The following is a 112,491-nucleotide window of genomic DNA, read 5'->3' as shown; positions in this document are numbered from 1 at the left end:
CAGCCAGCGCCTTCTTGATGTCGGTCTCGCCCTTCTTCGGACGGTCGAACTTGAAGTTCACGCCGCGCAGGTCGATCACGACCTTCTGCGGGCAACCATCCGGACCGACGATCGTTCCGGCCGGCGTGTTCGGGCACTTGTCATCGCAATCGTTGACGCCGTCGCCATCGCTGTCGAGCTTCGAGCAGTCCGGAGCAGCCGGCGGCGGGGTTGCCGCGACCGGAGCCGCAGCCGGCTCGCCGAAGCGCGACACGAGGCTGAAGCCAAGGAACCAGTCGCCGTAACCGTTCTTGGCCGGCTGGGTCTTGTCGTCCCAGTCGTAGCGGTAGCCAGCTTCGATGCGGATGTCGGAGCTGTCCGTGATGGTCTTGGACACGCCACCGCCGATCTCGGCAGCCGGAGCCCAGCCGCGATCAACTGCGTTCTGGTGGTAGCTGCCCATCACGCCCACGAGGGCATACGGACGCCACGCGTTCCAGTCGCCGTAGTAGAAGCGAGCGGCTACGCCGTAGTTATTGTTCGCCCAACGGCCGCCGTCGTCGCGGTCACGCTTGGTGCGATCGATGAACAGGTCGATCGAGGTATTCGGGGCGATGAAACGACCAACGCCCAGGCCGTAATAGACCTGACGGCTGTTGGTGTTGCGATCGGTGTCGTTGTAGTAGCCGCCCACGGTCGGAGCGACGTACCAGCGGCCGTCATAGCTCGGCGTGGTCGCACCGGTGGTGTTGTCTTGCGCGTGAACGGCACCTACGCCGCCCAGGGCCAGGGCAATCAGGAAATACAAGCCCTTACGATTCATCAGGTGTCTCCTTGTTTTATTGGTATTCGCGTCCGTTCCACCCCAGACGGAAAACGCGCGTCGAAACTGACTTCTACTTCCAGAGGCTGTTTCGCCCCTTTGCTTTGCGTACGGATCAAAGTGTCGGGAAACCGCAAGCGCGGCGGAGTGTAGCAAAACCGTTAAGTGCATCGCACACATTGAGAGACGGTGTTGGTGAGCCGTGGTTCAGGCAAGCGAAATTTTCTTCGCATGATGACGAGCAACGATGCGACAACGTGTCGCGCCTGCTTCATGCGCAGCTATGCAAGCGCATGAAAAAGAAAAGCCCGGCTTGCGCCGGGCTTTTCGATACTGCTTTTACAAGTCCGATTACTGCTGAACCTGCAGCTCCGTGCGGCGGTTGCGCGCACGACCGGCATCCGTGTCGTTGGTATCGATCGGGTCGTTCTCGCCGTGGCCCACGGGCCCTTCGAGGCGGCTCGCATCGATGCCGTGGCTGGTGAGGTAGTCGTACACGATCTTCGCGCGACGCTCGGACAGACCCTGGTTGTACTGGTCGGTACCGACGCTGTCGGTGTAACCGGCAACCATGACCTTGACCTGCGGGTAACGCTGCAGGGTGTCGACCGCCTGGTCGAGAACCGCGAGCGAATCCTTGCTCGGCTCGGCCAGCGACTTGCTGATGTCCTTCTCGCCCTTCTTCGGACGATCGAACTTGAAGTTGACACCGCGCAAGTCGATCACGACCTTCTGCGGGCAACCATCCGGACCGACGATCGTGCCGGCCGGCGTGTTCGGGCACTTGTCGTCGCAATCGTTGACGCCATCGCCGTCGCTGTCGAGCTTCGAGCAATCCGGCGGCGGCGGCGGCGGGGCAACCACCGGTGCAGCAGCAGGTTCGCCGAAGCGGGACACGATGCTGAAGCCGAGGAACCAGTCGCCGTAACCATCCTTGCTCGGCTGGGTCTTGTCGTCCCAGTCGTAGCGATAGCCCGCTTCGATGCGGATGTCGGAACTGTCGGTAACGGTCTTGGATACGCCAAGGCCAAGTTCAGCGGCGGGATCCCAGCCATTGTCGTTGCTGTTCTGGTGGTAGCTGCCGATCACGCCACCGAGCAGGTACGGACGCCATGCTGTCCATTCGCCGAAGTAGTAACGGGCTGCCACGCCCCAGTTGTTGTTCGCCCACTTGCCGCCATTGGTGGTGAAACCATTGACGTAGGTATCCCGGTCACGCTTCGTGCGATCGAAGAAGAAATCGAGGGAGAAGTTGGGCGAGAAGAACCGACCGATGCCGAGTCCGTAATAGAACTGGCGGCTGTTGGTGTTGCGGTCGGTGTCGTTGTAGTAGCCGCCGACAGTTGGCGCGATGTACCAACGGCCGTCATAGCTGGGCGTTGTTTCCGGAGCCGAGCTGGAAGTGTTGTCCTGCGCATGAACGGCGCCTGCGCCGCCCAGGGCGAGGGCAATCAGGATGTACAAGCCCTTACGTTTCATCAGGTGTCTCCTCGTTTATTGGTGTACGCGTCCGTTCACCCCAGACGGGAAAAACATCAGCCGAGGATTCCAACTCCTATGCGAACCCGGCGGCTTTACCTCAGATACCTTGATGCTTGAATTACCCGAAACGGGCGCGGAGTAGTTTAGCAAAAGTTAAACAATTGCAAATCGACCCCAAACGCCCGTTCATTCTCTGCTCACGCCGTCTTTACAGCGTGAAGAAACCCAGGAACCCGCTAACTGGCATGGCATCCAGCTTTGCCGGGTCCGCGCTGGCCTCCAGAATGGCCTTGACGCGGTTTGCCGGCAGATGGCCGCGCAATGCGCCCTCAAACTTCTTTAACAACACGGGGATACCTTCGGCACGGCGCCTGCGGTGGCCTATCGGATAGTCGATGGAAACCTTTTCAGTCCGGGTACCGTTGTTAAAGAACACCTGAACCGAGTTGCCGATATAGCGTTTTTCCGGGTCGAAATAATCCTTGGTGAACTGCGTATTCTCGCTGACCACCATCTTTTCGCGGAGCGCGTCGATACGGGGATCGGCGGCCACCTCGTCGCTATAGTCGGCGGCGGTCAGACGGCCGAAGATCAGGGGTACCGCCACCATGTACTGGATGCAGTGGTCACGGTCGGCGTAATTGGCCAGCGGACCGGTCTTGTCGATGATGCGCAGGCCGGCTTCCTGGGTCTCGATCACCACCTTTTCGATCTGGTCGATCCTGCCCGCGACGGCGTCGTGCAGTTGCATGGCGCACTCCACGGCGGTCTGCGCGTGAAACTCGGCCGGAAAGCTGATCTTGAACAGCACGTTCTCTATCACGTAGCTGCCGAACGGGCGCTCGAACTCGAATGCGTTGCCCTTGAAGGCCACGTCGTAATAACCCCAGGTCTTCGCGCTTAGCGCCGATGGGTAACCCACCACCCCGCGGTACACGGCGTTGATGGCGTGAATGACAGCTCGACGGCAGGCATCGCCGGCAGCCCAGCTCTTGCGTGGGCCGGTGTTCGGCGCGTGGCGGTAGGTGCGCAACGCGCCGTTGTCGATCCAGCAGTGCGAGACGGCGGTGGTGATCTGATCCTTGCTGCCGCCGAGCATGGCCGTCGTCACGGCGGTGGAAGCCAGGCGTACCAGGATCACATGGTCCTGGCCGATGCGGTTGAAGCTGTTCTTCAATGCATAGCAGCCCTGGATTTCATGGGCCTTGATGGCATACGTGAGCACGTCGCGTATCGACATCGGCCGGCCGCCTTCGCGCTCGGCCTTGCGACTCAGGTAGTCGGCCACGGCCAGGATGCTGCCGAGGTTGTCCGAGGGATGGCCCCACTCGGCCGCCAGCCAGGTGTCGTTGAAGTCGAGCCAGCGGATCTGCGTGCCGATGGCGAATGCAGCCTGTGCCGGGTCGAGTTCGTAGCTGGTGCCCGGCACCCGAGCGCCGCCCGGCAGGGTCGCGCCCGGCACGATCGGGCCCAGATGCTTGACGCATTCGGGGAACTTCATCGCCACCATCGCGGTGGCGAGGGAGTCCAGCAGCATGTAGCGCGCGGTGTCGTATGCCTCGGTCGAGTCGATCGTGTAGTCGACGACGTAGTTGGCGATGTCGACCATTGGCTGGTCGGGATCGGGACGCCTGGCGGAACGGATGTCGTGCGCACTCATGGATGATCTCTCGGCAACAGGGAGTCCGGACGTCTAGCCTGAAGCCGCGCATTCACCAGGACGCTGGCTTGACTGTGGCTCGTGGCGACCTCGACAATAGCCCGATACTTATCCCAAAAGGGAGTAGTTCCGGATACGACGCATGTCGTGTCCTTGCAGGGGTCGTCATCACGGGCAGCACACTGCCCCGGTCCCCGCAGCGGCCTTGCCGTGAACGAGACTTTTGCGGTGACGACGGGCTGCGCGTGTCCGTTGTTGCTGCATTGGTCTTACGCGCAAGGACAGATGCATGGAACTCTCCGGTACCGATTTCCTCTCCGGCCTGTTGGCCATCGTATTGCTCGACCTCGTGCTCGCGGGCGACAACGCCATCGTGATCGCCCTCGCCGCCCGAAGCCTTCCCCGCCAGATCCAGAAAAAGGCCGTGCTGTGGGGCACCGTAGGCGCCATCGTGGTGCGCCTGTTGATGACTGGCATCGTGGTTTATCTCCTGAAGCTGCCGGGGCTCATGCTCGCCGGTGGTGCGCTCCTGCTCCCGATCGCGTGGAAGCTGTTGCAGTCCGATCCCGAGCCCGCGCATGAGGTCAATGCCGCCTCCAACTTCTGGTCCGCGATGCGCACCATCATCGTGGCCGATGCGCTGATGGGACTGGACAACGTGCTGGCCATCGCCGGCGCGTCCAAGGGCCACATGTTGCTGGTGATCATCGGCCTGGCGATCAGCGTACCGCTAGTGGTGTGGGGCTCGACGCTGATCCTGCGCTTGATCGAGCGCTTCCCGATCATCGTGTACATCGGCGCTGCGGCCATCGCGTGGACGTCCGCCCGCATGATCGCGCACGACCATTGGCTGGCACCGTGGTTCCAATCGCATGCCTGGGCTGGCTACGCGCTTGATGCCGTGCTGGTGATCGGCACCTGCCTCGGCGGCTGGCTTGTGCAACGCCGGCGCCTGCGTCGAAGGGCCAAGAGCCTTGAGGCAGCTGCGCCTCGTAGGTGAAACTGCGCATCTTTGTCGATCCAGGAACCGTTGCATGAAGCTCTACTACCTCCCGGGCGCCTGCTCGCTCGCCGACCATATCGTGCTCGAGTGGATCGGCCAGCCTTACGAGACTTATCGCGTGGCGCGCGAGGAGCTTGGCTCGCCCGAGTATCTCCGTATCAATCCTTCAGGTGCGGTGCCCGCGTTGCAGGAAGACGACGGCTGGGTGCTGACGGAGAACGCCGCCATCCTCAACTACCTGGCCGACAAGTTTCCGGAAGCGAAGCTCGGCGGCGATGGCAGCCTGCGTGGACGCGCCGAAGCCAATCGCTGGCTGGCCTACATCAATTCCGATCTCCATCCGCTGTACAAGCCGGTCTTTCGCCCCGACCGCTTCATCGAGGACGAAGCGGCACAGGAGACGCTGCGTCGCAACGCCGTGCTCCGCCTGCGCGGTTACTACGAGCGCCTCGATGCGCAGCTCGTCGGCAAGGATTGGCTGGCGGGCTCGCGTTCGTTCGTTGATCCGTACCTGTTCGTGGTGAACCGCTGGGCCATCGCCAAGGGGGTGGATCTCGACGGCTTGGACCAGCTCACACGCTTCCAGCAGCGCATGCTGGAAGATGTCGGCGTAAAGGCCGCCATGCAGCAGGAAAGCCTCTGAGCAACGAAGCCATCGTAGGGGTGCTCCCGTGCAGGACGCACTAGTACATCATCGGTACACGCACGGTCACCGTGGCGTCTGGCGTGTCGCGAGTCACGCCGACGCCCAGCGTGAAGTTGAGCGTGCGCTTGTCGTTGAAGCGCCATGAACCGCCGAGCAGCAGCGTGCCCAGCACGGTCTTGGTCGAGCCTGCCACGCGCTGGTTGTTCTGCTTGGTGGTGCCAACGAAGCTTTGGTCGTAGCCGATGCTTATCGAGGCCTTCTCGTTGAGCGACAAGCCCATGCCTATGCTCAGGTCCACGATGTCGCCCGGCTTGATCTTGCCCAGCGGCTCGACGCCACCAAGCAGGACATGTCGCTCCACGTTGTCGCGCGGCACGTTGTAGAGGTAACTGAAGTTGCCGAAGAAGACCACCGGATCGGTCGGATAGAGCCAGGTGAGGCCGGGTTGGATCGACCAGAAGCCCGTGCCCGACGGTTGCTGCAGAGGCAGGCCCGTGCCGGTGACCGACAGCGGGACTTCGGAAAGCACGTTCTCCACGCAACGCTGCACGCAATCAGTGGTGACTTCGAACGGATCCTTGCCGGTATTGGACTTCACCCGCAGCCAGCCGACGTAGAACGCCTTGTCCGGACCGCCGATATTGAGCTGGTAGCGCATGGTCGCCTCGATGTCACCAAGGCCATGCCCGCTGGAGCCGAACGCATTGTCGGTAGCCTGGCCGGTGAAGATCTCACGGCTGACCGTGTCTTCGTGCGTCCAGACATAGGGCACGCGCAGTTCCACTTCCAGGCGATTGGTGATGCCGTAGCGGGTGGTCAACCAGCCGATCTGCGTGGTGGTCTTGACCTGCCGGGCATCGATCAGGCCGATCAGGATCGCCGGGATGACCGTGTATCCGACCAGCGCCACGCGGTCGAGCGACGAATACCCGAACTGGTAGGCCGGCTCGAGGATGAACTTGCCCTTGGGCGTAAGCACGCCCGGCTGCTGGAAGATAGGCGCCACTTCCGGCGGACGCGTATCGCTCTTGGGGGCCTGGCCCACCGGTTGCTGCTGGGCGGCAGCTACCGGCGCCCCGGACGCCACTGAATCGGCGGCGGGCATGGGCAAGGCCGAGGCGCCTGCGCCTCCTGCGGCGATGTTGCCGGCGCGTTGCTTGTCCAGTTCATCCATGCCCACAGCGTGACGCAGCGCCTTGTAATCGGCTTCCTGCTCAGCCAGCGCCCGGCGCATCGCGTCGAGTTGCGCCATCTGCGCGGTGATCTGGCTGCGCATGGCGTCAATGCGATCACCTTGCTCCGAGACCTTTTTGCGAAGGTTTTCCGCGTCCGCCGCGACAGGGGCGGACGAAGCCTCGGATGAAATGGTATTTGTCGACCCGGCAGGCTGGGCTGGCGCACCCTGCCCGGCCGGCGTCTGTTGTGCCGCGACAGGCAGGCCCAGCGTCACCAAGCCTGCGCATCCTGCCGACCAGACATATCGCCACGCTGCGTGTCGCATCATGCTTCCTCTTGTCCCTGGGCTTTGAACCGCATAGACGAACGCGCCGCGGATATCGGCCGCGGCGCATTCGCGCTGGTAGCGAAGCTTGGCGAAGCGCGTTCCATCTCAGTGCCCCAGTGACTGTAGCTGCGCCTGCTGCAGCGCGTTCTGGAAGTTCTGGTCACGGAACGCGTTGAGCGAATTGACCGACGTATTGATGGTCGTGATGCTCTGGATATGCTGGTTGTTGAGCGTGTTCTGGATCACGGTCGCGCCGGCATTGGGCCCGAGTGCCGACGGATCGAAGCTGTTGTTCGGTCCCACCTGGGTAAGGGACACGCTGTTGAGCGCCGACTGCATCGCCTGCGCCTGCACCACAGTCATGTGCGCGATGTCCGGCACGTTGAAACTGGTCGACGTAACCAGGTTGCCGTTGACGTACACCGCCCGGTCGATGCCGAAGGAGGCGACCAGTCCGTTACCGAGGTCGAAGCCGCCGCGTGCTTCATCGAGCGTGGCCGAGTCAACGGGAGTCCAGCCGTCCACGCCGCTGGCGGCAGGTATGCCGGAGGTGACCCGGGCCAGCGTATCGGCGTTGGCAACTGCTGCCGTCGGGACCAAGGCCGACGCGGCGGGAGCACCGCCCTCTTGCGGCTGCGCACCGACGATCCAACTACTCGCCAGGAGGAGCGCGCCGATGCATGCAGTGCGGATGACCGGTTTCATGCCATGTCCTCTAGAGATCGTCCGGCCCTTTCTTGGGCATCACCATGTTGTAAAGACCGTTGCGATCGATGGCATTGCCGGCTGGCGCCTGCGGCGCGACCTTCCAGTCGCTGGCGCTGTTGAACACGGCAAGGTTGCGACGGTTGTGGATGACGAACACGAGCCCGTTCTTCCACATCGCCATGAATTTCGATTGCGCGATCACGCGTGTACCGCGTGCGGGATCGCCGATGAGCACGCGATCGTTGCGCATGCCCTTGATGACCACGAAGTGGTGATATCCCTTTTCGTCGATCAGCGCGATGGCGGGCAGGTTTTCCTGCGCGAGCTTTTCGAGGGGGACCTTGAAACCGTCGGCGTCAAACCCGTTGGCGTCGAGGAAGCGCTTGATGTCCAGCAGGGAGAAACCTTCCTTGTTGATCTTTTCCTTGTCGCCGTGCGTATACATCTGCTCGAAGGCGACCTGCTCGTCGACCGGATAGCCGTACTGATAGGTGAGCAGCGTGGCCACGGCTGCCGAGCCGCAGCTGAAATCGTATTTCTGGTGGACGGTGGCCTTGTAGCGAGCCTCCTTGAGGCTCGTCAGGTGCACCGTGTAATAGCCCGATCCATTGTTGACCACGGCCACCGGCGTGCTCGCACGGCTTCCCTGCGGCAGCGCCGCGATCAGGATCAGCAGCGCCGCGTATTTGTTCATTGCTTGAACTCGACGTTGAGCACCGTCGCGTTCTGGATAAGCACGTTGTTGCCCGAGTTCTGGATGACGGTCGGGAAACCCGTGGCGCCTGCGATGGAACCGCCCGTGATCGTATTGTCGCCCGTGACGAGATGGTCAGCCGTGTTGTCGGCCACCGTGCCGTTGAGCGTGGTGTTCTGCACCACCAGCGTGCCGCCACTGAGCTTGTCCAGCGTCGCGCTATCGACGCTTTCGCCCAGCCCAGCCGCTACCTCCTGGTGATCCACTTCGGCTGCCGCGGCGTAGACCGCCAAGGGAGAATCCGCGCCCTGCACCATGTACGCGGGAGGAATACTTGCGTTCCCTGCGAAGACCACCGCAGGGAGGATGAACACACTGAGCGCGATCAAACCCCGAAGCCACTTGCACGATTGCACGGCACTGTCTCCCTCACGCGTGAGCCAACGGACGACCGACGCCGATCCAAAGCGAGGTCATTCCTTTTGAAACCGACACGAGGGAACGCAAGCGTTCCCTCGTGTCAGCCGCCCTATCGCTCAGTGCGCAAAGTTCAGGTTGGCCTGAACGTTGACGCTCTGCTGTACCAGCGCTGCCGCGCCGCTGTTCTGCGCAAGGATGGACACACCGGCCGCTGCCGCTGCCGAGCCGTTCATCTGGTTCGACATATCGAACGCACCAGTCGTGGACGATGCCGTACCGCCAGCACCGCCAGCACCGCCGGCAGCACCTGCGCCGCCCGTGCCTGCGCCGCCGGTATTGCCGGCACCTGCGCCACCCGCACCGCCCGTACCGGCGGTTGCATCAGCTGCACCACTGGTGCCGCCCGAGGCAGACGACGAACCGCTGGTTCCGGTCGGGGATGCGGCACCCGCCGTTCCGCCTGCGCCTGCACCGCCTGCGCCGCCCGTACCACCGGTGTTCGCGCCACCGCCAGCCATGCCGCCACCACCGCCTGCGCGATTGTGGTTACGAATGCCACCGGCGTTGCCGCCGTCTCCACCATCACCGCCGCCGGCCAACGAAGCACCCCAGCCACCGGCATCGCCGGACGAGCTGCCCGAGCCGCCAGCCCTGCCGCTGTCGGCACTGGCGCGACCGCCGTTACCGCCGTCGCCGCCGTTGCCGCCGGAAGCCCGGCCGCCGGTGCCACGGCCGCCATCACCGCCGCTACCGCCACGACCGCCATTGGCGTTGCCGTCGTTGTAGGACGAATTACCAATACCCCACACGGCTACTTTGGTGACTTCGCCGTTGAGGGTGCTATTGGCTACTGCCTTGCTGGTGTTGAAGGAACTGGCCGTGCCACCGCTGCTGGCAGCTGAACCATTCTCACCGGCCGCCGAAGTGGTGTAGGTGCTGGTGTCGGTCCGAGTACGAGTGCTCGAATCGGTATTGGTCAAGGTGCTTGAACCGCGTGAGTGATTGTTGTCGTCCGCGAATGACGGCAGAGCCATGCCTAGGCCCAGCACGATCGCAGTTGCTATTAGAGTCTTACGCATAGTCATTACTCCTGGAACGATGCGGTGACCCCCTGTGTTGCTGGCGTTGTTTGTCCAGCAAACTGTCGTCGCAATATGCGTGCCAGTACGCCTGTTTTCCCGGAAGCCCCGCCGGAACCAGCTAAATCAGGCGCTTGAGCGGATAGTGCGGCGAATCTTCGGCGACGCCTCATGGCCGCGAAACACTCAAGTGACTCATCCCTGTTACACCCGTCGCGTTGGCGCACTCAGCCGTGCGGACATAACCGCTCGGGCATGAGCAACCCAATCAGTGAATTGGCGTCCATTGCTCATCGAAATCGTCGCTGTGGAACAGGTGTATCAAGGGTGTTACATGCGTGCACACAAAACGATAGCAATGTCGTACAGGCTGCTGAACCGTAACGAAAGTTAAGGAAAAAAGAAGGGAGCCCGCGGCTCCCTTCTTTTTGGTGACAGGCTGATGTCGCTCAGCGTTTTTCGATCGGTACGTAGGCCTGGTCTTCCGGACCGGTGTAGTTGGCGCTGGGGCGGATGATCTTGCCGTCCTCGCGCTGCTCGATCACATGTGCGCTCCAGCCGGAGGTGCGCGCGATCACGAACAGCGGGGTGAACATGGCCGTCGGCACGCCCATCATGTGATACGCGCTCGCCGAGAACCAATCGAGGTTGGGGAACATCTTCTTCTGTTCCCACATCAGCTTCTCGATCTTCTCCGACACGTCGAACAAGGTCGGGTTGCCGCCCTCGGTGCAGAGCTTGCGCGAGACTTCCTTGATGATCTCGTTGCGCGGATCGGACACCGTATAAACCGGGTGGCCGAAGCCGATGATGATTTCCTTGCGCTCGACGCGGGCACGGATATCCGCCTCCGCTTCGGCGGCATTGCGGTAGCGCGCGATGATCTCCATCGCCACTTCGTTCGCACCGCCATGCTTGGGGCCACGCAACGCGCCGATGGCGCCAGTGATGGCCGAATAGATGTCCGAACCCGTGCCGGCAATGACGCGCGCGGTGAAGGTGGACGCGTTGAATTCGTGCTCGGCGTAGAGGACCAGCGACTTGTCCAGCGAATGGGCGTGCAGCTCGCTCGGCTTCCTGCCGTGCAGCAGGTGCAGGAAGTGCCCGGCGATGGAGTCGTCGTCCGTCTCCGTCTCGATGCGCTTGCCGTTGTGGCTGAAATGGAACCAGTACAGCAGGATCGAGCCGAAGCTGGCCATCAGGCGATCGGCGATGTCGCGCGCGCCGGTGAGGTTGTGGTCGTCCTTCTCCGGCAGCACGGTGCCCAGCACCGAGCAACCGGTGCGCATCACGTCCATCGGATGCGTGGCGGCGGGCAGCAGTTCCAGCGCGCTCTTCACCGGAGCCGGCAGGCCACGCAGGCGCTTTAGCTTGGCGCGATAGGCATTGAGCTCCGCCCAGTTCGGCAGCACGCCGTGCACCAGCAGATAGGCCACTTCCTCGAAGCAGCCCTTGGCCGCGAGGTCATGGATGTCGTACCCGCGGTAATGCAGATCGTTGCCGCTGCGGCCCACGGTACACAGCGCGGTGTTGCCCGCCGCCACGCCGGACAGCGCGACGGACTTCTTGGGCTTGGGAAGGATTTGCTCGGTCATTCGGTACTTCTCCTGAAGACGTGCAGCGTCAAAAGCGATTCACGGAACGGGCGGATCAGCTCTTCTTGGCGAAGAGGTCGTCCAGGCGGCGTTCGTAGTCGTGATAACCGATGCGGTCGTACAGTTCCTCGCGCGTCTGCATCGTGTGGATGACGTTGCGCTGGTGGCCGTCGCGCCGGATGGCGTTGTAGACGTTCTCGGCAGCCTTGTTCATGGCGCGGAACGCGGAGAGCGGATAGAGCACGATGCCCACGCCAGCGGTGGCGAGTTCTTCCACGCTGAACAGCGGGGTCTGGCCGAACTCGGTGATGTTGGCCAGCACCGGCACCTTCACGGCATCCACGAAGCGGCGATAGGTCGGCAGGTCATAGGCAGCCTCGGCGAAGATACCGTCGGCGCCCGCTTCCACGCAGGCGATGGCGCGCTCGATGGCTGCGTCCACGCCGTCGACGGCGATGGCGTCGGTGCGTGCGATGAGGAAGAAATCCGCATCGGTCTTGGCATCCGCCGCCGCCTTGACGCGGTCGGCCATCTCGCCGGTCGACACGATTTCCTTGCCCGGGCGGTGACCGCAGCGCTTGGCGCCGACCTGGTCTTCGATATGGCATGCCGCCGCACCGAACTTGATGAGGCTCTTCACCGTGCGCGCAATGTTGAACGCGCTGGGACCGAAGCCCGTGTCGATATCCACCATCAGCGGCAGGTCGCATACGTCGGTGATGCGGCGTACGTCGGTGAGCACGTCATCCAGCGTATTGATGCCGAGGTCGGGCAAGCCCAGAGAACCGGCAGCAACGCCGCCACCGGAAAGGTAGATGGCACGATAACCTGCGCGCTTGGCGAGCAGCGCATGGTTCGCGTTGATGGCGCCGATCACCTGCAAGGGGTGTTCGGCCGCGAGGGCGGCGCGGAACTTCGCGCCGGGGGATGCGATCTGGGCCATGGAACCTCCGCGTAAAGCGGCAATTTTAGCGCAGCACGTGTTCAAGGCCTGTTGCGCGGCAGCATGAAGGATTTCGCATGCTGCGTGAGATGTTGGTTGGGGGCTATGCGCCCTGCCCCTGTAGGAGCGCACCCAGTGCGCGATCGGCGTGCGGAATGCGGCGTTTGCCGATCGCGCACTGGGTGCGCTCCTACAACAACGAGGTACTCAGCCCTGCTCCGGCCCGCGCTCCAGTGCGCGCTTCACTTCTTCCAGTGCGCCGGGATCATCCAGCGTGGAAAGGTCTCCCGGATCGGTGTGTTGCACCAGCGCCTGCAGCGAGCGGCGCAGCAGCTTGCCGGACCGCGTCTTGGGCAAGGCACCCACTACATACACCCGCGCTGGCCTGGCAACGCCGCCCAGTTGCTCGACCACGCGTTGCTGCATCGCCTTCGCCACGTCGGCCGGCAACTCGGACACGCCCTGCTTGAGCGTGGCGAATACCACGGGCACCTGTCCTTTCAGTTCGTCCTGTACACCCACCACTGCCGCTTCGGCACAGGCCGGATGGGTGGAGACGGACTCCTCGATTTCGCGCGTACCCAGCCGATGGCCGGCCACGTTGATGACGTCGTCGGTGCGGCCGAGGATGGTGGTATAGCCATTCTCGTCGCGGATGGCCCAGTCCAGCGAGCTGTAGAGCAGCTCGTTGAAATGGCTGAAGTAGCTGTTGACGTAGCGGTCGTCGTCGCCCCACACGGTGGTGAGGCACCCCGGCGGCAGCGGTGGCACGAACACCAGCACGCCCTTCTGGTGCGGCGGCAGTTCCTCGCCTGTGCCTTCGTCGATCACCTTCATGCGGTAGCCCGGGCTAGGCAAGCCGGGCGAGCCGAATTTCACCGGCTTGAGATCCAGTCCCGGCATCAGCGTGATGGCAGGCCAGCCGGTTTCGGTTTGCCAGTAGTTGTCGATCACCGGCACACCGAGGCCTTCGGTAATCCAGTGCGCGGTGGGCTCGTCCAGCGGCTCGCCCGCCAAAAACAGCCACTTCAGCTTCGACAGGTCGTACTTCTTGAGCCAGCTCGCCTCCTGCTTCTTCAGTACGCGGATGCCGGTGGGCGAGGAAAACATGGTGCGCACGCCATAGCGTTCGCACAGCTGCCACCAGATGCCAGGATCAGGATGAGTGGGAAGACCTTCGTACAGCAGCGAGGTGGCGCCGCCGATCAGCGGGCCATACACGTTGTACGAATGACCGACCGCCCAACCCACGTCGGAGGTGGAAAACATCACCTGGCCCGGTGCAATGTCGAACACGGTAGTGATCGACAGCGCCATCGCCACGGCATAGCCGCCCACGTCGCGCTGGATGCCCTTGGGCTTGCCGGTGGTGCCGGAGGTGTAGAGCAGATAGCTGGGCTCGTTGGATTCCAGCCATTCCACCGGAATCTCGGCGCCTTCGTAGGAAGCGCGCAGGCTGGCATAGTCCAGGTCTCGGTCGGCGATGCGCGTCATCTGCGGGTCGAGCCCACGATCGATGATGAGTACGTGCGGCGGTTTGTGCGTGGCCTCTTCCAGCGCCGCATCGACCAGCGGCTTGTAGGGAATGATCTTGCCGCCGCGCACGCCGGCGTCGGCGGCGATCAACAACTTCGGTTGCGCATCATCGATGCGAAGCGCGAGATTGCGCGCGGCAAAACCACCGAACACCACGGAGTGGATCGCACCCATGCGCGCGCATGCCAGCATGGCGAACACCGCTTCGGCGATGTTGGGCAGGTAGATCACCACGCGATCGCCTTTGCCTACGCCCAGCGAGCCCAGCACGGCGGCAAACGTGTTCACCTCGCGATACAGGTCGCGATAGGTGAGTTCGCGCGTGATGCCGGTTTCGCTGGAAATCGCCACGAGCGCAAGCTGCCCGCCGCGCTCCTCGAGGTGACGGTCGATCGCGTTGTAGCAAAGGTTGGTGGTGCCGCCGACGAACCAGCGACGGAACGGCAGGTTCGACGTGTCGAGGATTTGCTGCGGCGGGGTGTGCCAGTGGATGCGCTGCGCCTGTTCGGCCCAGAACGATTCCGGCTGCTCGACCGAACGCTGGTAGAACTCCTCGTAGCGCATCGCACTTACCTCGATCAAACGGCTGATCGGGCTAGCCTAGATCAGCGGTGTGAAACGGGCCTTGCGACCTTGGTCGAGTCATCTTGCGCCCACCTGCCGACCAGGCGGGCGCCAAGGCGTCAGAGACAGGAGACAGCGGCGTCGCGATAGGCCGAGTTGTAATCCTTCTTGAAGTCCTGCGATTCGTACATCATCACCTGCGCGCCCGTGCCGTCGGCGGTCACGGTGACCAGTTCGTGCGCGCCGGCCTTGTCGTTGGCCGACACCGATCCGTCTTCCTTCTTGTTCGACACGCTCGCTTCGCCGGACTCGGCCCACTTTGCGCGCACGCATTCCAGATAGGTCGGGATGTCCTTGTTGGTGCGGCTGCTCATCTTGGGCGTGGTGTCGCGCAGGCCATGGGTGCCGCCGCAAGCGGTCAGCAGGGCGCAGCAGGTGGCGATCGCAAGGAGTTGCTTCATAGCGGTATTCCAATCGAGGATCGGCTGATTTAACCATGAAGCGCCGCTCGAGGGAGAGCCTGCCCCTCACATCGCGTGAGGCGGCCGCGTGTCCGTCGCGGCCCGTCCGGCCGGGCGGACGCCCGTGTTAAGTTGAAGCGTTTCCATTGACAGGGGCACGACATGCAACACGGCAAGGTTTCAAGGCTCGCAGTGTGGATGCTGATGGTGGTGATGCTTGCGGGCGTTGCGCCGCTGGCGTGCGCCGCCACTGACGATGCAGCGGCGATCCGCCAGGTGATGGCCGATCAGCAGGACGCGTGGAATCGCGGCGATATCGACAGCTTCATGCAGCCCTACAAGGATGCACCGGACACGACCTTCATCGGCTCGAAGATCCGCAAGGGCTATCGCCCCATCCTCGAAAACTACAAGAAGAACTACGCATCGAAGGAGCAGATGGGCACGCTCTCCTACTCGGACATCGACGTGCGCCTGCTGCCCTGTGCCGACGGACGCGCGACCTACGCCATGGTGACAGGCCGTTTCCATCTTGATCGCACCGTCCATGGCAGTGCAGCCAAGGATGATGGCGTGTATTCGCTGTTATGGGAGCGCACGCCCGGTGGCTGGAAGATCGTGCTCGATCACAGCAGCTGATGCGGCGTCCGCCGCGCATGCAAGAAAAAGGGCGGCCGAGGCCGCCCTTTTGCTGTCGCTGATTCAACGACGCCTTACTTCTTGGCGAACAGGTGCTCGACGCCGGCACGCTCTTCGCGCAGTTCCTTGTTGGTGGCGTCCATGCGGGCGCGCGAGAAATCGTTGATTTCCAGGCCCTGCACGATGGCGTACTTGCCATCCTTCACGGTCACCGGATAGCCATAGATCACGCCCGGCTCGATACCGTACGAACCATCCGACGGAATACCCATCGAGGCCCAGTCACCTTCCGCGGTGCCCTGCGCCCAGGTGCGCATGTGGTCGACGGCAGCCGAGGCGGCCGACGCGGCCGAGGAAGCACCACGAGCCTTGATGATGGCCGCGCCGCGCTGCTGCACGGTCGGGATGAAGTCGCTCTCGTACCAGACCTGGTCGACCAGCGACAGCGCCGGCTTGCCGCCCACGGTGGCGTGGTGCAGGTCCGGATACTGAGTGGAGCTGTGGTTGCCCCAGATGGTCATCTTCTTGATGTCGGTGTTGTGCTTGCCGGTCTTCTCGGCCAGCTGCGACAGCGCGCGGTTGTGGTCCAGGCGCACCATCGCGGTGAAGCACTTCGGGTCCAGGTCCGGGGCATTCTGCTGGGCGATCAACGCATTGGTGTTGGCCGGATTGCCGACCACCAGCACGCGCACGTCACGCTTGGCGTGATCGTTCAGGGCCTTGCCCTGCGGGCCGAAGATGGCGCCGTTGGCTTCGAGCAGATCCTTGCGCTCCATGCCCGGGCCGCGCGGACGTGCACCGACCAGCAGCGCGTAGTCGACGTCCTTGAAGGCGACGTTGAGGTCGTCGGTGGCGACCACGCCAGCCAGCGTCGGGAACGCGCAGTCGTTGAGTTCCATCACCACGCCCTGCAGCGCGGGCAGCGCAGGGGTGATTTCCAGCAGGTGCAAGATCACCGGCTGGTCCGGACCCAGCATGTCGCCCGCGGCAATGCGGAACAGCAGGGCGTAACCGATCTGGCCGGCAGCGCCGGTAACGGCAACACGAACGGGGGCTTTCATCGGGGATGACTCCTTCAACTTGGGCTAACTTTCAAAAAGACAAAGGCCCACGCCGTGTGGCGCGGGCCCCAAGACCATCAGGTCAGTTCTGCGAAGAACGCCTGGATACGTTCCAGCCCGGGCTGCAATTGTGCGGTCGGGCAGGTATAGGAAATGCGCATGGCACGTGGCTCGCCGAACGCGGAGCCCGGCACGCAAGCCACGCCCTTGGCTTCCAGCAGCGCGGCGCAGAAGTCCACATCGCTGTCGATACGCAGGCCGTTATGGCTCTTGCCGAACGCCACGGAGATATCGGGGAAGGCGTAGAACGCTCCCTGCGGCGTCGGGCATACCACGCCCGGAATCGCGCGCAGCGCGTTGACTACGAGGTCGCGCTTGCCGGCGAATTCCCTGCACTTGGCTTCGGGTACGTCCTGCGGACCGCTGAACGCCGCCACGGCCGCGGCGGTGATCACTTCCGGCAGGCTGGTGATGTGGTTGGAGTTGAGCGTGGTGACGGCCTTGGCCACGTTCTCGGGCGCGGCAATAAGGCCCACGCGCCAGCCCGGCATGCCGTAGGTCTTGGACACCGAGTCGACGAAGATCAAACGCTCGCGCAGCTCCGGCCGCGCGAACACGAAGTTGTGGTAGCCGATACCGTCGAACACCATCGAGTTATAGATGTCGTCGGTGATGATCCAGGTGTCCGGATACTTCACCAGCACCTCGGCCAGCGCAGCGATTTCATCGCGCGTGTAGACCATGCCCGTCGGATTGGACGGATTGTTGAACAGGAACGCCTTGGGCTGGCGCGCCAGTGCGGCATCGAGCTGTGCCGGCGTGAGCTTGTAGTTCTGTTCCGGGCCGCAATGGAGAACGTTGGACTTGGCACCGAGGATGTCGGCGATGTCGCGATACGTCGTCCAGAACGGCGCGCAGTAGGCGACTTCGTCGCCTTCGTTGAGCAGCGCTTCGCCCAGGTTGTACAGCACCTGCTTGGCGCCGATGCCGATGGAAAGATTGGCGCGGCCATAACCCTTGAAGCCGAGCTTTTCGATGTGCACCAGGAAGGCATCGAGCAGCGCGTCGGCGCCGCGATTGCTGCCGTACTGGCCCGAATCATGCGAAAGCGCCTCGCGCGCGGCGGCATACACATGTTCGCCGGGCAGGAAATTCGGTACACCGATGGAGAAACTGATGATGTCGCGACCGGCGGCCTTGAGTTGCTTGGCCTTCTCGGCGATGAGCATGATCGCGCTGGGCTTGGCGCGGCCGACACGCTGGGCAAGCTGGGGCATGACTTCCTCTGGGTGGGCTAGAAGACAGCAAACTCGGAAATTTTAGCATGTGACGACGCAGCGTCCCTTCATTCGATGGTCGAGGACCACTTCCCGGTGGAAAACCCGCGCCTCCCGTCATTTCCGGGGAGGCGGGCGAGCAGCACCGCAGAAGTCCGGGGCGAAGGCGCTGGATTCCTGCTTCCGCAGGAATGACGGGGCAGTGCGGGTTTCTCGCCAGGGCTCGCCTCGACCCTTCGCCCCCTCATCCAGCGCCCCTGAAGCTCAGGAGCAAAGGCACGGGAGACTCGCTTTCGCTCGGACCGCCCAGCGGATGTCCTTCATGCCATGCGCCTGTCCACCATCCCTCGCCGAGATGACAGGCCATGCCCGGTATTCGGGGCTGCCTGGTCACGTGCCAACAACTATCGGCGAGCGCATGATGCCGGCGCCGACTGCCACTTGGCCGGCATGGCAGATACAAAGGGGGCAATAGACGGGCTGGAGGCTGTCCCGCAGGACCGCTCAGGAACTCTCACGAACACTCACCAAGGACACACGAATATGCACTGGCTATGGGTAATCATTGTCGGTCTGGTCGTAGGTATCATTGCCAAGGCGCTCACCCCAGGCAAAGAGGCGATGGGTTTCATCATCACCGCCATCCTCGGCATCGTCGGTTCGTTCATCTCCACCTACATCGGTGAGAAGCTGGGTTGGTGGGGCGAGACCGGCTTCGTGCATTTCCTCGGATCCATCGGCGGCGCGGTGGTGCTGCTGGTGATCTACCACGCGTTGTTCCGGCGAAACACCACTTCGTGACACGCCCGTCCCGGCGGTGCCTTGCGCACCGTCGGGACCATGAAGCCTTTCGCGTCAGGCGGCGTTGTTGCCAAACAGCTTGCCCGCCAGCGAGGCCAGCGAGCCCAGGTCGAAGCCGCCACCCGTCACCGCCTGTTCCGGCACCTGGCCGTCAGGCGTGAGGTGATCGACCGCGTGCGGCAGCACCTGCGAAAGCTGGCCGAGCAACTGGCTCTGGTCGACACCGAGTTTGCCGGCGGCGTCCTGCAGCAGGGAACCGAGACCGCCGTTATTCAGGGCCTGCCCGAGCTGGTCGCCGGAGACCGACTGGTTGGCGCCGGTGCCGACCCAGGACTGCACCGCATCGCCAAGGCCATGTTGCTGCAGCATGCCTACCAGGCCCTGCAAGCCACCGGCCTTCTCGATCAATTGGCCCGCAATGGAAACCAGCGAGGAACCGCCGGCCTGGCTGCCTTGTGCACCGCCAAGCAGATCATTGAGGAATGACATGACCACATCTCCTAGGGATGGGAGGACGCTTGTCGCTGTTCGCGTGGAGCCTTGTGATTCTAGGCCGCGGCCGCGGCGGCAAACGTGAAAAAGCCGCCGTTCGGGCGAACGGCGGCTTTTTCACGTCAACGAAACGAACGGGGCTTAGCCGCGCTGGTCGAGCACCGCATTCCATTCCTTCACGCGATCGGCCTGGGCTGCCAGCAGCGCGTCAACGTCACCTTCGACGGTCACCTTTTCGACGATGTCACCCTGGCGGATGGCATCGACCACGGCCTGGTCCGCCGCACTGACGACTTCGCCGAACACGCTGTGCTTGCCGTCCAGCCACGGCGTGGCGCCGTGGGTAATGAAGAACTGGCTGCCGTTGGTGCGCGGACCGGCGTTGGCCATCGACAGCACGCCCGGCTTGTCATGACGCAGCGAGGCATCGAACTCGTCTTCGAAGCGATAGCCCGGGCCACCACGACCGCTGCCTTCCGGGCAACCGCCCTGGACCATGAAATCGGCAATCACGCGATGGAACGACAGGCCATCGTAGTAACCGCGGCGAGCCAGGTTGACGAAGCTGGCCACCGTCACCGGGGTCTTTTCATCGTGCAGGCGCAGGTGGATCGGGCCGCGGTTGGTGGTCATGGTGACGTTGATGGTCATCGTAAGTCCTTGGTTTCAAAGGCAACGCGCAACCACAGGCGCGCTGCGGGCCCGCAAGCATACTCCAGCTCGGGTCATAAGCAGGTAGCTCGCACCCCGGAAGTTGCCGCCTATTTGGGGCCTACCGTCCAGGCGGCGGGCAGGTCGAGCTTGGCTGCCGTGATGGCGCCGCTGCCACGCGGCTGGGACTCGGGCGTGGGCACCACCGCCGGCCATGGCGCGCCCTCATACAGATGTGACCACAGGCGATCGAGCGCGGCGTATCCGTAGGGCAACAGCGGGACGTGCTTGTCGCCAAATTCGGGCACGGCGAGGAACGCATCGAAATGCTGTGCGTACGGCACCTTCCAGTAAAGCGGATGCGCGCCCTTCGATCGCACCCAGTCCACGTACGGCTCGGAGGTGAAGGCGGTAGGCAGCAATCCGTCCGATGCGCCATGCACAACCCACAGCGGCAGGCTGGGGCGTGGTGCCTTCACGGCGGTAGCTTCCACGCTGTCGCGAAGCGGTTGCGTGCTTGGGTCGGTGTCTTCCCACAATGCGCGCAGGCAGCGAGCGCCGACCAGGTTGGGGTCCAGCGAGTGGTCCGCCCCCCCATAAAGCCCGACACCGTTGCCTGGCGGAATGCCTGACGCATCGGACCACCAGCGCGCGCGCACCGCGGCATCGGCGATACCCGGCGCGCCCTTGGCCCCCATCGCCGCGTAGCGAAAGCCGCAAGGCATGTCGTCCGCACCACGTCGCATATAGGCAGACGCATAGGCCGCGGCGACGGCCCGCCACAGGTCGAACGCGGTCGTCGAAGCGGCAGTGGCCATGGCTTCATCGGTCCAGCCGCCGGCATGCAGGTGCTGATAGGCCTCCGCAGCCTGCACGCTGACGCGCGTGCCGCCAACGAGGCCGTGCTCATGCAACTGATGGCAACGCTGCGCCCAGGCGGGCGGCACTTCGCCTTGCGCGGTGCGCGCCATGGGCGCTGCCTCAAAGCGCGTGTCCGCCAAGGCGCACGGCAGCCAGATGGACGCCTCGGTGACGTAGTCGTAGAGCGCACGCCCCTGCCCCGGCACGTGAACGTTCGGCTCCAGCGCCACGACACCGGCAAGCAGGTGGTCATCATCCAGACCGGCGGCCTGGAGCACGGCACCGCCGCCATTGGAAAGACCCGTGGCGATGATGCGCGTGTTGTCAGTCGTGAAGGGCGCCTGCTCAGGAAATGCGCGATCGAGCATGGCAAGGCCGAAGCGTGCCGCCTGCAGCACGTGGCGCCCCCAGTCGGCCTCTGGGTTGTCACCCGAATGCGCATGTTTCACCGCGATGTTGCCGTGATGCACATTGCCCGCGGGCTCGAACTCCAGCGGGGCACTGCCGCGCTTCGCGCGTCCGCCATCCAGCGTCACGCCAGTGTCGTCGGCAGCATCGAAATACCCGGCGCCCGTGCCCTTGTCGGTATAGGCCACGGCGCAACCGTGCGGCAAACCCCACGCTCCCGCCAGGGCGATGGCGCCGTACACGCCACGCGAACCCGACGAAGCGGTCACCACCAGGCAGCGGCGTGCACGGTCGAAGTCGTCGGGTATCTGCAACAGCACGCGGTGCGGTGACTGCGCGCCGGGAATCCACGCGAATGCCTGGTATTCACGGCCCGGCACGTTGGGCACCGCGCCGTACACCTTGCCGTAGCCGCCGAGGGGGCCGAGATCGGCGATGCCTTTCCAACTCGTCTGGATCGCACGACGCCGCAGCTCTGCAGCGGTCGGTTTCTGTGGCTGCGCAAACGATGCCGGAGTTCCGGCGAGTCCGGAAAGGCCAAGGCCTGCACTCAGCAGGTCGTCATCGCCCCGGTGCTCGGTGACGCGCACCTCGCCGCGGACGAAATCGGGGGCATGCATGCCGGGCTCCTTGGTGGTGGTCGTCGCCGTACACGACGCGAGCAATGGCGCCACCAGCAGCATCCATCGGGAAAGGCGGTTGGTCATGCCCTCCACCATAACAAGCAGGCACGCACCTGCCATCGTACGAAAGTCCAGCATATCGGCGGTCACCGTTGGGTGATGACGTGACTTTCTGATCTCGACGCAGGCGCACGGGCCGGCTAACGTCAGCGATATGACACGCCTGCTGATCGCCGACGACCACCCGCTGTTTCGCGCTGCACTGCGGCAAGCCGCCAACGAAAGCGTGGTCGATTGCAGCGTGCTCGAAGCTGCCGATCTGGCCGGCGTCCTGCAGGCGCTGGCCGACGACCCGGATATCGATCTGGTTCTGCTGGACCTGCATATGCCGGGCAGCCAGGGCCTGTCGGGGCTGACCACTCTACGTGGGCAGTACCCCAGCGTCGCGGTGCTGGTGGTATCAGCGCATGACGAGGCGCGCACAGTGCGCCGGGCACTGGATCACGGCGCGTCCGGCTTCATCCCCAAGAGCGCGAGCCCGACGGAGATCGCCGACGCCATCCGCAGCGTGCTCGACTGCGGCAGCTGGCTGCCGCAGGGACTGGCGCAGGCCATTGCCGCCCTGCCCATCGACCCGCTCGACATCGACCTCGCCACGCGACTCGCGCGCCTGACCGAGCAGCAATACCGCGTACTGGCGCTGCTCGGCGAAGGCCTGCTCAACAAGCAGATCGCGGATCGACTGACGATCCAGGAGCGCACGGTAAAAGCGCATGTGACCGCGATTTTCGAAAAGCTGGGTGTACGCAACCGAACCCAGGCAGGCGTGTTGCTGCGGTCGCTGGATCTGGCGGATTCGGCGCGGCTGTAGTGATGTTTTCGCCGCACCCGCCGGATGCGCAGCGCGCGTGCAACAGACCAAGTCTCTCAGGACCGCGTGCGAATCTTTGACGATGCCGACCGACTGCCGCGACGGATCGGGCCATCTCCCTGCAGGAGCGCACCCAGTGCGCGAAAAACCAACGGAGCGGTGATGACGGTACGTTGCAATCGCCCTCAAGGCACCCCAAAAAAAGCGCCGCGACGATTCCTGTATCCAACAAACCAAACCGCTACCGCCTTCCCACCGCCACACGCTGCAACACCTGACGCAAGGCCAGGGGCTTGAGCGGCTTGTACAGCACACCGATGCCGCGATCGAGCAGACGTTGGCGCAGTTCGCCATCGCGGTCAGCGGTGAGGATGACGGTGGGCACGTCGTGCGCACCCAGTTCCCGCAACACGTCGAGCCCGGTGCACCCCGCGTCGAGGTGATAGTCGAAGATGTGGAGATCCGCCAACCACGGCGCCGCGCGTGCCTGTTCCAGGGTGCGCGCGGCGTGCACCTGCCAACCCCAAGTGGTCAGCAGGACACTCAGCGCGGACAACGCGGCAGGTTCGTTGTCGAGCACCAGTGCGCGACCTGCCGGAAGCGGTTGTGGCTCAACGGCAGGACCACGCCGTGGCGATACCGCTTGCGCGCGCGGCACAGACAACTCGAACACGCTGCCCCTTCCACTCCACGAACGAAGGCCGATGGGATGACCCAACAGGTCCGCCATGCGTTGTGCGATCGACAAGCCAAGCCCCAGGCCCTGCCCGCCCGCCGTACTGCCGCGCCGGAACTCATCGAAGATCCAGCGCTGCTCTCCCGGATCGATGCCGGGACCGTTGTCCCACACCTGCAGTTTCAGCCGCTCGCCGTGGCGGCGCACACCCAGCACGACGCGGCCACCTTCCGCATAGCGCAGCGCGTTGGACAGGAAGTTCTGCAGCACGCGGCGCAGCAGTTGCGGATCGGAATGGACCCAGTGGCGGCTGCCGACCACGTCGAAGCGAATGCCGCGATCCATGGCCATCGCGCGAAATTCCGCGGCGAGCGGATCAAACACGTCGGCCAGCGCGAAGTCTCGCGGCTGTGCCTGCAGGCGTCCTGCTTCCAGGCGCGCCATGTCGAGCAGCCCCGCCAGCAGGCCTTCGGTGGCCGAGAGCGCACCATGCAGATGCCGCGCCGTCTCGCCATCACTGCCTCGCTCGGCAAGCGTGTGCGCGAAGAGTTGCGCGGCATGCAGTGGCTGCATCAGGTCGTGGCTTACGGCCGCCAGGAATCGGCTTTTCGCCTGGTTGGCACGCTGTGCCTCAGCCGTGGCATCGGCCAGCGCGCGGGTGCGCTCGTCCACGCGCAATTCCAGCGTTTCGTTGGAAGCCTTCAGCGCGTCCTCCGCCTGCCGGAACGCGGTGACGTCGGTGAAGGTCGCCACGAATCCGCCGCCCGGCATCGGGTTTCCGCGGATCTCCACGATGGTGCCGTCGGCGAAACGGCGCTCGGAAAGATGCCGCGTGCCTGCCCGCATGTGGGTCAATCGCCGCTGCACGCCATCATCAACGGATATCTCGCCAACCATCCCCCGCTCGATGTTGTAACGCGTGAGATCGGCCACCGGTCGTCCCACCTGCAGCAGCCCGGCAGGGTAACCAAACAAGCTCGCATAACGTCCGTTCCAGGCAACCAGACGCAACTCCGCATCGACCACGCAGATGCCCTGGCTCATGTTCTCCAGCGCCGCTTCGAGCACGCGCTGGTTGAAGCGAAGATCCTGCGCGGCCTCGCCGACGATGGCGGCGACGGTGTCCAGCTCCTCGCGGCGCTGCTGGCGCATCACTTCCAGCAGTAGTCGCGCCGACGCCGCACCGATCACCGCGGCGAGTTCATGCTCTACCGCGGCCACGCGCGCATGGCCTGCCACGCCATGCGTGGGCCCATCATCGAACAGATAGGCGATACGGTCGCCCGGAAGAAAGCGCGTCGCCAACGCGCGCAACTCGGCCAGGCCGATGTCTCCCGTGCTTGCGACGCGCTGAGCCTGGCCGAAGCGCGAGCTCGCCACCACCATCATCACGGCCACGTTGGCGATCAGGCCAGCAACCACGGCGCGCGACAGGCGACTCCAATCAGCAAGGCCAAGCAGGCCATCGGGTGCCAGCCACGCGACGCCGAACGGACCACCATGCCACCACGCCGGTCCGTGCGGTTCCATCGTGGGAAGCAACACATACAGCCAGACCAGCGTGCCGACAGCCAGCCCGCAGGCCACGGCGCGTGGACCCAGCTGCGGCCGGTACACCGCGGCGAGCAACGCCGGTGCGAGGCCCGCCAACGCGGAGAAGGAAATCGCACCGATGTCCGCCAGTGCATCGTTGCGTGCCAGCACGCGGCTATAGCACCAGGCCAGCAGGATCACCGCGAGAATCGCGATGCGCCGCTGCGTGAGCACTTCGCCACGCAGGTCGCCACGTTCGTCGCGGCCCCAGCCCGCCCGCACGCGCAGCGGTGCGATGAAGTGGTTGACGATCATCAGGCTCAGCGCCAGCGTGGCCACCACCACCATGCTGGTCGCGGCGCTAAGGCCACCCAGGAAAGCGAGCAACGCCAGTACGTGCTGACCACGCGCCAGCGGCAGGGCCAGCACGTACAGATCCGACGGTACGCCGCCCGGCCCCAACCACGCATCGCCAAGGCGTGCGAGCGGCAGGATCGGCAACGAGATCAGCAGCATGTACAGCGGAAACAGCCAGCGCGCCGTGCGCAGGTGCGAGCTGTCACGACACTCCACCACGCCGGCGTGAAACTGATGCGGCAGCGTGAACATCGCCAGCGCGCCAAGCAGGATCAACGCGGGGAAGCCGGTGCTGTCGTGTTGCGTTGGCGCGCTTTCCAGCAGCGCCTGGCTCGCCGGCGAGAGCAGCAGCGTGCCCAGCGCCAGCATCGCGCCCATCTTGAACAACGACTCGAAGGCCATCGCCAGCACCAGACCGCGGTTGTGCGCCATCGCGGAGGCACGACGCGTGCCGAACAGCATGGCGAACAACGCCATCAGCAGCGCCACGTACAGCGCGCTGTCCTGCCAGGGATCGGCCTCGGTGAGCTGTCCGCGGCTGAGCATGCCGTAGCTCATCGCCACCGCCTTCAGCTGCAGCGCGATGTAAGGCACGATACCGATGAGCACGACTACCGTGACTAGCGCAGCGAGCCCCGCGTGGCGCCCAAGGCGCACGGCAATGAGGTCGGCCAGCGAGCCCGCGTTGTAGTCGCGCGCCAATTGAACCAGACGCCGCAGCACGCCGATGGCGAGCACATACATGAGGATCGCGCCCACGAACGTGGGCGGCAACCACCAGCCGGAACGACTGGCTTGCGTCACGGTGCCGTAGAACGTCCACGACGTGCAGTGGATTGCCAGCGAAAGCGCATAGACGACGGACCAGCGACGCTCGAACAGATGCGGGCGCCGCTCGCCGATCAGCGCCACGCCGAACAGCAGGCCAAGCCAGATGAGGGCGGCGAAGGTGATGGTGCTGGCGGTCAGCATGCGAGTGCTGGCTTGCTGAGCGAAGTCGCCGGTTGCAAGTGAACGCGCCTCCGCCTGACGTCATCCCAGCGGAAGCTGGGATCCGGTGTCTTTCCGTGCGTATCGGCAAAAGGCGCTGGATCCCGGTTTTCGCCGGGATGACGGTGAGAGCGCATGCGGGCAACCGGCGGCGGCGGGGCACCGGAGCTCAAGACGCTGGGTGCGTCAGTCGCACTCAGTGCGACAAACCCATTGCGTTGACAGCGCCCACCAGCCAGCGCAACTGCACGCCCTGGCGGCTGTCGTAGTTGTCTCCGGAATATCCCCACCAGTCCCAGCATGCTTGCGGATTCATGGGCGCGGTGCTCGCGCGGGTCTGAGGATACAGGACGGCAACGTCGTAAGCGTCCGCCCAGCGGTTGAAGCCCGCGTCTTTCACGAAGGCCTCGCCAACGGCATCCGCGTTTTGCTTGCAACCATGAAAAGCCACCAGAAGACCGCAGCGCTTGCCGCCGAGGCAAGCCGGCGGCAGGTACACGTAACCAGTCGACGCAAGGAACGCATCGGCACCATCGGGTCGATACGCATCCTGGTTGAAGCGGCGCAGCTCGCCCTTGGCTTCGCCCGCATTGCGCGGCGCCTTGCCGAACAGCTGGTGGAAGATCTCGCCCGCCGCATCAAAACCACAATGGCCGAGATAGGGCGATACCGACTTGTCGCAATCATCGCCGGTCGCGGCAATGGGCAGGTTGTGCGCAAACGCGCGCGCGCCATCGTCATTGACCACGAGCGCCTTGAGCGCAGGGTCGCCGTCGCGCAGTGCCTCGTAGAAACGCGCGCCCGCTTCCGCCACCGCCGGCGACACCAGCGCATCGTCCTTGCCGTGCAGAAGATAGACACGACCGTGCGCCAGATCCTTCAACGCACCAATCTCACCTTTCGCCGAACGTTCCTTCGCCTTGGCCGCCAGCGCCGCCACATCCGGCGCCGGCACGCCCTTCATGCAGGTGCTCAAGGCGAGATCGAGCCGCCCACCGGCGCATCCGAACGGACCGCCGGCCACGATCGCCGCCGACGGAAACCATTCCGGATACGTCATCTGCACTTGCGTGGCCATGTAGCCACCCGACGACAAGCCCGCTACGGCCACACGCGCCGGATCGAGCTTCAGTGCCGGCAAGCGCGGCGCATCACCGGCATACGCAACGCCTCCCAGCATCAGCAGAGCAGCCATCAGACCCGTGAAACGTCGCATGCGCATCTCCCTTCGCAAGATCAGAACGTGTAACGGGCCGTGAGCGTCACCATGCGCGGCGCGCCGTAGAAACCCGTGACGATGCCCAGCGCCGCGATGTTGTAGCCCGTGGTGCGATACGACTTGTTGGCGAGGTTGGTGCCCTGCAGGCTCAACGTCCACGGCTGGTCGATCTGCCATACGATACCGGCGTTCCATAGACCGTAACCCGGCTGCATGATCAGTGGCGACAGCGTCGTCTCCGGATACACGCTGGTCTGGTAGGTGTAGTTGATGCGGCCACTGAGGTTGCCACCGTTATCCAGCGGAATGCTGTGCTCCAGGTTCAGACCGCCCGACCACTTCGGTGCATTGGTGAAGCGCTGCGAATCGGCGATGTTGACGCCACGGCTTTCATAGTCGGTGTACTTGGTATGCAGGTAAGCCCAGTTGCCGCTGAAGGTCCAGTTCTCTACCGGAGTCCAGGCGAACTCTTCTTCCCAGCCGTCGATGTGGCCCTTGCCGGCGTTGGTGAAGTCGCCGAAGAAGCCCTCCGTGCCGTTGGGCAGCGTGTAGGACGTGAACACCGACAGTTGGATGTCCGAATAGATGTTGTGGAACAGCGCCGTGTTCATCATCAGCGTGTCGTCGAAGAACGACATCTTGCTGCCGATTTCGTACGAGGTGACCTTCTCGTCGGCGATCGGACGGCATGACTCCGGAATCGCCACGCAGTTGGCGCGGATGTTGTAACCGCCGGAGTGGAAGCCCTGGCTGTAGCTGGCGTAGAGCTTGATCTGGTCGGTCGCCGAGTAATCCAGCGAAACCTTGGGCGACAGGTTGTGCGAGGTATGCGATCCGCTGAAGTCCGCCAGCGTGCCCACCGGCGTGGTGAAGGTGTCGTTGGAGTAGGCGTAGTTCTGGATGACTGCCGACTTCTTCTCGCTGGTGTAACGCAGGCCAACATCCAGGCTCCACTGCTGGCTGATGTCCCAGGTGAAGTCGCCGTAGCCGGCGTAGCTCTTGGTGCCGATGTCGCCGCCGGTGCCGCCGTATTGCGACAGCAGCGGGTAGTACGGTGGCGAGCCAAGGAAGATGTTGTGGATGTAGCCCTTGGCAGTGCCGTCGAAGTAGAACAGGCCGAACACGCCGTGCACCGATCCGCCGTTGTCGTAGTTCGCCTGGAATTCCTGGGTGAACTGGTGATCCTTGTAGACCGCGTTCACGTCAGCGATCTTTTCGGGCAGCGTGTCGAAGTCGATGTTGGTGTCGGTGGATGAGCCGCGATAGGCAGAGATGGATTTGAGCGTCCAGTCCTGGTTGACGATCCAGTTGAGCGTCAGCGCGGTGCCCCACAGCGTGGTGTAGTTGAGCGCCGGCATGCCGCTGCGCGTGTCGTAGTCGCTGGACAGCGGCTGGTAGGCAGGGTCCAGCTTGTTGACCGCGAGCATCTTGGCGCCGCGCGGATTGGAGTTGTCGCGCAGGCCATCCACCGACAGCTGCGCATTGAAGTTCGACGACGGGAAGAAGCCCAGCGATGCACGGGCCGCGTTGCTGTTCTTGTTGCCGTTGCGGCTGTCGGTGAGCACGTCGGTGCCGTAGCCGTCGTTGTGGCTGCTGGCATAGGCGATGCGGCCACGCCACACGCCGTCGTCGGTGGCGCCGCCGACACTCGCTTTCACGTCCTTCTCGCCATGCGTGCCCACCGTGCCTTCCACCGCACCCGTGGTCTGCGTGGGCAGCGGATTGGACACGTACTTGATGGCGCCGCCGATGGTGTTCTTGCCGTACAGCGTACCCTGCGGGCCGCGCAGCACTTCGATGCGGTTGGTGTCGAACACATCGAGCACGGTGCCCTGCGGCCGCGCCATGTAAACGTCATCGAGATAGATGCCCACGCCCGGATCGAAGCCCCAGGTGGGGTCCGCCTGGCCCACGCCGCGGATGTACGCAGTGAGCGTGGTGTTGGAGCCGCGCGCCGCATAGATCTGCAACGACGGAACCTTGCCCTGCAGGTCGGCCAGGTTCTGCACGTTCTGCTTGAACAGCGTCTGCGCGGTGAACGCGCTGACGGCAATCGGCACGTCCTGCAGCGACTCCTCGCGCTTGCGTGCGGTCACCTTCACGCCTTCCAGTTGCTTGGCGTCAGACGCCTTCGCCGTCGTGGCGGGCGCTGCAGTGCTCTGCGGTGCCTCGTCGGCGTTCGCCACCCACGGACTGCACAGCCCAACCGCAAGACCGATCGCCATACTCAGATGCGTGCGTTTCATAGCTCCCCTCGCTTTGACGCATCCCGCTACCCGGAATGCCGAATGCCACGGAGCTTAGGCACGCGCCCTCACGCCCACACTTGTACCTTCGTACAGTGCCGCGCGCGGCACGGCGTCCGGATACTCGCCGCACGACGATGCCCATGAGGGGTGTCCGGGGATGGGTCGATGGCATTTCTGATCGTGCTGGCCGCGCTTTGTTTTCTCATGCTAACGGCCTATCGCGGCTACAGCGTGATCCTGTTCGCGCCCGTGGCGGCGCTGGGTGCGGTGCTGCTGACCGATCCGTCGTTGGTCGCGCCGATGTTCACCGGCCTCTTCATGGACAAGATGGTCGGCTTCCTCAAGCTGTATTTCCCGGTATTCATGCTGGGCGCGTTGTTCGGCAAGGTCATCGAACTCTCCGGCTTCTCGCGCTCCATCGTCGCCGCCACCATCGGGCTGCTCGGCCGCAGTCGCGCCATGCTGTCCATCGTGATCGTGTGTGCGCTGCTCACCTATGGCGGCGTGTCGTTGTTCGTAGTGGTGTTCGCGGTGTATCCGTTCGCGGCGGAACTGTTCCGCCAGTCGGACATTCCCAAGCGGCTCATTCCCGGCACCATTGCGCTGGGCGCTTTTACCTTCACCATGGATTCGCTTCCAGGCACGCCGCAGATCCAGAACATCATTCCCACCTCCTTCTTCGGCACCAATGCGTGGGCGGCACCGTGGCTGGGCACGCTGGGCGCGGTGTTCATCCTGGTGGTGGGCATGCTTTACCTGGAATCGCAGCGTCGCAAGGCGGCTGCCGCGGGCGAAGGCTACGGCACGGAGCTGGTCAATGAACCGGTGGCGTTCGAAGGCGACAAGCTGGCGCATCCGGCCATCGCCCTGTTGCCGCTGGTGCTGGTGGGCGTGCTCAACAAGCTGCTGGGCGATGCCATTCCGCGCATCTACGGCGCCAGTCATGCGTTCGTGCCTGCCGTCATCGGCGACGCCAGGCCGGTGGTGCAGGAAATTTCCAGGGTCGCCGCGATCTGGGCCGTGGAAGGCGCGCTGCTGGTGGGCATCGTGTGCGTGCTGGCGTTCGCCTGGCGACCGGTGACCGGGCGCTTCGTGGAAGGCAGCAAGGCGGCGGTCGGCGGCGCGCTGCTGGCATCGATGAACACCGCATCGGAATACGGCTTCGGCGCCGTCATCGCGGCCCTGCCCGGCTTCCGGCTGATTGCCGACGCCCTGCATGCCATTCCCCATCCGCTGGTGAACGAAGCCGTGACCGTCACGGCCCTGGCCGGCATCACCGGCTCGGCTTCGGGCGGCATGAGCATCGCCCTGGCCGCCATGGCCGACACCTTCATCCACAACGCCCAGGCGGTCGGCATCCCCATGGAAGTGCTGCATCGGGTGGCCGCGATGGCCTCGGGCGGCATGGACACCCTGCCCCACAACGGCGCGGTGATCACCCTGCTGGCGGTCACCGGGCTCACCCACCGCCAGTCCTACCGGGACATTTTCGCCATCACGGTCATCAAGACCCTGGCGGTGTTCGTGGTGATCCTGGCCTACACCCTTACCGGCCTGGTCTGAGCCGACGGGCGTCTCAACCCCTTCCGCGCCTCTCCCCTTCGGCCCGCCAGGCTCCCCTCGGCGGGCCGCTTTCTATGCCTGAACGGATTTGTTAAGGGGGTACAAGCAAGCTGTCACATAACCCCGTATAATTCCGGAGTTATCCCTACTGAAACTTCACGCGACGGCCCACGGCCGCCCGAGCCCATCTCATGTCCATCGAAAATCTGCGCAATATCGCCATCGTCGCCCACGTCGACCACGGCAAGACCACGCTCGTCGATCAGCTGCTGAAACAGTCCGGCACGCTCAATGAGCGCACCGTGCTGGCCGAGCGCGTGATGGACAGCAATGACCAGGAAAAGGAGCGTGGCATCACGATCCTGGCCAAGAACACGGCCATCACCTGGGAAGACAAGAAGACCGGCACCAAGAACCGCATCAACATCGTCGACACCCCAGGCCATGCCGACTTCGGCGGCGAGGTGGAGCGCGTGCTGTCGATGGTCGACACCGTGCTGATCCTGGTGGACGCCATGGACGGCCCGATGCCGCAGACGCGCTTCGTGACGCAGAAGGCGTTCGCGATGGGCTTCAAGCCGGTCGTGGTCGTCAACAAGGTTGACCGTCCGGGCGCCCGTCCGGAGTGGGTGGTCGAGCAGGTGTGGGATCTGTTCGAGCGCCTCGGCGCCACCGATGAGCAGATGGACTTCCCGATCGTCTACGCCTCGGCCCTCAACGGCTACGCCTCGCTCGACGAGAACGTGCGCGAAGGCGACATGACCCCGCTGTACGAAGCGATCATGCAGCACGCGCCCAAGCCGGACGTCGATCCGGAAGGCGCCTTCCAGATGCGCATCAGCCAGCTGGACTACAACAACTTCGTCGGCATCATCGGCATCGGCCGCATCCAGCGCGGCACGCTGAAGAAGAACATGCCGGTGGCCGTGATCGACCGCAACGGCAAGAAGCGCCAGGGCAAGGTCGCCCAGGTGCTCGGCTTCCTCGGCCTGGAGCGCATCGAGCAGGAAACCGCCGAAGCCGGCGACATCATTGCCATCTCGGGCATCCCCGAGCTGACCATTTCGGACACCGTCACCGCGCTGGACACGCCCGAAGCGCTGCCGCCGCTGACCGTTGACGAGCCGATGATCAGCATGACCTTCCAGGTCAACAACTCGCCGTTCGTCGGCAACAAGGACCTCTCCGGCGGCAAGTTCCTCACCAGCCGCCAGTTGCGCGAGCGCCTTGAGCGCGAGACCGTGCACAACGTGGCACTGCGCGTGGAAGACGGTTCCGACGCCGACAAATTCCTGGTGTCGGGTCGTGGCGAGCTGCACCTGTCGGTGCTGATCGAAAACATGCGTCGCGAAGGCTACGAGCTGGCCGTGTCGCGTCCGGAAGTGATCATCAAGGAAATCGACGGCCAGAAGATGGAGCCGATCGAGCAGCTGGTGGTCGACCTGGAAGAAATCCACCAGGGTCCGGTGATGGAGCGCCTGGGCATCCGCAAGGGCCAGCTCAAGAACATGGAGCCGGACGGCAAGGGTCGCGTGCGCCTGGAATACATGATCCCGGCGCGTGGCCTGATCGGCTTCCAGAACCAGTTCAAGACCCTCACCCAGGGTTCGGGCCTGCTGTTCCACGTGTTCGACCATTACGGCCCGATGGAAGTCGGCGCGATCGCCAAGCGCCTCAACGGCGTGATGATCGCCAACGCCGGCGGCACCACCCCGGCCTACTCGCTCGGACCGCTGCAGGATCGTGGCAAGCTGTTCGCCGCCGAGGGCGACTCGGTGTACGAAGGCCAGCTGATCGGCATCCACGCCAAGGACAACGACCTCACCGTCAACGCCATCAAGCCCAAGCCGCTGACCAACATGCGCGCCTCCGGCAAGGACGATGCGATCCAGCTCACCCCGGCGACCAAATTCTCGCTGGAGCAGGCGCTGGACTTCATCGACGACGACGAGCTGGTCGAAGTCACGCCGAAGGAAATCCGCATGCGCAAGAAGCACCTCACCGAGAACGATCGCAAGAAGGCGTCGCGCTCGGCGAATTGATCGGCTTCGCCATCGTTGCACGGAGAAAGGCCACCGCAAGGTGGCCTTTTTCTTGGGCCAACGGCTGAAAAAGCGTTGACACACCGCCGGTGCATAGTCACCATGCGCGCGCCTCGATCCCGGGGCCTTACAGAAATCACACTTCCCATGGACAGCGACCCTGCCAGTCGTGCCCGCATGGCCTGCGTATGCAGCCGGGGGCACCACAACCTGATGATCACGGCGCGGCCGTGAGCGGCATCCTGGCTTGATGTCCGCTCACTCCGTGCCCCTGCACGGACTGAGCAATGAAGAACTTGCATTTCCTCCTGGCCGCCTGCGTGGCCGCCATCCCGTTGATGTCGCGCGCCGATGAAGACAAGCTCTTCATTCCGCAGTGGCTCGGCGCGCAATACACCTTCATCGACCAACACCAGTATTCGCTGCACTCGCCTTACGCGAGCGAACTGAGCCTGAGGGCACAGGGCGACACCGAGCGTTCGCATACCTTCGGCGCCTACTTCGGCGTGAACCTGCCGCTGCACCTTCAGTTCTACTTCGACGTGGAAATGTTCAAGGGCGAAGGCGTCTCCGGCGCCACCGGCCTGGGCGGACTCACCAACGGTGACGTGATCCGTTCGGGTAGCGCGGGACTACCGAAGAAGCCCTATGTCGCGCGGCGCTACCTGCGCTGGTCGTTGCCGCTGGGTGAGGAGACCGACGACGTGGAGCGCGCGCAGGATCAGCTGCGCGGCAAGGAAGCCACGCAGCGCATCGACGTGAAGATCGGCAAGATGGCCGTGAGCGACGACTTCGACAAGAACCGTTACGCCGGTGGCACGCGCACGCAATTCATGGACTGGTCGCTGTTCAACAGCACGGCCTGGGACTTCGCCGCCGACACGCGTGGCTATACCGACGGCGTGATGATCGCGTGGGTCAATCCGACATGGACGCTGCGCTACGGCATGTATCGCATGCCGTATGAAGCCAATGGCCAGAAGCTGGTTTCGTCGCTGGGCGATTCCAACGGACAGCAGCTTGAGCTGACCCTGCAGCCACAAGCCGATGGATGGGCGTTGCGGCTGCTCACCTTCCGCAACGACGCGCACATGGGCATCTATCGCGACGCGATCGCCGAGGCCATCGCCACCGCCAACCCGCCCGACATCGTCGCGGACGATGCGCGCGGCCGCCACAAATACGGCTTTGCGGCGAACGGCGAACTTCCACTGGCCGACCAGGGTGATACGGGCCTCTTCATGCGCGCCGGATGGAACGACGGCCGCACCGAGTCCTTCGTGTTCACCGAAGTGGATCGCTCGCTCAGCGGGGGATTCCAGCTCTCTGGCGCACACTGGGCGCGGCCGCAAGACCATCTGTCCATCGCGGTCGCCATCGATGGCCTCTCGCCCGCTCATCGCGACTATCTCGCACTGGGCGGCGAAGGCTTCGTGCTCGGCGACGGCCGGCTGAATTACGGGCATGAGCAGATCGTGGAGGCCTACTACAGCTACTCGCCGTTCAAGCACCTTACGCTAAGCCCCGACCTGCAGTACGTCCGCAACCCTGGCTACAACCGCGACCGCGGCCCCGCACGATTCGTGGCGTTGCGGGCGCACCTCGAGATCTGAGCGGTCGGCTCCTTGCAGGAGCGCACCCAGTGCGCGATCGCAGTCCACCTTCTTGCCGCTTCACCTGGTCCCGCTGCGGGATGCACCTATCGCGAACTGGGTGCGCTCCTACAACGGCAAAGACCGTACCTGCCTGGATATTGTGGGAGCGCATCCTGTGCGCGACCGCGGCGCCTCGTATTCACGGCTCCGCAGGTTTGTCGCGCACAGGGTTGGCCCCACAACAGCGGGAACGACCAGCCGGAAATCTCAGGGCTACTGCAGGAGCTCACGCAGTGCGCGATTGCAGCCCGCCCTCATGCAGACAGCTGCGCCCGCTCCAGCGCAGCGATGCGGCGCTCCAACCTCGGCCCCAGGTAGCAATGCGAACCGCACGGCATCAGCCCGGCCTGCGCGAAAGCGCGCAGATACCACGACGGCGTGCGCGAATGAAAACCTTCCATGTCGCCGTCCACGCCGTCGCGACTGGTGAAAACTTCAAGGAAGGCCACGCCTTCGAGCATATCGCTGATGCCGGCGAGCCCCGCGCGCATTTCCGCGGGCTTCAGGTAATGCAGCACATCCGTGCAGACGATCAGGTCGAAGCGATGATCGAACCGCAGGTATTCCAGCTGGCCGAAACGCGCGAGGCCGATGTTGCGGCTGCGGCCGAAACGGGCGACCGCATATTCGCTGGCATCCAGGCCCTGGTAATGCACGCCCGGCCGCAGTGCCCGCAGCGGCGCACGCCACACGCCTTCGCCGCAGCCGACGTCCAGCACGTTGCGAATGGGGCGCCCCAGGTAGTACTCCGCCTGCGCCACCACCATCGCCACCTTGCGCCGCAGCTCGCCGGGCGAGGCGACCGAATGGTCGGGATGGCGATACCACTTGTCGAAATAGGCGCGGTCGTAAATCTTCGGCACGGCAATCTCCTCGATCGATGCGCGAATGTTAGCCCAGCATTCGCCGATCACTTGCCCTGAACATCTGCTGCGCCAGCATAACCTCGTGTCTACAGGGATCCGCCAACCGTGCCCACCATCCGCATCCGCATGACCGGCAGCCGCGACGACGCGGATGCCCTGCTCAGCACACTCCATGGCATCGACGGCATCGAGCGCGTGGAGGAGCTGGAGGAGCCGGCGTCTTACCTGCGCGATGATTCCAGTTCGAGCGAACTGGTGGACGACAACGGCAGCGATCTGTTCCTGATCGAAGTGCTGGCTTCCGACAACCTCCACGCGGACGCCGTACGCGCCGTGACCGAAGTGGAAGCCTCTCTGCTGGGCGCCGTCGTCGAAATCGTCGACGAGTTTTAGCCGCCCTGGCGACCGACCCGCCGGTGCAGCTGGCCACCCGCATGAATCCCCGTCAAATATCCCCCGGCCTCCGGTAAGCCGGGTACGAGCTGCCGCGTTAACAGTGCCCAGCACGGCCATCGTTCGCCCGCCACCGGAAGCCCAGACGCATGCGTGTAGCCACGAAGCCCACCCACGGCTCCCTTCGGCCCCTGCTGGCCGCCGCCACCCTGGTACTCGCCATCGGACCCGGCGCCGCGATCGCCCGCTCTCCTCAGGCGCTATCGCAGGACGACGTCGACTGGCTCCGGCGCGACGGGTTCGATCTGGACAGCGCCACGGTGGCGCGCTATCGCGACCTGGGCCGCTCGCGCTATCTCGACCAGCAGCTGGACGACAAGGGGAGCGATGCCCTGCCTCCGCAGATCCAGGCGTTGATCAATGGCTTCGAGGTAGCCAGCACGCCGACCGGACAATTACTGGCCGGCCTGCGCGACGAGCAGGAGAAGCTCAAGGCGATGCCCGATGGCGACGACAAGACCGCCGCGAAGAAGGCACAGCAGGAGCATGCCAACCTGCTGCTTCAGCAGGCGCAACAGATTGAACTGCTGCACGCCATCTATGGACCGAACCAGCTGAAAGAGCAGATGGTGTGGTTCTGGCTCAACCACTTCAGTATCTATGGCGCCAAGGGGCGAGTGCGCTGGGTGGCCGCCGACTATGCGCAGGAATCCATCCGCCCGCACGCGCTCGGCAAGTTCCGCGACCTGGTGATGGCGACGCTGCAAAGCCCGGCCATGATGGAGTTTCTCGACAATGCGCAGAACGCCAAGGGCCATGTCAACGAGAACTACGCGCGCGAACTGATGGAGTTGCACACGCTAGGCGTGGGCTCCGGTTACACGCAACAGGACGTGCAGCAGCTCGCGCTGATCCTCACTGGCTCGGGCGTAGCCCCGTTGCGCGACCGGCCCGTGCTGGACCGGCATCCGCGCTTCGCCGCCCAGTTCGTGCGCAACGGCCTGTTCGAATTCAACCCGATGCGCCATGACTACAGCGACAAGGTGTTGCTGGGCCAGAAGATCCGGGGCTCGGGTTTCAACGAGGTGGAACAGGCCGTGGAACTGATCACCCGCCAACCCGCCTGCGCGCAGTTCATCTCACGGAAGCTGGCCGCCTATTTCGTGGCGGACGATCCGCCGCCCGCGCTGGTGGCAAAGATGGCGCATACCTTCCAGCGCACCGACGGTGATATCGCCGAAGTGATGCGCACCATGCTCGAATCCAAGGAGCTTTCCACCAGCTACGGGAAGAAGTTCAAGGACCCGATGCAGTTTGTGGTGTCCTCGGTACGCGTGGCCTACGACGGCAAGCCGTTGGCCAACGCCAAGCCCCTGATCAACTGGCTCAACCAGCTCGGCGAGCCGGTGTTTGGACGACTGACGCCAGACGGCTGGCCGCTGGATGCAAGCGGATGGTCCAGTTCCGGACAGATGGCCAAACGCTTCGAGATCGCCGGCGCGATCGGCACCGGCAACAACCGCCTGCTGACGCCCGAAGGCCTGCCGCGCAACGGCGGTGATTTTCCGATGCTCACCACCCGCCTCTACTACGACACGTTCGATCCCTACCTGAGTGCGCCCACGCGCGACGCGCTGGCCAAGGCCACCTCGCAGCAGGAGTGGAATACGTTCCTGCTCTCCTCGCCCGACTTCAACTATCGCTGAGGTCCATCCATGAAGCGACGCGATTTCCTCCGTGCCGCCGCAGCCAGCGCCCTGGCCGCTCCGGCGCTTTCGTTCTCCGGACGGCTGTTTGCGGGGCCTGCCAGTGCGCCGCGCTTCCTGCTGGTATTCCTGCGTGGCGGCTACGACTGCAACAACCTGCTGGTGCCCTGCGGCAGCGACTTCTACTACGAATCGCGCCCCACGCTGGCTATTGCCAGGCCGGATGCGAGCAACGCCAACAGCGCCATCGCGCTCGACGGCCAGTGGGGACTCAACCCCGTACTGCGCGATTCCATCTATCCGCTGTGGCAGAAACGGCAGGTAGCCTTCGTGCCTTTTGCCGGCACCGACGACCTCTCGCGCAGCCATTTCGAAACACAGGACAACATCGAATCCGGCCAAGCCGGCAACCAGCGCAGCGATTACCGCTCGGGTTTCATGGCGCGCCTTTCCGGTCAGATGCGCAGCGTGCCTTCCATCGCCTTCACCGATGCGTTGCCGCTGACATTCCAGGGCGCCTCGCACGACATTCCCAACCTGTCGCTGCGCGGCAACACCAAGCCCGTATTCGATACGCGCCAGGCCGGCATTCTCGCAGGGATGTACAAGGATACTTCGCTTGCTTCGGCTGCTTCGGACGGACTGGAACTTCGCCAGACCGTCTCCAGGGAATTGCAGGACGAGATGATGAAGGCGAACCGCGGCGCGCCGAATGCGAAGAACTTCGCCGCGGAGACCCAACGCATCGCCACGATGATGCGCGATCAGTACCGGCTGGGCTTCGTCGATGTGGGCGGCTGGGATACGCACGTCAACCAGGGCAACACTACAGGGCCGCTCGCCAACAATCTCGCCAACCTCGGCATGGGGCTCGCCGCCTATGCCGATGCGCTGGGCGATGAGTGGAACAACACCGTGGTGGTCGTCGTCTCCGAATTCGGCCGCACCTTCCGCGAAAACGGCAACAAGGGAACGGACCACGGGCACGGCACGGTTTACTGGGTGCTGGGCGGCAAGATCAACGGCGGACGCATCGCCGGCGAGCAGATAGCCATCAGCGCGCAGACCCTGCTGCAGAACCGTGACTATCCGGTGCTCACCAACTACCGCGACATGCTCGGTGGCCTGTTGGCGCGTACGTGGGGGTTGTCCGGCAGTCAATTGCAGGCCGTATTCCCCGACGCGCGGCCTCGGGACTTGCAGCTCGTTTAGCTGACCACGCCGCTCCTTGCAGGGCGCACCCAATGCGCGTTCGCAGACTGCGGCTTCAATGCTCCGCAGGCTTTTCGCGCACTGGGTGCGCTCCTATAGAAGCACTTGCCGGCCCCGCAGTTGTGGGAGCGCACCTAGTGCGCGACCGCAGAGCCATGACCTTGCCGCCGTGGAGCTGTCGCGCACAGGGTGCGCTCCCACAGAAGCATTTCGTCTACCCGGCAACGCGCCGATACCGCCCATCCATCACGCGCTCCCAGCTCACGCCGCCATCGAACGAGCTTTCGAGGCGTAGCGTCAGCACATCCTCGCCTTCGAACGCGTAGATGTGCCGTGTCTGTCCACGCGGCGAGCTGCGCACGAAGGTGAGACGCTGTCCATCCCACAGTCCGGGCGCGGGAGCACCGGGGACGAAACCGTAGCTGTCGAACCAGTACAGGCTGTATTGATCGTGCTCGGGACCCGCGACGAAAACGGCGTGTGCCTGCAGGGACAGCTTGCCGTCGCGCTCTTCCCGGTAATCCTGGACCAGGGCCCGGCCACCAAGGTCGATCCTGGCCTTGATGAAACCCGTAGCCGGCCCACCCTGCCCCCAGCGCGTAGTGGCGATCTCTTCGTCGCCGGACCATTCGCCGGCGAGTGCTTCGAGCATGGTCATGCCTTGGCCTCCCGGGGCCGGTCGATGGCGCTCAGTTCGCTTCCCGCGGCACCAGCATGTGCTTGGCGATATGGCCGTGCATGATGCCCAGCGCGCGTGCCAGATGCAGCGTGGCGAACAGCAACACGATGCCTATCACGCAGAGGATGCCTACATCGAACCAGCCCACCTCGTGGAAACCGGTGCCCCAGTTGATCAGCGGCTGGCCATCGACAAACCAATCGCCAAACACGCCGTGATCGAAAGCCAGCGCGACAGGCGAGGCAATGAAGGCGACGGACACCGCCAGCAAGGTGACCGCCAGCGTGAAGTACACGATGCCCAGCGGCAGCATCAGCCACATGTAGCAGATGGTCGTCCACGTATGCAGGTCGGTGAACATTCGGCCGATGCGCTTCATCAGTCCCACTTGCGGCGCGGCATATACCGGGCGGCGCGGCATGCGCATGCCCAGCATGGTTTCAACGATGCGTCCTTCCATCAGGGACAACACGCGCACGCTGCCGAAGAACAGCACGATGAAAGGCAGGCCGATGATCAACACGGAGAGACCTGCCGACAGCGAAATGCCGGTGACCGCCCAGGTGAAGTAGAAAATGCCAGTGGCCAGCGAAAGCAACATGTAGAACAAGGCGCCATAGGTGCGTGCATCCGCAGCCACGCCAAAGAAGCGGCCCAGTGCGGAACGGCGTTTGGGCGGCGGCGGCGGACGCAGCGCGCGCTGGATCTTGATCTCCTGGTCGCGATAGATGTCCGCCACTTCTTCGGGTGCGCCATAGGTGCCGACCACATGGGCCAACATCTCCGCTTCGCTACGCTGCGGGTTTTCCGCCAGCTCGGCGCGCAGGTGTTCCTCCGCGTCGTACAGCGCATCCTGGACCAACGCCGGATCCGCGCCGCGCAAGGCGGCCCGCAACTGATTGAGATACTCGGCGATCGTGCGTGGTGCGTTCATTACACCCCTCCTTGCAAGACGGCATCGACGGAATCGCGCGTGGCGTTCCAGGCATCCACCCAGTCGCGCAGTACTTCGCGCCCCGGCTTCGTAATGCGGTAATAGCGTCGCGGCGGCCCACTGACCGACGGCTCGACCTCGCTGGCGAGCAGTCCGGCCGCTTCCAGATTGCGCAACACGGGATACAGCGCGCTTTGCTTCCCCGCCAGCACGCCCTCGCCCACATCCTCCAACCGCTTCGCGATCTGGTAACCGTACATGGGCTGCCGCGCCTGCCCGAGCACCGCCAGCAGCACCAGCGACACGGTGCCCGAGGACAGCTCCTTCTGGAATTTCTTCAGATAGCTGGTGTTGTCGTCCACGGCTCACCCGCACTGCCGGTTACCTTGGAGTGAACCATAGTGCGAAGTTAACAGTAGTACATGGGCCTGAAGTCATGGGCGGTGGTCATGCCCACATATGCGCATGACACCAATGTATGTACGGCTGGTCGAAGATCGGTTCAGTGTCGACTCCGCGCATGTTCATTCGTCGCATACATGAAGGCGGTCGTGTTGGCCGCCCCTCCACCTGGGGAAACTGCCATGTCCTACATCGATGGTTTCGTGATCGCCATACCCAATGCCAACCGCGAGAAATTCATCGAGTACGCCGGTACCTTCGACACCATTTTCGTGGAGTTTGGCGCCATCCGAGTGGTGGAGTGCTGGGGTGACGACGTGCCCGACGGCAAGCTCACCGATTTCCGCCGCGCGGTGCAGGCGAAGCAGGACGAATCCGTGGTGTTCTCATGGATCGAATGGCCCGACAAGGCCACCCGCGATGCTGGCATGGAAAAAGTTATGAAAGATCCGCGCATGGACGCCGCCAGCGAGCTGCCCTTCGATGGCAAGCGCATGATCTTCGGCGGCTTCGTACCGGTGGTCAGCCTGCCGGACTAGGGAGGCGCTGATTTTGTCCGCCAAGGCAAAACGCCCGCTGGCCAAACCCAGCTTTCGGAATCCCATGGTCTGGCCACACCGCCAAACTTTGGAAAACTGGCCTCGTACAAGTTCGCTCCAGGGCGTAAAGAAGAAACTCGGTGCGCAGACGTTGTCTTAGCCATCGCACCGCGACAACTCACCGGAATGGAGATACTCCATGGCGACGCTTGTCTTCGAATTGAACGTGTCCCTGGATGGCTATATCGATCACCAGCGCATGGGGCCTCCTGATCCTTTGCTGTTTCGTCATTTCACGGAGCGCGTGCGCGACCTGGCGGGCATGGTGTATGGCCGGGGCATGTACGAGGTCATGCGTTACTGGGACGAGGACACCCATGAGTGGGATGCGGACGAACGCGAGTACGCCGCGGCATGGCGGGACAAACCGAAGTGGGTGGTGTCGCGTTCTCTGAAGTCGGTCGGCCCGAACGCCACCCTTGTCGCCGATGACATCGAGGCGGCGATGCGCGCATTGAAGGCCGAACATGCCGGTGAGATCGAAGTTGCCGGACCGGAGCTCGCTCAAAGCCTGACCGACCTTGGCCTCATCGACGAGTATCGGCTCTACCTCCACCCTGTCGTGCTGGGTTACGGCAAGCCCTTTTTCGCGGGTGCTCGACCACCGCTCCGCCTCACGGCAAGCGACGTGATCGTCGCGAATGTGATCAGGCTGACCTACGTTCCCGCTTGAACGGCGCGCTTAGATACCGCCTTTAGGCGCCCTGGGATCGCGCTTCTTCAGCGCATCGGGAGGCTTTGCACCGGCGGCGACATCCACGGCGTAGTGCTCGTAGGAGTAAGCGTTATCTTCCGGATGGAGACTGGGATAACCGTTGTCCTTGAGGTCGGTATCACCGCAGCCGCCGAGGTTGTGGATGACCTCGTGCAGCAGGATGGCGCCGGTGTCCTTGCAGGTTTCCGAACCAAACTGCGGGTAGAGGGTGATCTTGCTGCCCGGGCATTCGGCTTCGGCGCAGGGATCGAGGATCTTGCCGCCATCCCTCTTTTTTACGTCCCTCTTGGCGCAGGTGTAGCTTGCGCCAGCCGCCTGGGCCTTGGCGCGCTTGAAGCGATCCTTGACGATATCCAGCGCGTCTGTCGGCAAGCGACCGAAATGCCTATTCATGGCCGCGCCTTCCCAGCTCATGGGATAGTCGCGATTCAATGCAGCCAGTGCGCGGTCGGCCAGTTCACCTGCACGCTGTATCGCCGACCCGATCAGCTTGCTGCGGTCCGCATCGCAACCATGAGTGTTAGCCGCCGCATCCTTGTCGCCATCTTTCTTGTCCGGCGCGGCGGGCTTGTCGTCCTTGCGCTGCACGATGGCGCCCTGCGACTGCTGCACGACATGCGTCAACTCGTGGGCCAGCAGGTGTCGACCTTCCTGCGTGTGCGGCGCATAGCGACCGGCGGCGAATACCACGTCATGGCCGACGGTGTAAGCCTGCGCATCGATGTCGCGCGCCGAGTCGCGCGCAGTGGCATCGGTGTGCACGCGGACCGCTGAGAAATCGTGGCCGAAATGCTGTTCCATCGGCTGACGCACATCGCCGGGAAGCGGGTGGCCTGCGCTGGCGATGGCTTGCTCCACACTGCCTGGAACTTCCGCTCCTTCGGCGGCGACGTTCGTTGCCTGGCGTTGGATGGCCAATGCCGAGACACCGGAAGGCAAGGCGGCGCCGGACATCACGCGATCGGCAACACGATCGGCTTCCTGTTCCAACGCATCGTTCGCGTGGCCCATCGCGAGCTGGCGCTGCACGCCGTGGTGCTTGCCGGCGCACTGGCTGCATTCGCCCTCGCCGTGGTGGTGCGCGCCACAGCTGCACTTGCGTTGCAGAACGACGGCACGCGGCCGGGCGCTAAAGGCGGATCGTTGCGCGACGTTGGCGGCGGCGAGATCGCTCATGGCGGCACCCCTCGACGGACGGCGGCAGGATACCCGGCCCCCTGATTTGCGCGACGTGAAAGAGCCCGCCACGCCGGGCGGGACGGCACCAGCGTTTCTCTCCATCGGCAAACGGCCATTTCCCGGGAAATAATCAACGTATCACTTGACAATCAATCATATTGTTGATATTAAACCACCATGGTGAATATCAAGCAGACACTGCAAGTGGTGGACGAAGCCGGCCTGAACCCGGATCTGGCGCAGGCACGCCTTGATGAGGTGTTCTTCGCCCTCTCCGATCCGGTGAGGCGCAAGGTGCTGGAGCAACTCGATGGCCAGGCCCTGCTCGTTTCCGAACTCGCCGCGTCGTTCGATATCTCGCTGCAAGCGGTATCCCGCCACATCCAGGTGCTGGTACGCGCGGGCCTCATCCAGCAGGAGCGCACGGGACGCATCAGCCGATGCAGCCTCGATGCCGGTCCGCTGCTCGACGCGGCGGTGTGGATGAATCGTTACAGCAAGTACTGGCAGCAGCAGTTCGACCTGCTCGCCGCCACCCTGGCGGATATCGACGAACGCAAGGCGCGTCCGACGTCCTCCGCCAAAAAACCGGACAAGCAGGCGCCACGGCGTCCGACGCGCAGGACATAGCGCGCCGCGCCAACGGGTGCCACGTCCATACCTGCATCACAACACGCTTTGGAGGGTGTCATGGCCAATCATTCTGTTGTCGATCACGAAAGCTGGCTTGCCGCACGCAAGCAATTCCTCGCGAAAGAAAAGGCATTCACGCAGCAGCGCGACGAACTGAGCCGCGAGCGCCGTGAACTGCCGTGGGAGCGCGTCGACAAGCCGTACGTCTTCTTCGGCGAGCACGGCAAGGAAACGCTGGCCGATCTGTTCGGCGAGAAGAGCCAACTCATCGTCTACCACTTCATGTTTGCCCCGGATTGGGAGCTCGGATGCCGAGGCTGCTCGTTCTGGGCGGACAACTTCAACGGCATCATCCCGCACCTCGCGGCACGCGATGTCTCCTTCGTTGCCGTGTCGCGCGCCCCGCTGCACAAGCTGCAGGAGCAGGCGCGCAAGTTCGGCTGGACATTCAAATGGGTGTCTTCGGCGGGCAGCGATTTCAACTACGACTACGGCGTGTCGTTTTCTCCGGAATCGATCGAGCAAGGCGAAGCGTCGTACAACTACCGGCCGATGAAGAGCCAAAGCCAGGACTTGCCAGGCATCAGCGCCTTCAGCAAGGAAAACGACGCGATCTTCCACACCTATTCCACCTACAGCCGCGGCGTGGACATGCTCAACACCGCCTACCACTACCTCGACATCGCGCCCAAGGGCCGCGACGAGGATGGCCTGGACTTCCCCATGGCCTGGCTGAAGCACCGCATCGACTACGCCAGCTGAGCCACCGCCGGAGCACATCGCCATGAACTACACAGACGTCAACGGCAAGCTTGCCGACTATCGCCGGCAGATCTCGGACATCCGGGAAAAGATGCGCGAGACCATCGCGACAGTCGAACCGGAGAAAGTGCAGGACTACGCCTTCGCCACCATCGACGGCAAGGTGAGTCTGTCCGAACTCTTCGGCGACCGCGAGGATCTCATCGTGATCCACAACATGGGCGTTACCTGTTCGTACTGCACGCTATGGGCCGACGGATACAACGGCCTGCACCAGCATGTGGTACGGCGCGCCGGTTTCGCCGTCACCAGCCCGGACCGTCCGGCCGTGCAGCAGAAATTCGCCGAGAGCCGCGGCTGGAAATTCCCGATGGTGAGCCATGAGGGGACCAGCTTCGCCAAGGATATGGGCTATCGGTCCGACAGTGGCGGATGGTTGCCGGGCGTCTCGGTGTTCCGGCGTGATGGCGAGGCGATCACCCGCGTGTCGGACACGGGGTTCAGCCCCGGCGATGATTTCTGCTCGCTCTGGCACTTCTTCGACATGCTGCCCGGCGGCGTCGGCGACTGGCCCGAAGTCGCAAGAAAGCCGTCCTGCTGCTCCAACCACTGACCGGAGGACCTGCCATGTGTCCTGCCTGTATCGGAACCCTGCTCCTCGTGCTGGGTGGTGCCGGCTCCGCCGGTGGCATCACCGCCGTGTCGTTGCGCACGCTGGGCCGCAGAAAGAAACGCAGCACGTCCAGCGAGACCCCGACCTCGCGTGCGGGCAACGGCACGCGTGGCATGGCGGCCGTCCGCATGGATGGCCGCTCCAGCGGAAACTGAGCGCTACGTCGATGGCGAAGATGCTCACGCGCCTTGGCCGGCGATTGCCCGGCCGGGGCGCGGAAGCGGCAACCGCTTGCCCCGGGATGCGATCCGACTCCCGCGAACATCCGCTATGGACGCAGGATCACCTGGGCAAGCAGCAGGCGTTGCAGTTCGCCGCCGGATAGACGGCTGGACGAACCGTGCAACTCGGTGTCGAGACCGCGACGCGAGGTTGCCAGACGCTGGTCGAGTCCTACGTCCTTCAGCACGGCGTGCAATATCTCCTCGCCCGCCGTGGGGTCGGCCCAATGAAGGCATTCGCGCACGGTCCGTTGCCACGGGCGCACGCTCTGGCTTACGTAGGCGCCGTTTCTCACGCGACAAAGCCCTCGATGGCATCGTGCTGGAACGCCTGCTGCACGCCTGCCTGCAATCGCACGATGGGCTCGCGGACCGCGCGCGGCTGTGCGTACGCTTCGAACATCTCGTGCGACGCACCGCCATGCGCAGCGACAACGCCGGTTGGCGGGCATACCCGGTGTGCATCGAGGCCGTGCTCGATGCGCAGGGCCTCACGCTCGAACTCGCCACGGGTGTCACCTATTCATCCACCTGCCCCGCGTCGGCGGCTCTCGCGCGCCAACTCATCCAGCAGCACGCCGCCGCACGTTTCGAAGCGGGGAAACCCATCGATCGCGACGCGATGCTTGAATGGCTTGGCGGCGAACAGGGTGTGCCCGCCACGCCGCATGCGCAGCGCAGCACGGCTCGTCTGCGCGTCCGGTTTGCGCAGGGCGCGCTGCTCAACCTCATCGCCCTGGTCGATCGGGTCGAGCTGGCGCTGGGCACGCCGGCACAGACGGCGGTGAAGCGCGAAGACGAACAGGCTTTCGCACTGGCCAACGGCAGCAACCTGATGTTCTGCGAGGACGCCGCGCGACGCATCCAGCGTGCACTCGAGGACGAGCCCGGCATCGCCGGCTTCGACGTAGGCATCGCACATCATGAAAGCCTGCATGCGCACGACGCCGTGGCATACGCCAGCGGCGGCGCTGGCTGAGCACCGCTTTCCACCTCGCTCCTCTGCTAACGTGACCCCTTTCCAATACCGGGGGATTCCATGTTGCTGCGCCACTGCCTTGCCGCTGCCATCACGCTCGCCGCCGCGCTGCCTGCCGCCATACAGGCTGCCGACGACACGCCCGCGCACACGCCCTCGCCGAAGGAACTGCTGGCCAAGTCCGCAGCGCAGGAGTGGCGCACGCCCGATCCGCAGAACCTGCTGGTGATGAAGCTGCCGCAAGGCCAGGTGCTGATCGAGCTGGCGCCCGACTTCACGCCGCTGCACGTCGCCAACATCCGCACGCTGGTGCGCGAGCACTATTTCGACGGCCTGGCCATCGTGCGCGTGCAGGACAACTTCGTGACGCAATGGGCCGATCCGGAAGACGACGACAACGGCGACAAGAGCAAGCTCCGGCCGCTGGGTTCGGCCAAGGCCAAGCTCCCACCGGAATACACCCGCGCCATCGACGCCAGGCTGCCCTTTACGCGCCTGCCCGATGGCGACGTCTATGCGCCGGAAGTGGGTTTCTCCGAAGGCTTCCCCGTTGCCCGCGACAAGGCGAGCGGGCAGGAATGGCTCACCCATTGCTACGGCATGGTGGGCGTGGCGCGCGACGTGGATCCGCAAACCGGCAGCGGCAGCTCGCTCTACGCGGTGATCGGCCAGGCGCCACGCGGCCTCGACCGCAACCTCGCGATTGCCGGCCGCGTGCTCCAGGGCATGGAATACCTTTCCGCGCTGCCACGCGGCACCGGTGCGCTGGGCTTCTATGAAAAGCCCGAGCAGCGCGTGACGATCAACGCCGTGCAGCTCGCCTCCGCGCTGCCCGCCGACCAGCGCCCGAAGATTGAAGTGCTGCGCACCGAAAGCGCCACGTTCGCCGCGCTGATCGAGGCCAAGCGCAACCGCCGCGACGACTTCTATCGCAACCCGGCCGGCAAGATCGACCTGTGCAGCATCAACATTCCCGTGCGCGAGGCGAAGGCGCAGCCCTGAGCTGCCCGCTCGCTCAGACGATGGGCCTGGCGCCACGCCGCGTGATGCGGCGCCAGGCCCATCGCCACAGCAGTGCCAGCGGAAAAGCGAACAAGAGGAACGGCAGGCCATGGGCGAGCATGGAGATGGTATCGCTTGCTTCATCGCACAGATGAGCTGCGCACCGCCATAGGGCCGCCCCCATTCCTCTTGCAACGAATCTGGGATAGCCGCGCATGTCACTCGCGGTTGCGTCACGGCTTATTTCGATATATCGTTTTATTTAGATATATCGAAATGATGCCAAATCATGCGCGATCGCCACTTGCAACCCCAAGACCCCTTCGCCGACGCCCCCGAACGTCGCGGCAATCGCCTGCTGGGACACGGTGACCTGAAGCTGTTGCTGCTGGTGCTGCTGAACGAAGCCCCGGGCCATGGCTATGAGCTGATCCGGCGCATCGCCGACATGTTCCATGGCCACTACACACCCAGTCCCGGTGCGATCTATCCCACCCTGACCATGCTCGAAGAACTGCGCCTGCTGCAGGCCGAGCAGACCAGCGGCAGCCGCAGGCGCTACGCGATCACGCCCGCCGGCCGACGCTATCTGGTCGAACAGCAGGAGGCGGTGAACGCCATGGCATTGCGGACGCGCCATGCCGCACGCACCGCCGCCAAGATGGCGATGCCTCCCGCGGTCCGGCAGGCCATGCATGCGCTGAAGCATGCGCTGATGTCGCGCGGCACCTCCTGGAACGCCATCGAATCGAAGCGCGTTGCCGCCTTGCTCGAACAGGCGGCAAGCGACATCGCAACGCCGCACGACTGAACTCCCCTCGCCCCCCATCGAGAGATACCGATGACCCGACACGCCCACCAGATGCAACGGCACGATGTCGTGCTACGCGAACTCGTCGTACAACGCGTGGAACGCCTCACGCCACAGATGCAACGCATCGTGCTTGGCGGCGAAGCGCTGCGCGGCTTTCTCAGCGCCTCGCCCGACGATCACGTGAAACTGTTCTTTCCCAATCGCCAGGGGCAACTCGTCTTGCCCACACCCAGTCAGGGACGCCTGGAATTTCCCGAGGGCGTGGAGCCCTCGCCCATGCGCGATTACACGCCACGCCTCCACGATGCTGCCCGCAACGAACTGACCGTCGACTTCGTGCTGCATGGCGACGGCCCCGCCGCCACGTGGGCGGAACAGGCAGCGCCAGGACAACGCATCGGCGCCGGCGGCCCGCGCGGCTCGTTCGTCGTTGCCAGTGACTTCGACCATTACGTGATGATCGGTGATGAAACCGCCCTGCCCGCGATAGGCCGCTGGCTCGAAGAATTGCCGCCCTCGGCGCACGCCATCGTGCGCATCGAAATTCCCGCCGTGGAAGATCGGCAGCCACTCGCCTCCCGCGCCAACGTCGACCTCGCCTGGTTCGAACGAAACGGCACGGATGCGGCATCCAGCACGTTGCTGGAAGAGGCGCTGCGCCAGCTTCCGACGCCCGAGGGCGACTCGTTCTGGTGGATTGCCGCGGAATCCGGTCGTGCCCGCCGCCTGCGCCAGCATCTCGCCGACGAACGCGGTATTCCCAAGGAATGGCTGCGCTCCACCGGCTACTGGAAAGCCGACGACACCGAGGAATAGGTGCCGTTGGCATGAACTTCCGCTGAGCGCGTAGTCGGTTTCACCACAAAATCTTGCCGTCGCTGCGGGTAACAGTGACCTACCGACCGGCCCAGGCCGGTCTTGCGGGAGGCCGTGATGTCCGTGCGTCGCAACAGGTTGCTGTGGTTCGTTTACGTACCGCTGGCCGTCTTGCTGGTCCTGTTCGTGGTTTTGCTCATCATCATCGCCACGCTCGACTGGAACCGTTTCAAGCCGACCATCAACGAGCGCGTCAGCCAGACGATCGGACGTCCCTTCGTCATCAGGGGCGATATTCACGTTGCCTGGACGCGCGAGCACCGCGAAAGCGGCCTGGCATCACTGGTGCCGTGGCCCACGCTGGAAGCGCAGGACATCGTCATCGGCAATCCCGACTGGGCGAAGCAGCCCCAGTTCGCGCAGCTCGATGCACTGCGCTTCCGTCTCGCGCCCTTGCCCTTGCTGGTTCATCGCGTGGAGATACCTACGCTCTATCTGGTCGCTCCACGCATCGATCTGGAGCGCGACGCGCAAGGCCGCGCGACCTGGGACTTCACGCTTGCCAACAGCGGCGGGCCGTCGACATGGAAACTCGATCTTCGCTCCATCGGTTTTGATCGCGGCAGGATCGCGCTGGACGACGCGTCCACCAAGGTCAACCTGCAGGTGACGGTGGAACCGCTGCAGCGCGCGATTGCCTATGACGAGATCGTCGCGCAGCAATCGAAGGATGCGCGCGAGGAAGCCAGCAAGCGCGTTGGCGCCGCGGCGCGTGCCACGCTGGAAAAAGGTGCGGGCACCGAACGCAAGCCGGGCGGTACGCGCGTGCCCTATCAGTTTGCATGGCAGGCCGAAGGCCAGTACCAGGGCGCTCCGGCCAAGGGCAGCGGCAAGACCGGCGCCGTGCTCGCGCTGGAACAGGCCGATCAGCCGTTTCCGCTGCAGGCGGACGTCCATATCGGCGACAACCACATCGCACTGGTGGGCACGCTCACCGATCCGCTGCACCTCGCGGCGCTCGACATCCGCCTGTGGTTCTCCGGCAGCAGCATGGCCAAGCTGTATCCATTGACCGGCGTCACGCTTCCTGACACGCCGCCGTATGCGACCGAAGGACATCTCAAGGGCAAGCTCAAGCGCGGCGGTAGTCATTTCACCTACGAGAACTTCCGCGGCCGCGTGGGCGGCAGCGATCTTTCCGGCAATCTCGCCTTCGATACGGGCGGCGAGCGATCCAAGCTCAGTGGTGAGGTGAAGTCGCAACTGCTGAAGTTCTCCGACCTTGCCCCGCTGATCGGCGCCGATTCCAACGCGAAGAAGCAACAACGTGGCGATGCGACGCCAACGCCTTCGGACAAGGTATTGCCGGTGGAACCCTTCCGCACCGATCGCTGGCGCGCCATGGACGCCGACGTGAACTTCAGCGCCGCCCGCATCGAACGCGATACCGCGTTGCCGATCAATGCGCTGTCCACCCACGTGGTGATGGACAACGGCGTGCTCACATTGGACCCGCTTGATTTCGACATGGCTGGTGGCAGCGTCAAGAGCCATCTGCGCCTGGACGGCAGCCGCACGCCGATGGCCGGCACGATCAAGCTCGGTGCGCGTCACCTGAAGCTCAAGGAGCTGTTTCCCACTTTCGAGCCGATGCGGACCAGCTTCGGCGAGATCAACGGCGATGCGGCTCTGGAAGCACGCGGCAATTCGGTGAGCGAACTGCTGGGCACCTCGTCGGGCGAAATGAAGCTGCTGATGAACGATGGCGCGATCAGCAAGGCGCTGCTGGAAACTGCCGGCCTCAACGTGGGCAACATCATCATCAGCAAGCTGTTCGGCGACCGCACGGTGAAGATCAACTGCGCGGCTTCCGATCTCTCGGCCACCAATGGTCTGTTCCAGACCAAGCTGTTCGTGTTCGATACGGAGGACGCCACCATCTTCGTCGATGGCACGGTGAACTTCGCCAACGAGAAGCTCGACCTCGATGTGCGCCCGAATTCCAAGGGCCTGCGCATCCTCTCGCTGCGTTCGCCGCTGTACGTGAAGGGCACCCTGAAGAATCCCGACGTGGGCGTCCAGCCCGGCCCGCTGATCCTGCGCGGCGGCGGGGCGGTGGCGCTGGGCGTGCTCGCCACGCCGATCGCGGCCCTGCTCCCGCTGGTGGTGGCCACCAAGGGTGAGTCGGACAACACCTGCGCCACGGTACTGGAGCAGATGCGCGGTCCGTCCAAGGCGAAACCGGCGGCAAAACCTGCGTCCGCGCACTGACGAATCCCACGGGTGGGCGGCGCGACGCTAGAATGCGCCGCCCCTTCCCGTTCATAGACGTCCATGCAATCCGTCACCAAGGCCCGCTGGCAGATCCATTTCTGCGTGCTGCTGTGGGGCTTCACGGCCATCCTCGGCAAGCTCATCACCCTGTCCGCGCTGCCCCTGGTGTGGTGGCGCATGCTGCTGGTGACCGGCGCGCTGCTGCTGATGCCCAAGGTATGGCGTGGACTCAAGGCCATGCCCGCCCGACTGCGCTGGGCATACGCGGGCATTGGCGTGCTGGTGTCGCTGCACTGGCTCACCTTCTACGCCGCCATCAAGCTGGCGAATGCCTCGGTGGGCGCGACGTGCATCGCGCTGGGCCCGGTGTTCCTTGCACTGGTGGAACCCTGGATTGCGCGGCGCCGTTTCGATCCTCGCGAGCTGCTGATCGGCGTGGCCGTCGTGCCCGGCGTGGCGATGGTCGTGGGGGGCGTGCCGATCGACATGCGTGCGGGCATCGTGATGGGTGCGGTGTCGGCGCTGCTGGTGGCGCTGTTCAGCGCCTTCAACAAGCGTATGGTGGAACATGGCGACCCGCTCACCGTCACCTGCATCGAACTGGGCACCGGCACCGTGTTCCTCACCCTGCTCGCGCCGTTGTTGCCCCACGTCGGCCCCGCCTTCGTGTGGCCCAGCGTGCACGATGCGGCCTTGCTGCTGCTCCTGTCCTTTGGCTGCACCTTGCTGCCGTTTGCACTCGCGCTGATTGCGCTGCGCCACATGAGCGCCTTCGGCATGCAGATGGTGACCAACCTCGAACCGGTCTACGCGATCCTGCTGGCCATCGTCCTGCTCGGCGAACAGCGCGAACTGGACGCCTGGTTCTATGCGGGCGTCGCCGTGATCCTGGCCGCCGTGTTCATGCATCCCCTGCTTGCCCGTCGCCGGGGGCAGCCATCGCAGCCCGAACTGCTCGGCACCGCGGAAAGCCACAACGTGGTGGAGTGACCCTCAACCGCGAGCAGCCAGCCACGCGCGCAGGTGGTCGATGAACACGCGCACTTTCGCTGGCGCCTGGCGCCCCGGATACACCGCATGGATGCCGCCCTCCGGCAGGCGATATTGCGCAAGCAGCGGCACCAGGCGGCCCTCGCGGATGTCTTCCGTCACCAGATAGTCCGGAAGTACGCTCACGCCCGCACCGTGGCGCACCAGTGCGTGTGCCGCCGTGACATTGTTGGCCTGCGCTGCCTGCCGCATGCGTACGGTGCGGCGTGAGCCATCGGGCGCCGTGAAGGTCCAGCGCAGCGGCGAAGAGAGCAACGACAGTGCCACCCAATCGTGGGAAGCGAGATCGGCCAGCCTGCGCGGCGCGGCATGCCGCGCCAGATAGACCGGTGAAGCAACCAGCAACTGGCGAAAGCCGCCCAGGCGCGTGGAACGCAGGTTCGAATCACGCAGCCAGCCCATGCGGATCGCCAGGTCAAAGCGCTCCGCAATCAGGTCGCTGACCTGGTCAGCGAGCACCAGGTCGACCTGCAGCTGTGGATGCACCTGCATGAAGTCAGCCAGCGCCGGCGCCACCACCGTGACACCGTAGTCGCCGGTAGCGGTCACCCGCAGCGTGCCGCCGGGCTTGTCCTGGGCGCTGCCCACCTGTTCGATCGCGGCCTGTGCATCGGCAAGGATGCGCGCGCAATCGGCGTGGAATGCCGCGCCTGCTTCGGTCAGCGTCATGCGCCGCGTGCTGCGCAAAACCAGGGTGACGCCCAGCTCCTGCTCCAGCCGCGCGAGATGCTGACTCACCATGGCGTTCGTCATGCCCAGCGCTTCGGCAGCGGCGGTGAACGACCCTGCATGCACCAGCGCAACGAATACCGTCAGCCGATTGAGATTCACCTGCCCGGACATGTGCACTCCACTGTCAATTAGAACTTTACAGTGAATTACATGATGGCGCGTTTATCCGCACCAGTCTCCGGCGCATGATGCGCTTCATCCCGCGACGCCGCGCCACCTTCACGCAAGGTGCGACATCGTCCCTCGATGCATTCTCCCCGGAGAATCGTTCCATGAAGATTGCCCTGTTCGGCGCCACCGGCCACATCGGCCATGCCATCCTCGATGAAGCACTCGCGCGCGGTTACGAGGTCATGGCCATCGTGCGCGATGCGTCGCGGCTGTCCTCCCGCCATGACCATCTCAGCATGGTCACCGGCGATGTCTCCAGGCCTGAGAGCTGGCTGGAAGCGGTACGCGGCGTCGATGCCGTGGTCGCCAGCCTGTCCGCGCGTCGCGATGGGACGCACGACAGCATTCCGCGCAACACCGCCACGCTGCTCGACAACCTGCCCCGTGCAGGCGTGACGCGTCTCGTGTGGGTGGGCGGTGCGGGCTCACTGGAAACGTCGCCCGGCGTGCGCGTCATGGACGATCCGCATTTTCCCGAGGCGTGGAAGGCCGAAGCATCGGGCCAGGGCAAGGCGCTGGACGTTTTCCGCGCCAGCAAGTCGCCACTCGATTGGACGTATATCAGTCCGGCGGCACTTATCGAGGATGGTCCGCGCACGGGCAAGTATCGCGTCGGTGGCGACCAGTTGCTGGTGGACGCCACCGGCAAGAGCCACATCAGCGTGCCCGACTACGCGGCCGCCCTGCTCGATCGCATCGAAAAGCACGATGCGAGCCGCAAGCGCATCACCGTGGCGTACTGAAAACGCAACGGGCGGCCATGGCCGCCCGTTTTCCCACGTGACTCAGAGCCACCACCGCACGCCCGCCACCCAGGTCGTCTCGCGGGCATGCAGTGCTGGCGTGGCATCGTTGCTGCCAAACCGCCGCGTCCAGTTCACGCCCACATAGGGCGCAAACTTGCGGCTGACCTCGTAGCGCAGACGCAGGCCGGCTTCCGCATCGGACAGGCCCGATGACACGCCTCGTTGGGGATCATCCTTGCCGTAGATGTTCATTTCGATCTTGGGCTCAAGGATCAGGCGCTGGGTGAACAGCAGCTCGTAACGGGTCTCCAGACGCAACGCCGTGCGCCCCTGCTCGCCAACGTAAAAGGTCGCCTGCGACTCGAACCAGTACGGGGCCAATCCCTGCACGCCCGCGGCCAGCCACTGTCGTTTCGGTCCCAGCCCGATGTCCTGCCGCACGCCCAGCTGGCCATCCCAGAAACTGGTCCACGCGTGGCTCCACAAAAGATCGATGCGGCCGTCGCTGCCCGTCGCGTCGCGCTCGCCTTCGGTCTTCAGCCACAGCCGGTCGATGGCGTGGCCGAACCAGGCTTCCGCCTCCCAGCTCGTCGCGCCCTCACCGGACGTGCTGCGTGAACGCTCCAGGCGATCGACCAGCAACATCGCGGTCGGCGCGGCATCGTCCATCTGCATCAGCGAAGTCATCTGCGCCGGCGTCACCACACTCATCACATGCTGCGGCGGCGCCGGCGGCACGTGATCGTTGGGCGGCAGCGCCTTCGTATCCGTAGCCGGCATGTCGTGGCCCGCGTGTTCCTGCGCGTTGCTTGCCTGTGCGGAGGAGGCATGGTGACCCGCATGGGGATCGGTTGTCGTGGCGCGATCCGTCTGCGGCATCGCCATGCCCGGCATGTCGTGCATGTCCGCGCTTTGCGACCAGGCGAGTGCCGGCGCGAGCAGGCCAACCATGCCGGCAAGCTGGAGGGTGAGTCGCACGCTCATGCCACCACCACCTCGCGGAACATGCCCGCCTCCATGTGGTAGAGCAGATGGCAGTGGTAGGCCCAGCGGCCCGGCGCGTCCGCGCTCACGCGATAGCTGATGCGCTGCGCAGGCTGCACCACCACGGTGTGTTTGCGCGCCTGGAACGTGCCGTCTGGTGCCTCGAGTTCGCTCCACATGCCGTGCAGGTGGATGGGATGGGTCATCATCGTGTCGTTGACCAGCACGACGCGCACATGCTCACCATGGCGCAACTGCAGGGGACCTGCATCGGAAAAGCGCTTCGCATCGAACGACCACAGATAACGCTCCATGTTGCCGGTCACCCTGAGCGTGATTTCCCGATCCACCTGCGGGGAAATCGGCGCGTCCACGGCGTGCAGATCCGCATAGGTCAGCACGCGGCGACCGTTGCCGCGCAAGCCCACGCCCGGATCGTCGAGGTTGGTGCGCGGCGTGGCCACGCGCATGTCCGCCTGCGGACTGGTGGCGGGCACGGGGCTGGGGGACGCCGCCATGTTCATGCCCGGCATGCCTATCATCATGTCCATGTCGTGCATGTCATGACCCGTGCCGTGATCCATCGACCCCATCATGTCGCCCATGCTCAACAGCGGGCGTGGATCGAGTACCGGCACATCGGCTTCCATGCCCATGCGTGGTGCCAGCGTGGCGCGTGCAAACCCCGTGCGATCCATGCTCTGGGCGAAGATCGTCCACGCGCGATCAGCCGAGGGCTGCACGATCACGTCATAGGTTTCGGCCGCGCCGATGCGGAACTCATCCACGCTCACCGGTTCGATGGCCTGGCCATCCGCGGCAACCACCGTCATCTTCAGGCCCGGGATGCGCACGTCGAAAAACGTCATGGATGCGCCATTGATGAAACGCAGGCGGATCTTCTCGCCCGCACTGAACAGTCCGGTCCAGTTGCCCGCCGGCGTGCAGCCATTGACCAGATAGGTGTGTGCGAGCGCGGACACGTCCGCCAGGTCGGTCGGGTCCATGCGCATCTGGTTCCACATGCGCCGTTCGGCGAGCGCCTTGGCCATGCCGTCGCGCCCTGCTTCGCGGAAGAAGTCGCCGACCGTGCGCTTGCCGATATTGTAGTAATCGCCCTGCTTGCGGAGGTTCGCGTAGATCGTTTCCGGGTCGGTATCCGTCCAGTCGGTCAGCAGCACCACATAGTCGCGCCCGGCGGCGCGAGGCTCGCCATCGCGCGGCTCGATCACGATCGGTCCGTACAGGCCGGTCTGCTCCTGGAAGCGCGAGTGGCTGTGGTACCAGTAGGTACCCGACTGGTTCACGGCGAAGCGATAGACATATTCGCCGCCCGGTGGAATGCCGTCGAAGCTGAGGCCGGGCACACCATCCATGTCCGCAGGCAGCACGATGCCGTGCCAGTGGATCGAACTGGTCACCGGCAAGCGATTGCGCACGCGCAGCGTCACCGTGTCGCCCTGGCGCCAGCGCAGCAACGGGGCGGGTAACTGGCCATTCACTACCGTGGCGATGCGCTTGCGGCCAGTGAAATCGACAAGCAGTTCGCCGATCTCCAGGTCGAAATGCGGCCCGCGCAATTCACTGCGCGGTTGCGGCGCCTGCGCCCACGCGTTCCCGCGCCAAAGACCCAGGCCGGCGGCCACGCCGCCCAACGCCAACCCTTGCACGAAACGCCGCCGCGGCAGCTGTATGCCGCGCGGATCCTGCTTGCTCATGTGCTTGCTCCGTCAGTCGCACCTGCTGCACAGATGCGTCGAATCGGCCGGCATGCCGGCCCGTTGCGCAAAACGGAGAATCAGGCGACCGGCGGTCGCAGCGGCGGTTCGTAGACCGGCTGTGGCGCCGGTTCACGCTGGGCCTGCCAACGCTCGTTGCCAGGCAACACTTGCGGCACATGCCCCGCAGGCGAGGCCGGGACGTTTGCCGTGGCGTGCGCGCAGCATCCATCGGCCGCCATGCCCGCCCCATGGGTATCACCGTGGTCATGCGGCGCCGGCGAGTGAGGCATCGACATATCCATCCCGCCGTGCGTGGGCACGCAGCAATCCATCGGCTGCGCCCATGCCACGCTGGCCAGCGCCAGCCACGCGCACAGCGCCAGCGCGAACAAGGCGCGGCAACGACGCAAATGGCGGAATACATGGCGGGTCATGCCCCAAGGATAGCCACGGGGCCGCCGCAGGCTCAACTCTGGAGAAGGCTCCAACGACGCCTCAACCTCCTGTAGGAGCGCACCCAGTGCGCGATCGGCGGCAGAGCGGAAGCGATAGGGCGCTCTCGTCGCGCACAGCTGCGCTCCCACAGAACACGGCGGCCAGGCCGTATAATCGCCCACCGTCCGGCGTATTCATGCCCATGAACTACCGTCACGCCTATCACGCCGGCAACTTTGCCGATGTCCTCAAGCACGCGGTGCTGTTCGCGCTGATCGAGGCCCTGAAGGCCAAGCCCACGCCATTCGCTTTCATCGACACGCACGCCGGCAGCGGTTGCTATGCGCTCGACGGCGTCGAGGCGGGCAAGACCGGCGAGCACAAGGACGGCATCACGCGCCTGCTGTTTCCCGATCTGCATTCGTCCGGCGCACCTGCCGGGCCGTTGCCACCGCTGCTGCGCCACTGGCTGGACTCGATCCTTCGCCTGCCCGGCAACGAACACGGCCTGAAGCTTTACCCGGGCTCGCCCCTGCAGGTCGCCAACGCCTTGCGCGACACCGACAGCGCCCAGTTGTGTGAGCTGCATCCGGAAGAGGCAACGCGATTGCGCGAGCTGTTCCACCGCGACCGCCGGGTCCACGTTCACGAGCGCAACGGCTACGAAGCGTTGAAGGCGCTGTTGCCGCCCAGAGACAAGCGCGGCCTGGTGCTGATCGATCCACCGTACGAAGCGCAGGAAGCGGAATACCGCGTGATCGAAAAAGCGCTGAAGGCGGCGCTGCAACGATGGCCCACCGGCGTATACGCCGTGTGGTACCCGATCAAGTTGCGCAGCCAGGTACAGCCGTTCCATCGCTGGCTGCAGCATTGCGGCGTGCGCCGGGTGCTGCGTGCGGAGCTGCTGGTGCACCCGGATGATTCGCCGCTTCGGCTCAACGGCTCGGGCATGGTGATCCTGAATGCGCCGTGGAAGCTCGACGACGCGTTGCGGGAGCCGCTACGCGCCCTGGCGCCGCTGCTGTCGCAGGAACGACCCGCGCAATGGCGGCTGGACTGGCTGGTGGAAGACACCGCCGCCTGAACGCCTCTCGGCGCCTCCACGCTCCGCCTACCACCGGCATCGTGGCCCCGCTAAGCTCAAGGCATCGAAGCCTGATCGCCGGAGACCGCCATGTTCCATCGCAGCGCCTCGTACCTTATCCGTGGACTTCTGCCTGCCGGCCTGCTGACGCTGGCGGCATGTGCTCCGGCTCCCATCTACAAGCCCTCGGCCAGCACCGTGTCGGCCACGCCGACCATGGTGGCCCAGTCGCCCGACCGTTACGCCAGCGCCGACGTGATCTGGGGTGGCCGCATCGTGGATGTGCACAACTTCGCCGACCACAGCGAGATCGAGATCCTGGGCTACCCGCTGGACAGCTCGCAGCGACCCAAGGCGGACAATGGCGGCGGCTGGGGTCGCTTCATCGCCGTCATGCCAGGCTATGTCGAATCGTTCGATTACCCGTCCGGCGGGCTGGTGACCCTTGCGGGCCGCGTCACCGGCAATCGTCCGGGTAGTGTCGGCGAAGCGGGCTACGTCTTCCCTACCGTGAGCGTGGCGCAATCGCACGTCTGGACGGCCGCCGAAATGCAGAGCGGCAAGTCCAACGTGAGTTTCGGCATCGGCGTGGGCGTCGTTCACTGACGCCAGGCGTTTACACTGCGGGCTTCGTCCAAAGGAAGGCACGATGTCCGGCCAAGCCAATTCGCTACGCGCGATCCTGCTCGCTCTCGGCGCCAATTTCGCCATCTTCGTGAGCAAGCTCGTCGCCGCCTTCATCACGGGCTCCGGCGCCATGCTTGCCGAGGCCGTGCACTCCCTCGCCGATTGCGGCAACCAGGGCCTTCTGCTCATCGGCATGCGCCAGGCAGACCGGCCGCCATCGGACGAATACCCGCTGGGCTGGGGTCGCGCGCCCTATTTCTGGTCATTCCTGGTGGCCATGCTGTTGTTCAGCGTGGGCGGCATGTTTTCCATCTACGAGGGTATCCACAAGCTCGGCCACCCAGAACCGCTGAAATGGCCGTGGCTGGCCATCGGCGTGCTCGGCTTCGGTGTCGTAGCGGAATCCATTTCGATGCATGGCTGCCTCACCGAGGTGAACAAGGCTCGGCAGGGACGCAGCCTCTGGCGTTGGTTCCACGAAACACGCTCCAGCGAACTACTGGTGATCTTCGGCGAAGACCTGGCGGCCTTGCTTGGCCTGTCCATCGCGCTGGTGGCGGTGACGGCCACCATGCTCACTGGCAACCTGCTGTACGACGCCGTTGGCACCATCGCCATCGGCGCGCTGCTGGTGATCGTGGCGATTGCCGTGGCCTACGAAGTAAAGGCTTTGCTGATCGGCCAGGGCGTTGAGCCGCAGCGGCGCGAAGAGATCATGGCCTTCATCAACGCGCGTCCCGAAGTGGACGTCGTGCTCAACCTCATCACGCTGCAGATGGGGCCGGACGTGATGGTGGCCGTCAAGGCACGCATGTCCCCGGCACCCGACCAATCCGCGTTCATCGCCAACATCAACAGCGTGGAACGCGCCATGAAGACGCAGTTCCCGGATATCCGCTGGAGCTTCTTCGAGCCCGATGTGGCCGATTGAACATGGCGCCATGTGCGTAGGAGCGCATCCAGTGCGCGATGAGCCTGCGACACGCAGGCACCATGGCGCCCCGGTCGCGCACTGGGTGCGCTCCTACAAAGACGCCAACTGCAACAAATCCCACTTGTTGCCATAGAGATCCTTGAACACCACGACGGTGCCATAGCTCTCCGTACGCGGCTCCTCGCAGAATTCGGCGCCAGCAGAACGCATGCGCTCGTAGTCGCGCCAGAAATCGTCCGTGTACAGCAACAGGAATACCCGCCCGCCCGTCTGGTCGCCCACGCGGGACAACTGCTCCGGCGTCGTCGCCTTGGCCAGCAGCAGGCGCGTCTCGGTGGCGCCCGGCGGCGAAACCACCACCCAGCGCTTGCCACCGCCCATGTCGGTGTCTTCCACCAGCCGGAACCCGAGCACCGTCGTGTACCAGGCAATGGCCTCGTCGTAGTCGGCCACCACCAGCGCGATGCTTCCGATGTGCTGCTTCACTTCATCTTCTCCGTCGGCGGCCACGGCCCCAGTTCTGCCTGCATTTTCTTGGTGAGCCTGGCGCGTACCAGCCCATAGGACGCAAGCACGAAATCCGCCAGTTCGGACGAGGCGAAGCGCCTGGGCTCCACCACCGATATCCAGTGGGCGCGGGCCATGTAAGGGGCGGCGATGATACCCGGCTGGTCGGTCAGCTCCAGAAAGCGCTCGTCCTGCACCTTGAAGGACAGCCGCCCGCCCTCGCTGCCATCACTCGGGGTCACCACGAACATCTTGCCGGCCACGCTGAAGACCAGATCCGCACCCCACTTGATGTCACGCGTTACGCCGGGCAGGCGCTTGCATAGTGCTTCCAATTGGGCCGCGGTCATGCCTTTGGCTGCTGCCATGGATTTCACCCTCCTTCGACGCGCGGTAACCCGCAAAGACGCATTCTGACCGAGCCGTAGAAGCAGGTAGACCCAACCCGCTCGCCTGCCGCAATGCGCTGCGACATAGAGCCTCTTGGAACAGCTTCGAAAAGGGAGTCTCATTCATGCTGCAGTGCACACAATACGGTAAAGTATGGCCATGAGCCCCGCCATCGACCTCTCCAACAACCGCGTGCTTCCCCCGCGCAGCCGGGAGCGTTTTGCCCGTCCGCGCCTGCTTGAGCTGCCGCGTCCGAAGGGTGAGCTGGTTCATACCCACGACGGCCGCGAGCTGCGCCTGCGCAGCATCGAGCCGGGCGACGTTGCCGCCCTCAAGCGCCAGTTCTCGCGCCTGTCGCCGGAAGACATCCGTCGTCGCTTCCTGCACTCCATGGGCGAACTGCCCGAGCCGATGGCGCAGCGCCTGTGCCGCATCGATCCTGCCCTCGAAACGGCGTACGTGCTGATGGACGAAACCGTGCATCCGGCAGAGCTGCGAGGCGTGGGCCGCATCTTTGTCGACGAAACCGCCAACAGTGCCGAGTTTTCCGTACTGGTGGAACACGACTGGGCCCGTCAGGGTCTGGGCGCCCTGCTGATGCAGCGCCTCGTCGAGGATTGCCGCCGCCGGGGCCTGCATGAAATCTGGGGCTACGTGCTGCTGGAGAATCGCCCCATGCTGCACCTGTGCAAGGAACTGGGCTTCGTCCGCCGGCTGACGCCCGACGAGCCGGGCACCACGCAGATATCCCTGCAACTCTGACCCCGCTGCCGACGGCAGCGCACCGGCCAAGGGTTGTCGCGCACGCCGCGCGCCCCAACAACGATGACACGCACAGCGCCCCGGTCCGTCCGGGGCGCTCGCGTTACACTCCTCCGCTTTCCCGGCGCGGCCCGACGGCGGCGCCCTCGATCCGGCGTACGCATGGCCCCCACTATTCCGCATCCGTCCCTGCCCACCTCTCCCAAGCAGCGCCGCTTCTGGACGTCGCCGCACGGTTCCTCACGCGCCCTGCTGGTGGCCGAGACGGCACGTTCGCACTCGGGCCTGCTGGTGGCGGTAACCAGGGACACGCAACGCGCCCATGCCCTGGAGGACGAGCTGCGGATCTTTGCCGGCAGCCTCCCGGTGCTCCATTTTCCCGATTGGGAAACCCTGCCCTACGACGTCTTCAGCCCGCATCCGGACATCGTCTCCCAGCGCATCGCCACCCTGTTCCAGTTGCCCGGCACGCAACGCGGCGTGCTGGTGGTACCCATCGCCACGCTGATGCAGCGCATCGCTCCGCGCAGCCACATTACCGGCAGCGGGTTGATGGTGAAGAAAGGGCAGAAGCTGGATCTCGCCCACGAACAGCGTCGACTGGAAGGGGCGGGCTATCGCAACGTGCCGCAGGTGGCCGAACCCGGTGATTTCGCCGTACGCGGCGCGCTGATCGACATCTTTCCGATGGGCGCGATCGAGCCCTACCGCATCGAGCTGTTCGATGACGAGATCGAATCCATCCGCAGCTTCGATCCGGAGACGCAGCGCTCGCAGCAGCAGGTGGAGCGCATCGAATTGTTGCCTGCGCGCGAGTTCCCGCTCACCGAAAACGCCGCCAAGGATTTCCGCACGCACCTGCGCGAGCGCTTTCCCATCGACGTGCGCCGCTGTCCGCTCTACCAGGACATGAAGGAAGGCGTCACGCCGGGCGGCATCGAGTACTACTTGCCGATGTTCTTCGAACAGACTGCCACGCTGTTCGACTATCTCGCCGACAACGCCGTGTTCCTGCTCGGCGAAGGTGCGCTGGAGTCGGCCGAACAGTTCTGGACGCAGACGGGCGAACGCTACGACCAGCGCGCGCACGACATCGAACGCCCGGTCCTGCCACCGGCGGAGCTCTACCTGCAGCCCGAGCAGCTGCGTGAGCAGCTCAACAAGCGCCTGCGCATCGAGCTGGTGGAAAGCGGCCACGAACACGCGCAGCCGAGCGGCACGCAGCCCGCACCCGAACTGCCGCTCAACCGCAAGGGCGAGGAACCCGGCACATCGCTGCGCCATTTCCTCTCCAGCTATCCAGGTCGCGTGCTGATTGCCGCCGACTCGGCGGGACGGCGCGAAGCACTCATCGAGCAACTGGCAGGCGCGGGCCTCAAGCCGGATGCAGTGGATGGCTGGGCGACCTTCGTCGCTGCTGGCGACAAGCCGCGCTTCGCCATCACCATCGCCTCGCTGGAACAGGGCTTCGCGCTCACCGAGCCTGCGTTCACGGTGCTCACCGAGCGCGAACTGTTCGGCGAGCGCGTGCGCACCGAACGCAAGCGTCGTCGAGGCGCCGCGCGCGACCCCGAAAGCATCATCCGCGACCTCACCGAGCTGACCATCGGCGCGCCCATCGTCCACGTCGACCACGGCGTGGGTCGCTACCAGGGCTTGGTCTCGATGGAACTGGGCGGCATGGATGGCGAATTCCTCATCATCGAATACGCCAAGGGCGACAAGCTCTACGTACCGGTGGCGCAGCTCGGCCTGGTCAGTCGCTACACGGGCACCTCGCCTGACCTCGCACCGCTGCATTCGCTGGGTGGCGACGCCTGGGAACGCGCCCGCCGCAAGGCGGCCGAGAAGGTGCGTGACGTCGCCGCGGAACTGCTGGCGATCTATGCGCAACGCGAGGCCCGCGGCGGCGAATCGCTGCCGATCGATCGCCAGCTGGTGGAGGAATTTGGCGCCAGTTTCCCGTTCGAGGAAACGCCCGATCAGGAGCACGCCATCAACTCGGTGCTGACCGATCTTGCCGCGCCGCGGGCGATGGATCGCGTCATTTGCGGCGACGTAGGCTTCGGCAAGACCGAGGTGGCGTTGCGCGCGGCTTTTGCTGCCGCCACAGCGGGCAAGCAGGTGGCCGTGCTGGTTCCCACCACCCTGCTCGCCCAGCAGCACTATCGCAACTTCGCCGACCGCTTTGCCGACTGGCCGGTGCGTGTCGACGTGCTCTCCCGCTTCAAGTCGAGCAAGGAAGTGAACGAGGCCCTCAAGCGCCTTGCCGACGGACAGATCGACGTGATCGTGGGCACGCACAAGCTGCTTGCCCCGGAAATCCGTTTCAAGAACCTGGGCCTCGTCGTGGTGGATGAGGAGCAGCGTTTCGGCGTGCGCCAGAAGGAACAGCTGAAGAAGCTGCGCGCCGAAGTCGACCTGCTCACCATGACGGCGACGCCGATTCCGCGCACGCTCAACATGGCGATGAGCGGCCTGCGCGACCTGTCGCTGATCGCCACGCCGCCGGCGCACCGCATGGCCGTGCGCACCTTCATTTCCGCCTGGGAACCGGCGCTGATCCGCGAGGCGTTCCAGCGCGAGCTTCAGCGCGGCGGCCAGGTGTATTTCCTGCACAACGAAGTGGATACCATCGAGCGCGCCGCGCGCGAACTGGAGGAACTCATTCCGGACGCGCGCATTGGCATCGCCCACGGCCAGATGCCCGAGCGCGAACTGGAACGCGTGATGGCCGACTTCCACCGCCAGCGCTTCAACGTACTGGTGTGCACCACCATCATCGAAACGGGCATCGACATCCCGACGGCCAACACCATCATCATCAACCGCGCAGACCGCTTCGGCCTTGCGCAGTTGCACCAGCTGCGCGGCCGCGTGGGACGTTCGCACCATCGCGCCTATGCTTATCTCGTAGTGCCCGACCGCAAGGCCATGACCGCCGATGCGGAAAAGCGCCTCGAAGCGATCGCTTCGCTGGAGGAACTGGGTGCGGGCTTCACGCTGGCCACGCACGATCTGGAAATCCGCGGCGCCGGTGAACTGCTGGGCGACGAACAGTCCGGCCAGATCCAGGAGATCGGCTTTGGCCTCTACACGGAACTGCTGGAACGCGCCGTGCGTGCACTTAAGTCAGGCAAGGTGCCCGACTTCGACCTGAGCAGCGAACACGAAACCGAAGTGGAACTGCACCTGCCGGCGCTGATCCCCGACGACTACCTGCCCGACGTGCACACGCGCCTGACGCTGTACAAGCGCATCGCCAGCGCGCGCAACGACGACCACCTGCGCGACCTGCAGGTGGAAATGATCGACCGCTTCGGCCTGCTGCCCGATCCGACCAAGCAACTCTTTGCCGTGGCGCAGCTAAAGCTGATGGCTACGCCGCTGGGCATCCGCAAGCTGGACTTCGGCGCCAATGGCGGGCGCATTACCTTCCGCGACAAGCCGGAGGTCGAACCGATGGCCATCATCCGCCTGATCCAGAGCCAGCCGCGCGTCTACAAGCTGGACGGCCAGGACAAGCTGAAGGTGAACCTGGAACTGCCCGGCGCCAGCGAGCGCATCCGCTCGGCACACGAGGTACTGGTGCAGTTGGGTGCGCGCAGGCCGCAATGATCGGGCTGTATGGCTGAAGGTCTGCACTTCGAAGCTGCCCTCTCTCTGTAGGAGCGCACCCAGTGCGCGATCGCCGAGGTGATCGTGCGGTCCTTATGGCGCAATGGGTGCGCCCCTACAGGGAGGGGTGTATTGCCCGTCCACGGCGCGGGACCGTTCTTGCCGTACTATCGCCTCGACTCGTTCGAAGGGGCCGAACATGTTGTCCGAGGACGAACTGGCTTTGCTGGAAGCCATCCGCGAGAGTGGCAGCCTCTCACGCGCTGCCGTGCGCCTGGGCAAGGCGCCTTCCACCATATCGCACGCGGCGCGCCAGCTTGAAGCGCGGTTCGATGCACTGCTGTTCGACCGGCGCCGCTACCGCCTGCAACTCACGCCGGCCGGCCAGCTGCTGGCGATCGAAGCCGCGCGCCTGATGCAGGATGTGTCGCGGCTTACGCGGCGCGTGAAGCAGATCGCCAGCGGCTGGGAAGACAGGCTATGGATTGTCACCGATGAAATCCTTGAGTTCGAGATCCTCGCACCGGTGATCCGCAGTTTCGACGGCCTGCAGTCCGGCGTCGCACTGCGCCTGACCACCGAAGTGCTGGGTGGCACCTGGGAAGCGCTGCGTGACGGCCGCGCCGACATCATCGTGGGCGCAACCAACGAACCTCCCGCGATACCCAAGTTGCGCTGGTTCGAGCTGGGCGTCATGGAATGGGTGTTTGCCGTGTCGCCCCGCCACCCGCTGGCGAAGGCCACCGAACCACTGGAACGCGAAGCGGTGGCCCGGCATCGCAGCGTCGTGGTGGCCGACTCCTCGCGTAGTTCGGCAGGACGCGCCTACGGCCTGGTCGGCGGCCAGGCAACGCTGGCGGTGCCCAGCATGCGCGCCAAGATCATCGCGCAGCGTCAGAACCTGGGCGTGGGCTGGCTGCCCCGCCAACGCGTAACGGGCCTGCTCAAGCGCGGCGAACTCGTGGAAAAGCAGATGGCCGACCCACGCGAACCCAACACCTTATATGTCGCCTGGCGCGGCGACCACGAAGGCCGCGCGTTGTCGTGGTGGCTGGACGAATTGCGCCAGCCACGCCTGGCCAAGCGGCTGATCAAGGGTCTGGAAATCACCGACTGACAACATCGCCTGCCGCAACCTGCGCGCACCAAACCGGGAGGGGTCGCATCGCCATGATCCGCAACCGTTCCATGCCACCGGGCGTCTTCATACCCACGCTGGCGTATCGCAGTGTCCCGGAAGCGGCCGACTGGCTATGCCGCGTCTTCGGTTTCCAGGAGCGATTGCGTATCGGTGACCATCGGGTGCAACTCGTCTACGGCGGCGCGTCGATGGTCGTGACCGAGAGCGCCACCGATGCGGTGGCTGTCGACATGATGCACGCCGTCATGGTCCATGTGCCGGACGTGGATGCTCATCATGCACGGGCGCTTCAATGCGGCGCGAAGATTCTCGGCACACCCATGGACCATCCCTATGGCGAGCGCCAGTACGCCGTGGAAGACATCGGCGGGCATCGCTGGGTATTCACGCAATCCATTGCGGATGTCGACCCGGCAGCGTGGGGCGGCTTGCTGTTTGACGATGCCTGAACCGGCATCGCGTCTTCTGTATGCTGCCTGTGTGTTCGTGGAATGCGCGCCAGCGACACGACCGATCAGAAAGGAATGCCACGCATGACCAGCCTTGCATCGAAAGCGGCCGACGGGCTGCCCATGTTCAATCCCAGGATGCTTGTCCGCCCGGCCATCGCCTGGATCACGGTCAGCCTGTTTCTGATTTTCGGTTCGGACTGGATGGCGCACCTGAGCCGCCACGAGATCGGCCTCGCGTTGTTTGCGTGGTTGTTCTTCGTGATCGTGTGGGTGGCGTTCGGCGTGGTGCACGAGGCGGAGGAACTGGCCGGCCTCCTCGGTGAACCGGTTGGCACGCTGGTGCTGACGCTGTCGATCGTGATCATCGAAGTGGTGCTGATATCCGCGGTGATGCTGGGTGCAGGCGACACCGCCACGCTCGCGCGCGACACCATGTTCGCCGTACTGATGATCGTATTGAACGGCGTGGTGGGCCTGGGCCTGCTGATCGGTGGCATCCGTCATCACGAGCAGGCCTTCAACCTGCATGGCGCGTCGGCCTATCTCGCGGTGATCATCCCGCTAGCGACCATTGCGCTGGTGCTGCCCAACTTCACGGCATCCACCTCGGACGGCACGCTCACCTCGGTGCAGGCCATTGCGTTCTCCATCCTCACCATCGCGCTTTACGGCCTTTTCCTGTGGCTGCAGACCGGTCGCTACAAGGGCTACTTCGTGGCGCCGCGCTCCGATTCGGACGCCAATGAACCGGAAGAACCGCCGGCGCCACCGCGCACGCCGCGCAAGGGCGAAATGCCGTTCCACGTCGTCCTGCTGCTGGTCAACATCCTGCCGATCGTGATCCTGTCCAAGAGCCTCGCCAAGGTGCTCGACTACGGCATTGCCGCCACCGGCGCGCCGCACTCGCTGGGCGGCATCATCATCGCCATGCTGGTGTTCACCCCGGAAGGCATTTCCGCGCTGGTGGCGATCCGCCGCGACCAGCTCACCCGCGCCATCAACCTTTGCCTGGGCGGTGCGGCATCCACCGTGGGGCTCACCGTGCCCGCCGTGCTCGCCATTGGTCTGTTCACCGGCAAGCCCGTCGTGCTGGGATTGCCGCCGGCAAGCATCGTGTTGCTGGCGTCGACTCTCGTGCTGAGCAGCCTGACCTTCTCCGGATGGCGCACGACCATGCTGGAAGGCGCCGTGCACCTGTCGATGTTCGCGGTGTTCCTGGTGCTGGTATTCAGCCCCTGATCGATGATGCAGGGCACGCCGCCATGGGCGCGCCTTGCGTGAGCCGCGTCAGGCTTTCGTCGTTCCAGCGCGCACGAGGAAGTACACGGCAAACATCTGCTGGGCGTCGGTCCACGCATGCGCGATCTCGAGGCCAGCCTTGGCAGCCAGCGCGGCGAAATCCTCCGGCGAATACTTGCAGCTGTATTCGACCTGCATGGCTTCGTCCAGGCCGAACGACACCTGTTGCTTGCCTACGCGCACCTTCTGGTCCCGCGTACTGACGAGGAAGGTTTCGATGCGGCCAGCCATCGCGTTGTAGTGCGCACGGTGGCGGAAGGCGGCCAGATCGAAATCGCTGCCGATTTCCCGATTGAGCCGCACCAGCATGTTGAGGGTGAACTCGGCCGTGACGCCGGCGCGATCGTTGTACGCCGCCTCGATGGTGGCGACATCCTTCTTCAGGTCCGCGCCGATCAGGATGCCACCGCCGTCGCCCATTTCAGCGCGCATCTTGCGCAGCAGTTCGGCGGCTTCGCGGGCCTCGAAATTGCCGATGGTGGAACCAGGAAAATAGAGCACGGTGCGACGCGCGGCCCGCGGCGGAATAGGCAGCCGCAAGGGGCGCGTAAAGTCACCCAGATGCGCCTGCACCGGCAACGCGGGAAACCCCTCGGCCAGCTCCTGCACGCAAGTACGCAGCGGCTCCGGCGAGATCTCTACGGGCACGTACGACACCGGCCGGTGCAGGTGTTCAAGCAGCATGCGCGTCTTCACCGCATTGCCACTGCCATACTCCACGAGCCTGACATCGTCGCCGAGCACGTCGGCCATTTCGCCAGCGTGCGCGTCCATCAGCGCGATCTCGCAACGGGTGAGGTAGTACTCCGGTTGCTCGCAGATCGCCTCGAACAGTTGCGATCCGCGCTCGTCGTAGAACAGCCACGACGGCAGCCGCTTGGGTTTGGAGCGCAAGCCGCGCTGCACGATGCCAACCAGATCGTCCACGGGCGGACGACGGTCATCGTCACGCAGTTCAAAGGCTTGCACACTCATCGGTCCTGCCCCAGGCGTATCCCCATGAACTGCCAGCGCGCATGGGGTGGAAAGAAGTTTCGATAACTGGCGCGAATGTGCTCGCTTGGCGTCACGCAGGACCCACCGCGCAACACCCACTGCCCGCACATGAATTTGCCGTTGTATTCACCCAGCGCACCGGCCAGCGGCCGGAAACCCGGGTAACTAACGTAGGGCGAGGCGGTCCACTCCCATACGTCGCCAAACATCTGCAACGGGCCGAATCGCGCATCGGCCGGGCGCGGGTGGAAGCATTGCGCATCGAGCAGGTTGCCCTGCACCGGCACCACACTGGCAGCGCTCTCCCACTCGGCCTCGGTGGGCAAACGAGCGCCCGCCCAGCGGGCAAATGCATCGGCCTCGAAATAGCTGACATGGCTGACCGGCGCGCGGGGATCGATCGGTTGCACGCCCGCCAGGGTGAACTCGCGGGCCAGGTCTTCCTGCCAATAGAACGGTCGCTGCCACTGCTCGCGGCATACCGTGTCCCAGCCCTCGGACAACCACAGCGAGGGTTCGCGATAACCACCGTCGTGAACGAAAGCAGCGTATTCCGCGTTGGTCACCAGCCGGTTCGCCAGCGCATGCGGCGCAAGCAATGCACGATGCCGGGGCGATTCGTTGTCGAAAGCAAACTCCACGCCGTCATGGCCGATCTCGACAATGCCTTCGCGTCCCGTCATGAAGTCGAGCGGCACCGAGGCGGACACCCGGTCCGACACCAGCGGCGCGGTGTAGGCCGGCAACAAGGGATTGGACGCGAACGCGTGCTTGATGTCGGTGAGCAGCAGCTCCTGATGCTGCTGCTCGTGCTGCAGGCCCAGTTCGAGAATGGGCAGCAGCGAGGGATCGGCATCGGCCAGCAGACGCTCGCTCACGGCATCATCGATGCGTTTGCGGTAGTCGAGAACCTGTGCCACGCCGGGACGCGAAATCAGCCCACGGCGCGGCCGCGCATGCATCGGCCCAACCGCTTGGTAGTAAGAGTTGAACAGGTACGACCACTCCGAATGCACCGGGCGATAAGCGGGATCGCGCTCCAGCAGGAACTGCTCGAAGAACCATGTCGTATGGGCAAGGTGCCACTTCGCCGGGCTGGTGTCCGGCATGGACTGCACCATCATGTCCTCGGCGTTTAGCGGCGCGCACAACGCCACGCTACGGGAGCGGATCCTACGGAATCGCTGCACCCACGCTTCGGCTTGTGCGGCCGACTGCGCGAGGGTCATCGACGCCCCCGGAATGGAAGGCCAGGGTTGCCCAGTGGGCCGTGCTCGTCCGGGGCTTGTGGAGTAGTGGCTTCACGTCGCAGCATGGGGCGAACCATGCCGCAGCAAACGTTCAAAACATGTGATGCGGTGATGGCGAATGCTTGACAGTGTTGTATGCGGCAACGCGACATGCGCGTTAGCCATGGACGTCTTCCCCAATGCCGAGGTGACGTATGAAGACACCAGCACTCGTACTGCTTGCGGCCATGACCTGTATCGCCCTGCCCGGCGTCGCAGCCAGCCAGGACAAGGCGCCGGCATACACGCCGCTCCGCCCCGTCAGCGAATGCTTGCGCCCGGATAGAATCAACGAATGGTATGTGGTCGATTCCAGCACGGTGATCGCACGCACGGGCCCTGATCGCTATCTCGTCAAGCTCCAGGCGAAATGTCCCCAGCTGGGCATCGGGCAAAGCCTGCGATTCCGTGCCAATCGTTCCAATGAAGCCGCCGGCATGGGCGCCATGTGCGGCGAGGCCGGCGAGACCGTGGCCTCGCGTGATCAGCCGCCGTGCGCCGTGCAGTCGATCGCCAAGATCGACAAGGCACAGTTCGACAAACTCAGCAGTCATTCGAAGCAGCACGGCACGCTTACGCCGTAACCGTCGTCCCTCCCGCAACGAAGAAGCCCGGCAGATGCCGGGCTTCTTGTTCCTGCATGGCTACCGAAGGAATCAGTGGCCGTAGTAGCGATAACCGCCGCGGTGGTAGTAACCGCCATGGTGGTAGTAGCCCGGACGCCCAACCACAACGGCGGCGCCCACGGCCGGACCGTAGTACACGGGTGCCGGCGGGCCGTAGACCACCGGAGCCGGTGCGTACACCACAGGCGCCGGCGCATACACCACCGGGGCCGGTGCGTAGTAGGCAGGGCCCACCACTGGCAGACCGATGCCCACGTTCAAGCTCACGTGGCTGCCTGCGAATGCGGGCGCCACGGCGGCGCTGCCGATCAATACGACGGAGGCCAGGGCAATGCGCTTGATGGTGGAATATTTAGTGTTGTTCATGAAGTCGTCTCCCAAGGGAGGCTTGATTCCGACAGAGGGACTCAATGTTGCCCTCTATCGCTCTTTGCCGGTGTCCATGCTCGGACTTTCGCGCTGAATCCGCACTGAGTAAACACGTCCTTTACGTTCAGCGTTTCCCCTGATTTCTGACGTGGTTCACACTGCCTCCCCAAGGCGATTCCGGGGCATGCTGACGAAGCACCCAGCAGCCGTGGATATCGGCTCGGCGCGAGAAGTCGAACGGGATGCTGGGCGCGCTCCAGTCCTCGATGCTGAACCGTTCAGCGAGTGCTTCATGATCCAGCTTGAAGCGCCGGAAATTGTTGGAGAACACGATGATGCCGTCCGGTGCCAGGCGATCCGCGCAGGCCAGCAGCAGGCGCACATGGTCGCGCTGGACGTCGAAGTCATCCGCTCGCTTGGAGTTGGAGAACGTCGGCGGGTCGACGTAGATCAACCCGTAGCGTTCGCGGTCGCGTTGCAGGAAGAGAAGCGCGTCCGCCTGCATCAGGCGGTGCCCGCTGCCGGTGAAGCCGTTCAACGCCAGGTTGCGCGATGCCCAGTCCAGATAGGTGGCTGAAAGATCCACGCTGGTGGTGTCGCGCGCGCCGCCCGCCGCCGCATAGACGCTGGCAGTCGCGGTGTACGCGAACAGGTTGAGGAAGCGCCGCCCCTGCGCCAGCTCGCGCACCTTGGCGCGAACGAGGCGATGGTCGATGAAGAGGCCGGTGTCCAGGTAGTCCGTCAGGTTGACCAGGAATCGCAGGCCACCTTCGGCCACTTCGACGAAATCACCGCGCTGGTCGAACTGGCCGTACTTGGACCCGCCCTTGCCGCGCTCGCGGGTCTTGAGCGCGATACGGTCACGCGGCACCTCGAGCACTTCGCCGGCCACGCGAACGATCTCGCGCAACCGCTGGCGTGCCGTTTCCACGGGAATCTCGGCCGGCGCGCGGTATTCCTGGATGTGCAGCCAGGACTTGCCTTCCTCGTTGCCGTAGACGTCGACCGCCGCCGCGTATTCGGGAAGGTCCTGGTCGTACGCGCGCCAGCACTGGATGCCTTCGCGTTCCAGCCGCTTGCGCAGGTGGCGCAGGTTCTTCTCGATCCGGTTGCGCAGCATCTGCGCGCCCTCGGACAAGGGCTTCGCATCACGCGGCGCTTCGCTGCGGGCGTGCAGCTCGAAGACGAGCAGCACGGTTTCCAGCGCGCCGTTGTAGAGCGCGTACTTCTTCTCGGCGCGCAACGGCATGGCCTGACCCAGCTCCGCATCGCCCGCCAGCACCGCGGCGCGCCAGCCGGCAAAGCGCTCACGCAACGTTTCGCCCAGCGCGCGATAGAGACGCGGCATCTCCGCGCGGTCGCCAAGGCGTTCGCCATAGGGCGGATTGGTGATCACGAGGCCGCGATCGAAGCCCGGCGGCGGCGCCACGTGCAGCGCGTCGTGCTTGTCCAGCGTGAAAAAGCCGGATACGCCAGCTTCCTGCGCGTTGCGTTTGGCCGTCTGAACCATGCGCGGATCGGCGTCGCTGCCGAAGAAGCAGCTGCGCAGGGCACGCAGGCCGGTGTCGGCGCGTTGGCGTGCTTCATCCAGCAGACCACGCCACAGTGCGATGTCGTGCTGTTGCCAGCCAAGGAAACCGTAGTACTCGCGGTGCAGTCCCGGCGCAACGTCCGCGGCCATCCACGCACCTTCGATCAACAGCGTGCCGGAGCCGCACATGGGATCGAGCAGCGCACCGCCTTCGGCATAGATGTCGGGCCAGCGCGCGCGCAACAGCATGGCTGCGGCGAGATTTTCCTTCAGGGGCGCCTCGCCCTGCACTTCGCGCCAGCCGCGACGATGCAGCGGCGCACCCGCCAGGTCGAGCGACAACGTGGCGCGATCGCGACGCAGGCGCAGATTGATGCGCACGTCGGGTTCTTCGGTGTCCACATCCGGCCGCGAGCCATCGCGCTGGCGGAACTGGTCGACGATGGCGTCCTTCACGCGCTGCGCGATGAACTGGCTATGGGTGAGCTTGCTCTGCGCGGAGTTCGCATCCACCGCCAGCGTGGCATGCGATGCAAGGTGGCGCGACCAGTCGATCGCCTGCACGCCTGCATAGAGCGCATCGTCGGTGGCCGCGTCGAATTCGGCCAGCGGCAATAGCACGCGGCTGGCCAGGCGCGACCACAGGCAGGCACGGTAGGCCGTTTCCAGCGAGCCGGCGAAGTGCACGCCCGCGAGGGCTTCGCGCACGTCTTCGGCGCCCAGCGCAACCAGTTCGTCGCGCAGCAGGTATTCGAGGCCCTTGGGGCAGGTGGCGAAGAAGGCGCTCATGCGGCGGCCAGTTGTTGGAGGAAAAGACGGAACTGGCCCACGATGTGGTCCACGCTTGCACCCAGGCGATGATCGTCGTCCACCACCGTCAATGGCAGGCGCTTGCGTTGGGCAAAGGACAGCACGCCCTCGGGAGGACACACCTCGTCCTGCCAGCCGTGGTACAGCAAGGTGGGAACGCCGGCGCGCAGGTCGAATGCCTGGGCGTAGCCCGGTATTTCGCTGGGTGTCGCCAGCAGGAACAGGCCCGCCACGGGGCGCTGCAGCGAGGCGAGCCCGGAAACGAATGAGCCCATGCTGGAACCCACCAGCACCGGCGGCCCATCCTGGGTGTCGATGGCTGCCACCAGGCGCGCCACGCGCGGGTCGACCGAGGCGGTGTGGCCTTGCAGGTCGTCCTGGCGATAGTCGGGCCGCTGGGTGCGCCAACCGAGCGATTCGGCGAAAGCGGCCATCACGCTGACCTTGGTGGCATCCGGACCCGAGTCCGAGCCATGCGAAAGAATGATCTGGCCGCCCATAGCGGTCTCCAACACTGCATCAAGCCATACATCGTAACAGGCACGCTCTGGCGGGATGCCGCCCCGCGCCTATGCGAGACTGCGCCCCATGTCCCTGACCGTCATCGACCAGCCCCTGCCCTACGTCCACCTGCTGCCGGAGCGTCCCGCCGACGCGGTGGAGCTGGTGGTCATCCATTGCACCGAGCTACCCGACCTGGCCACGGCCCGGGAGTACGGCGAGCGGGTGCTCTACGAGGATCGCGGCACCGGTGCCAGCGGCCACTATTACATCGACCGGGACGGTCGGATCTACCGCTATGTCCCCGGCACCCGGGTGGCCAACCACGTGCGCGGCCGCAACCCCAACTCCATCGGCATCGAACTGGTGAACCTGGGCCGTTATCCGGACTGGTGGCATGCGGCGCGCCAGACCATGACCGAACCCTATACGCCGGCCCAGCTCGACGCCCTGCGCGCCCTGCTTGCCCAGCTGCGCCGGGAACATCCGAACCTGCGCCAGATCGCCGGTCATGAAGACCTGGATACCGCCCGCCTGCCAGCCACCGACGACCCTTCGGTCGACGTGCCCCGCAAGCTGGATCCGGGCCCCTTGTTCCCCTGGGCCGAAGTGCTGGACGGCAGCGGCCTGGAGCGAATCGCGGCCGGCCAGTGACGCGCCGGCTATAATCGCCCGCCATCTTTTGCCGCCGAGCGCCTTATGACGGAAACCAACGTCCGAGAACTGGTCGACCTGCTCGAACTGGAGCGGCTTGAGGACAACCTGTTCCGCGGCCAGAGCCGTGACATCGGCACGCATTTCGTCTTCGGCGGGCAGGTACTGGGCCAGGCCCTGTCGGCGGCCCAGCGCACCGTAGACCTGGAGCGCGAGGCGCATTCGCTGCACGCTTATTTCCTGCGCGCCGGCGACATCAATGCACCCATCGTCTACAGCGTGGAGCGCACCCGCGATGGCGGCACGTTCTCGTCGCGCCGCGTGGTGGCGATCCAGCACGGGCAGCCGATCCTGAATGGATCGATCTCCTTCCAGGTGCCGGAAACCGGGTTTGAACACCAGTCCTCGATGCCGGAAGTCCCCATGCCCGAGGACATCGAGCCGATGCAGCCGCTACCGCCGGAGCGCCTGGCCAAGCTGCCCGAAAAGTTGCAGCGCTGGCTGGGCGTGGACGCGCCGTTCGAGTTCCGCCACGTTTGGCCGCAGGACAAGCTGCATCCGGTAAAGCGTCCGCCGTTCCAGCACATCTGGTTCCGCCTTACCGCCCCGGTGGACGATTCGCCCGCGCTGCACCGCTCGCTGTTGGCCTATGCCTCGGACTTCAACCTGATCGGCACGGCCACCCTGCCGCACGGCATCTCCTACTACACGCACAACGTGCAGATGGCGAGCCTGGACCACGCCCTGTGGTTCCACCGCCCGTTCCGTGCCGACGAATGGCTGCTCTACTCCTTCGACAGCCCGACGGCACAAGACGCGCGGGGTCTCGCGCGAGGCCAGATCTTCAGCCGTGATGGCCGGTTGATCGCCTCCACGGCCCAGGAAGGCCTGATCCGCCTGCGCGCCTGACCACCAGGACCTCCGTAGTAAAATCCCCGAAGCGGACGTACTGCGCCCGCTGAACCGGCCGGCCCGCTTCCGGCGAACCCAAGGTTTTCTCCATGCGTCAGCTCTATACCTCGCCCCGCCAGGAAAACATCGACCGCGTCGCCGCGTTGCTGACCGAGCAGGGCATCGAGTGCACCATCGAGAACCGCTCGAACTACAACCGTCCGACCTACCAGCGCTTCAGCTACTCCCAGCGCAGCGAAAACCGCGACAACTGGGCCCAGGTGTGGGTGACCCGCGCCGACGACTACACCCGCGCCCGTGCCGTCCTCAAGGAAATGGGCATCGAACCAGTGGTACGCCACGGCGAGGAGCTGGCACTGGCGCGCAACGCCACCCCGGAACTGCGCCGCCGCAGCGTGGCAACACGTATCCGGCGCATCGTCTTGCTGGCGGTGGCCGGCGCCTTTGTCGTCCTGATGTTGCGTTACATGGGTGTCATCTGAGGGACTGCGGGGCAGACCCGACAGTCCGCGCACTCTGATCCGACGCTATTTATAGGTTTTTTCCTACTCACACGACGACCCAAACCGGACATAGAATCGGACCATGCGCTCCGATCGTGTCCGCCTCTTCCAAACCCTGCCGCACACCTGCGGCTACTTTGGCGAGCGCACGGCACAGAACCTGGTGATCGATCCGGCCGCTCCCCAGCTGGACCAGCTTTATGGGCCCGCCTTGGAGCGAGGATTTCGGCGTGCCGGCGGCCATCTCTATTACCCGTATTGCAGCAACTGCCGCGCCTGCACGCCCTGCCGCATCGATGTGGCCCAGTTTCGTCCGGATCGCTCCCAGCGGCGGTGCCTGCGCGACAACGCCGACATCCAGGTCGTCGAATCGATGGCTGGCTACAACGCCGAGAGGCATGCCCTGTATGAGCGCTACCTCCGACAACGGCATCCGGGCGGCGGCATGGATGAAGCAGATGCCAGTGATTTCCGACGCTTCCTGACTGCTCCGTGGAGCCCGACGCTGTTTCTGGAATTCCGAGCCAACTCCCACCTGTTGGGCGTGGCAGTGACGGATGTCTGTCAGCAGGGGCTGTCGGCGGTCTACACCTTCTATGACCCGGACGAAACCGCACGGGGCCTGGGCACGTTCGCCATCCTGCAGCAGGTCGCGCTGGCCAAGCGGCGCGCCCTGCCCTGGGTGTACCTCGGATTCTGGATCGCGGGCCACCCCAAGATGGATTACAAGCGCCGGTTCCGACCGCTGCAGATCCGCACCAGCGAGGGCTGGGTGGAGATGCCGGAAGGCTGAGGCTTTCCCTCTCTTGTGGGAGGCACCCTGTACGCGATTGGCGCCTCGCGATGACCCTGGTCCGGCGCAGGTTTTACGGGACGGTCGCGCACAGGGTGCGCTCCCACGGGAGAAACAGTGCTACTGGGCACGCTCAAGCGGTGCCGATGTCCAGCACCACGCGGCCCTGGATATGGCCTTCGCGCAGCCCTTGCAGCACGTCGTTAACGTCTTCCAGCTTGCGCCGCTCGATGGTTGCCGTGACCTTGCCATCGGCCGCGAACGCCACCGCTTCGGCGAGATCCTTGCGCGTCCCCACGATGGAACCGCGAATGGTCAGGCGCTTGAGCACGACGTCGAAAATGGGCGTGGCGAAATCGCCTGGCGGCAGGCCCACGAGACTCATGGTGCCGCGACGACGCGTGAAGTTGAGCGCCTGCGAGAACGCCGGTGGCGACACGGCCGTGACCAATACGCCATGCGCACCGCCTCCCGTTGCGTCCAGCACCTTTTCCACGGCGTGCGGGTCGCGCGCATCGACAGTGGCCGACGCACCCAGTTTGCGCGCCAGCTCCAGCTTTTCATCGGCCACGTCCACAGCAACCACCTGCAGGCCCATGGCCGTGGCGTATTGGACGGCTAGATGGCCAAGGCCGCCGATGCCGGAAATCGCGATCCACTCTCCGGGTCGCGCCTCCGTTTCACGGATGCCCTTGTAGGTGGTGACGCCCGCACAGAGGATCGGCGCCATCGCCGCAAAGTCGACGTCCTTGGGCAACCTCGCCACATACGCTGCATGGCCAATCGCGTATTCGGCAAAGCTGCCGTTTACGCTATAGCCACTGTCGTGCTGCGTCTCGCACAGCGTCTCCCAGCCCGTAATGCAGTACTCGCAATGACCGCACGCGTCGTGCAACCACGCAATGCCGACCGGATCGCCCACCTTGAGGTTATCGACGCCCTCACCCAGTGCGGCCACCACGCCCACACCCTCGTGCCCCGGGATAAAGGGTGGCTGTGGCTTTACCGGCCAATCGCCGTCCACCGCATGGACGTCCGTATGGCAAACCCCTGTGCAGACGATCTTCACCAGCACCTCGCCACGCGAGGGCGTCGGTACCGGCACCTGCTCGATCTGCAACGGCTCGCCGAAGCGGTGGGCGACAGCGGCTTTCATCGTCTTGGGGACCATGGGTGCTCTCCTTGGAATGGTGAGACGCGACATCCGTCCGTGTCATGCGACGGATTGGCTCGCGAAACAACGCAACCGCACCAAGATGCCGCCCATCGCGTGATGGGTCGGTGACCAGGATCAAGCCATCAGGACAACGTTTGCGCCTTGGGCACAACGGGATAGGGATAGAGCTTCACCAACGGCACCGAGATGCCGTCATCGCCCACCACGCGGCAATGCGAGCGATTGAGTTGCCGTGGTTCTTCGACCCCGCAGCTGTGCGCGATGATGCCCACTTCATGCATCAGGTTGGTGGCGTAGTTGGCCACGCGCTCGCTCTTGTCCGCCACTACCAGTCCGCGCTGCAGTTTGGGATTCTGCGTGGTGATGCCCGTGGGACACGTATTGCGATTGCATTGCAGCGACTGGATGCAGCCCAGCGCGAGCATGAAGCCGCGCGCCGAGTTGACGAAATCCGCGCCCATGGACAACGCCCAGGCCACGTCATAAGCAGTGATGCATTTGCCCGAGCAGATCACCTTGATCCGTTGGCGCACGCCTTTCACCACCAGCAGGTCGACCAGGGCGGGCAAGGCTTCGTGCAATGGCAGTCCGACGCCTTCCATCAGCGTCTGCGGCGCCGCGCCGGTACCGCCTTCGGAGCCATCGACGATGATGAAATCCGGTGCGCTCTCAATGCCGCGCCGATGTATCTCGTCGCACAGCTCGGCAATCCAGTCCACGCCGCCGAACACCGCCTTGAAACCGACTGGCTTGCCGGTGAGTTCGCGGATGTGCTGGATCGCGTCCATCAGCTCCTGCACGTTGCCAATGTCGAGGTGGCGATTGGGGCTTTGCGAATCCTCGCCCACCGGTATGCCGCGGATCGCTGCTATTTCCGGCGTCACCTTCGCCGCTGGCAACAGGCCGCCCATGCCGGGCTTGGCGCCCTGCCCGAGCTTGATGCTCACCATCTTCACCTGTGGATGCGCGCAGATGTCCAGCAGCTTCTTGTCATCGAGCTTGCCGTCCGCCGTCCGCACGCCGTATTTGGCGGTGCCGATCTCGAAGATGATGTCGCAGCCACCTTCGAGGTGATAAGGGGCAAGACCGCCCTCGCCCGTATCCATCCAGATGCCCGCCTTGGCGGCCCCACGCGACAGCGCCCGCACCGCCTGCGCGGACAACGCGCCAAAACTCATCGCGGAGATATTGAAAAACGGCGCGTGCGAATAGGGTTGGCGCGAAAACGGGCCAATCGTGACGGGCAAAGGCTCGACGTGTTTCTCGCCCAGTGCGGGAAATGGCGCGTTGACGAAAAAAGGCACGCCTTCGCCACGCAAGTCGCGCGTCGAACCGAAGGCGTTGGTGTTGTCGACGTTCTTGGCGGCGCGGTAGACCCAGGTGCGCTGTGCGCGGTTGAACGGCAATTCTTCGCGGTCGCTGGAATACAGGTACTGGCGGAAGAATTCGCCCAAGTGCAGGAACCAGTAGCGGAAGTGCCCGATAACGGGGAAGTTGCGCAGCACGGAATTGGACGTCTGGTTACGGTCCACGAACCACACCACCAGCACGACCGCAACCAGCAAGGCCAGCAACAACAGGAACAAGGCAGCGAAAGTCTCAATAACCACCACCAGCCAATGCGCAAATCCTGACGCTTCCATCGCTACCTCCGGTTGTCTCTCTATGTTTGCAGCCTCTCACAAGGAGAGGAAACAGACGCTCAGAGTTCTACGTGCAATGCCTTCGCCGCAGCAATGGCCTTGGCCTTGGCCGCTTCGATGCTTTCGTCACGCGCGAGCGTCACGGCCATGCGTCGGCGTCCCTTTACCGTGGGCTTGCCGAAAATGCGCAACTGCGTATCGGGCAGGGTGAGCGCTTCGGCGACGCCGTGGTAACGAGGCGCCTCGCCCTCGCCTTCCACCAGTACGGCGCACGAGGCGGAAGGGCCCTGCTGGCGGATCACGGGAATGGGCAACCCAAGGATGGCGCGCGCGTGCAGGGCGAATTCCGACAGGTCCTGCGAGATGAGCGTCACCAGGCCAGTGTCGTGCGGACGCGGGCTCACCTCGGAAAAGATCACCTGGTCGCCCTTCACGAAGAACTCCACGCCGAACACGCCCCAGCCACCCAGCGCACCGGTGATGGCCTCGGCCTGGCGTTGCGCTTCCTGGAGCGCGGCATCGCTCATCGGCTGCGGCTGCCACGATTCGCGGTAGTCACCATCCTCCTGGCGGTGGCCGATGGGCGCGCAGAAACTGGTTCCATCTCTGTGCCGCACGGTCAGCAAGGTGATCTCGTAATCGAAATCCACGAAGCCTTCGACGATCACCCGGCCCTTGCCGGCGCGACCACCCGATTGCGCATAGTCCCACGCCGCCTGCAGCTCGCCTTCGGTGCGCACGAGGCTTTGCCCCTTGCCCGACGAACTCATCACCGGCTTGATCACGAAGGGCAGGCCGATCGCGGCGACGGCCTCGCGATACTCCGCCTCGGTTTCGCAGAAGCGATAGCGCGAGGTGGGCAGCTTGAGTTCCTCGGCCGCGAGGCGGCGAATGCCTTCGCGATCCATGGTGAGCCAGGCGGCGCGCGCCGTGGGAATGACGTGGAGTCCGTCTTTCTCCATCTCGATCAGGGTCGGGGTATGGATCGCCTCGATTTCCGGCACGACCAGGTCGGGCTTCTCTTGTTCGATGAGTCCCCGCAAGGCGGCGCCGTCGAGCATGTCGATCACATGGCTGCGATGGGCCACCTGCATGGCGGGCGCGTTGGCATAGCGGTCCACCGCAATCACCTCAACGGCGTAGCGCTGCAGCTCGATGGCCACTTCCTTGCCCAGTTCGCCGGAGCCCAGCAGCAGCACGCGCAGGGCGCGGTCGGAATAAGGCGTGCCAAAGGGCTTCATCGGTATCTCCAGGCGGCGGCAAAACCGCATTGTAAGCGGCCGGGAAGTGGACGGAGAGGCTTGCGTTCCCACCTGTCTAAAGTACCGTTGACGGCGGACACAAATCGGCATTCACTGTCACTTGCAACCGTCCCCACGGAGCGAACATGCGCAACCGGACTGCCCTGCTGTTGCTGGTGTTGTCGTTGTGCCCCGCTCCCGGACTTCTCGCCCGGGCCCAGACAGCCTCGTCCGATACCACCTGGATGACCGTGCTGCTCGGTGGCCGAAAAATCGGCCACCTGCAGATCCAGCACGATCGCGCGGGCAACGTCGTCACCACCACGCAGGACCTGGTGATTGAGCTCAACCGCAGCGGCAAGAGCGTCCCCCTGGGGGTGCTGACCCGCAGCGTGGAAAACGCCAGCGGCGAACCACTGGGCTTCTATTCGCGCAGCACGCTGTCCGCCGCGGACAGCACGGTGGAAGGAAAGCTTCGCGCCGACGGCAGCTTTGATGTCAGCAGCACCGTGGACGGCGCCACCAGGCAAACCCTGCTCGTCTGGCCGACAGGCGCCGTGCTCAGCGAGGGCCAGCGCCTGGCCCTGGTGAAAACCGCCGGGCAACCGGGCAAGAACTACACCATGGACATGTTCGACCCGGCCAGCCAGGCCGTTGCGCACGTGGACATGCAGGTGATCGGCGACGAGAAGATCCTGCTGCCGGATGGTCCGGTGGTGCTCAACCACCAGCGGCAGGTGCTGCGGACGAATCGCGGCGTCCAGACCATGGATCTGTGGCTCGACCATCAGGGTCGTGCACGCAAAGGCCTGCTCAACATGTTCGGGCAGGAACTGGAGATGCTGACCTGCAGCCAGCGATGCGCTATGGCGCCGGTGCAGAAGCTCGACATGTTCCGGGCCGCCATGGTGGATTCGCCGCGGCTGCTGCCGGCCTACCTGCGCACGTCGTTCCTGCGCTACCGGATTCGAGCCACCGGGAATATTCCGCAGCCGGTGATCACCACCGACGAGCAGCACGTCACCCGGTTGGGTGGCGACGACTGGCTGGTCGACATTGGCAACCCGCAGCCTGGAGGCGAGGCGCCGCCGACAGCGGAGGACGTCCAGCCCAACGCCTGGGTGCAGTCGGATGCACCGGAGATCCGCAAGATGGCGGCGGATGTGGTGGGCGATGCACGGGACGACCTGCAGAAAATGCGGCGCCTGCGCAGCTTCGTCAGCGATTACATCACCCAGCATGGCCTGGACGTGGGTTACGCCTCGGCGCTCGAAGTCGCCCGCACCCGCGAAGGCGACTGCACGGAATATGCGGTACTGCTGGCCGCCCTCGCCCGCGCCGAGCAGATTCCCACCCGCGTCGTCACCGGCATGGTCTACGCCGACCGGTTCTCCGGCGCCTCGCGCGTATTCGTGCCGCATGCGTGGGTGCAATCGTGGGTCAACGGCCGTTGGCAGAGCTTCGATTCGGCACTCCGTCGCTTCGACAGCAGCCACATCGCACTGGACACGGGCGACGGCGACCCTTGGCATTTCTTCAACATCGCCAACCTGTTCGGCCAGCTGCACATCGAAGAGATCACCCCTACCTCGGAGCTGGCCGGAAACCTTCCGCCGCCAGCGCCGTCCGAACCCGCAGCTGGCGGGGGCGGTCGGGGCGGCGGGGAATAAGGCCCGTTTGCAAGAGATATCATTTTGATATCTAATTCCTCCCATCTAGGGAGGAGTCACCATGAACGAACGTCAGGGTTTTTCGGTCGCCGGTATACCCACGATTTTCCTGTGCATCCTGTTGGGGATGGTCAGCGTCGCGCTCTGGATCGAAACGGCCCGCAGTGGCGTCGGCTACCTCGGGCTGGCAGGCGCGTTGCTTGTCGCCCTCAATTTGCTGGCGCTGAAGGGCTTCTTCCAGGTGGCTCCCAATGAAGGGCAGGTGCTGCAGCTGTTCGGCAAGTACGCCGGCACCGTGCGCATCGAAGGCCTGCGCTGGACCAACCCGTTCTGCACGCGCCGCCGCGTTTCGCTGCGCGTGCGCAACTTCGAGAGCGGCAAGCTCAAGGTCAACGACAGCGACGGCAATCCGATCGAAATCGCCTCGGTGGTGGTGTGGCAGGTCATCGACACCGCGGAAGCCGTGTTCTGCGTGGACGACTATGAAAACTTCGTCACCATCCAGAGCGAATCGGCGTTGCGCCAGATGGCGCAGAACTACCCTTATGACTCGCACGACGACGGCAATCCCGCGCTGCGCAGCCATGGCGAAGTGATCAACAACCATCTGCGCGACGAGATCCAGGCACGCCTGGACAAGGCCGGCGTGCGGGTGGTCGAGGCCCGCATCAGCCACCTCGCCTACGCACAGGAAATCGCCCAGGCCATGCTGCAGCGACAGCAGGCCAGCGCGATCGTGGCGGCGCGCGAACGCATCGTCGACGGCGCCGTCGGCATGGTGGCCATGGCGCTGGACAAGCTGCGCAAGGAAGGCGTGGTCGAACTGGACGAGGAACGCAAGGCCGCCATGGTCAGCAACCTGCTGGTGGTGCTGTGCGGCGACCGTGCCACCCAGCCGGTCGTGAACGCCGGCACGCTGTATGGCGGCTGAGAAAAAAGCCTTTCCGCTACGCATCAGCGCTGCCGTGCTCGAAGCCATGCAGCGCTGGGCCGATGACGACCTGCGCAGCGTCAATGCGCAGGTCGAATACGTGCTGCGCGAAGCCTTGCGAAAGCAGGGGCGACTTCGCAAGGAATCGAGCGAACCCGTGGCTGACGACGAGAACGACTAGGCTCTCGTTGGCGTCGCGCGTTGATGCGTCTTCGACACGACCTGCACGACAGCGGCGCTAGCGTCCTTTCTCCCCCTCACGCGATTTCCTATCGCACACGGAGAACGCCATGTCCAAGGATTATCGTCCCCTGCCCGACAGCCCGGTCCTGTGCCAGGCCTGCTCCAACGCAGGAGAAAACATCGAGATGGAGCGTCAACCCGATCTTCCTGCGGATGCGCGCCGGTGGTCTGAAGAACAGAACGTGGAATTGCAGACCTATCGCTGCCCCGATTGCGAGGCGGTGGAGGTGTTTCGCGTCGACTGACGCGTCGCAAGATCCGGATGGTTCCCGGCACCGGCCGGTGAGAGCCTGCGGGCTCCCACGATGGAGTCCACGCCATGTCCTTTCGCATCACTGGTCTTCCGGCCGCAGCGTTTGCCGATCTGTTCACCCTGTCCGACGAAGAGCTGGCCCAACGCCGTGCCGTGCGCGTGGTGGCGGACCAGCCGCATGGTTATCCTTGCCGCATCAGCCTCACGGACGCCGAGCCGGGCCAGTCGCTGATCCTGCTCAACTATGAGCACCAGCCTGCCGATTCGCCGTTCCGTTCGACCCACGCCATCTATATCCGCGAAGGTCAACAGCAATACGACCGCATGGACGAGGTGCCGGACCAGCTGCGGCGCCGACTGCTATCGGTGCGTGGCTTCGACGCCAGCGGCATGCTGCGCGATGCGGATGTTGCTCAGGGCACGGCGCTGGAGCCGCTCATCGAGCGTCTGTTCGAGGACGAGCAGGTCGCCTATCTGCACATCCACATGGCAAGGCCGGGCTGCTACGCGGCACGCGTGGATCGCGCATGATTCCATCGCGCCTGATTCAGACGATCAGCCGCTGCGTCGCATCGCGGGTACAAGGGCGATACCCAAGGCGATCCAGCCCGCGATGAAGGCCACGCCGCCCAGCGGCGTAATCGCGCCCAGCCAGCGGGGCGCACCCAGTGCCAGCGCGTAGAGGCTTCCACAGAAAATCACGATGCCCAGTGGAAACAACCACAATGCGATGGAGCGCGCACGCCCTGGTGCGCCGGACAAGGCAAGCACCAGGGCGATGGCGTGCCAGAAGTGGTAACTCACCGCGGTGTGCCACAACTCGCTGCCACGCGTGTCGAGTACACCGCGCAGAGCATGGGCGCCGAACGCACCGAGCATCACGGCGCTGGCCCCGACCAACCCGATCAGCACGCCGGTGACGGAAACGGGTTGTCGCATGGGAGCTTCCTCGAATTGCGGGCGGCCGGTGTCGTATGCTGCCGGGATGATTCCAGACGATACTCGCATGCCTCTTCGTCGCACCAGCCGGCTGGCGTGGTTGTTCGCCCTGGTGCTGGGCGCCATCATGCTCGGCGGCTGCCAGCGCAGCGACGCGATTCAGTGGCAACTGACCGACATCAGCGGCCATATGCCCGACCTCGACTTCACGCTGGTCGATGACCAGGGCAAGGCGGTAACCGGCAAGGACTACCACGGCAAGGTGGTGCTGCTGTACTTCGGTTACACGCACTGCCCGGACGTGTGCCCGCTGACGCTTGCGCAGCTGCATGTCGTCATGCAGCGCCTTGGGCCGCTTGCCGACGGCGCGCGCATCCTGTTCGTCAGCGTCGATCCGGCGCGCGACACGCCCGAGATCATGCACGCCTACGTGAATGCCTTCGACCCCCGCGCTGTCGGCCTGTCCGGCGCGCCGCGCGAAATCGAAGCCCTGAGCAAGCGCTATCGCTCAGCGTTCACCCGTGAACCCGACAAGGGCGACGGCCAGTACGAGGTAAGCCACAGTTCGGCGATCTACATCTTCGACCGCGACGGCAAGGCGAAGCTGCTCTCCACGCCCGACCGCTCGCAGGATGACCTCGTCCACGACCTGCATCTGCTGCTCAGCCAGGGGAATCCCGCATGATGATTCGCAACGCCCGCGCCCTACCCTTTCTGCTTGCCGGCTCGATATTCGCCACGGGCATCCATGCCACCGAAGCGGAACACATTCATGCGAGCCAGGCCTGGATCCGCGTGCTGCCCGGCGATCTGCCGGCCGGCGCCTATGTCACGCTGGAAAACACCAGCGACCAGCCGGCGATGCTGCGCAGTGCCACGACACCACGCTACGCCAGCGTGATGTTGCACAAGAGCAGCTCGGAAGGCGGCGTCAGCCGGATGGCCATGGTGGAAAGCCTTGCCATTCCCGCGCATGGCAAGGCTGAGCTTTCGCCGGGTGGCTATCACCTGATGCTGAGCAAGGCGGGCACGCCGCTGAGCGTGGGCGAGAACATCAAGATCACGCTTCACTTCGCCGACGGCAGCACGCTGGATACGGATTTCGTGGCACGGCCAGCGAACGCGACTGACGCTGGCGACGCGCACCACTGATTCCCGTGCGAATAACCTGATCGCGGCGGGATCACACCGCAGCAATCGCGCACTGGGTGCGCTCCTACAAGGGATCTGCCGCGGTTGTCTGGCGGCGCGGCCACGGCTTGCGCCGGATGCGTCCGCTGCGTGACAACCGCAGCCACTGGCGCATCGCCAGCAGGCCACCGATGGACTCGATGATCGCGGCCGGCACCCACATGATCACCCCGCCGACCAGCTGCGCAGTGAGTACGTTGAAGGTAAAGGCACGCCCGCAGATTTCGAAGATCGGATAAAGGTCGGTCTTGGAGAACGTGACGATGGCGCCCGCGAGGATCTGCGGCGTCATGGTGATGCCGGGCGACAGCACGCGCATACCGGCCGTCATGCGACCCGGCGGGTGCGGCCGGTGGTCCAGCACGAGCCACCAGTAACTGAAGCCGCTGACCAGCATCGACCAGTTCATGAAACGGTAGATGCGCCAGTCCAGCATGGCCAGCGTCTGCATCGACGGCACCAGCCAGACCAGGATGAAGGCCACGAACAGGATCGTCGCCACCGCCGGATTCAGGAATATCGCGCTGAACAGGCGCCACGGCCACGAGCGCATTATTGGCCGCAGCAGGCGGACACGCCACACCAGCGGCAGGCCCTTGCGCAATACCGTGCCCGGATACGAGGCGATGATCAGCAGCGGCGCCAGGTGGTGCAGCAGCACCTGCTGGATGCGATGCATGAAGAACTCATGCTCGAAGAAGAAATCCAGATACGTATGCAGCGACACGTAGATCATCGCCATGCCGATCCAGAACGCCAGCTTTCGTCCGACACTGACCGGCAGGCGCCGGCTGCCGCGCACATAAAGCACGCAGCACGCCATGAAGGTGAGAAGGAAGACCCAGGAAAATTCCCAGGGCACGATCCACTTGAGCACGCTTGCCATCATCGATCGAATCCGTGCCGGATCAACGGCGATCCCACATCATAGCCCGATGGCCGCGGCGCACTCGCATGGAAAGATCTCACGCCAGGCGGGGACGGCGGCTGCGTCGCGAACGGCGCCATCCGTACAGCAGGCCCAGCAAGGTCACCAGCAGCGGCACCAGCACGATGTTGATGAACTTCAGGCGCAGGCCCAGTGCATCGATCTCGGCGTTGAACTGGTGCTGCACATTGCGCAGCTCCTTGTTGATCGCCAGCTGGCGCTGCAGGAACTGCTCGATCTCCGCACGCTGCTCCGCACTTACGGTGTCGCCGCGGGCGGCCTTCGCCGGCTGCAATTCGTTGAGACGCGTACGCGTGACCGCCAGCTCGCGTTCGAGCTCCTGCTTCTTGGCCAGGTATTTCTGGTCCGCCGCACTCTGCAGCGCCAGCACACGCGTGAACGGCCGCTGCGAACTCACGCGGCCATGGATCGAGAGCAGCGCGGACGAGCCACTGAGGTTGTCGGCGATGTTGGTGATGAAATCGCCATTGTTGGCCAGCGCGCTGAGCTGCGGCTGGCCGAGCAGGCTTTGCGTATAGGACACCCACAGCCGGTCGCTGAGAAGGTCTGTATCCGCCACCAGGATCACTTCCGCGTTCTGTCCCGATGCGGCCAGGTGACCGGCTGACTTCCCACGCTCCGGAAAGGCGCTGGCGAATTGCCCGCGCAGGCGTGCCGCAATGACGTAGTGCGTATTGTCTGGCCGGTAATTGTCGAGCAGGCCGCCCGGATTGTTGATCGATTCGCGCACCCGCTCGCTCGACACCAGCTCGGCGTCGGTGGTGCTCTGCATCAGCGGCTGCAGGCGCGACTGCGTTCCCGGGGCGAGATCGAAATAGCCCGCGCTGGAAACATTGATGCGCTGCAGGCTCGCCGTGATCACATCGTCGTGGCTCAGTTCCTGCTGGCCGAGGCCAAGCATCGCGGGGTGGCTCATCGAACTGCTGTCGGCAAGTTCGATGCGCAGCGCGCGCGAGCGATCAAGCACGACCTTCTGCGGGTCGTATTGCACGCCCCACGCTTCGAACAATGGCGCCAGGTTCGAGTTGTGGTCGTCGGTGTGGCCGCTGCTATCCACGAACGGCGTGTTGTCCATCTCGGCCACCGGATCGACGAACACCACGAGATGACCGCCGCCCAGCACGTACTGGTCGATGGCGTAGAGCGCATCGGTCGGCAACTGCTTCGGATGGATCAGCAACAGCGCCTTGAGGTCGGGATCGATGCGCGTGAGCTTGGTCGGTTCCAGTGTCCTGACATCGAACTGCTGGCCCAGCTGCTTCATCACGGTCCACGGTTCCTCGCCGATCACCGGGTTGCCTTCCACCTGCAGGCTGCTGATCAGGCCGACGTGCGGCTTGGACGGCTGGTCCAGCTCGTAGAGAAGCTTGGCGATGTCGTATTCGAGGAAGGTCTCGCGTGATGGATCAAACAGCGGGATCGTCAGTACCTTGCCCGGCAGGTGCTCCTCGCCGTCCGTCTCGCTATCGGCATTGGCCGGCAGCTTGCCGCCTGCCACGCCGAAGAACACGCGCTCGCCATTGCTGCCGCCGTTGATAGGCGTCAGGCCATAGCTCTCCGCGCTCGCTTCATCGTCGGAATAAGGCACTGGATCCACGATCTGCAGGCGCAGGCGTCCATGTGCACGGGCGACCATTTCCTGCAGCATTTCACGCACGCGCTGCGCGTAGCTGCGCAGCTGCGGCAGGTCGCGGGTGGCATGCTCGGAGAAGTACAACGTGAGCCTGAGCGGGGCGTGCAGGTTGTCGACGATCTGCGTGGTGCCCGGCGTCAGCGTGTAGATCTTGTCCTCGGTAAGGTCGACGCGGCCGAAGCGTTGCCAGCGGCTGCTGACGAGCGTGACGATCACGAAAACGATGGCAAGCAGTGCCAGGCAGGACAACAACACGGCGCGCCGGCTGACATGGATGCGCCCTTTCATCATGGCGTACGCTTCAGGTCGAGCACCAGCACGCCGGCCACCAGCCACGCCGCCATGCTAAGTACGAAATACAGCAGGTCCCGCAGGTCGAGCACGCCGCGCGAGATGGCTTCGAAGTGCCGCAGCATGCTCAGGTGCGCAAGGCCGTTGACGAGCTTGCGCGGAAGCGCGCCCTGGAAAAATTCCATCACCTGCGGCTGGCCGACCAGGATGAACAAGAAACACACCACCAGGGTCAGCACGAACGCCACCACCTGGCTTTGTGTCACCGCCGAGAGACAGGCACCGATGGCCAGGAACGCGCCGGCCATCAGCCAGCTGCCCAGGTAGCCGGCGAAGATCACGCCGTTGTCGGGAGAGCCCAGGTAGTTCACCGTCAGCCAGATGGGGAACGTGAGCAGCAAGGCCAGGCCGATAAAGGCCCACGCCGCGAGGAATTTGCCGAGCATGGCCTGCCCGAGTGTCAGTGGCAGGCTCAGCAACAGTTCCAGCGTGCCGCCCTTCGCTTCCTCGGCCCACATGCGCATGGATACCGCGGGCACCAGCACCAGGTAGAGCCACGGATGCATCACGAAGAACGGCTGCAGGTCGGCCTGTTGGCGCTCATAGAAGTCGCCCGCATAAAACGTGAGGATGCCCGACATCACCAGGAAGATGACCAGGAACACGTACGCCACGGGCGTCACGAAATAGCTGCGCAACTCGCGCCGCATCACCGCCGCGACAGGACTCACGCCTTGCCTCCCGCGCCGGCAGTGATATGCCGGAATACCTCGTCGAGTCGTCCCCGCTCCAACTGGATTTCGGATACCTCCAGGCCCTGCTGCCGAAGCAGGGTTTCCACCGGTTCGAGAATGCGCTCGCCAGCGCGCGGAAACACCGTGATGCGACCGTCGAGCGGATCCACTTCAATCGACGCCACCTGAGGCAGGCGTCCAAGCATCTCCTGGGAAACACCGCTGCCGGGCGCGCTGAACGATACGGCGCCGTGATAGCGGGACCTTGCCTCCAGTTCTGCCGGAGTGGCATCCGCCAGCAGGCGACCGTTGGCGATGATCACCACGCGATTGCACAGGGCATGCACTTCTTCCAGCAGATGCGTGGAAATGAGGATGGTGCGATCGCGCGCCATGGCATCGATCAGCTGGCGCACAGTGTGCTTCTGGTTGGGATCGAGGCCGTCGGTCGGCTCATCGAGCATCAGCACCTGCGGGTTGTGCACGATCGCCTGCGCCAGACCCACGCGGCGGCGCAGGCCCTTCGACAGCGTGTCGATGCACTGGTCCAGCACGCCTTCCAGCTGCAACCCGCCCACCACGCGCTCGAAGCGCCGATAGCCTTCGTCACGCTGCAGGCCGCGCATGCGGATGATGAAGGTGAGGAATTCGCGGACCGTCAGTTCGCCATAACTGGGCGCGCCTTCCGGCAGATAGCCCAGCGCACGCTTGGCCTTCAGCGGCTCCTTGCGCACGTCATGGCCACATACGCGGGCCGTGCCCGAGGAGGGGGCGAGGAAGCCGGCGATCATGCGCATCACCGTGGTCTTGCCAGCGCCGTTGGGGCCAAGCAATCCAAGCACCTGTCCCGGTTCGGCGCGGAAGCTGAGCGCATCCACGGCAGTCAGGGCGCCATAGCGTCGGGTGAGCTGTTCGGTTTCGATCATGTCCGGTCGGGGCAGGCAACGGGCAGCAGCAAAACCGCGCACCCTCGTGAATCAGGGAATCGACCTGCACTGTACCCGAAAAGTTCGTCCAGGCCGGACGATGCAGGCAGCCAAAATGAAAAGGCCCTTCGCGGGGAAGGGCCTTCTCGAGACATTGCCGTGGAGGTCTTACTTGCCGGCGGTGCCAGCTTCGGCCGGAGCAGCGGCGGTGCCGGACGATGCCGGGGCCTGCTCGGTGCTGTCGTCCAGCGACGGCGGCTTGAGGCCGGCTTCCTGTTCCGGGGTCTGCTCCGGAGCCCAGCTCAGCGGCAGGTACACGTCATACTCGGCGTACTGCGTGACTTCCTCGCCCTGCTTCACTTCCGGCTTGGCTTCGATGTCGTAGAAGCGGTTGACCACTTCGTCGAACTTGTAGCCGTGGGTCTGCGCATAGGCCTTCAGCAGGTCGCGGGTCTGCGGCACGCCAGCGGCGGTACCGTTCCACACGGCCTTGAGGGCCGGGCCACCGAAGGCCAGGAAGGCACGCACGTCGTTGTCGACGATCAGGCGGCCGAAGCGGTCATGACCACCCGGAGTATTGTCGGCAGGAGTGGCGGCAGCAGCATCACCAGAGGTGCTGGCGCCAGCGGCGGCAGCCAGGTCGGGCGACTTGGCGGCGGCGAGCTCCACGGTCTGGCCACCGACGTTCAGGCTGGTCGCGCTGATCGGCATGGCCACGTCGAACGTGTAGTTCTGGTCGCCATAGTTGGTGGTGTAGATGATGCGCGGACCGGTGGTGGTCACGCCCAGCTTCTTGGCAGCAGCCTGGATCTGGCCCACGGCCTTGTCGGTCGCGTCGTTGAGGGCCTCGAGGCCACCCTTGCGCTCGATCGACGTGGACACCATCAGCACAGCCGTCGGCTGGGTCTGCTCGATGTACGGGATCAGCTTGGTGTAGTCGACGTTCTGGACCGAGGCCAGCACGTTCTGCAGGTTGTTCAGGGTGAACTGGATGAAGGCATCAGGATCACCATGAATGTACAGGTTCGAATAACGGTTGATCAGGTTGAAGCCGTAGGCGACGTCATACGACCAGGTCACCTTGGTCAGCTGGCCGCGGCTGCCCTGGCGATCAAGATCAAGCGTGAAGTGCTTGTCGTTGCCGCGCCAGTCGTTGTCCAGGTTCCAGATGATGGAAGCCTTGCGCACCTGCGAGTCGACCTTGTCGAAGGTCGGATCGGCCGAAGCGATCGTCAACTTGCCGTTGCCGACCTTGTCGTCGTTGCTGGACCAGCTCACCTCGGCGCCCGGGCCATAGGCCTTGCCGCCGAAATCGAACTTGATGTTGCGGTCGTACTCGCGCTGCACCGTGTATTCCGGGAAGCGGCGGAAGTTGCTCAGGACGTCGTAGACCTGACGCATGTCCTTACCGACGACCAACGACCTTTCCACGTGGCCGCTGCCAGGCATGACCACGCCCACCACTACCGCCACCACGGCGACAATGATCAGGGCAACAATAAATTCAAGAACACGCATCATTCCGGGATTCTCCGCACGTCTCTCTGTATACGGCACAAGGGCAGTCGCCGGAGACCGGCCCGCCACGGGAGACTCCCGAAGAATCGCGTCGTGACAGGGGTCGGCCAGCGCCGAAGCCACCGATACTACTTGCTCGCGCGCTGGAACGCCATCCGGCCGTGAAATAGCCTTCCAGACGCCTGCGAATGGCTGTGGCACGAGGCCTGGCGGCGCAGCGTCAGACCCTTCGGATGCGCCTGTCGAGGCGTCTTCGCACCCGTTGTTTGAGCAGGCGCCGGGTACCGGCGCTTTCAAGGGCTTGCCCAGCAAAACACCTGGCCCTCGCGGGGACCAGGTCCGCAAGGAGCGCGGTCAGACGATGCCCAACTCCAGCGCCTTGAGCACGGCGCGGGTGCGGTCGCGGACGCCGAGCTTGGAGAGGATGTTGGAAACGTGGTTCTTCACGGTTCCTTCGGCCACCTTCAGGGAGTTGGCGATTTCCTTGTTGCTGTATCCGCCGGAAAGCAGGCGCAGGATCTCGGTCTCGCGCTCGGTCAACGGGTCGGGCTGTTCCAGGCTGGTGAACTGGTTCTGCATCCGCCCCACGCCAGCCAGCAGGCGCTGGGTAACCATGGGCGCCACCAGTGAACCGCCGGCCGCCACGGTGCGGACGGCCTCGACCAGTTGCTCCAGCGACACGTCCTTGAGCAGGTAGCCGCGAGCGCCGGCCTTCAGGCCTTGCAGCACGAGCTGGTCGTCGTCGAAGGTGGTGAGGATGATGGTCGGCGGCAATTCGTTGCGGGCGGACAGTGCCTGCAGCACTTCCAGCCCGCTCATGTTGGGCATGCGCAGGTCCAGCAGCACCACGTCGGGCTTGATCCGCGGGATGTCCTGCACGGCCTGGGCGCCATCGGCGCACTCGGCCACTACGCGGATGTCCTCCGCCAGATCAAGCAGTGAGCGGACACCCTGGCGAACCAGGTTCTGGTCGTCGACAAGACAGACGGAAATCATCGCGGATCCTCGAAGCGGTTGTGGCCTGCGTGCGATGCCCGCGGCCAGCGGAGACGATGCGGCTATCCAAGCCACCTGATTTTGGCACGCCCATCAAGCCGGCGTGAATGCTGAAGACAACTCTGTCTCAAACCATGCCCAACGCGGGCGGCTCGAACCGTGACGGCGTATGCGCCAACTCGGGTGCCTCACCCAGCGGCAGGCGCACGGTGAGCGCAAAACCCTGGGCCAGCGACGGGTCCACCGTCACGCTGCCTGCGAATTCGTTCAGTCGCTCGCGCATGCCCGCAAGCCCGTTGCCCGGCTTGAAGTTCGCCGCACCGCGACCGTCATCGCGGGCCGACAGTTCCAGCAGGTTGGCGTTGACGTAATCAAAGCGCAGCCAAAGATTGCGTGCTGCGGCGTGCTTGGCGGCATTGGTGATGATTTCCTGCGCACAGCGCAGCAACACCTGGGCCCGGCGCGGATCTTCCACGCTGAAGCGCGGCGGTGTTTCCACGTGCACCCGCAAACCGGGCACGCCTTCGATAAGACTGCGCAGCGCCTGGGTCAGGTCGATGGCATCGTCCTGACGCAGCTCGCTCACGACTTCGCGCACGTCGGACAACAGGTGCTTGGCGGTGACCTGCGCCTTCTGCACGTGCTCGGCGGCCTGCGGATTCACCAGGTGGCTGGCCACTTCGAGATTGAGGCTGAGTGCCGTCAGATGATGACCAACCAGGTCGTGCAGGTCGCGCGCGATGCGCATGCGCTCGGCGATGCGGGTGGATTCGGCCAACAGGGCACGGGTGGCGCGTAGTTCGGAGTTGAGGCGACGCTGGATTTCGCGTTCCTCCGCCTGCAGGCTGGCGATCATCGAGGTGAAGAACACCAGCGCGGAGATGCCCAGGTACATGCACACCTGCAGGAACGCCGTCACGATGGTCCAGCCCATGTAACTGGCGATGATCGGGATCAGCATCAGGTTCTGCAGCAACATCCACAGCAACCCGGCGCCGACTGGCAGCTGCCACGGCAGCACCACGGCGATCACCAGCATCAGCATGGCGGACAGGCCGCTCTGGCTGAACCAGCCCATCGCCACGGCCGAGCCGGTCAGCACTACCAGTCCCAGCAGCTGGGCGATCGACGGATAGCCGGTCTGCCGGGTCATGCCCGAGCGATGCGTCAGCAGCAGATAGGTCACGCCGAAGATCAGGTAGGAAAGAATCCAGCCCGTGATGTTTGGATTGCTCCACCAGGCATTGACCTGCGCCAGCCCGCCCGGCCCGGACAGCAGCGGCAGCGCTACGCACAGGTAAGTGAACAGACCGGCGTACCGCAGCAGCCGGATATGATTGATGTTGGACCATGCCATGGACGCATCATCAGCCGCCGGCAGTCGTGGTGCAATGCGTGAGAAGTCATTCCCTCGCCCCTGCCGGAAGGCACGGGCGCCGGGCCCGGGGTCGAGGCTTTACGAAGGCTTTACATGGTGCGCCGTGATATGTGCGGCCGCCGTACGCATGCCATAATGCCGCCCGTCACGCGGGGCCGCTTCAACGGTCTTGTCCTCGAACCACACACAGCGGAGCAACGAATGGCCCTTGCCATCCGCGACGTGCGAGAGCACGACCTGGATGCCGTACTGGCGCTCAACAACGCCGCCGGCCGCACCATCCTCGCCCTGGACGCCACCCAACTGCGCTACTTCTACGATCACGCGGATTATTTCCGCGTGGCCGAGATCGACGGCCACCTGGCAGGCTTCCTCATTGCGCTGCGCGAAGGCAGCAACTACGACAGCCCAAACTACCGCTGGTTTTCCGAGCACTACCCGCAGTTCGCCTATATCGACCGCATCGTCATCGCCAACGCCTACCGTCGCCACGGCCTGGGCCGCATCTTCTACTGCGACGTGACCAGCTACGCCGAGGTGCGCGTGCCGCTGCTGACCTGCGAGGTGTTCCTGGAGCCTCGCGACGACGTGGTGGTGCTGTTCCATGGCACCTATGGGTTCCAGGAAGTGGGCCAGCAGCGCATGGGCGAGGAGGGTCGGCAGGTCAGCCTGCTGGCGAAGGACCTGCCCAGCTACGCGTTCGTGCGTGAGACCTATCTCGAACACGGCGGCCTGCCCGACGTGCCCTGGCTGGCCGAGCGCCCTCGCCCTCTTCACCCCGACACCCACACGCGCCGCCTCGCTGGTGAGCGGCGCCCATGAATGCACGAATGGATACTCAAGACGCCTGCGACTTGCGCTTCGGCCAGGTCGGCATCGCCAATGTGCGCGTTCGACGCGCCGATGCCGCCGCCCTCTGTGACGAACTGGAACGCCGCGTGCGCTCCGCCCCTCAACTGTTTTCCCGGGCGGCCGTGGTGCTGGATCTCAGCCATCTGCCCGAACTGCCCGACGACGGCATCGTCGACGCGTTGATCGAAGCCATCCGCACGGCGGGCATGCTGCCCGTGGGCCTGGCTTACGGCACCAGCGAGGTCGAGGCGCTGTCGCGCCGGATGGGCTTGCCGCTGATCGCGAAGTTCCGCGCCGCCTATGAACCCGCCGATGGAGGCAGCATCGCACCGCCGGCGCCGTCGGCTCCTGCTCCAGTCGCGGAACCGACACGTCGCAGCGAGCCCGCCCGCAGCGAGCCCGAAGTGCTGCCCGGTCTCGGCGCGCAGCACGTCGACGGCACGGTTCGTTCGGGCCAACAGGTATACGCGCGCGATCGCGACCTGGTCGTCACCGGCACGGTGGCCAACGGCGCCGAAGTGATCGCCGACGGCAGCATCCACATCTATGGCGGCCTGCGTGGTCGCGCGATGGCTGGCGCACAGGGTGATGAGAAGGCGCGCATCTATATTTCCGACTTCCGCGCGGAACTGGTGGCCATCGCCGGCCACTACCGCGTGTTTGAACAAATTCCGAAGGACCTGGAAGGCCAGTCTGTGCGATGCTGGCTCGAAGGGGAAAAACTAATGATCGCCAAGCTTTGACGATCGCCATTACTACAACAAAAGCATTTCGCGGAGATGAGCCTTGACTGCTGAGATTATCGTTGTCACTTCGGGCAAGGGTGGCGTGGGCAAGACCACCACCAGCGCCTCGCTTGCGACGGGCCTGGCCATGGCCGGCAAGAAAGTCGCGGTGATCGATTTCGACGTCGGCCTGCGCAACCTCGACCTCATCATGGGCTGCGAGCGGCGCGTGGTTTACGACTTCGTCAACGTCGTGCACGGCGAAGCCACGCTCAAGCAGGCGCTGATCAAGGACAAGCGCTACGAGAGCCTCTATGTGCTTGCCGCCAGCCAGACGCGCGACAAGGACGCGCTCACCCAGGAAGGCGTTGAGAAAGTGCTCGACGGGCTCGACAAGGAAGGCTTCGACTTCATCGTCTGCGACTCGCCCGCCGGCATCGAGAAGGGTGCGCACCTGGCGATGTATTTCGCCGACCACGCCGTGGTGGTGGTCAACCCGGAAGTGTCTTCGGTGCGCGATTCGGACCGCATCCTCGGCCTGCTGGCCAGCAAGACGCGTCGCGCCGAGCGTGGCGACGGGGCCATCAAGCAGCACCTGCTGCTGACGCGCTACAACCCGGCGCGTGTCGCCGTGGGCGAAATGCTCAGCGTGAAGGACGTCGAGGAAATCCTCGGCATCAACGTGGTCGGCGTCATTCCGGAATCAGAAAACGTGCTGGCGGCGTCCAATGCCGGCGTGCCGGTGATCCTGGACGACAACTCGTTCGCGGGCCAGGCCTACAGCGATACCGTTGCCCGCATCCTTGGTGAAGAACGTGCCCTGCGCTTCCTCGATGTGCCGAAGAAGGGCTTCTTCCAGCGCGTATTCGGAGGCTGATCGGCATGGGTATTCTTGATTTCCTGAAGCGCAAGCCGGAGCCCACCGCTGGACTCGCCAAGGAGCGTCTTCGCATCATCGTGGCTCAGGAGCGCTCGACCCGGGGCGCTCCCGACTACCTGCCGTTGCTGCGCAACGAGCTGCTCGAAGTGATCAAGAAATACGTCCACGTCGACCTCGAAGCCATCAACATCAATGTCGAGCGCGACAGCGGACACGAGATCCTCGAACTCTCCGTGGCGCTGCCCGAAAACACGCCAGCCAAGTCCGTCTGAGGTCGTGGCGCGGTATCCCCGCGCCACGCATCTGGACACCGTTGCCGCCGTGCTCCCCGGCGCTCTTCAACCGATGTCAGCTCCCTCCTCTCCTCCTTCCGAAGAAGCAAGCGTGACGCGCCTGGCCGAGATTGGCTTCGAGGCGCCCGCCACCCTGCTCGCCCGTTACGGACTATCGCTGGAACATGTGGCGCCCGGCACCGCCATTCCCGGCAGTTTCTGGGGTGACGAAGAAGCCGGCATCATCGGCAACACGGTGTATGCGCGCGACGACACACCCGTGCATTCGCTGCTCCACGAGGCAGGCCACCTGATCGTGTTGCCGCCCGAACGACGCGCATTCGTGCATACCGACGCGACGGATTCGATCGACGAGGAAGACGCCACCTGCTACCTGCAGATCGTGCTCGCCGACGAACTGCCCGGCGTGGGCCGCCAGCAGCTGATGGCCGACATGGATGCCTGGGGTTACACCTACCGCCTCGGTTCGACCCGTGCCTGGTTCGAGCAGGACGCGGAAAATGCGCGGCATTGGCTGGTGGAACACGGCCTGCTCGACACACAAGGCCGACCCGTTTTCAGCTGATGTCGCTGCGCGCCCTGGCTTGGGGCCGGCGACTCATCCAGCGACTTTCGCACCACCTCACACCGGCAAAACATCCTCGGGCGCACTCTGAACCTGCGATCCGTTGAGGAGGCGCCGCGTGACGCGATGGCTCTGGATATCGGCCAGCCTGTTGCTGGCGCTGGCCATCATGGTGGCAGTCGGACAGGCTGCCGATGCACCCGTGCGCACCGGTGCATTTGCGGCACGTATCGAGCTCACTGGTCCGGTGGGTCCCGCGGCCGCCGAATACATCGACAGCAGCCTGCAGCGTGCGAACCGGGACGGCGCATCGGTGATCGTCCTGCAGATCGACACGCCGGGCGGCCTGTCCGAATCGATGCGGCGGATCATCGCCAGCATTCTTGCCAATCGCCTGCCCGTGCTTGGCTACGTGGCGCCCAGCGGCGCGCGTGCCGCTTCCGCGGGCACCTATATCCTGTATGCCTGCCATGTGGCGGCGATGGCGCCGGCAACACACCTTGGCGCGGCGACGCCGGTCCCACTGGGCGGGGAAAGCCCGCTTCCGTTTGGACGTCCGCCCGCCGCGGCAGGCTCGGCGCCCACCGTGCCCACAGATGCCGAATCCAACAAGGTGCTCAACGACGCCGTCGCCTCGATCCGCTCGCTGGCGCAACTTCGCGGGCGCAACGCCGAATGGGCCGAGCAGGCGGTACGCGGCGCAGCCACGCTGACCGCCGACGAGGCGCTGCGCAATCACGTGATCGACCTGGTGGCGCCTGACGTGGCCAGCCTGTTGGCACGCGCCGAAGGCATGCATGTGCGGGTCGCGGGCGCGGACCAGGTGTTGCACGTCACCGGGCTCTCGATCCGCGACTACGCGCCGGACTGGCGTACGCAGTTCCTGGACGTGGTGACCCATCCCACCATCGCCTACCTGCTCCTGCTGGTTGGCATGTGGGGCCTTGTCATCGAGGCTTTTCACCCCGGCGCGCTGGTGCCGGGCGCGGTGGGCGCGATCTGCCTGCTCATTGGCCTGTATGCCCTGCAACTGCTGCCGGTGAACTATGCGGGCCTGGCGCTGATGGCGCTGGGCGTTGGCCTGATCGCTGCCGAAGCCATGTCGCCGTCGGTCGGTGCCATCGGCATCGGTGGCGTCATCGCTTTCGTGATCGGTTCGATCATGTTGTTCAATCGCGATGTGCCGGGTTACGCGGTGAACCTTGGCGTGATCGGCGGCATTGCCTTCACCGCCGTGGTCTTGCTGGTATGGCTGTTGCGGCTGGTGAAGCGGTCACGCCAGACGCGTCGCTTTCACGGCGACGACCAGATGCTGCTTGCCCATGGCGAACTCATCGATGCCGTCGCGGCCGACGGTGAAGGCTGGGCCCGTATCGGCGGCGAGCAATGGCGCGTGCACAGCGACGTCGCGCTGCCCGCGGGCGCGCACATACGCGTGGTCGGACGCGATGGCCTGTTGTTGCGCGTGATGCGCACCTGACGGAGGACATTCCATGCTTGGTTTCTTTGGCGTCATCGTGGTGTGGCTTGCTGCATTGTTGTTCCTGTCGGTCAAGGTGCTGCCGGAATACCAGCGCGGCGTGGTGCTGACGCTGGGCCGCTATACGGGCACCAAGGGACCGGGACTGGTGATCCTGGTGCCCATCGTGCAACGCATGATGCGCGTGGACCTGCGCGTGAGGGTGATGGACGTGCCGCCGCAGGACGTGATCTCCCGCGACAACGTCTCGGTGCGCGTCAATGCGGTGGTGTATTTCCGCGTGGTCGAGCCGGACAAGGCGATCCTGCAGGTCGCCGATTTCTTCCAGGCCACCAGCCAGCTGGCGCAGACGCGGCTTCGTTCGGTGCTGGGCCAGCACGAGCTGGACGACATCCTTTCGCAGCGCGACTCGATCAACCATAGCCTGCAGCAGATCCTCGACGAAGCCACCGACCCCTGGGGCATCAAGGTGAGCAACGTCGAGATCAAGGACGTGGACCTCAACGAAACCATGGTGCGCGCCATCGCCCGCCAGGCCGAGGCCGAACGCGAGCGGCGCGCCAAGGTGATCCACGCCGACGGCGAACTGCAGGCGGCCGAGAAGCTGCGCGACGCGGCGGCCCTGCTCGCCCAGCAGCCGCAGGCGTTGCAGCTGCGATACATGCAGACGATGTCCGACATGTCCAACAGCGGCAAGGCATCGACCATCGTCTTCCCGCTGCCGATGGATCTGGTCAAGCCCCTGCTGGATCTGCTGCCCCGCAGCTGAGCGCCGGGCGATCGGCCGTGCCGGGCGCGTACAATGGGTGGTTACCTTTCGCAGGCTGTCCCCATGGCCCTCAACGCCACCATTTACAAGGCCGAGCTTCAGATCAGCGACATGGACCGGCACTACTACGCCAACCATGCGTTGACGGTGGCACGTCACCCCTCCGAAACGGCGGAGCGCCTGATGGTGCGCCTGCTGGCCTTCGCCCTTTTTGCCGATGAGCGCCTGGAGTTCGGCAAAGGACTCAGCGATGAGGACGAGCCGGCGCTATGGCGCAAGGCGTACACCGGCGAGATCGAGCAATGGATCGAGCTGGGCCAGCCGGACGAGGCGCGCATCCGCAAGGCCTGCGGCCGCGCCCAGCACGTGGTGGTGATCAACTACAGCGGCCGTGGCGCGGATATCTGGTGGGACAAGATCGCCGGCTCGCTGGGTCGCAATCGCAACCTCACCGTGCTGGACATTCCCGCTGAAACGGTGGACCTGCTGGCGGCGATGTCCCAGCGCGGCATGCGCCTGCAGTGCCTGATCCAGGACGGCCATTTGCAGCTGATGAGCGAGACGGCCAGCGTGTCGGTGGAACCGCAGTCGCGCATGACGGCCACGCTGCCGAACTGACGCCAGCGATGTCCTTGGTTACCCCTGCCCCGGCCAGCCTCGTCATTATCGGTGGCGGCCCCGCCGGCCTGATGGCGGCCGAAACCGCGCGCGCGGCGGGCATCGAGGTCGATGTCTTCGAGGCCAAGGGCTCGGTCGGCCGCAAGTTCCTCATTGCCGGCAAAGGCGGCATGAACCTGACCCACGGCGAACCCAAGCCCGCCTTTCTACAGCGGTACGGCGCGCGCGCGAAAGAGGTCGGCACCTGGCTGGACGGGTTCGACGCCGATGCCCTGCGCGAATGGGCCAAGGGCCTGGGCGTGGAGACCTTCGTCGGCACATCGGGCCGCGTGTTTCCCAGCGACCTGAAGGCGGCTCCGCTACTGCGCGGCTGGGTCCATCGCTTGCGCGACAGCGGCGTGCGCTTCCACGTGCATCACCGTTGGCTGGGCTGGAATGCCGACGGCACGCTGCGCATGGGAACGCCCGACGGCGAACGCGCGATTCGCGCGGATGCCGTGGTGCTCGCACTCGGCGGAGGAAGCTGGCCTCAGCTGGGCTCTGACGGTGCGTGGCAACCATGGCTCGCCGCGCGCGGCGTGGATGTGGTGCCGCTGGTGCCGTCCAACTGTGGCTTCGACATCGGCTGGAGCGAACACCTCGCCAGTCGCTTCGCGGGCGCGCCGCTGAAACCCGTGGTGATCCACCTGCGCGACGCACATGGCCGGGAACACACGCGCCAGGGTGAATGCGTGATCACCGCGGGCGGCATCGAAGGCAGCCTTATCTATGCTTTCTCCGGCTTGTTGCGTGACGCCGTGGCCGCGAACGGGTCGAACACCATCACGCTGGACCTCGCGCCCGATCGCACGCTGGAACGCTTGCGCAACGACCTGGCCAAACCCCACGGCAGCCGCTCGATGAGCGAGCACCTGCGTCGCCAGACCGGCCTGGCCGGGGTGAAGGCGGCGCTGCTGCATGAAGTGCTGAACCGCGAACAGTTCCATGACGCCGAAATGCTGGCCCGGACCATCAAGCGCCTCCCCCTGACGCTGAGGCGCCCTCGCCCCATCGAGGAAGCCATCAGCAGCGGCGGCGGCGTGCGCCTGGAGGCGCTGGACGGCCGGCTCATGCTCACCGCCCTGCCCGGCGTGTTTTGCGCCGGCGAAATGCTGGACTGGGAAGCCCCCACCGGTGGCTACCTGCTCACGGCCTGCTTCGCCGCCGGACGGCTGGCCGGCCTTGGCGCCGTCGACTGGCTGCATCGCTCGCGCCCGCTCTGAGGCCCGCATCGCAGGACCACACATCCGCGCTACATGTTTCCGCTTCTGCGCCGATACAACGGCGGAGCGGGGGCGCGAGACGAGAGAGCGAACGGGACGATGATGGGTTATTGGTGGCGGTTTTTCGCACGTGAACGCGCTTCGGCCAGTCCCGCAGCGCGCCCGACGGCGGCCGTTCGCCAGCCTTCGGTCAGCAAGCGGGAGGAAAGCACCAACGGCACCGTCACCGGCGACGAGATCGAAGAGCGCTTCTGTCGCTTCATCCTCAACATGCCCGACAGCACCAGCGATGCCGCGCAACTGGCGCGGGAGCAGTCGATCCTCCTGCGCCTGAAGGAACAATGCGATAGCGGGCGCTTTGATGTCCGCACCCTGCCGCGCATGCCTACCGTGCTGCCGCAACTGATGCGCGCCATGAAGAGTGACAAGCTCAATGGCGCCCAGCTGGCTGACCTTATCCGGCGCGATCCGGTACTGGTCGGCGAGGTCATGCGCGTCACTGGCAGCGTCGCCTACCGTACGGCGCATCCGGTGGGCAGCCTGCAGCATGCCGTGGTGCTGCTCGGCCAGTTGGGCTTGCGCCATGTGGTGTCGGTCTACGTGATGAAGCCCATCCTGATGGCAAGCGCTGGCGCCAGCGGCCAGATCGTCGGCCAGCGCCTGTGGGATCACGCGGAGCGCTGCGCTCACGCGGCGGTGTACCTCAGCAAGGGCCAATGCGATCCGTTCGAAGCGCAACTGGCCGGGCTGGTGGGCTATACGGGCCTTGGCGCCGTCGCACGGTTGCTCGACAAGGAGCTGGGACAAGCGTTGCCTGCATGTTCATCCGCCTTCATCAACGGATGCGCTCGCATCGCCACGCAGCTGAGCGTGCAGGCCGGTCGCCATTGGGAGCTGCCGGCCGTGGTGCTCGACGCCCTTATCGAACATGCCGACGGCGATGCCGGCCGCATGGCGTTGCCGATGAGCCGCACGCTGCATGTCGCGCAACGGCTGGCGATGTTCCAGTTGCTCTCGGAGCAGGGCCTGCTGGATGGCGAGGCGGGTTATGCCGATGAACGGGTAACGGCCTTCCCGGAACAACTGCTTGCCCGCTGCCAGCAGGACTTGCGGCAGAATTTTGCCGAGCCCTGAGACCACCCGCTGCTTGTTGCATCAGGTGGTCCGAGGTCAGTGCGTGTGGCGATCCGGCTCAGCCGGGATCGCGCACTGGGTGCACTCCTACAGCGAACGCTTTTCCGCAGCGATGGCGATGTCCTGGCGCACCTGCGCCACGATCTCGAATGAGCGGCAACGTGCTTCATGCTCGAAGACGTTGGCGGTGACCATCAGCTCGTCGGGACGATGACGTGCGATGAACGCCTCCAGGCCCTGCTTCACCGTGTTTGCATCGCCGATCACCGCACAGGCCAGCGCGCGCTCCACGCCGAACTTCTCGGTGGGCGTCCAGTAGTTCTCGATATCGTCGATCGGCGGCGGGATCAGCCCCGGGCGTCCACGACGCAGGTTGATGAAGCTCTGCTGCTGCGTGGTGAACAGGCGGCGCGCCTCGGCATCGCTTTGGGCCGCAACGACGTTGATGCCCAGCATCGCGTGCGGTGCCTGCAGGCGGGTGGACGGACGGAAGTCGCGACGATACAGCGCCAGCGCCTCGTCCATCGCATCCGGCGCGAAGTGCGAAGCAAAGGCGAACGGCAAGCCCATGGCCGCCGCCAGTCGTGCGCTGAACAGGCTGGAGCCGAGCAGCCACACCGGCACCTCGATGCCCGCGCCCGGCACCGCACGCACTGGCTGATCCGCCGTTGCCGGCTCGAAATAGGCGAGCAGTTCGGCCACGTCCTGGGGGAAGGCATCCGCGCTGTCGAAATAGCGGCGCAAGGCACGCGCAGTCGCATGATCGGTACCGGGCGCGCGTCCCAGGCCCAGGTCGATGCGCCCCGGATAGAGGGAGGCGAGCGTGCCGAACTGCTCGGCCACCTGCAGCGGTGCATGGTTGGGCAACATGATGCCGCCCGCGCCCACCCGGATCGTCGATGTACCACCCGCGACATGGCCAATCAGCACCGCGGTGGCGGCGCTGGCGATACCGGGCATGTTGTGGTGTTCGGCCAGCCAGTAACGGGTATAGCCGAGACTCTCGGCGCGCTGGGCCAGGTTCAGCGAATTGGCGAACGCCTGCGCAGCGTTGCTGCCCTCGGTGACTGGCGCCAGGTCGAGTACGGAAAACGGAAGCATGGGGCGTCCTCGTGAGGGAAGCCCCCGATGTGGGGCCGGTGGCAGGAATTGCCAGTGATCTGTAAGGCGTCAGCCGAAGCGCCAGCTGCGCTGCTCGACACGCCCACAACGATCACACTCTCGACGGCCCGGTTCGGGGCGCGTCCACTTGTGCTTGAACACCCGGCAGGTCCAAAGGCCGAGCCATCGCTTTCCCGCCATTTCCTGTCCCCGTTCCGTCGAGCCACAATGTGATCTGGATCACATTACCAGTGGGTGCGCAGAAAGGCGATACCGTTGGACAGGCCATTCACCGGCTGCCCGGACATCGTTGCGCGCCCCTGACCTGCATGGCCGCAAGGAAATCCGCCATGGCTGTCGACACGGCCGGCGTGACTCAAGCGGGCGCGGAGAACGTAACCATCGAAAGTGACGTGCTGACGACGGTGCACGCGGCCCGTTGACTCCGCCAGGCCGGGCAAAAAAAATCGCCGGGAAGTCGTGCTTCCCGGCGATCGTTGATCTCGCGGACGGTGCGCTGCATGCAACGTCCTGGGAGAGGGTTTTGCTCAGCGCATGATGCCGGTGTGGCCCAGCGAATAGCGGCCCGGCTGCGGCCACACGGTAAGTCCGTGCGGCTCCTGCCCGACCTTGATGCTGCGGACTGCGCCGGTCGTGGTGTCGAACGCATACACGACGTCGTCAAAGCGCCCCGAAAGCCACAGCGTCTTGCCGTCGGCACTCACGTTGCCCATGTCCGGGCTGCCGCCACCGGGGATCGGCCAGTTGGCCACCACCTTCTGCGTCTTGAAGTCGATCACCGAAACGCTGCCCTTGCCGTGCTTCGGACCGTGGATCTTGTTGGAGCCGCGGTTGGCGACGTAGAGCTTGGTGCCGTCGCGGCTCGGGTACAGGCCGTGGGTGCCGACGCCGGTCTTGATGAAGCCGACCTGCTTGAAGCTGGCACCGTCGATCAGGTAGACGCCATCGGCCATCATGTCGGCCACGTAGAAGGTCTTGCCGTCCGCCGAGGCGCGGATGTCCTGCGGCATGCCCTTCTTGGAGAGATCGAGGTAACCCAGCACCTTGCGGTTGACCAGGTCGATCTTGGTCAGCTTGCCGGTGAATTCGCAGGTGAAGATGGCATACGTGCCGTCGATGGCGAACTCGGCGTGGTTGATGCCCTTGCATTCCGGCGCCGACAGGCTCGAATGCAGTGCCATGGTATGCGCGTCGCGGAAATCCAGGCGCGCGTGCGCCTCGGCCACCACGATCGCTTCCTTGCCGTCCGGCGTGAAGTACATGTTGTACGGATCATCCACCGGCACCGGCTTGCCCGGCTTGCCGGTGCGCGGATCGATCGGCGTAAGGCTGCCGTCGTTCTTGCGCTCGGCGTTGTTGGTGGCCCACAGCGTACGCATGTCCCACGACGGCACGATGTGCTGCGGACCCTCGCCCACCTTGAACTTGTCCACCACCTTGAAGGTGGCCGGATCGATCACGTAGACGTCGTTGGAACGCAGGTTGGGCACGTAGATGCGCGCCGGGTCGTTGGCCACGGCCGGGCTGATCTTGCCCAGACCGGACTCGCTGTACATGTTGGCGGGGTTGACCACCGCCGGCATGCCGGGAACCGTGTTGACGGACGAAGCCGCCATGGCGGTGCCGGCCACGCAGGCCGCGGCAAGCGCGATGGGGGCAAGGCGGGAGAATCGGGAGAAGCGCGGGGAATGGACGATGGCCATGGTGGACAACTTATCAAGGGAGTTCTGGGGGAGCCCGGAGGGGCGTCAGTGGGCTTGGATGTCTTTCTTCAGAGCCTCGGTCGTATGTAACACAATAGCATCGACGCCCAACTGACCGAGATCGGCCGAGGCGCGGCGCGGATCGCCGCCGTACACGCCATCGGCCGCGCCCAGCTTCGGGCCATGCTGCAGTGGGTCCAGCCGGACCATCTGCGGCGCCACCGCCAGCTGCAGCGAGGTGTCAGCAAGCCCGGCGTGGGTGCCGATCTCGTCGTCGCGGAAACCGCGCTGGCGCAGCTGCTGCGCATAGCCCTCCGAGGAGCTGGCGTAGTACTCCGGAGGCACGATGGCCTTCGCCTTGCCCGCCCAGACCTTGTTAAGCCGGGCGGCGACGCGATCGAGATCCTTCTGATAGCCGCCGTGGTCGCCCAGGAACACCACGTTGCGGAAACCATGCACGGCGAAGCTTTGTGCCACCGACTCCAGCGTCTGCTCGAACACGGCGTCGGGCACGGTGATGGTGCCGGGAAAGCGCATGTGGGAACTCGGCGGGGCGGTGCCGCCCTCAGGCACATAAGCCACCACCGGCGCCACCAGCGCATTGCCCAGGCGCTCGGCGATCTTCTTGGACAGATAGGCCGCACGCACGTTGTGCTTGCCTACCGCGATGCCCGGGCCGCTCTGCTCGGTGCCGCCGATCGGAATGATGATGGTGGTCTTGCCGGCATGGACCTGGTCACGGATTTCCGTCCATGTCAGGTCTTCCAGCAGGACGGTGCGGGGCGTCTGTGCATTGGCCAAGCCGCTGGCAAGCAGCAGGCCGCCAAGCAGTGCGAGCGATCGGGAACGCATCTGAGCATCCGGTAAAACGAAGCAGGCAGTTTAAAGCGCACCCTTTGTGAGCGCACCCTCTGCGCGACCGAGGCCCTCCCTGTGCCGTTCGCGCACAAGGTGCGCTCCCACAAGGGCGGCGCTCAGCGCTGCACAACGCTTTCATCGCCTCCGTGCTCTCTTGCAGCCACCATCGCTGCCGGGCATATCCATGAGCCGCCACCTGTTGGCCTTCGCCGCCGGACTCGCCGCGGTCCTCGTGGCATCTCCCGCGCTCTCCTGCACGCGCACGCTCTACGTGGGCGCCGACAACACGGTCATCACAGGTCGCAACATGGACTGGTCCGAGGACATGGGATCGAACCTGTGGATTTTCCCCGCAGGCATCCAGCGCGACGGCGACGCGGGGCCGAATTCGCCAAAGTGGACATCGCGCTACGGCAGCGTGATCACGGCCGGCTATGACATCGGCAGCGTCGATGGCATCAACGAAAAGGGCCTGGTGATGAACGCGCTCTACCTGGCCGAGACCAACTACGGCACGCCGGATCGCAAGCGGCCGCACATGGCCATCAGCCTGTGGGGCCAATACATCCTCGACAACTTCGCCAGCGTCGACGAGACAGTGAAGGTACTGGCGAAGGAGCCGTTCCAGATCATCGCCCCGCCCTTGCCCAACGGCAAACCGCTCAGCATCCACGTATCGATCTCCGATGCCAGCGGCGATTCGGCGATCTTCGAGTACGTCGACAGCAAGCTGGTGATCCATCACGGCCGCCAGTACAAGGTGATGACCAACTCACCGATCTACGACAAGCAACTGGCGCTGTACGAATACTGGGAAAGCATCGGCGGCCTGAAATTCCTGCCCGGCACCAACCGAGCCGCCGATCGCTTTGCGCGTGCTTCGTTCCTGCTCGAATCGGTGCCCAAGCAACTTGATCCCAACTACATCGCGGGCGTGCCCAACCAGTCGTACGCCTACCAGTCGGTGGCCGAGGTCATGAGCGTGCAGCGTGCAGTGAGCGTGCCGCTTGGCATCAGCACGCCCGACCAACCGAACCTGTCATCCACCATCTGGCACACGGTGGCGGACCAGAAAAACCTCGTCTACTACTTCGATTCGGCGACCCGGCCCAACACCTTCTGGGTCGACCTGCACAAGCTCGATCTGAAAGCTGGCGCACTGGTGAAGAAGCTGACCATGGCCAACGGGCAGGTGTATTCGGGCGAAGTGTCCGCGCAGTTCGTGGACACGCCGTCGTTCAAGTTCATGCCCGCGCCTGCGCCCTGAACCCGGAAGCGATCACTGTAGGAGCGCGCCCTGTGCGCGACCGCCACGCCGCGAATGACCCCAATGGACCTGGCCCGGGTTTCCCACAAATGGCCATGAAGATTCCACTTCGCCAGTCTGAAGGCGTGTCGCGCACAGGGTGCGCTCCCACGGAAGTCACATCACGTGCGGGTTATTCGGCGGACTCGCCGGGGTGGCGATTTTTCCATGCCGCGAGTTCTTCGCGGTAGCGGCCCATCGCTTCGTCGTAGAGATCGAAGATGCAGGGCACGCAGCCCTGCCCGCAGCAGTCTTCGTCGTCAGGGCGTTGAGGGTGCACGGGAGGCGGATCGCTGGAGGGCGCCGAAGCGCCCTCCGCGTTGGAGCTTTGCGGATCAGTCAAGGCATCAACCGGGCTTGCGGAAACGGTAGACGAACTGGTCGGTGTGGCCGCGGATGGACTTGTCGAACACCTTGATGTTGTGCGGATCGGCCGCGTTGCGCAGCACCTCGCTTTCACCGTCGAACTTGAAGCCCACCGACTCCACCTGCTTGCGCACGATGGCCGGGTCGATGCGATGCAACGTGTCGGTGTCGCGCATGCCCGAACCCGCTTCGGCCACGTGGTCGATCACCACGAACACGCCGCCAGGCTTGAGCGAGTCGTAGACCTGCTTGTCGAATACCACCGGGTCCACGTTGCCCATGAACTTGTCCGGGTAGTCATGGTAGTTCTGCGAGGTGAACACGACGTCCACCTTCTCCGGCGTCTTGAATTCCTTGGAAGGCACCATCAGCACGCCGACATTGGCGTAGTGCGGATTGGCGACCAGCGCCTTGGTGGCCTGCACGTCAGACTGTGCTTCCTTGCCGTATTCGTTCGGCCACACCGCGTACACCTTGCCCTTGGGGCCCACGATGCCGCTGAACACGCGCGTGAAGTAGCCGCTGCCCGGGATGAGGTCGACCACGGTCTGCCCCGGCTTCACCTGCGCGAAGGCCATGAGGTCCGCGATCTTGCGTCGGTCGTCATTCGACGCGTCATCCTTGCGCGCGGGGTCGTTCACTGCTGCGGTGACGTAGGAGGGAACTTCCGAAGGTGCGGGCGGCGCGGCAAGCGCACCGGTAACCGGGAAAGCGAGGGCAACCAGCACTGCGAGGACGGTCGGACGCATGACGAACTCCGCGGTCAGGTGTGGGGGCGCCATTCTGCGCCCCCACGAGACAAATCGCACCAGGAGTTTCGGCATACCGTGCGGCAGCTCACTTGGCCGCTGGTTTTCCTGCCAGGGTGGTCAGCAGCACGTGCCAGTAGGCCAGGTCGTCGTAGAAGCCCTGGACCGGCACCCGTTCGTTCAGACCGTGTGCGAACGCGTCGCTGGTCTTCATGAACATGCCGTTGACCCCATAGGTGGGAATGCCCGCTGCGCGGAAATACAGGCCGTCGGTGGCACCGGACTCCTGGATCGGCGTCACCGCCACGCCCGGACGGATGCTGTGCACCGCCTTGGTCACCGCCGCCAGCACGTCCTGGCGCAGCGGCGAAGCATCACTGGATACGGCCTTGCCGACGAGGGCGATATCGACCTTGGGACCGACCACGTCCTGCAGCGACTTGCGCACCGTATCGATGGCCACGCCCGGGAAAATGCGGCAATTGATGGTAGCGGTGGCCGATTGCGGCAGCGCGTTGTCCGCATGACCACCGCGCAGCAGCGTGGCCACGCAGGTGGTGCGGGTCTTGCCCACCTCCGATGGTTCGTCGGCCAGCACGGCGGCGGCCGACGCGTCATGCGGATCCTTGGCGAAGGCGCGCATGGCGTCGCCCACCTTACCCTGGGTGGTGGCACCCAACGCCTTGAACGAGGCCAGCGTGGTGTCGTTCCACATCACAGGGAACTGGTAGGCCTGCACCTTCTTCAACGCGTCGGCCAACTCGTAGATGGCGTTGTCCTTGCGCGGCAGCGAACTGTGACCACCCGGATTGTGCGTGGTGAGTTCGAAACTGGCGTAGGCCTTTTCGGCCGTCTGGAAGCCGAATACCAGCGGCTTGCCCGACTCGCTCAGCTCGCCGCCGCCGGCATCAGTGTTGAGCGCGTATTCCACGTCGACCAGGTCGCGATGGTTCTTGACCAGGTCTTCCATGGTGTCCTGCGTGGTTTCCTCGTCGCCCGTGTATACGATGACCAGGTCGCGCGTGGGCACGAAGCCTTCCTTCTTCAGACGAATGAAGTTCGCCGCCAGCACGGTCACGCCGCTCTTGATGTCCTCGGTGCCGCGACCGTAGAAATAGCCGTTTTCCTCGATCAGCTTGAACGGGTCGCGCTGCCAGTCTTCCGGCTTGGCGGTCACCACGTCCATGTGCGCCATCAGCGCGATCGGCTTGCCGCCACTGCCATCGCCGCGATAGCGCACCACCATGGCCGCCGTCTCGCCGTACGGAAGGATATGGATGTCCGCATCCGGGAAGCCCGCCGCGCGGAACTGATCGGCCAGGTACTTGGCCATCACCGGTACCTGGCCCTGCCCGATCTCGGTCTTGAACGCGATGAGGTGACTGAGGATGTCGCGGCCGCGCGCCTGATTGGCGTCCAGCGTGGTGGCCGCCACGGGCGCTGCGATCGAGAGCGTCAGCAGGGATGCGAGCAGGGTTTTGAACATGGTGCCTCTCACCGGCGTCGGAAGGAGCCGTGAGTATGTCGTGTTCCCCCACCCGTTGCGCAATCGGCCGCCAGATATTTCCGGTATGGCCGGTCAGACGTCCCTGGCTTACGCCGGCTGGAAGCGCCAGGCGTCCAGCACCTGGTAGTCGCCGCCGCCCACGACGCTGTGCAGCAATGCAAAACCTTCCGCGCGCCAGGCGATGGGCGACACCGGCGCGGGCTGCGGCGCCGCACCACGACTGTACGCATACGTAAGGTGCGGGGTGAAGTTGCGCGAGACGTGGGCACCCAATCCGGCAAGCACGAGTGCCTGGCGCAGGTCGTTCCATAGCGCCTGCAAACCGGCCGGCACCTCGGAACAACGCAGTACGCAAGGCGGTTCGCGTCCGTGGAACGCCGAGGCCTGGTCGAGTACGAGGTCGAACGGCGAGGCCTGGATCTTCCCCGCAGCCGTGATCGCCGCGCGGACGAGATCGTCGCGCAGCATGGGATGGTCGCCAAGGAAATGCAGCGTCACGTGGTAGCGGGAAGGGCGGGTCATCCTGGCGCGCAGGTGTTGCGCCGCCGCAACGCTCTTCGCCGCGGCCTCGACCTGCTGGCACACCGACTCGCCTGGCAGCAGCGCGAAGAACAGGCGATGGACCTGGTCCGGTCCCTGCCCGCCTCCCAACAGGTCGGGCTGAACCGGGGCGGGAGAGGAACGACGGACACTCATCGGCAGGGCATCGAAAAGACAGCGCCACAGACTAGCGCATCGGGCCATCCGCGCCGAGTCCGCGTCCAGCGAGGCAGGACTACCCCAGCAGCATGCCGCGCCCTATGCTGGAACCGCCGACGCGTCCCCACGCGCGGCGCTCCACATCGATGCCACATCACGCCGTCAGGAGGAAGAACCATGGCCTTCTCTGCACGTGTATCCGATGTTCCGTTCGCACAGATCAACGTGACGCCGCTGGTCGATGTCCTGCTCGTATTGCTGGTGATCTTCATGATCACCACGCCCGTGCTCACCCATCAGTTGAAACTGGACTTGCCTCAGCCGGGACG

109 protein-coding genes and 3 pseudogenes (1 of these 112 only partly in view) are annotated in these 112,491 nt (G+C 64.7%); 56 read left to right on the top strand and 56 right to left on the bottom strand.

Annotated features, from left to right (window positions below; all coding sequences use genetic code 11):
• The 3 genes from VFG49_RS00805 to VFG49_RS00795 form a co-directional block, all read right to left on the bottom strand.
• A protein-coding gene (locus VFG49_RS00805; RefSeq protein WP_324857404.1) for an OmpA family protein crosses the window boundary here: on the bottom strand, nt 1–802 show its 5' portion. It extends 296 nt beyond the left edge of the window; only the first 802 of its 1,098 coding nucleotides appear in the window; its start codon is at nt 800–802; the stop codon falls past the left edge of the window.
• Nucleotides 803–1,153: 351 nt separating this feature from the next.
• Nucleotides 1,154–2,281 carry an OmpA family protein gene (locus VFG49_RS00800; RefSeq protein WP_324857402.1) on the bottom strand — a complete coding sequence of 376 codons (1,128 nt, stop codon included), beginning with the start codon at nt 2,279–2,281 and terminating at the stop codon, nt 1,154–1,156.
• 211 nt (nt 2,282–2,492) lie between these two features.
• Nucleotides 2,493–3,944 carry a bifunctional 2-methylcitrate dehydratase/aconitate hydratase gene (locus tag VFG49_RS00795; RefSeq protein ID WP_324857399.1) on the bottom strand — a complete coding sequence of 484 codons (1,452 nt, stop codon included), beginning with the start codon at nt 3,942–3,944 and terminating at the stop codon, nt 2,493–2,495.
• Nucleotides 3,945–4,233: 289 nt separating this feature from the next.
• Between VFG49_RS00795 and VFG49_RS00790 the strand changes: the two genes are divergently transcribed.
• Nucleotides 4,234–4,944, top strand: coding sequence for a TerC family protein (locus tag VFG49_RS00790; protein WP_324857397.1), 711 nt, complete (start codon nt 4,234–4,236; stop codon nt 4,942–4,944).
• 34 nt (nt 4,945–4,978) lie between these two features.
• Complete coding sequence (locus VFG49_RS00785) at nt 4,979–5,590, top strand: glutathione S-transferase N-terminal domain-containing protein (protein ID WP_324857395.1); 612 nt, start codon at nt 4,979–4,981, stop codon at nt 5,588–5,590.
• 40 nt (nt 5,591–5,630) lie between these two features.
• Here the strand turns inward: VFG49_RS00785 and VFG49_RS00780 are convergent, their stop codons facing one another.
• The 9 genes from VFG49_RS00780 to VFG49_RS00740 all read right to left on the bottom strand — a co-directional run bounded on the left by VFG49_RS00780 (nt 5,631) and on the right by VFG49_RS00740 (nt 15,097).
• A complete protein-coding gene (locus tag VFG49_RS00780; protein ID WP_324857393.1) occupies nt 5,631–6,869 on the bottom strand; it encodes an acetate kinase in 1,239 nt (412 codons plus the stop codon).
• A 333-nt stretch (nt 6,870–7,202) separates the two neighbouring features.
• Nucleotides 7,203–7,802, bottom strand: a complete 600-nt coding sequence (locus VFG49_RS00775) for a hypothetical protein (protein WP_324857391.1) — start codon at nt 7,800–7,802, stop codon at nt 7,203–7,205.
• A 10-nt stretch (nt 7,803–7,812) separates the two neighbouring features.
• Nucleotides 7,813–8,499: a C39 family peptidase gene (locus VFG49_RS00770; protein WP_324857389.1), complete on the bottom strand. Its 687-nt coding sequence runs from the start codon at nt 8,497–8,499 to the stop codon at nt 7,813–7,815.
• On the bottom strand, nt 8,496–8,792 hold the full coding sequence (locus tag VFG49_RS00765) for a hypothetical protein (RefSeq protein ID WP_324857387.1): 297 nt from the start codon (nt 8,790–8,792) through the stop codon (nt 8,496–8,498). The genes VFG49_RS00770 and VFG49_RS00765 overlap by 4 nt, the downstream gene beginning before the upstream one ends.
• Before the next feature lie 243 nt (nt 8,793–9,035).
• On the bottom strand, nt 9,036–9,953 hold the full coding sequence (locus VFG49_RS00760) for a hypothetical protein (protein ID WP_324857385.1): 918 nt from the start codon (nt 9,951–9,953) through the stop codon (nt 9,036–9,038).
• A 494-nt stretch (nt 9,954–10,447) separates the two neighbouring features.
• Nucleotides 10,448–11,593 carry a bifunctional 2-methylcitrate synthase/citrate synthase gene (prpC, locus tag VFG49_RS00755; RefSeq protein ID WP_324857383.1) on the bottom strand — a complete coding sequence of 382 codons (1,146 nt, stop codon included), beginning with the start codon at nt 11,591–11,593 and terminating at the stop codon, nt 10,448–10,450.
• A 55-nt stretch (nt 11,594–11,648) separates the two neighbouring features.
• The gene (gene prpB, locus VFG49_RS00750) at nt 11,649–12,536 is read right to left on the bottom strand and encodes a methylisocitrate lyase (protein WP_324857381.1); all 888 of its coding nucleotides are present in this window, start codon (nt 12,534–12,536) and stop codon (nt 11,649–11,651) included.
• 207 nt (nt 12,537–12,743) lie between these two features.
• Nucleotides 12,744–14,636 (bottom strand): propionate--CoA ligase, encoded by a 1,893-nt coding sequence (gene prpE / locus VFG49_RS00745; RefSeq protein ID WP_324857378.1) that lies wholly within the window; start codon nt 14,634–14,636, stop codon nt 12,744–12,746.
• Nucleotides 14,637–14,755: 119 nt separating this feature from the next.
• Nucleotides 14,756–15,097: a hypothetical protein gene (locus tag VFG49_RS00740; RefSeq protein ID WP_324857376.1), complete on the bottom strand. Its 342-nt coding sequence runs from the start codon at nt 15,095–15,097 to the stop codon at nt 14,756–14,758.
• A 162-nt stretch (nt 15,098–15,259) separates the two neighbouring features.
• Between VFG49_RS00740 and VFG49_RS00735 the strand changes: the two genes are divergently transcribed.
• Nucleotides 15,260–15,736: a YybH family protein gene (locus VFG49_RS00735; RefSeq protein WP_324857374.1), complete on the top strand. Its 477-nt coding sequence runs from the start codon at nt 15,260–15,262 to the stop codon at nt 15,734–15,736.
• 74 nt (nt 15,737–15,810) lie between these two features.
• On the opposite strand, the gene VFG49_RS00730 is transcribed toward VFG49_RS00735, so the two are convergent.
• Together VFG49_RS00730 and VFG49_RS00725 are read right to left on the bottom strand one after the other, a co-directional pair.
• Complete coding sequence (locus VFG49_RS00730; RefSeq protein ID WP_324857372.1) at nt 15,811–16,797, bottom strand: malate dehydrogenase; 987 nt, start codon at nt 16,795–16,797, stop codon at nt 15,811–15,813.
• 77 nt (nt 16,798–16,874) lie between these two features.
• Entirely contained in the window at nt 16,875–18,074 is a 1,200-nt protein-coding gene (locus tag VFG49_RS00725) for a pyridoxal phosphate-dependent aminotransferase (protein WP_324857370.1), read from the bottom strand.
• Between the two features lie 543 nt (nt 18,075–18,617).
• Between VFG49_RS00725 and VFG49_RS00720 the strand changes: the two genes are divergently transcribed.
• Nucleotides 18,618–18,875 carry a GlsB/YeaQ/YmgE family stress response membrane protein gene (locus VFG49_RS00720; RefSeq protein WP_324857368.1) on the top strand — a complete coding sequence of 86 codons (258 nt, stop codon included), beginning with the start codon at nt 18,618–18,620 and terminating at the stop codon, nt 18,873–18,875.
• 54 nt (nt 18,876–18,929) lie between these two features.
• On the opposite strand, the pseudogene VFG49_RS00715 reads toward VFG49_RS00720, so the two are convergent.
• The 3 genes and pseudogenes from VFG49_RS00715 to VFG49_RS00705 form a co-directional block, all read right to left on the bottom strand.
• Nucleotides 18,930–19,391, bottom strand: a pseudogene (locus VFG49_RS00715) (YidB family protein); the annotation flags it as partial.
• 117 nt (nt 19,392–19,508) lie between these two features.
• Complete coding sequence (locus tag VFG49_RS00710; RefSeq protein WP_324857367.1) at nt 19,509–20,018, bottom strand: peptidylprolyl isomerase; 510 nt, start codon at nt 20,016–20,018, stop codon at nt 19,509–19,511.
• Between the two features lie 110 nt (nt 20,019–20,128).
• Nucleotides 20,129–21,994: a 3-hydroxybutyrate oligomer hydrolase family protein gene (locus VFG49_RS00705; protein ID WP_324857365.1), complete on the bottom strand. Its 1,866-nt coding sequence runs from the start codon at nt 21,992–21,994 to the stop codon at nt 20,129–20,131.
• A 130-nt stretch (nt 21,995–22,124) separates the two neighbouring features.
• On the opposite strand from VFG49_RS00705, the gene VFG49_RS00700 reads away from it, so the two are divergent.
• Complete coding sequence (locus tag VFG49_RS00700; RefSeq protein WP_324857363.1) at nt 22,125–22,781, top strand: response regulator transcription factor; 657 nt, start codon at nt 22,125–22,127, stop codon at nt 22,779–22,781.
• Between the two features lie 241 nt (nt 22,782–23,022).
• Here VFG49_RS00700 and VFG49_RS00695 read toward each other — a convergent pair whose 3' ends face one another.
• From VFG49_RS00695 to VFG49_RS00685, 3 genes are all read right to left on the bottom strand, one after another.
• Nucleotides 23,023–26,319, bottom strand: a complete 3,297-nt coding sequence (locus VFG49_RS00695; protein WP_324857361.1) for a hybrid sensor histidine kinase/response regulator — start codon at nt 26,317–26,319, stop codon at nt 23,023–23,025.
• Nucleotides 26,320–26,533: 214 nt separating this feature from the next.
• A complete protein-coding gene (locus tag VFG49_RS00690) occupies nt 26,534–27,553 on the bottom strand; it encodes a PHB depolymerase family esterase (RefSeq protein WP_324857359.1) in 1,020 nt (339 codons plus the stop codon).
• A 20-nt stretch (nt 27,554–27,573) separates the two neighbouring features.
• Nucleotides 27,574–29,802, bottom strand: coding sequence for a TonB-dependent receptor (locus VFG49_RS00685; RefSeq protein WP_324857357.1), 2,229 nt, complete (start codon nt 29,800–29,802; stop codon nt 27,574–27,576).
• Between the two features lie 168 nt (nt 29,803–29,970).
• Between VFG49_RS00685 and VFG49_RS00680 the strand changes: the two genes are divergently transcribed.
• The 3 genes from VFG49_RS00680 to VFG49_RS00670 all read left to right on the top strand — a co-directional run bounded on the left by VFG49_RS00680 (nt 29,971) and on the right by VFG49_RS00670 (nt 35,023).
• The gene (locus tag VFG49_RS00680) at nt 29,971–31,368 is read left to right on the top strand and encodes a GntP family permease (protein ID WP_324857355.1); all 1,398 of its coding nucleotides are present in this window, start codon (nt 29,971–29,973) and stop codon (nt 31,366–31,368) included.
• Nucleotides 31,369–31,559: 191 nt separating this feature from the next.
• Entirely contained in the window at nt 31,560–33,410 is a 1,851-nt protein-coding gene (gene typA, locus VFG49_RS00675) for a translational GTPase TypA (RefSeq protein WP_324857353.1), read from the top strand.
• A 287-nt stretch (nt 33,411–33,697) separates the two neighbouring features.
• On the top strand, nt 33,698–35,023 hold the full coding sequence (locus VFG49_RS00670) for a carbohydrate porin (protein WP_324857351.1): 1,326 nt from the start codon (nt 33,698–33,700) through the stop codon (nt 35,021–35,023).
• 296 nt (nt 35,024–35,319) lie between these two features.
• Here VFG49_RS00670 and VFG49_RS00665 read toward each other — a convergent pair whose 3' ends face one another.
• Nucleotides 35,320–35,928 carry a class I SAM-dependent methyltransferase gene (locus VFG49_RS00665; protein ID WP_324857349.1) on the bottom strand — a complete coding sequence of 203 codons (609 nt, stop codon included), beginning with the start codon at nt 35,926–35,928 and terminating at the stop codon, nt 35,320–35,322.
• A 28-nt stretch (nt 35,929–35,956) separates the two neighbouring features.
• Nucleotides 35,957–36,037, bottom strand: a pseudogene (locus VFG49_RS19195) (hypothetical protein); the annotation flags it as partial.
• Here VFG49_RS19195 and VFG49_RS00660 point away from each other — a divergent pair.
• The 3 genes from VFG49_RS00660 to VFG49_RS00650 all read left to right on the top strand — a co-directional run bounded on the left by VFG49_RS00660 (nt 36,037) and on the right by VFG49_RS00650 (nt 39,242).
• The gene (locus VFG49_RS00660; RefSeq protein WP_324857347.1) at nt 36,037–36,324 is read left to right on the top strand and encodes a hypothetical protein; all 288 of its coding nucleotides are present in this window, start codon (nt 36,037–36,039) and stop codon (nt 36,322–36,324) included. The pseudogene VFG49_RS19195 and the gene VFG49_RS00660 overlap by 1 nt on opposite strands.
• 149 nt (nt 36,325–36,473) lie before the next feature.
• Nucleotides 36,474–38,030: a DUF1800 domain-containing protein gene (locus VFG49_RS00655; protein ID WP_324857345.1), complete on the top strand. Its 1,557-nt coding sequence runs from the start codon at nt 36,474–36,476 to the stop codon at nt 38,028–38,030.
• 9 nt (nt 38,031–38,039) lie between these two features.
• Nucleotides 38,040–39,242: a DUF1501 domain-containing protein gene (locus VFG49_RS00650; RefSeq protein WP_324857343.1), complete on the top strand. Its 1,203-nt coding sequence runs from the start codon at nt 38,040–38,042 to the stop codon at nt 39,240–39,242.
• 214 nt (nt 39,243–39,456) lie between these two features.
• Here the strand turns inward: VFG49_RS00650 and VFG49_RS00645 are convergent, their stop codons facing one another.
• Genes VFG49_RS00645 through VFG49_RS00635 form a run of 3 tightly spaced genes read right to left on the bottom strand, consistent with a single transcriptional unit; the run spans nt 39,457 to nt 41,217 of the window.
• Nucleotides 39,457–39,900, bottom strand: coding sequence for a DUF1579 family protein (locus tag VFG49_RS00645; protein ID WP_324857341.1), 444 nt, complete (start codon nt 39,898–39,900; stop codon nt 39,457–39,459).
• 31 nt (nt 39,901–39,931) lie between these two features.
• Entirely contained in the window at nt 39,932–40,855 is a 924-nt protein-coding gene (locus tag VFG49_RS00640; RefSeq protein WP_324857339.1) for a sensor domain-containing protein, read from the bottom strand.
• The gene (locus tag VFG49_RS00635; RefSeq protein ID WP_324857337.1) at nt 40,855–41,217 is read right to left on the bottom strand and encodes a PadR family transcriptional regulator; all 363 of its coding nucleotides are present in this window, start codon (nt 41,215–41,217) and stop codon (nt 40,855–40,857) included. Before VFG49_RS00635 ends, VFG49_RS00640 begins: the two co-directional genes overlap by 1 nt.
• Nucleotides 41,218–41,439: 222 nt before the next feature.
• Between VFG49_RS00635 and VFG49_RS00630 the strand changes: the two genes are divergently transcribed.
• Nucleotides 41,440–41,796 carry a DUF1428 domain-containing protein gene (locus tag VFG49_RS00630; protein ID WP_324857335.1) on the top strand — a complete coding sequence of 119 codons (357 nt, stop codon included), beginning with the start codon at nt 41,440–41,442 and terminating at the stop codon, nt 41,794–41,796.
• Between the two features lie 199 nt (nt 41,797–41,995).
• Nucleotides 41,996–42,529 carry a dihydrofolate reductase family protein gene (locus tag VFG49_RS00625; protein WP_324857333.1) on the top strand — a complete coding sequence of 178 codons (534 nt, stop codon included), beginning with the start codon at nt 41,996–41,998 and terminating at the stop codon, nt 42,527–42,529.
• A gap of 9 nt (nt 42,530–42,538) precedes the next feature.
• Here VFG49_RS00625 and VFG49_RS00620 read toward each other — a convergent pair whose 3' ends face one another.
• Entirely contained in the window at nt 42,539–43,747 is a 1,209-nt protein-coding gene (locus VFG49_RS00620; protein ID WP_324857331.1) for an eCIS core domain-containing protein, read from the bottom strand.
• Between the two features lie 180 nt (nt 43,748–43,927).
• Here VFG49_RS00620 and VFG49_RS00615 point away from each other — a divergent pair, with 180 nt between their 5' ends.
• The 4 genes from VFG49_RS00615 to VFG49_RS00600 are packed head-to-tail and all read left to right on the top strand — an operon-like array spanning nt 43,928 to nt 45,973.
• Nucleotides 43,928–44,380, top strand: a complete 453-nt coding sequence (locus tag VFG49_RS00615; RefSeq protein WP_324857329.1) for a metalloregulator ArsR/SmtB family transcription factor — start codon at nt 43,928–43,930, stop codon at nt 44,378–44,380.
• A 60-nt stretch (nt 44,381–44,440) separates the two neighbouring features.
• On the top strand, nt 44,441–45,145 hold the full coding sequence (locus VFG49_RS00610) for a thioredoxin family protein (RefSeq protein ID WP_324857327.1): 705 nt from the start codon (nt 44,441–44,443) through the stop codon (nt 45,143–45,145).
• A gap of 22 nt (nt 45,146–45,167) precedes the next feature.
• Nucleotides 45,168–45,758: a DUF899 family protein gene (locus VFG49_RS00605; protein ID WP_324857325.1), complete on the top strand. Its 591-nt coding sequence runs from the start codon at nt 45,168–45,170 to the stop codon at nt 45,756–45,758.
• 14 nt (nt 45,759–45,772) lie between these two features.
• A complete protein-coding gene (locus tag VFG49_RS00600) occupies nt 45,773–45,973 on the top strand; it encodes a hypothetical protein (RefSeq protein ID WP_324857323.1) in 201 nt (66 codons plus the stop codon).
• 119 nt (nt 45,974–46,092) lie between these two features.
• Here the strand turns inward: VFG49_RS00600 and VFG49_RS00595 are convergent.
• Nucleotides 46,093–46,335: pseudogene (locus VFG49_RS00595) on the bottom strand (ABC transporter ATP-binding protein); the annotation flags it as partial.
• Here VFG49_RS00595 and folE2 point away from each other — a divergent pair.
• From folE2 to VFG49_RS00565, 6 genes are all read left to right on the top strand, one after another.
• Nucleotides 46,236–47,018 (top strand): GTP cyclohydrolase FolE2, encoded by a 783-nt coding sequence (gene folE2 / locus VFG49_RS00590; protein WP_414649014.1) that lies wholly within the window; start codon nt 46,236–46,238, stop codon nt 47,016–47,018. The pseudogene VFG49_RS00595 and the gene folE2 overlap by 100 nt on opposite strands.
• A gap of 60 nt (nt 47,019–47,078) precedes the next feature.
• Complete coding sequence (locus VFG49_RS00585; protein WP_324857321.1) at nt 47,079–48,020, top strand: peptidylprolyl isomerase; 942 nt, start codon at nt 47,079–47,081, stop codon at nt 48,018–48,020.
• A 289-nt stretch (nt 48,021–48,309) separates the two neighbouring features.
• Nucleotides 48,310–48,831 carry a PadR family transcriptional regulator gene (locus VFG49_RS00580; protein ID WP_324857319.1) on the top strand — a complete coding sequence of 174 codons (522 nt, stop codon included), beginning with the start codon at nt 48,310–48,312 and terminating at the stop codon, nt 48,829–48,831.
• Between the two features lie 30 nt (nt 48,832–48,861).
• Nucleotides 48,862–49,650 (top strand): siderophore-interacting protein, encoded by a 789-nt coding sequence (locus tag VFG49_RS00575; RefSeq protein WP_324857317.1) that lies wholly within the window; start codon nt 48,862–48,864, stop codon nt 49,648–49,650.
• Between the two features lie 117 nt (nt 49,651–49,767).
• On the top strand, nt 49,768–51,921 hold the full coding sequence (locus tag VFG49_RS00570) for an AsmA family protein (protein ID WP_324857315.1): 2,154 nt from the start codon (nt 49,768–49,770) through the stop codon (nt 51,919–51,921).
• A 63-nt stretch (nt 51,922–51,984) separates the two neighbouring features.
• A complete protein-coding gene (locus VFG49_RS00565; protein WP_324857313.1) occupies nt 51,985–52,914 on the top strand; it encodes a DMT family transporter in 930 nt (309 codons plus the stop codon).
• 3 nt (nt 52,915–52,917) lie between these two features.
• Here VFG49_RS00565 and VFG49_RS00560 read toward each other — a convergent pair whose 3' ends face one another.
• Nucleotides 52,918–53,817, bottom strand: coding sequence for a LysR family transcriptional regulator (locus VFG49_RS00560; RefSeq protein WP_324857311.1), 900 nt, complete (start codon nt 53,815–53,817; stop codon nt 52,918–52,920).
• Between the two features lie 161 nt (nt 53,818–53,978).
• On the opposite strand from VFG49_RS00560, the gene VFG49_RS00555 reads away from it, so the two are divergent.
• Nucleotides 53,979–54,620 (top strand): NAD(P)-dependent oxidoreductase, encoded by a 642-nt coding sequence (locus VFG49_RS00555; protein ID WP_324857309.1) that lies wholly within the window; start codon nt 53,979–53,981, stop codon nt 54,618–54,620.
• Between the two features lie 42 nt (nt 54,621–54,662).
• Here the strand turns inward: VFG49_RS00555 and VFG49_RS00550 are convergent, their stop codons facing one another.
• From VFG49_RS00550 to VFG49_RS00540, 3 genes are all read right to left on the bottom strand, one after another.
• Nucleotides 54,663–55,607 carry a copper resistance protein B gene (locus VFG49_RS00550; RefSeq protein WP_324857307.1) on the bottom strand — a complete coding sequence of 315 codons (945 nt, stop codon included), beginning with the start codon at nt 55,605–55,607 and terminating at the stop codon, nt 54,663–54,665.
• Complete coding sequence (locus tag VFG49_RS00545) at nt 55,604–57,325, bottom strand: copper resistance system multicopper oxidase (RefSeq protein WP_324857305.1); 1,722 nt, start codon at nt 57,323–57,325, stop codon at nt 55,604–55,606. Before VFG49_RS00545 ends, VFG49_RS00550 begins: the two co-directional genes overlap by 4 nt.
• 80 nt (nt 57,326–57,405) lie before the next feature.
• Nucleotides 57,406–57,762, bottom strand: a complete 357-nt coding sequence (locus VFG49_RS00540; protein WP_324857303.1) for a hypothetical protein — start codon at nt 57,760–57,762, stop codon at nt 57,406–57,408.
• A 203-nt stretch (nt 57,763–57,965) separates the two neighbouring features.
• Here VFG49_RS00540 and VFG49_RS00535 point away from each other — a divergent pair, with 203 nt between their 5' ends.
• The 3 genes from VFG49_RS00535 (at nt 57,966) to VFG49_RS00525 (ending at nt 60,405) form a co-directional block, all read left to right on the top strand.
• Nucleotides 57,966–58,847, top strand: coding sequence for a 23S rRNA (adenine(2030)-N(6))-methyltransferase RlmJ (locus VFG49_RS00535; protein WP_324857433.1), 882 nt, complete (start codon nt 57,966–57,968; stop codon nt 58,845–58,847).
• 90 nt (nt 58,848–58,937) lie between these two features.
• Nucleotides 58,938–59,453 carry a Slp family lipoprotein gene (locus VFG49_RS00530; RefSeq protein WP_324857301.1) on the top strand — a complete coding sequence of 172 codons (516 nt, stop codon included), beginning with the start codon at nt 58,938–58,940 and terminating at the stop codon, nt 59,451–59,453.
• Nucleotides 59,454–59,496: 43 nt separating this feature from the next.
• Nucleotides 59,497–60,405 (top strand): cation diffusion facilitator family transporter, encoded by a 909-nt coding sequence (locus tag VFG49_RS00525; protein WP_324857299.1) that lies wholly within the window; start codon nt 59,497–59,499, stop codon nt 60,403–60,405.
• A gap of 93 nt (nt 60,406–60,498) precedes the next feature.
• Here the strand turns inward: VFG49_RS00525 and VFG49_RS00520 are convergent, their stop codons facing one another.
• Together VFG49_RS00520 and VFG49_RS00515 are read right to left on the bottom strand one after the other, a co-directional pair.
• Nucleotides 60,499–60,894 (bottom strand): VOC family protein, encoded by a 396-nt coding sequence (locus tag VFG49_RS00520; RefSeq protein WP_324857297.1) that lies wholly within the window; start codon nt 60,892–60,894, stop codon nt 60,499–60,501.
• Nucleotides 60,891–61,283 carry an MmcQ/YjbR family DNA-binding protein gene (locus tag VFG49_RS00515; RefSeq protein ID WP_324857295.1) on the bottom strand — a complete coding sequence of 131 codons (393 nt, stop codon included), beginning with the start codon at nt 61,281–61,283 and terminating at the stop codon, nt 60,891–60,893. The genes VFG49_RS00520 and VFG49_RS00515 overlap by 4 nt, the downstream gene beginning before the upstream one ends.
• Before the next feature lie 181 nt (nt 61,284–61,464).
• Between VFG49_RS00515 and VFG49_RS00510 the strand changes: the two genes are divergently transcribed.
• The 5 genes from VFG49_RS00510 to VFG49_RS00490 all read left to right on the top strand — a co-directional run bounded on the left by VFG49_RS00510 (nt 61,465) and on the right by VFG49_RS00490 (nt 68,517).
• Entirely contained in the window at nt 61,465–62,067 is a 603-nt protein-coding gene (locus tag VFG49_RS00510) for a GNAT family N-acetyltransferase (RefSeq protein WP_324857293.1), read from the top strand.
• A 162-nt stretch (nt 62,068–62,229) separates the two neighbouring features.
• Nucleotides 62,230–65,685, top strand: a complete 3,456-nt coding sequence (gene mfd, locus VFG49_RS00505) for a transcription-repair coupling factor (RefSeq protein ID WP_324857291.1) — start codon at nt 62,230–62,232, stop codon at nt 65,683–65,685.
• 199 nt (nt 65,686–65,884) lie between these two features.
• Nucleotides 65,885–66,802 (top strand): LysR family transcriptional regulator, encoded by a 918-nt coding sequence (locus tag VFG49_RS00500; RefSeq protein ID WP_324857290.1) that lies wholly within the window; start codon nt 65,885–65,887, stop codon nt 66,800–66,802.
• A gap of 53 nt (nt 66,803–66,855) precedes the next feature.
• Nucleotides 66,856–67,275, top strand: coding sequence for a VOC family protein (locus VFG49_RS00495; protein WP_324857288.1), 420 nt, complete (start codon nt 66,856–66,858; stop codon nt 67,273–67,275).
• Nucleotides 67,276–67,359: 84 nt separating this feature from the next.
• On the top strand, nt 67,360–68,517 hold the full coding sequence (locus VFG49_RS00490; protein ID WP_324857285.1) for a calcium:proton antiporter: 1,158 nt from the start codon (nt 67,360–67,362) through the stop codon (nt 68,515–68,517).
• Nucleotides 68,518–68,565: 48 nt separating this feature from the next.
• On the opposite strand, the gene egtD is transcribed toward VFG49_RS00490, so the two are convergent.
• A complete protein-coding gene (gene egtD, locus VFG49_RS00485; RefSeq protein WP_324857283.1) occupies nt 68,566–69,552 on the bottom strand; it encodes an L-histidine N(alpha)-methyltransferase in 987 nt (328 codons plus the stop codon).
• Nucleotides 69,549–70,802: an ergothioneine biosynthesis protein EgtB gene (egtB, locus tag VFG49_RS00480; protein ID WP_324857281.1), complete on the bottom strand. Its 1,254-nt coding sequence runs from the start codon at nt 70,800–70,802 to the stop codon at nt 69,549–69,551. The genes egtD and egtB overlap by 4 nt, the downstream gene beginning before the upstream one ends.
• A gap of 215 nt (nt 70,803–71,017) precedes the next feature.
• Here egtB and VFG49_RS00475 point away from each other — a divergent pair, with 215 nt between their 5' ends.
• A complete protein-coding gene (locus tag VFG49_RS00475) occupies nt 71,018–71,446 on the top strand; it encodes a DUF6491 family protein (RefSeq protein ID WP_324857279.1) in 429 nt (142 codons plus the stop codon).
• Between the two features lie 72 nt (nt 71,447–71,518).
• Here the strand turns inward: VFG49_RS00475 and VFG49_RS00470 are convergent, their stop codons facing one another.
• The 3 genes from VFG49_RS00470 to VFG49_RS00460 all read right to left on the bottom strand — a co-directional run bounded on the left by VFG49_RS00470 (nt 71,519) and on the right by VFG49_RS00460 (nt 74,698).
• Entirely contained in the window at nt 71,519–71,854 is a 336-nt protein-coding gene (locus VFG49_RS00470; RefSeq protein WP_324857277.1) for a hypothetical protein, read from the bottom strand.
• A gap of 127 nt (nt 71,855–71,981) precedes the next feature.
• A complete protein-coding gene (gene rlmKL, locus VFG49_RS00465; RefSeq protein ID WP_324857275.1) occupies nt 71,982–74,177 on the bottom strand; it encodes a bifunctional 23S rRNA (guanine(2069)-N(7))-methyltransferase RlmK/23S rRNA (guanine(2445)-N(2))-methyltransferase RlmL in 2,196 nt (731 codons plus the stop codon).
• A complete protein-coding gene (locus VFG49_RS00460) occupies nt 74,174–74,698 on the bottom strand; it encodes an alpha/beta hydrolase (RefSeq protein ID WP_324857273.1) in 525 nt (174 codons plus the stop codon). The genes rlmKL and VFG49_RS00460 overlap by 4 nt, the downstream gene beginning before the upstream one ends.
• An 88-nt stretch (nt 74,699–74,786) precedes the next feature.
• Between VFG49_RS00460 and VFG49_RS00455 the strand changes: the two genes are divergently transcribed.
• From VFG49_RS00455 to VFG49_RS00440, 4 genes are all read left to right on the top strand, one after another.
• Nucleotides 74,787–75,353: an N-acetylmuramoyl-L-alanine amidase gene (locus VFG49_RS00455; RefSeq protein ID WP_324857271.1), complete on the top strand. Its 567-nt coding sequence runs from the start codon at nt 74,787–74,789 to the stop codon at nt 75,351–75,353.
• A gap of 45 nt (nt 75,354–75,398) precedes the next feature.
• On the top strand, nt 75,399–76,262 hold the full coding sequence (gene tesB / locus VFG49_RS00450) for an acyl-CoA thioesterase II (RefSeq protein WP_324857269.1): 864 nt from the start codon (nt 75,399–75,401) through the stop codon (nt 76,260–76,262).
• A 92-nt stretch (nt 76,263–76,354) separates the two neighbouring features.
• Entirely contained in the window at nt 76,355–76,747 is a 393-nt protein-coding gene (locus VFG49_RS00445; RefSeq protein WP_324857267.1) for a putative signal transducing protein, read from the top strand.
• Between the two features lie 103 nt (nt 76,748–76,850).
• Complete coding sequence (locus tag VFG49_RS00440) at nt 76,851–77,561, top strand: arginyltransferase (protein ID WP_324857265.1); 711 nt, start codon at nt 76,851–76,853, stop codon at nt 77,559–77,561.
• Nucleotides 77,562–77,694: 133 nt separating this feature from the next.
• Here VFG49_RS00440 and adhP read toward each other — a convergent pair whose 3' ends face one another.
• From adhP to purT, 3 genes are all read right to left on the bottom strand, one after another.
• Entirely contained in the window at nt 77,695–78,732 is a 1,038-nt protein-coding gene (gene adhP, locus VFG49_RS00435; protein ID WP_324857263.1) for an alcohol dehydrogenase AdhP, read from the bottom strand.
• A 128-nt stretch (nt 78,733–78,860) separates the two neighbouring features.
• Entirely contained in the window at nt 78,861–80,381 is a 1,521-nt protein-coding gene (locus VFG49_RS00430) for an FMN-binding glutamate synthase family protein (RefSeq protein ID WP_324857261.1), read from the bottom strand.
• Nucleotides 80,382–80,440: 59 nt separating this feature from the next.
• Nucleotides 80,441–81,622, bottom strand: coding sequence for a formate-dependent phosphoribosylglycinamide formyltransferase (gene purT, locus VFG49_RS00425; RefSeq protein ID WP_324857259.1), 1,182 nt, complete (start codon nt 81,620–81,622; stop codon nt 80,441–80,443).
• A gap of 146 nt (nt 81,623–81,768) precedes the next feature.
• On the opposite strand from purT, the gene VFG49_RS00420 reads away from it, so the two are divergent.
• The 5 genes from VFG49_RS00420 to VFG49_RS00400 all read left to right on the top strand — a co-directional run bounded on the left by VFG49_RS00420 (nt 81,769) and on the right by VFG49_RS00400 (nt 85,250).
• The gene (locus VFG49_RS00420; protein WP_324857257.1) at nt 81,769–83,292 is read left to right on the top strand and encodes a transglutaminase-like domain-containing protein; all 1,524 of its coding nucleotides are present in this window, start codon (nt 81,769–81,771) and stop codon (nt 83,290–83,292) included.
• A 61-nt stretch (nt 83,293–83,353) separates the two neighbouring features.
• On the top strand, nt 83,354–84,223 hold the full coding sequence (locus VFG49_RS00415; protein WP_324857255.1) for an SPFH domain-containing protein: 870 nt from the start codon (nt 83,354–83,356) through the stop codon (nt 84,221–84,223).
• Entirely contained in the window at nt 84,213–84,404 is a 192-nt protein-coding gene (locus VFG49_RS00410; RefSeq protein WP_324857253.1) for an Arc family DNA-binding protein, read from the top strand. The genes VFG49_RS00415 and VFG49_RS00410 overlap by 11 nt, the downstream gene beginning before the upstream one ends.
• Nucleotides 84,405–84,513: 109 nt before the next feature.
• Complete coding sequence (locus VFG49_RS00405) at nt 84,514–84,711, top strand: hypothetical protein (RefSeq protein WP_324857251.1); 198 nt, start codon at nt 84,514–84,516, stop codon at nt 84,709–84,711.
• A 74-nt stretch (nt 84,712–84,785) separates the two neighbouring features.
• A complete protein-coding gene (locus VFG49_RS00400; protein ID WP_324857249.1) occupies nt 84,786–85,250 on the top strand; it encodes a DUF1203 domain-containing protein in 465 nt (154 codons plus the stop codon).
• A 24-nt stretch (nt 85,251–85,274) separates the two neighbouring features.
• Here the strand turns inward: VFG49_RS00400 and VFG49_RS00395 are convergent, their stop codons facing one another.
• The gene (locus VFG49_RS00395; RefSeq protein ID WP_324857247.1) at nt 85,275–85,658 is read right to left on the bottom strand and encodes a DUF423 domain-containing protein; all 384 of its coding nucleotides are present in this window, start codon (nt 85,656–85,658) and stop codon (nt 85,275–85,277) included.
• Nucleotides 85,659–85,725: 67 nt separating this feature from the next.
• On the opposite strand from VFG49_RS00395, the gene VFG49_RS00390 reads away from it, so the two are divergent.
• Both VFG49_RS00390 and VFG49_RS00385 read left to right on the top strand, forming a co-directional pair.
• A complete protein-coding gene (locus VFG49_RS00390; protein ID WP_324857245.1) occupies nt 85,726–86,343 on the top strand; it encodes an SCO family protein in 618 nt (205 codons plus the stop codon).
• Nucleotides 86,340–86,810 (top strand): copper chaperone PCu(A)C, encoded by a 471-nt coding sequence (locus VFG49_RS00385; RefSeq protein WP_414649010.1) that lies wholly within the window; start codon nt 86,340–86,342, stop codon nt 86,808–86,810. Before VFG49_RS00390 ends, VFG49_RS00385 begins: the two co-directional genes overlap by 4 nt.
• A 64-nt stretch (nt 86,811–86,874) precedes the next feature.
• Here the strand turns inward: VFG49_RS00385 and VFG49_RS00380 are convergent, their stop codons facing one another.
• From VFG49_RS00380 to VFG49_RS00350, 7 genes are all read right to left on the bottom strand, one after another.
• Nucleotides 86,875–87,738 carry a cytochrome c oxidase assembly protein gene (locus VFG49_RS00380; protein WP_324857243.1) on the bottom strand — a complete coding sequence of 288 codons (864 nt, stop codon included), beginning with the start codon at nt 87,736–87,738 and terminating at the stop codon, nt 86,875–86,877.
• Between the two features lie 76 nt (nt 87,739–87,814).
• Entirely contained in the window at nt 87,815–89,722 is a 1,908-nt protein-coding gene (locus tag VFG49_RS00375) for a GldG family protein (RefSeq protein WP_324857241.1), read from the bottom strand.
• Nucleotides 89,719–90,453 carry an ABC transporter permease subunit gene (locus VFG49_RS00370; protein WP_324857239.1) on the bottom strand — a complete coding sequence of 245 codons (735 nt, stop codon included), beginning with the start codon at nt 90,451–90,453 and terminating at the stop codon, nt 89,719–89,721. The genes VFG49_RS00375 and VFG49_RS00370 overlap by 4 nt, the downstream gene beginning before the upstream one ends.
• Nucleotides 90,450–91,382, bottom strand: a complete 933-nt coding sequence (locus VFG49_RS00365; protein WP_324857237.1) for an ABC transporter ATP-binding protein — start codon at nt 91,380–91,382, stop codon at nt 90,450–90,452. The genes VFG49_RS00370 and VFG49_RS00365 overlap by 4 nt, the downstream gene beginning before the upstream one ends.
• 168 nt (nt 91,383–91,550) lie before the next feature.
• Nucleotides 91,551–92,903, bottom strand: a complete 1,353-nt coding sequence (locus tag VFG49_RS00360) for a polyketide cyclase (RefSeq protein ID WP_324857235.1) — start codon at nt 92,901–92,903, stop codon at nt 91,551–91,553.
• 351 nt (nt 92,904–93,254) lie between these two features.
• Nucleotides 93,255–93,896: a response regulator gene (locus tag VFG49_RS00355; protein ID WP_026635939.1), complete on the bottom strand. Its 642-nt coding sequence runs from the start codon at nt 93,894–93,896 to the stop codon at nt 93,255–93,257.
• Nucleotides 93,897–94,023: 127 nt separating this feature from the next.
• Complete coding sequence (locus VFG49_RS00350) at nt 94,024–95,253, bottom strand: sensor histidine kinase (protein ID WP_324857232.1); 1,230 nt, start codon at nt 95,251–95,253, stop codon at nt 94,024–94,026.
• Between the two features lie 222 nt (nt 95,254–95,475).
• On the opposite strand from VFG49_RS00350, the gene VFG49_RS00345 reads away from it, so the two are divergent.
• The 10 genes from VFG49_RS00345 to VFG49_RS00300 all read left to right on the top strand — a co-directional run bounded on the left by VFG49_RS00345 (nt 95,476) and on the right by VFG49_RS00300 (nt 103,852).
• Complete coding sequence (locus VFG49_RS00345; protein WP_324857230.1) at nt 95,476–96,096, top strand: GNAT family N-acetyltransferase; 621 nt, start codon at nt 95,476–95,478, stop codon at nt 96,094–96,096.
• Entirely contained in the window at nt 96,093–96,869 is a 777-nt protein-coding gene (minC, locus tag VFG49_RS00340; protein WP_324857228.1) for a septum site-determining protein MinC, read from the top strand. The genes VFG49_RS00345 and minC overlap by 4 nt, the downstream gene beginning before the upstream one ends.
• A 43-nt stretch (nt 96,870–96,912) precedes the next feature.
• Nucleotides 96,913–97,728, top strand: coding sequence for a septum site-determining protein MinD (gene minD / locus VFG49_RS00335; RefSeq protein WP_324857226.1), 816 nt, complete (start codon nt 96,913–96,915; stop codon nt 97,726–97,728).
• A gap of 5 nt (nt 97,729–97,733) precedes the next feature.
• Complete coding sequence (minE, locus tag VFG49_RS00330) at nt 97,734–98,003, top strand: cell division topological specificity factor MinE (protein WP_324857224.1); 270 nt, start codon at nt 97,734–97,736, stop codon at nt 98,001–98,003.
• A 73-nt stretch (nt 98,004–98,076) separates the two neighbouring features.
• Entirely contained in the window at nt 98,077–98,589 is a 513-nt protein-coding gene (locus VFG49_RS00325) for a hypothetical protein (RefSeq protein ID WP_324857222.1), read from the top strand.
• Nucleotides 98,590–98,707: 118 nt separating this feature from the next.
• Entirely contained in the window at nt 98,708–100,069 is a 1,362-nt protein-coding gene (locus VFG49_RS00320; protein WP_324857220.1) for a nodulation protein NfeD, read from the top strand.
• Nucleotides 100,070–100,082: 13 nt separating this feature from the next.
• Nucleotides 100,083–100,838, top strand: a complete 756-nt coding sequence (locus VFG49_RS00315) for a slipin family protein (protein WP_324857218.1) — start codon at nt 100,083–100,085, stop codon at nt 100,836–100,838.
• 63 nt (nt 100,839–100,901) lie between these two features.
• Complete coding sequence (locus VFG49_RS00310; RefSeq protein WP_324857216.1) at nt 100,902–101,456, top strand: YaeQ family protein; 555 nt, start codon at nt 100,902–100,904, stop codon at nt 101,454–101,456.
• Nucleotides 101,457–101,464: 8 nt separating this feature from the next.
• Complete coding sequence (locus tag VFG49_RS00305; protein WP_324857214.1) at nt 101,465–102,718, top strand: TIGR03862 family flavoprotein; 1,254 nt, start codon at nt 101,465–101,467, stop codon at nt 102,716–102,718.
• Nucleotides 102,719–102,817: 99 nt separating this feature from the next.
• Nucleotides 102,818–103,852: an HDOD domain-containing protein gene (locus tag VFG49_RS00300; RefSeq protein ID WP_324857211.1), complete on the top strand. Its 1,035-nt coding sequence runs from the start codon at nt 102,818–102,820 to the stop codon at nt 103,850–103,852.
• An 87-nt stretch (nt 103,853–103,939) separates the two neighbouring features.
• On the opposite strand, the gene VFG49_RS00295 is transcribed toward VFG49_RS00300, so the two are convergent.
• The 3 genes from VFG49_RS00295 to VFG49_RS00285 form a co-directional block, all read right to left on the bottom strand.
• Nucleotides 103,940–104,953, bottom strand: a complete 1,014-nt coding sequence (locus VFG49_RS00295; protein ID WP_324857210.1) for an LLM class flavin-dependent oxidoreductase — start codon at nt 104,951–104,953, stop codon at nt 103,940–103,942.
• A gap of 548 nt (nt 104,954–105,501) precedes the next feature.
• Entirely contained in the window at nt 105,502–106,677 is a 1,176-nt protein-coding gene (locus tag VFG49_RS00290) for a YncE family protein (protein WP_324857209.1), read from the bottom strand.
• A gap of 45 nt (nt 106,678–106,722) precedes the next feature.
• Nucleotides 106,723–107,529, bottom strand: coding sequence for a creatininase family protein (locus tag VFG49_RS00285; protein WP_324857207.1), 807 nt, complete (start codon nt 107,527–107,529; stop codon nt 106,723–106,725).
• Between the two features lie 190 nt (nt 107,530–107,719).
• On the opposite strand from VFG49_RS00285, the gene VFG49_RS00280 reads away from it, so the two are divergent.
• Nucleotides 107,720–108,802, top strand: a complete 1,083-nt coding sequence (locus tag VFG49_RS00280; RefSeq protein WP_324857205.1) for a linear amide C-N hydrolase — start codon at nt 107,720–107,722, stop codon at nt 108,800–108,802.
• Between the two features lie 172 nt (nt 108,803–108,974).
• On the opposite strand, the gene VFG49_RS00275 is transcribed toward VFG49_RS00280, so the two are convergent.
• The 4 genes from VFG49_RS00275 to thpR form a co-directional block, all read right to left on the bottom strand.
• Nucleotides 108,975–109,121: an oxidoreductase-like domain-containing protein gene (locus tag VFG49_RS00275; protein WP_324857429.1), complete on the bottom strand. Its 147-nt coding sequence runs from the start codon at nt 109,119–109,121 to the stop codon at nt 108,975–108,977.
• Between the two features lie 67 nt (nt 109,122–109,188).
• Nucleotides 109,189–109,956 (bottom strand): methyltransferase, encoded by a 768-nt coding sequence (locus tag VFG49_RS00270; protein WP_324857203.1) that lies wholly within the window; start codon nt 109,954–109,956, stop codon nt 109,189–109,191.
• Nucleotides 109,957–110,044: 88 nt separating this feature from the next.
• Nucleotides 110,045–111,442, bottom strand: a complete 1,398-nt coding sequence (locus VFG49_RS00265) for a M20/M25/M40 family metallo-hydrolase (protein WP_324857201.1) — start codon at nt 111,440–111,442, stop codon at nt 110,045–110,047.
• 108 nt (nt 111,443–111,550) lie between these two features.
• A complete protein-coding gene (gene thpR / locus VFG49_RS00260) occupies nt 111,551–112,159 on the bottom strand; it encodes an RNA 2',3'-cyclic phosphodiesterase (RefSeq protein ID WP_324857199.1) in 609 nt (202 codons plus the stop codon).
• Nucleotides 112,160–112,339: 180 nt separating this feature from the next.
• Here thpR and VFG49_RS00255 point away from each other — a divergent pair.
• The coding region (locus VFG49_RS00255; protein WP_324857427.1) for a biopolymer transporter ExbD at nt 112,340–112,491 on the top strand (152 nt) is incomplete at its 3' end.

This window comes from Dyella sp. (assembly GCF_035685885.1).
Taxonomy (GTDB): domain Bacteria; phylum Pseudomonadota; class Gammaproteobacteria; order Xanthomonadales; family Rhodanobacteraceae; genus Dyella.
Note: the sequence above shows the minus strand (reverse complement) of the source record. Positions and strands in the feature narration are given on the sequence as shown.

Coding starts and splice junctions, on each gene's coding strand:
- VFG49_RS00800 (WP_324857402.1), bottom strand. CDS start 2,281: ATGAAACGTAAGGGCTTGTACATCCTGATTGCCCTCGCCCTGGGCGGC.
- VFG49_RS00795 (WP_324857399.1), bottom strand. CDS start 3,944: ATGAGTGCGCACGACATCCGTTCCGCCAGGCGTCCCGATCCCGACCAG.
- VFG49_RS00790 (WP_324857397.1), top strand. CDS start 4,234: ATGGAACTCTCCGGTACCGATTTCCTCTCCGGCCTGTTGGCCATCGTA.
- VFG49_RS00785 (WP_324857395.1), top strand. CDS start 4,979: ATGAAGCTCTACTACCTCCCGGGCGCCTGCTCGCTCGCCGACCATATC.
- VFG49_RS00780 (WP_324857393.1), bottom strand. CDS start 6,869: ATGCGCAGCCAGATCACCGCGCAGATGGCGCAACTCGACGCGATGCGC.
- VFG49_RS00775 (WP_324857391.1), bottom strand. CDS start 7,802: ATGAAACCGGTCATCCGCACTGCATGCATCGGCGCGCTCCTCCTGGCG.
- VFG49_RS00770 (WP_324857389.1), bottom strand. CDS start 8,499: ATGAACAAATACGCGGCGCTGCTGATCCTGATCGCGGCGCTGCCGCAG.
- VFG49_RS00760 (WP_324857385.1), bottom strand. CDS start 9,953: ATGGCTCTGCCGTCATTCGCGGACGACAACAATCACTCACGCGGTTCA.
- prpC (WP_324857383.1), bottom strand. CDS start 11,593: ATGACCGAGCAAATCCTTCCCAAGCCCAAGAAGTCCGTCGCGCTGTCC.
- prpB (WP_324857381.1), bottom strand. CDS start 12,536: ATGGCCCAGATCGCATCCCCCGGCGCGAAGTTCCGCGCCGCCCTCGCG.
- prpE (WP_324857378.1), bottom strand. CDS start 14,636: ATGCGCTACGAGGAGTTCTACCAGCGTTCGGTCGAGCAGCCGGAATCG.
- VFG49_RS00740 (WP_324857376.1), bottom strand. CDS start 15,097: ATGAAGCAACTCCTTGCGATCGCCACCTGCTGCGCCCTGCTGACCGCT.
- VFG49_RS00735 (WP_324857374.1), top strand. CDS start 15,260: ATGCAACACGGCAAGGTTTCAAGGCTCGCAGTGTGGATGCTGATGGTG.
- VFG49_RS00730 (WP_324857372.1), bottom strand. CDS start 16,797: ATGAAAGCCCCCGTTCGTGTTGCCGTTACCGGCGCTGCCGGCCAGATC.
- VFG49_RS00725 (WP_324857370.1), bottom strand. CDS start 18,074: ATGCCCCAGCTTGCCCAGCGTGTCGGCCGCGCCAAGCCCAGCGCGATC.
- VFG49_RS00720 (WP_324857368.1), top strand. CDS start 18,618: ATGCACTGGCTATGGGTAATCATTGTCGGTCTGGTCGTAGGTATCATT.
- VFG49_RS00710 (WP_324857367.1), bottom strand. CDS start 20,018: ATGACCATCAACGTCACCATGACCACCAACCGCGGCCCGATCCACCTG.
- VFG49_RS00705 (WP_324857365.1), bottom strand. CDS start 21,994: ATGACCAACCGCCTTTCCCGATGGATGCTGCTGGTGGCGCCATTGCTC.
- VFG49_RS00700 (WP_324857363.1), top strand. CDS start 22,125: ATGACACGCCTGCTGATCGCCGACGACCACCCGCTGTTTCGCGCTGCA.
- VFG49_RS00695 (WP_324857361.1), bottom strand. CDS start 26,319: ATGCTGACCGCCAGCACCATCACCTTCGCCGCCCTCATCTGGCTTGGC.
- VFG49_RS00690 (WP_324857359.1), bottom strand. CDS start 27,553: ATGCGACGTTTCACGGGTCTGATGGCTGCTCTGCTGATGCTGGGAGGC.
- VFG49_RS00685 (WP_324857357.1), bottom strand. CDS start 29,802: ATGAAACGCACGCATCTGAGTATGGCGATCGGTCTTGCGGTTGGGCTG.
- VFG49_RS00680 (WP_324857355.1), top strand. CDS start 29,971: ATGGCATTTCTGATCGTGCTGGCCGCGCTTTGTTTTCTCATGCTAACG.
- typA (WP_324857353.1), top strand. CDS start 31,560: ATGTCCATCGAAAATCTGCGCAATATCGCCATCGTCGCCCACGTCGAC.
- VFG49_RS00670 (WP_324857351.1), top strand. CDS start 33,698: ATGAAGAACTTGCATTTCCTCCTGGCCGCCTGCGTGGCCGCCATCCCG.
- VFG49_RS00655 (WP_324857345.1), top strand. CDS start 36,474: ATGCGTGTAGCCACGAAGCCCACCCACGGCTCCCTTCGGCCCCTGCTG.
- VFG49_RS00650 (WP_324857343.1), top strand. CDS start 38,040: ATGAAGCGACGCGATTTCCTCCGTGCCGCCGCAGCCAGCGCCCTGGCC.
- VFG49_RS00645 (WP_324857341.1), bottom strand. CDS start 39,900: ATGACCATGCTCGAAGCACTCGCCGGCGAATGGTCCGGCGACGAAGAG.
- VFG49_RS00640 (WP_324857339.1), bottom strand. CDS start 40,855: ATGAACGCACCACGCACGATCGCCGAGTATCTCAATCAGTTGCGGGCC.
- VFG49_RS00630 (WP_324857335.1), top strand. CDS start 41,440: ATGTCCTACATCGATGGTTTCGTGATCGCCATACCCAATGCCAACCGC.
- VFG49_RS00625 (WP_324857333.1), top strand. CDS start 41,996: ATGGCGACGCTTGTCTTCGAATTGAACGTGTCCCTGGATGGCTATATC.
- VFG49_RS00620 (WP_324857331.1), bottom strand. CDS start 43,747: ATGAGCGATCTCGCCGCCGCCAACGTCGCGCAACGATCCGCCTTTAGC.
- VFG49_RS00615 (WP_324857329.1), top strand. CDS start 43,928: ATGGTGAATATCAAGCAGACACTGCAAGTGGTGGACGAAGCCGGCCTG.
- VFG49_RS00610 (WP_324857327.1), top strand. CDS start 44,441: ATGGCCAATCATTCTGTTGTCGATCACGAAAGCTGGCTTGCCGCACGC.
- VFG49_RS00605 (WP_324857325.1), top strand. CDS start 45,168: ATGAACTACACAGACGTCAACGGCAAGCTTGCCGACTATCGCCGGCAG.
- VFG49_RS00600 (WP_324857323.1), top strand. CDS start 45,773: ATGTGTCCTGCCTGTATCGGAACCCTGCTCCTCGTGCTGGGTGGTGCC.
- VFG49_RS00585 (WP_324857321.1), top strand. CDS start 47,079: ATGTTGCTGCGCCACTGCCTTGCCGCTGCCATCACGCTCGCCGCCGCG.
- VFG49_RS00580 (WP_324857319.1), top strand. CDS start 48,310: ATGCGCGATCGCCACTTGCAACCCCAAGACCCCTTCGCCGACGCCCCC.
- VFG49_RS00575 (WP_324857317.1), top strand. CDS start 48,862: ATGACCCGACACGCCCACCAGATGCAACGGCACGATGTCGTGCTACGC.
- VFG49_RS00570 (WP_324857315.1), top strand. CDS start 49,768: ATGTCCGTGCGTCGCAACAGGTTGCTGTGGTTCGTTTACGTACCGCTG.
- VFG49_RS00565 (WP_324857313.1), top strand. CDS start 51,985: ATGCAATCCGTCACCAAGGCCCGCTGGCAGATCCATTTCTGCGTGCTG.
- VFG49_RS00560 (WP_324857311.1), bottom strand. CDS start 53,817: ATGTCCGGGCAGGTGAATCTCAATCGGCTGACGGTATTCGTTGCGCTG.
- VFG49_RS00555 (WP_324857309.1), top strand. CDS start 53,979: ATGAAGATTGCCCTGTTCGGCGCCACCGGCCACATCGGCCATGCCATC.
- VFG49_RS00550 (WP_324857307.1), bottom strand. CDS start 55,607: ATGAGCGTGCGACTCACCCTCCAGCTTGCCGGCATGGTTGGCCTGCTC.
- VFG49_RS00545 (WP_324857305.1), bottom strand. CDS start 57,325: ATGAGCAAGCAGGATCCGCGCGGCATACAGCTGCCGCGGCGGCGTTTC.
- VFG49_RS00540 (WP_324857303.1), bottom strand. CDS start 57,762: ATGACCCGCCATGTATTCCGCCATTTGCGTCGTTGCCGCGCCTTGTTC.
- VFG49_RS00535 (WP_324857433.1), top strand. CDS start 57,966: ATGAACTACCGTCACGCCTATCACGCCGGCAACTTTGCCGATGTCCTC.
- VFG49_RS00530 (WP_324857301.1), top strand. CDS start 58,938: ATGTTCCATCGCAGCGCCTCGTACCTTATCCGTGGACTTCTGCCTGCC.
- VFG49_RS00525 (WP_324857299.1), top strand. CDS start 59,497: ATGTCCGGCCAAGCCAATTCGCTACGCGCGATCCTGCTCGCTCTCGGC.
- VFG49_RS00515 (WP_324857295.1), bottom strand. CDS start 61,283: ATGGCAGCAGCCAAAGGCATGACCGCGGCCCAATTGGAAGCACTATGC.
- VFG49_RS00510 (WP_324857293.1), top strand. CDS start 61,465: ATGAGCCCCGCCATCGACCTCTCCAACAACCGCGTGCTTCCCCCGCGC.
- mfd (WP_324857291.1), top strand. CDS start 62,230: ATGGCCCCCACTATTCCGCATCCGTCCCTGCCCACCTCTCCCAAGCAG.
- VFG49_RS00500 (WP_324857290.1), top strand. CDS start 65,885: ATGTTGTCCGAGGACGAACTGGCTTTGCTGGAAGCCATCCGCGAGAGT.
- VFG49_RS00495 (WP_324857288.1), top strand. CDS start 66,856: ATGATCCGCAACCGTTCCATGCCACCGGGCGTCTTCATACCCACGCTG.
- VFG49_RS00490 (WP_324857285.1), top strand. CDS start 67,360: ATGACCAGCCTTGCATCGAAAGCGGCCGACGGGCTGCCCATGTTCAAT.
- egtD (WP_324857283.1), bottom strand. CDS start 69,552: ATGAGTGTGCAAGCCTTTGAACTGCGTGACGATGACCGTCGTCCGCCC.
- egtB (WP_324857281.1), bottom strand. CDS start 70,802: ATGACCCTCGCGCAGTCGGCCGCACAAGCCGAAGCGTGGGTGCAGCGA.
- VFG49_RS00475 (WP_324857279.1), top strand. CDS start 71,018: ATGAAGACACCAGCACTCGTACTGCTTGCGGCCATGACCTGTATCGCC.
- VFG49_RS00470 (WP_324857277.1), bottom strand. CDS start 71,854: ATGAACAACACTAAATATTCCACCATCAAGCGCATTGCCCTGGCCTCC.
- rlmKL (WP_324857275.1), bottom strand. CDS start 74,177: ATGAGCGCCTTCTTCGCCACCTGCCCCAAGGGCCTCGAATACCTGCTG.
- VFG49_RS00460 (WP_324857273.1), bottom strand. CDS start 74,698: ATGGGCGGCCAGATCATTCTTTCGCATGGCTCGGACTCGGGTCCGGAT.
- VFG49_RS00455 (WP_324857271.1), top strand. CDS start 74,787: ATGTCCCTGACCGTCATCGACCAGCCCCTGCCCTACGTCCACCTGCTG.
- tesB (WP_324857269.1), top strand. CDS start 75,399: ATGACGGAAACCAACGTCCGAGAACTGGTCGACCTGCTCGAACTGGAG.
- VFG49_RS00445 (WP_324857267.1), top strand. CDS start 76,355: ATGCGTCAGCTCTATACCTCGCCCCGCCAGGAAAACATCGACCGCGTC.
- VFG49_RS00440 (WP_324857265.1), top strand. CDS start 76,851: ATGCGCTCCGATCGTGTCCGCCTCTTCCAAACCCTGCCGCACACCTGC.
- adhP (WP_324857263.1), bottom strand. CDS start 78,732: ATGGTCCCCAAGACGATGAAAGCCGCTGTCGCCCACCGCTTCGGCGAG.
- VFG49_RS00430 (WP_324857261.1), bottom strand. CDS start 80,381: ATGGAAGCGTCAGGATTTGCGCATTGGCTGGTGGTGGTTATTGAGACT.
- purT (WP_324857259.1), bottom strand. CDS start 81,622: ATGAAGCCCTTTGGCACGCCTTATTCCGACCGCGCCCTGCGCGTGCTG.
- VFG49_RS00420 (WP_324857257.1), top strand. CDS start 81,769: ATGCGCAACCGGACTGCCCTGCTGTTGCTGGTGTTGTCGTTGTGCCCC.
- VFG49_RS00415 (WP_324857255.1), top strand. CDS start 83,354: ATGAACGAACGTCAGGGTTTTTCGGTCGCCGGTATACCCACGATTTTC.
- VFG49_RS00410 (WP_324857253.1), top strand. CDS start 84,213: ATGGCGGCTGAGAAAAAAGCCTTTCCGCTACGCATCAGCGCTGCCGTG.
- VFG49_RS00405 (WP_324857251.1), top strand. CDS start 84,514: ATGTCCAAGGATTATCGTCCCCTGCCCGACAGCCCGGTCCTGTGCCAG.
- VFG49_RS00400 (WP_324857249.1), top strand. CDS start 84,786: ATGTCCTTTCGCATCACTGGTCTTCCGGCCGCAGCGTTTGCCGATCTG.
- VFG49_RS00395 (WP_324857247.1), bottom strand. CDS start 85,658: ATGCGACAACCCGTTTCCGTCACCGGCGTGCTGATCGGGTTGGTCGGG.
- VFG49_RS00390 (WP_324857245.1), top strand. CDS start 85,726: ATGCCTCTTCGTCGCACCAGCCGGCTGGCGTGGTTGTTCGCCCTGGTG.
- VFG49_RS00385 (WP_414649010.1), top strand. CDS start 86,340: ATGATGATTCGCAACGCCCGCGCCCTACCCTTTCTGCTTGCCGGCTCG.
- VFG49_RS00380 (WP_324857243.1), bottom strand. CDS start 87,738: ATGATGGCAAGCGTGCTCAAGTGGATCGTGCCCTGGGAATTTTCCTGG.
- VFG49_RS00375 (WP_324857241.1), bottom strand. CDS start 89,722: ATGATGAAAGGGCGCATCCATGTCAGCCGGCGCGCCGTGTTGTTGTCC.
- VFG49_RS00365 (WP_324857237.1), bottom strand. CDS start 91,382: ATGATCGAAACCGAACAGCTCACCCGACGCTATGGCGCCCTGACTGCC.
- VFG49_RS00360 (WP_324857235.1), bottom strand. CDS start 92,903: ATGATGCGTGTTCTTGAATTTATTGTTGCCCTGATCATTGTCGCCGTG.
- VFG49_RS00355 (WP_026635939.1), bottom strand. CDS start 93,896: ATGATTTCCGTCTGTCTTGTCGACGACCAGAACCTGGTTCGCCAGGGT.
- VFG49_RS00350 (WP_324857232.1), bottom strand. CDS start 95,253: ATGGCATGGTCCAACATCAATCATATCCGGCTGCTGCGGTACGCCGGT.
- VFG49_RS00345 (WP_324857230.1), top strand. CDS start 95,476: ATGGCCCTTGCCATCCGCGACGTGCGAGAGCACGACCTGGATGCCGTA.
- minC (WP_324857228.1), top strand. CDS start 96,093: ATGAATGCACGAATGGATACTCAAGACGCCTGCGACTTGCGCTTCGGC.
- minE (WP_324857224.1), top strand. CDS start 97,734: ATGGGTATTCTTGATTTCCTGAAGCGCAAGCCGGAGCCCACCGCTGGA.
- VFG49_RS00325 (WP_324857222.1), top strand. CDS start 98,077: ATGTCAGCTCCCTCCTCTCCTCCTTCCGAAGAAGCAAGCGTGACGCGC.
- VFG49_RS00315 (WP_324857218.1), top strand. CDS start 100,083: ATGCTTGGTTTCTTTGGCGTCATCGTGGTGTGGCTTGCTGCATTGTTG.
- VFG49_RS00310 (WP_324857216.1), top strand. CDS start 100,902: ATGGCCCTCAACGCCACCATTTACAAGGCCGAGCTTCAGATCAGCGAC.
- VFG49_RS00305 (WP_324857214.1), top strand. CDS start 101,465: ATGTCCTTGGTTACCCCTGCCCCGGCCAGCCTCGTCATTATCGGTGGC.
- VFG49_RS00300 (WP_324857211.1), top strand. CDS start 102,818: ATGATGGGTTATTGGTGGCGGTTTTTCGCACGTGAACGCGCTTCGGCC.
- VFG49_RS00295 (WP_324857210.1), bottom strand. CDS start 104,953: ATGCTTCCGTTTTCCGTACTCGACCTGGCGCCAGTCACCGAGGGCAGC.
- VFG49_RS00290 (WP_324857209.1), bottom strand. CDS start 106,677: ATGGCCATCGTCCATTCCCCGCGCTTCTCCCGATTCTCCCGCCTTGCC.
- VFG49_RS00285 (WP_324857207.1), bottom strand. CDS start 107,529: ATGCGTTCCCGATCGCTCGCACTGCTTGGCGGCCTGCTGCTTGCCAGC.
- VFG49_RS00280 (WP_324857205.1), top strand. CDS start 107,720: ATGAGCCGCCACCTGTTGGCCTTCGCCGCCGGACTCGCCGCGGTCCTC.
- VFG49_RS00270 (WP_324857203.1), bottom strand. CDS start 109,956: ATGCGTCCGACCGTCCTCGCAGTGCTGGTTGCCCTCGCTTTCCCGGTT.
- VFG49_RS00265 (WP_324857201.1), bottom strand. CDS start 111,442: ATGTTCAAAACCCTGCTCGCATCCCTGCTGACGCTCTCGATCGCAGCG.
- thpR (WP_324857199.1), bottom strand. CDS start 112,159: ATGAGTGTCCGTCGTTCCTCTCCCGCCCCGGTTCAGCCCGACCTGTTG.